Here is a 113,064-nt window from a genome sequence, read left to right as displayed (position 1 = left end):
CTGGCAGCAGAAGTCCCACGACGCCAGCAGGTACCAGTACCGGCCGTGCTGGAAGATCTGCGGGTTCTCGATCGGGTCGGGCGGGTTCTGCGGGTGCCGGGCCACGTCCAGCACCGGCCCGTACGGCGTGGTCATGTCCTTGAGCCGTTGCATCTTGATGCCGTCCCAGAACGAGCCGAACGTGATCCACCACTGCCGGCCGTCGTTGAAGACCATCGGGTCGATCGCGTTGTAGTTCTTGCTCCCGTCGCTCGTCAGGATCGGGCCGAGGTCGTGCCAGGAGCTCAAGATGCCCGGGGTACGGGTCCGGGCCGCGCCGATGGCCGAGGTGTTCGTGCCGAAGGACGACGCGGCGTAGTAGAGGTAGAACCAGCTGCCGCGCTGGACCACATGCGGGGCCCAGAGATGGCTCACGCCGTACGCACGGGTCCACCCGGGCAGCGCGATCGCGCCGAGCGACTCCCAGGGGCCGGCCAGCTTGCCGCGGGAGCGGCGGGCGAAGATGCCGCCCGGGTCGGCCGGGTTGAGCACGCCGGTGGAGAAGACGTAGTAGGTGCCGCGGTCGGCGAAGACGGTCGGGTCGTGCACCGGGTCGTCGATCACGCCGGGCACGAAGTCGCCGATGGCGCCGGTCATCGGCAGCTTGCCACGTTCCTGACCGCTTCCCGGGCCGCCGACCGGTGTTCCGAGCATGGTGAGACTCAGCAGGGCCGCGGCGACCGCCTTCAACGCGAACATCAATCCAGGGTGGACCTCCGTCCCGAGGTAGGGCTAGCCCTACCTGAGCTCGATATTCAGCCCCAGTGCGTCGAAGCCCGCCGATTTCTACCGTCTCAGTCATGCCATTCTTCGCACTCCTGCTGACCCTCGTGTCGCTGGTGGCCCCGCCTGCATCGTCGTCGTCGCTCTCCTGGGGCGCGTGCGGCGACGACCAGCTCGGTAAGGCCTTGACCGAGGCCGGCGCCACCTGCGCCACGCTGACCGTGCCGGTCGACTACCAGCGGCCCTCGGCCGGCTCGGTCAAGGTGGCCATCACCAAGATCAAAGCGACCGATCCGGCCCACCGGCGCGGCGCGCTGCTGGTCAACCCGGGTGGTCCCGGGGCCAGCGGGCTGGAGCTGGCCGCGTTCGCCCCGCAACTCTTCCCCGAACTGCTGGCCCAGTACGACGTGATCGGGATGGACCCGCGGTTCACCGGTCGCAGCGAGGCCATCGAGTGCGACTGGAAGACCGACACCTTCGTGCGGTCGGCCGGACCGGACCGGCGCTCGTACGACCGGAGCGTGGCCCTGATGCGGACGCTCGCCGCCGGCTGCGCGGGGGGCACCGGCCGGCTGCCGCACGCCACCACCCGCAACACCGCCCGCGACATCGACCGTCTCCGGTTCGCCCTGGGCGAACCGAAGATCAACTACCTGGGCTTCTCGTACGGGACCTATCTCGGCGCCGTCTACCTGCAGATGTTCGGGGCGCACGCCGGCCGGTTCGTGCTCGACAGCGCGGTCGACCCGGCCGTCTACGGTCCGTCGCTGTTCTCGCGCAACGCCCCCGCCATGCGGGACGCGCTGGTCCGGTGGGCCGCCTCCGCCGCCACCCGGGACGACACCTACCACCTGGGCGCCACCGTCCCGGCGGTGCTGGCCACGGTCGACCGGCTGCACCAGGTGCGGCAGGTCGGCTCCTACCGGGTGGACGAGTCGCTGCTCCCGGCGTACTTCTTCAGCCGGCTGGCCCAGCCCGATTACGAGACGATCTCCACCGAGCTGACGTTCTTCGGGAAGACCGGCGCCCTGCCGGAGTCGCTCGAGGCGTTCCTGCGCGGCTTCTACACCGGCGTGGGCAACCCCTCCGACCGGTACGGGACGCCGATCCTGTGCGCCGACCGGCCGGCGTCCCGCGACACCGACAGCTACTACCGGGACATCGCCGCCCACCGCCGGGCCGAACCGTTCTTCGGGCCGCTCACCCGCAACATCTCGCCGTGCGCGTTCTGGCCGGTGCGCGGGACCGAGCCGCCGACCGACCTGCGCAACGACCGGCCGGTGCTGGTGGTCGGGGCCGACCACGACCCGATCACGCCGTACCCCGGGCAGCTCGCCATGCGCCAGCGGCTCACCGGCTCGTCGTCGGTCACCGTCCAGGGCGTCTACCGGCACACGGTCTACAAGGTGGCCGGCAGCGCCTGCCTCGACCATCTCGTCACGTCCTATCTGCTCGGGTCGTCCGTGCCCCGATCGTCGATCTGCCCGCCTCCCACCTGACGCCTACTTGAGTAACGGCTCCGCCTGCCGATAGGGAGAGGGTGAAGCGCCTGCCCACCGTCGCGGTGCCCGCGATCGCCGTGATCGCGGGCCTGCCGACGTTCCTGGGCTGGTCCTTCGCCGGCACGGCCTACACCGTCGGGTTCGCCCTGTTCGTGGTGCTGGCGTGGCTCGGCGTGCGCCGGCAGACCGGGCGCGCCCGCCTCCCGTACGCGCTGATCGCCTCCGCCCTGACCGCCTGGCTGGCCGGCGACCTGCTGGACGCGTTCCTGAGCTGGCGATTCGACCAGGCGTTCGAAGCCTCGCCGGCCGACGCCCTCTGGATCGCCGGATATCCGCTGCTCACCGCCGGCCTGATTCAGCTCGTCCGGCTGCGGGCGCCCGGGCGCCTCCGCGAGGCCGTGCTGGACGGGCTGGCCATGACCGTCGTGGTGTCCACGCTGTTCTGGCGGTTCCTGATCAGCCCCGCCATCGTGGCGGACGACTTCGGGCCGGCCCAGATCCTCGGCATCCTCTACCCCTTCGGCGACGTGCTGTTCTTCGTCGCCGGCGCCCTCCTCGTGCTCGCCCCCGGCGGCCGCAGCGGCCCCACCCGGTACCTGGTCGCCGCGCTGACCATCACGTTCTTCGGTGACGTCACGATCTCGCTCACCCCGTACTGGTTCCCCGGCTTCGACGACTCCCGCCTCGACGGCCTGCTCCTGCTGGCCAACAGCCTGCTCGCCGCCGCCCTGCGCCACCCGTCGGCGGCCCGCCTGGCCGAGCCCGCCACCCTCGACGCCGACGAACGCCTCCACCCCGGCCGCGTCGTCTTCCTCGGCGTCTCCCTGCTGGCCCTGCCGTCCCTGACCGACCTGCAGATCAGCGACACCGTCCTCGGCCGGGCCGAGATCATGACCGCGATGGTGCTGCTGACCGCGATCGTGCTGACCCGCTTCATGCTCGTCGTCCGGGCCCAGGAACGCGGCCGGTCGGCCCTGTCCCACCGCGCCACCCACGACCAGCTGACCGGGCTGATCAACCGCCAGGAGCTGCACCACCGGCTGACCACGGCGTTAGGTCGCGCCTCAGGCGGCGGTCCCGTGGTGCACTTCCTCGACCTCAACGGCTTCAAGCCCATCAACGACCGGTACGGGCACGCCGCCGGCGACCGGGTCCTGGTGGAGGTGGCGCGCCGGCTGCAGGCGACGGTCCGGGCGACCGAGACGGTGGCCCGCCTGGGCGGCGACGAATTCGTCGTGGTCTCCCCCACGGCGGCCGGGGCGGCCGGCCTCACGAAGCGCCTGCGCCAGGCGATCGAAGAGCCCATCGTCTTGTCCACAGCACCCACCTTCTGTGGACAGCCACAAGCCGAGCCTCCCCTTCCGAGCTACATTCTCGCCCACCCAGTGAACGGGGTGGGGGTGGCGGCGGGGCCCGCGCCCGCGAAGTCGATCTTGAAAACCTCGCCCCACGACCCATCCTGGCCGGGCGACCCGACCCTGCCCCCGCGCGACCTCATCGAGGCGGCCGCGCCACGACTCGTCGCCGCAACACCCGACGCCATCGCGTTCCCACTCGCCGCCACCGCGTCGCCCCACGCTGCCGCATCGCCGCACACCACCGCATCGCCCCACGCTGCCGCATCGCCGCACACCACCGCACCGCCCCACGCTGCCGCGCCGGCCAGCGTCGCCACGCTCCCGCCCGCCGCCACGCTGCCGCCCGCCGCCACGCCCGGTAAGCCGGTCTCGGTCACCGTCCAGGTGAGCATCGGGGTTGCCGTCGCGGGCGCCCTCACCAACCCGACATCCGACTCGCTCCTGGCCGCCGCCGACGCCGCGATGTACAGCGAAAAGGCCCTGACCTCATAATATTGACAGGCTTGACTTTTACAACGTTGAACGCGGATGCTCGTGGAAACGCTCTCTCGGATCCCCCATGCCACCGTGGAGTGCAAAATGAGGCTTCCCCGCGTACCCATCGTCATCGCTCTTCTCGCCGTCGCGGCGCTCGCCGCCGTGCGAACCGCACCATCCGCCGAGGCCGCGCAGGTGATGCGCGCGGCCGATCCCAGCGTGCTCCGGGTGGGCAGCACCTACCACTCGGTGCAGTCGACCGGCGGGGGCATCAGCGTCCGCTCGGCCTCCTCCCCCGACGGCCTGGCCGGTGCCACCGCCCGGCAGGTCTGGTCGGACACCCGCAACCTGGGCGAGATCTGGGCGCCGGAGTTCTCCATGGAGGGCGGCCGGTTCTACATCCACTTCTCGGGGGGCCGCAGCGCCGCCCATCGGATGTACGTGATCAGCTCGACCAGCGCGGCCGCCGGCTACGGCGCCGAGACGAAGGTGGCGCTGCCGGACGACCGGTGGGCCATCGACGGCAGCATGTTCACGTTCAACGGGCAGCGCTGGTTCGTCTGGTCCGGCTGGGCCGGCGACACCAACGTCGAGCAGAACCTGTACATCGCCCGGATGAGCAGCCCGAGCGCCTCGACCGGGGCGCGCTACGTGATCAGCCAGCCCCGGGAGTCGTGGGAACGCGTCGTCGGCAACCCGTTCATCAACGAGGGGCCCGAGCCGATCCGGGACCCCAACGGGCAGTTGCACATCACGTACTCGGCGAACGGCTCGTGGAGCGACCAGTACTGCATCGCCGACCTGCGGCTGCGGGCCGGCGGCGACCCGACGTACGTGTGGGACTGGTACAAGTCGAACGGCTGCCTGTTCGGCTCGAACCGCAACACGATGATGGCCGGCTGGGACCCGACGGTGAACGTGAACGGGCCCGGGCACCACACGTTCGTGCTGCTCAACGGCGACATCGCGACCAGCCCGCCGGCCGGGCCGCGGTTCCCGCTGATGTTCCACGCGGTCCCCAAGGGCACGCCGTACTCGTGGGCCAACCGCTACTGGTACACGGGCACGTTCTGCTGGTGGGGCAACGTCACCTACAGCCGGGCGAACGTGCCGGGCCCGAACACCGACACCGGGTTCGGTCTCAAGTTCTTCGAGTGACCGGCCGCCCGCCCTCGAGGGCACGGGCCAAATCGAGGTCGCCCGTTCGCGGACGGCCTCCCTCACCCCTCCGCCGTCAGGTCGCGTAGGGATCGCGGATCTCCCGCGGCTGAAGCGCCGGCGCGGCCAGTTCCCGCAACGCCGGCGAAGCGACGTAGAACCGGCCGCGAGTCTGACCACGCTGTTCCAGCATCCCGGCGCCGACGAGCGCGCGTAGGTCGCGTGTCGCCTGATCGTCGGTCAGATCTTCGTCGTGTTGGTAAACCGTCCGACGCACGCGTCCGCCGGTCGCCGCGAGCTGCAACGCGCTGACGACGCGCTCATCCATTCCTTTGCGGGCGGCCCACGTCTCGAGCAGGTCCCAGAGCCTCCCGGCCTGATCGATCCGCTGCCGGACCAGCTGGGCCTGCTGGTGATGCGAACTCAGGCAGAACCTGATCCACGCGCCGGTCTCGCCTTCCGGTTCCCACACCGGCCCGCCGACCGTGCCGAGCGCGTCGTAGTAGGCGTACGTGTTGCGGCCGGTTCCGAGCCACTCCTCGATCGACGAGAACTCCGGCGCGAGGACGCCGTTCCGCGCCAGCACCAGGGTATGCAGGCAGCGGGACATCCGGCCGTTGCCGTCCCGCCAGGGATGGATCTTCACCAGGTTGAGGTGGGCCATCGAGGCCTGCACGACGACCGGCAGGCCGGCCGCCTCGGTCGAGAGCCACTCCACCAACTCGCCGACCAGGCGCGGCACATCGTCGGCCTCCGGTCCGGTGTAGACCCGGCGGCCCGTCCGCGCCTCGTCCACGAAGATGTCACCCGGTCGGAAACGACCTGGCCAGCGGCTCAGATCCTGCTTCATCATCATGAAGTGCAGCGCGTTCAGCAGCATGTGGTGCCAGACGAACTCCCGCGAGCGCGCCAATTGCTGCACATAGGTCAGCGCGTCCCGGTAACCGATGATCACGTCCCAAGTGTCCGGATTGGTGTCCATCGGTTCTTCGCCAGCGACAGCTGCGACCGCGTCGTCGAGCCCGGTCTGATATCCCTCGATCGAATTCGATCCTTGGATCGCGTGCGCGATCAGGTTGCGGCGCAGTTGCCCGGTCCAGCGCCGCGGTTCGGCCACCTGATAGCGAAGCGCGTCCCACAGCTCGTCGATCTCGGCGAGCACGCGGCGGTCCTCACTTCGCAGTAAGGCGATCTCGTAAAGCATTCGGCAATCATATAATGATCACCGCATGATGCGGAAATTATTATGGCATCTACGGGCGGGTGGCGATGGCCTTGCGAAGGGCGGCCAGCATGCTGTCCCGGAAGGTGATCATGGAGGGGGCGCGGTCGGCCAGGAAGTTGTCGGCTCCGTGGTACATGCCGGGGACCACGACCAGGTCGGTGGGGACGCCGGAGAGGGAGAGGCGGCCGGCGTACTCGACGTTCTCGGCGTGGAACAGGTCGAGGTCGCCGACGCCGATCCAGGCGGGGGCCAGGCCCTTCAGGTTCTCGCGGCGCGCCGGGACCGCGTACGGCCGGGGCTCCTCGGCGCCGGGGCGGTGGCCCAGGTAAGCGGTCCAGCCGAAGCGGTTCGAGGCGGGAGTCCAGACCAGCTCGCCGGTGCCGATGTGGTCCTGGCGCAGCACCGTGCGGTCGTCGAGCATCGGGTAGATCAGGGCCTGGAAGGCCAGCGGCACGTCGCGGTCGCAGGCCATCTGGGCGACCGCCGCGGCCAGGCCGCCGCCCGCGCTGTCGCCGGCCACGGCGATGCGTGACGGGTCGACGCCGAGCGCCTCGGCCTGGGCGTGGATCCGGGTCAGGGCGTCGAAGCAGTCGTTCAGGCCGGCCGGGAACGGGTGACCGACGGCCTTGCGGTAGTTGACGCTGACCACCAGGACGCCCAGGTCGGCGGCGATCCGGCTGCAGATCGGGTGGTAGGTCGACGGGTGGCCGATGACGAAGCCGCCGCCGTGGATGTAGAGCACCGCGCCGGACGGCAGGGCCCGGGCCGAGGGCTGATAGACGAAGACCTCGGGCGGGCCGGGGCGCCGGTCGACGGTGACGCCGGCCTCGACCGGGCCGGCGGGGAGCGGGATGCGCGCCATCGCCCGCACCATCGTCCGGGACGTGATCTGGAACGGGGCGTAGAGGACCGGGTGGCGCAGGTCGGCCGGGACGGGGCCGATGGCCCGGCGTTTCGCGAGCACGGTCCGCACGCCGGCGGCCACGAGCGCCGCACCCGCCACCAGCGCAACGCCGCGCAGAAGCCGCTTCACGAGAACGAACCCTAGCGCCATCCGTGGTCCCCGGTGGGAGGAGCGGAGAGCAATGCTGACTCGTTGTCCGTTATGGCGGGTAGAGTCCCGTCGGTTGTTTTGCCCGGTAAATGCGAAAGGCACTACTTATGACGAGCGCGCCACGCCTCCTGGTGATCGTCGCCAACGGCATCACGGGTGACTCCCGGGTGCAGCGGACGGCGATCGCCGCGGCCCGGGCCGGGTGGGACGTGACGCTGCTCGGGGCGGGTGGGCGCGGGCGGCGCGTCGAGTCGATGATGGGCGCCGTACGGATGATCCGGCTGCCGATGACCACGACGTACGCGGCGCACTCCCGCGGGCCCCGGGTGCTCCCACTGCTGCTCCAGTCGCATCGGCACACCCGGGAGAGCGTGCGTGCCGCGCATCAGGCCTGGTTGCGGCAGGCCACCGCGCGGATCGGCACGCTGCGTACAGGTGGCCGCGGCCCGTCGGTGGCGGTGCGGCTGCCGCTCAGCAAGGCGCTCGGCGCCGTCGTCCGGAGCCGCCGGGTGATGCATCGGATGCGGATGAAGGCGTTCCGCTGGCAGGAGCGGCAGGCGGGCAAGCCGACCGGTGACTGGCGGCGGGACTGCCCGTCGCTGGTCGACCTGGACCTGGTCTTCGGCCCGGTGATCGAGGAGCTCAAGCCGGACCTGATCCACGCCAACGACATCACGATGATCCACACCGCGGCGCTGAGCGCGGCCCGGATGCGCGGCCGCGGTGAGAAGGTGGCCTGGCTGTACGACGCCCACGAGTACGTGCCGGGCGTCGAGTCGTGGCAGCCGGCGGCGCGGCGGGCGTATCGGGAGATCGAGCGGCGCTTCATCCGGCACGCCGACGCCGTGGTCGCGGTGTCACCGGAGATCGCCGGCCTGCTCAGCCGCGACTACCACCTGCGCGAGACGCCGCTGGTGGTCCGGGACGCGCCGATCCGGGACACGATCGGCGCCGCCGACCCGAGCCCGTCGGTCCGCGCGACGTGTGACCTGCCCGACGACGTGCCCCTGCTGGTCTGCGCCCACGGTCACGACCTCGGTGTCGCCGTGGCCGCGCTGACCGAGTTGACCGGCGTCCACCTGGCCGTCATCGCCGGCGACGGGACCGCCGTGCTGGCCCAGGCCGGCCAGCTCGAGGTGGCCGACCGCGTGCACGTCATCCCGTACGCGCCGCAGCAGGCCGTGCCCGACTATCTCTCCACCGCCGACCTGGGCCTGATCTGCTCCCGCCGCAGCGAGGCCGAGCTGGCCGACTACCTGCACGCCCGCCTCCCGGTGGTGGTCGGCGACGTGCCCACGCCGGCCGAGTTCGTCCGTACGCACGACGTGGGCGAGGTGTCCGCCGCGAACGACCCGGCCGCCTTCGCCGCGGCGGTCCGGTCCGCGCTGGCCCGGCGCGCCGAGCTGGCCGCCCACATCACCGAGCCGCTGCTGGCCGAGATGTCGTGGGAGCACCAGGCGGCCGGCCTGACCGAGCTGTACCGCCGGATCGCCCCGCGCGCCCCGGAGGCCCCGCGACCGGATCTGCCGTGGACGGCCGGCGAGGACACCCGCCGGGCCGGCGCCGCCCAGGTGGCCAAGCTGCCGCGCCGGTGGCGCCCGCTCGACGCGGCGTCCCGGGTCCGGCTGGGCCTGGGCGTGGCCAACTACGCCGGCCAGCTCGCCGCGTTCGCCCAGGCGATCTGCCGCGACCACGCCGACGTCACCGCCGAGGTGTCGATGCGGCAGCACAGCGGCTCGTTCACCTTCCCGGCCGACGTCTACCTGGACGTCGACCAGCAGGGCGAGCTCACCACCCAGGTGGCGCAGATGCAGCGGATCCTCGGCCGCTACACGCACCTGATCGCGGACGCCTTCCTGCCGGTCTTCGGCCTGCTCAACGGCAACACGATCGAGGGTGACCTGCCGGCCCTGCGGCGCGCCGGGATCCGGGTGGCGCTGCTGGCGCACGGCAGCGAGCTGCGGCACCCGGCCCGGCACCTGCGCATCCACAAGTTCTCGCTGTTCCACGACGTGCCGGAGGGGCGGATGCGGCAGTTCACCGCGAACGCCGACCGGAACAAGCGGATCGCCGAGTCGAGCGGGCTGCCGCTGTTCGTCACCACCCCCGACCTGCTCGACGACCTGCCCACCGCCACCTGGGCGCCGCTGGTGGTCGACGTGGACGCCTGGGCCAGCGACGTGCCGGTGATGGAACGGCCGCGCCCCAAGGTGTTGCACGGGCCGTCGCAGCGCTGGACCAAGGGCACCGACCGGATCCTGCCGACCCTGAACCGCCTGCACGACAAGGGCGCCATCGAGCTGGTGCTGGCCGAACGGGTCAGCTGGGACGAGATCCGCGAGATGGTCAAGTCCTGCGACATCGTGGTCGACCAGTTCGCGGTCGGGTCGTACGGCACGCTCGCGGTCGAGGCGATGGCCGCCGGTCGCCCGGTGGTCGGCTACCTCGACGAGCGCGTGCACGCGGCCGCGGGCGTGCAGCCGCCGATCGTCAACGCCACGCCGGACACCCTGGGCGCGGCGCTGGAGTCGCTGCTGGACGATCCGTCCCGTACGGCTAAGATCGGTTTCGAATCGGCCGCGTACGCCCGCGACACCCACGACGGGCGCCGCACCGCCCAGGCGTTCGCCGGCTTCCTGGAGTCGTAGGCCGCCGCGGCTAGCTCGCGGTGCCGGCCATCAGATAGGCGCGGACCTCGACGCGGGCCTGGTGGATGCGCGAGCGCACGGTGCCCTCGGCGATGTCGAGGTGCCCGGCGATCTCGCGGTAGTCGAGCTGGCAGACGTCACGCAGCACCAGGGGCGCCACGAGCAGCGGGCGGCGCTCCTCCAGCCGGTCGAGCGCGTCCAGCAGGTCGAGCCGGGACCCGGCGATCACGCTGGTCGTCCGCGGGTCGGACGGCTCCACCGGCAACACGTCGTGCGCCTGCTCGCGGGCCCGGCGCTGCAACGATCGGTACGTCTGCCGCGCGCTGTTCGCCACCACCACGTGCAGCCAGGTGGAGAACCGCGACCGGCCCTGGAAGCCGGGGATCGAGCGGGCCACCTGCCACAGCACGTCCTGGCAGGCCTCCTCGGCGTCCTGGAAACAGGGCAGGAACCGGGCACACCGGCGCAGCACCTGCGGGCGGATCGCGGCGAGCAGCGCGTCCAACGCCGCGGCGTCGCCGGAAGCCGCCCGTTGGGCGAGTATTTCCTGGTCAACCATTGATTGCCCCCGTGGCAAGCTCGGCCAAAATCGCCATTGTGCCCACCGGACACAATGTGCCCGTGTCGATTCCTGCCCGGATCGGGCGATACCGCGTCGAGCGCCGGCTCGGCTCGGGCGCGTTCGCCACGGTCTGGCTGGCCACCGACGACGCGCTCGAGTCGCAGGTGGCGATCAAGGTGCTGGCCGACAACTGGTCGCACCACCCCGATGTCCGCGCGCGCTTCGAGCAGGAGGCGCAGATCCTCCGGCGGGCCGACTCGGAGCGGCTGGTGCGGATCCACGACTACGGCGAGCTGCCCGACGGGCGGCCGTACCAGGTGATGACGTACGTCTCCGGCGGCACCCTGGCCGACCGGCTGGCCGCCGGGCCGATGGGCGTACGCGAAGCCCTGCGAACCGCCGCGGCGATCGCCCGCGCCACCACCGACCTGCACGACGCCGGCGTGCTGCACCGCGACCTGAAACCGTCCAATGTGCTCCTCGACCCGGTCCGCGGCCGCGTGCTGGTCGCCGATCTGGGTCTGGCCAAGACCATCGCGTTCGCGTCCGGCTTCACCGTGGCCGCGGGCACGCCCGGCTACATGGCGCCCGAACAGGCGCGCCCGGGCGGCGGTCTGGACGTGCGGGCCGACGTCCACGCGATCGGCGCGATGGCGTACCAGATGATCACCTCGACGGCCCCCGACGGCGCCGGACCCACCGCACCCTCCCGGCTCCGCGCGGGCGTGCCGCGCCGGGTCGACCGCGTCGTGCTGCGCGCGCTGGCCACCCAGCGTGACCGTCGCTGGCCGACCGCGGCCGCGCTGGCCGACGCCCTCGACGCGGCCGCCGGTCACACCCCTCGCCGCTTCTCCCGGCTGCCCGGCGTGCTGGCCGGCGCCGCCTGCCTGAGCCTGCTCACCGGAGCTACGGCCGACCCCTCATGGGTACGGGTGACCGACACCACCGGCAACGTGTCGATCGCCGTGCCGCCCGAGTGGGCCGGCCAGGCCCAGACCGAGGGCTGGAACCCGGACGACGTGGGCCTGCGCGCCGGCCGCCACCCCGGCCTGGCCGTGGCCGCCGACCTGACCACCTGGCGCACCGAGTACGGCGGCGGCCCCGGCGTCTTCGCCGGGACCGCCGACACCCTGACCGGCGCCCGGCTGCCGCAACACCCCCGTTGCGCCCGGCAGCCGGACCGCCCGATCACCACCGCGTCCGCCACGGGCACCGTGACCCGCTGGACCGGCTGCGCCGGAACGTCCATCTCGTACAGCGAGGTGCGCCTGGGCCGCGCCTACATCCAGATCAAGCAGACCGGCCCCGACGACCACACCGACGAACTGATCCGCGGCCTCTACTCCGATGCCGCCGGCCCGGCCCTGGTTCGCCCTCATCGATAACGAACCGATAACACGGCCAGGACCCGCCACCGTCGCGAGCAGTGGCAGGCCAAGACGGCATCGCCCGCCTGGACGTCGTCAGGATCCGGCGGGCGTGAGGAATCGGGTCAGGGCCGCGGTCAGGGCGTCGGGGTTCTCCTCGGCCACGTGGTGGCCCGAGTCGATCGGCTCGCCGCGCAGGTCGTCGACCCAGGGGCGCCAGACCGCGACCGGGTCGCCGTACAGCCGCTCCATGTCGTCGCGGGCCGACCACAGGTACAGCGTGGGGCACCGCACGGTGCGGCCGGCCCGGCGGTCGGCCTCCTCGTGCTCACGGTCGACGCCCAGGCCGGCGCGGTAGTCCTCGAGCATGGCCCGCACGGTGTTCTCGTCGTGGATGGCCGCGTGCGTCTCGCGGTAGTTCTCGGCGCCCATGCGGTCGGGGCGCACGTTGGCGTACCAGGCGTCGGGGTCGGCGTTGATGACCCGTTCCGGCGTGGACGGCTGGGCGAAGAAGAACCAGTGGTACCACTCCCGGGCGAAGGTCGCGTCACAGCGGGCCAGGGCTTCACTGATGGGTACGCCGTCCATCACCACGAGGCGGTCGACCGTGCCCGGGTGGTCGAGCGCCAGCCGCAGCGCCACGTAGCAGCCCCGATCGTGGCCGACCAGCGAGAACGTCGGGTGGCCGAGGGCCGACATCAGCCGCACCAGGTCGCCGGCCACGGCACGCTTGGACTGCTGCGAGTGGTCGGCGCGGATCGGCGCCTTGCCCGACTGCCCGTACCCCCGCATGTCGGGGCAGACGACCGTGAACCCCCGTTCCACCAGCCGCGGGGCAACCCGATGCCAGGTCGATCCGGTACGCGGATGCCCGTGCACCAGCAGCACCGGCGGCCCCTGCCCGGCGTACCGGACCCGAAGTTCCACCTCGCCGACGTCGACCCGCTCGTCGGTAAAACCCTCGAACATCAGCTGACCTCCAGACGCGCGATCTCTCCCGTCTCCAGTCCTACCCAGATCGCGCCGTCCGGACGACCGGTAGATTTCCGGTGTGGAGGCACGGACGGTCACCGGCCGCTACCGGTTGCTGCGGCGACTGGGCAGTGGCGGGATGGGCACGGTCTGGCTGGCGCATGACGAGTTGCTCGACCGGGACGTCGCGGTCAAGGAGATCCGGCTCCCGTTCGCCGGCGAGGACGACCCGGCGGTCAAGCGGGCGCTGCGCGAGGCGCAGGCGGCGGCCCGGCTCAACCACCCGGGCATCATCACCGTGCACGACGTGGTGGTCGACGATCACCGGCCGTGGATCGTGATGGAGCTGGTCGAGGGCGGTTCGCTGGCCGGCGCCATCCGGGACCACGGCCTGCTCACCGAGCAGCGCACCGCCGAGATCGGGATGGCCGTGCTCGATGCCCTGCACGCCGCGCATCGTGGCGGCATCACGCACCGCGACGTGAAGCCGGCGAACATCCTGCTCGACTCCTCATCGGACCGCGTCGTGCTGACCGACTTCGGCATCGCCGCGATCGACGACGCCACCGCGCTCACCCGCACCGGGCAGATGGTGGGGTCGCCGGCGTACATCGCGCCGGAGCGCCTCAACGGCCGGCCCGCCACGGCCGCCTCCGACCTGTGGGCGCTGGGCGTGACGCTGTACGCGGCGGTGACCGGGGAGTCGCCGTTCCACCGCGACTACGCGCCCGCCACCCTGGCCGCGATCCTGACCAGCAAGCCCGCCCCGCCCGCGCACGCCGGGCGGCTGTGGCCGGTGATCAAGGGGCTGCTGCACAAGGATCCGGCCAAGCGGCTGACCGCCGAACAGGCGCGGCCGTTGCTCGCCGCGGTCGCATCGCCCGGTCCGGCGCGGCCGGGACCGCCCCGGCCACGGCGGTCCCGGTTCGACGACATCACCCGGACCGCCCTGGACGCCCCGGCGGCACCGCGGCGGCGGTGGCCGGCCGCCGTCGCCGCGCTGGTGGTCCTGGCCGCCGTGGCGATCGTCGTGGTCGTGCGCTCGGGCGCGTCCGACCGGTCCGGCGCGCCGGACGAAGGCCGGACAACGCCGACGACCTCGTCCACGACCTCGTCCACCCCGCCGGCGGTCTTTCACGGCGCGCTGTCCGGCCACTCCGACACCGTTCTGGCCCTGGCCTTCAGCCCCGACGGGCGAACGCTGGCCACCGGCGGCAGCGACCGGACGGTCCGCATCTGGGACACCGCCACCGGCCGTCCCGTCGAGGTCCGCACCCAGCACCGCGACGTGGTGCTCGACCTCGCGTTCAGCCCCGACGGCACGATGCTCGCCTCGGCCGGGCACACCGACGACCCGACGATCCGGTTGTGGGCGACGGACGGCTGGAAGCCGCTGGGCACCCTCAACGTGGGCGTCGCGTCGGTGCAGGCGCTGGCGTTCAGCCCGGACGGCCGGACCCTCGCGGCCGGCGGCCTGTCCGGAAAGATCGTCCTGTTCGACACCCGGACGCTGGCCGAGCGGAAGCGCCTCGCCGGGCACACCGGCGGCACCTACGACCTCGCGTTCAACCCCGGCGGCACGCTGCTGGCCAGCGGCGGCTCGGACCAGCGGGCGCGGGTCTGGGACGCCGCCACCGGGCGCCCGGTGGCCGAGCTGCCCGGCCCGCCGTCGATGCTCGCGGTGGCGTTCGGCCACGGCGGCACGCTGCTGGCCGCCGGCGGTTCGGACGGCCAGGCGCGGCTCTGGGACACGGCCACCTGGCGCCCGGGTCAGCGCCTGACCACCTCCGACGCGCAGATCGAGACGCTCGACTTCAGCCCGGACGACGGCTGGCTGATCGCGGGCACGGAGTCCGACCTCGGCGTACCCGTCTGGCGGGTCCAGACCGGTCGCCTCACCCGCGAGGTGAACCTCAACGACGAGTGGCCGATGATCGCCCGCTTCAGCCCGGACGGCCGGACGATCGCCACCGGCGGCGCCGACCAGCTGGTGAGGCTGGCCGGCGCCAGAGACTTCATCGGTCCCTAGACGGCGAGTCGGTCCTCAGACGGCAGCGGTGGCGGCCGGGAACCGCTCCCAGACGCGGTGGGCGGCGAGCAGCCGCGTCACCGCCGCGAACGCCTCCTCGCCGGACTTCGCGGTGACCACACCCGGGCCGGTCGCGCCGACCTCCTGGAGCACCGTCGCGCCGGCGCCCCACGCGCCGATCGCCTTGGCGTGCCGCCAGCACTCCTCGACCAGCAGCGCGACCCGCGGGTCGACCGAGGACCGGCCGTCGGCGCCGGCCTTGGCGTCGAGCCCGGGCAGCGCGTCCGGCGCCGGTACGGGCGCGCCGGCCAGCAGCAGCACGTCGAACTCGATCGACCGCGCGGTGGCGAAGGTCCGCTGCACCGGCAGGTCGCCGATCAGGCCACCGTGCGGGGCGATCAGCAGCGGCACCAGGCCGGCGGCGAAGGCGGCCTGGCGGACGTCGTCGATTCCGGCGTCGAGGTTGGCCGGGTCCACGACGATGCCGACGATCCGGCCGTCCGGCGGCCACTCGGCGCCGAGCTGCGACAGCGCCGGGCTGGGCGTCACCTCGGGCAGGGTGATCGAGGGCGCCGGCGCGGGCAGCCCGAGCCCGGTCGCGACCCGCTCGCACAGCACCGGGTCGATGTTGGCCAGGGACAGCAGCTGACGTTCCTTGATCGTCTGCTCGTAGCACTTGGCCAGCTCGAACGTGTACGCCTGCACGATGTGGTCCTGCTCGACCGGCGTCATGCTGGCCCAGAACAGCCGTACCTGGCTGTAGTGATCGTCGAAGGTCACCGGGTTGGCCCGGATCTTCGGCGCCTCGGCCACGGTCACCGGGCTGTCCTCGAACGACCTCTCGGTGGTCGGGAACGGGTTGCCGGCGTCGAGCGAGTTCGGATGGTACGGCGCGACCCCGCCGTGCACCGCCTGCTGGTGGAAGCCGTCCCGGAGCATGTCGTTGACCGGCGCGTGCGGGCGGTTGATCGGGATCTGCTGGAAGTTCGGGCCGGCCAGCCGGGTGATCTGGGTGTCCACGTACGAGAACAACCGTCCCTGGAGCAGCGGGTCGTTCGTCACGTCGATGCCGGGCGGGAGGTTGCCGAGGTGGAAGGCGACCTGCTCGGTCTCGGCGAAGAAGTTGGTCGGCGTACGGTTCAGCACCAGCTTGCCCACCCGCTGCACCGGCGCCAGCTCCTCCGGCACGATCTTGGTCGGGTCGAGCAGGTCGATGCCGGCGAACGTCTCCTCGGGCGTGTCCGGGAACACCTGGATGCCCAGCTCCCACTCCGGGAACGCGCCGGCCTCGATGGCGTCGTACAGGTCGCGCCGGTGGAAGTCCGGGTCGACGCCGCTGGCCAGCTGCGCCTCCTCCCAGGTCAGCGAGTGCACGCCGAGCTTGGGCTTCCAGTGGAACTTGGCCAGGGCGGTCTCGCCGGCCTCGTTGACCAGCCGGAAGGTGTGCACCCCGAAACCTTCCATCGTCCGGTACGAGCGGGGGATGCCCCGGTCGGACATGTTCCAGATGGTGTGGTGCTGCGCCTCGGTGTGCAGCGAGACGAAGTCCCAGAACGTGTCGTGCGCGCTCTGGGCCTGCGGGATCTCCCGGTCCGGGTGCGGCTTGCCGGCGTGGATGATGTCCGGGAACTTGATCGCGTCCTGGATGAAGAACACCGGGATGTTGTTGCCGACCAGGTCGAACGTGCCCTCGTCGGTGTAGAACTTGGTGGCGAAACCGCGGGTGTCACGGACGGTGTCGGCCGATCCGCGCGAGCCGAGCACGGTCGAGAAGCGTACGAAGACGTCGGTCTCCTTGCCCTTGGCCAGGAACCCGGCGCGCGTGACGCCCTCCGCGTTGCCGTAGCCGGTGAAGACGCCGTGCGCTCCGGCGCCGCGGGCGTGCACCACCCGCTCCGGGATCCGCTCGTGGTCGAAGTGGGTGATCTTCTCGCGGAAGTGGTGGTCCTGGAGCAGGACCGGGCCGCGCGGGCCGGCCTTGAGCGAGTGGTCGGTGTCGCGCAACCGGGTGCCGCCGGCGGTGGTCAGGTAGGACCCCTGCTGCGAGTGCGACGGGGCCGGGACGCCGGTTTCCGCGCCGGTGGGCGTACGCGTCTCCGGGGTTCCCTGCTCGCTCTTGGGCGGCAGCGGCTCGTGCGGCGTGGTCGGCTCCTCGAGCGGCGGCGTCGCGCTGCCCGGCGACCCCGGGATGCGGTCGCTCGCCGCGCGGGCGACGTCGGTCACCTTCTCCGCCGCCGCCTCGACCACTTCCTGGATCTTCCGCGCCGGGTTGGGGCTGTTCATCGGACCTCCTGGAGAGTCTTCGGCTGACTGCCGCCGACTACCCCGGAACCAATCCAGAAAACGCCTTTCGCGCGTTTGATCCGATTACCCGCCGGAATCGGTCTCCCGCCGGCCGCCGCGGGTTTCGTCCTCCGGGCGTTCGCGGGTGCGCTCGCGCGTCGTCCCGTACCAGGCCGTTCCGGACTGCATGTCACCGTGTGACGGTTGACGGCCTCGGCGGGTCTGCTCGTCGGCTGGTGCTGCGCTGGGCATCGTGGTGCCTCCCTGCAAAATTGCCTACCAGCAAGGATCTTCCCTCGGACGGCCCGGCCAAACCGGACGAGAGGTGCGATGCTCCGAGGCGCGAGATGATCGCTACTGTCGGATCCATGAGCCAGAACAACCCGTTCGCGCGCCTCCCCGAGGTGCCCAGCTTCACGGTGACCAGCACGACGGTCGAGGACGGCGGGCCCTTCCCGGCGGCGCAGATGTCCGGCGCGTTCGGCGTGCCCGGCGGCCAGGACGCCTCGCCCCAGCTCTCCTGGAGCGGTGCGCCCGAGGGCACCAAGAGCTACGCCGTCACCGTCTACGACCCCGACGCGCCGACCCAGTCCGGCTTCTGGCACTGGTCGGTCGCCAACATCCCCGCCGACGTCACCTCGCTGCCCGAGGGCGCCGGCGACGAACCCGGTTCCGGCCTGCCCGCCGGCGCCTACCAGCTGGCCAACGACGCCGGCGCCGCCCGCTTCATCGGGGCCGCCCCGCCGGCCGGGCACGGCCAGCACCGCTACTTCATCGCCGTGCACGCCCTCGACACCGAGGACATCGGCGTGCCGGCCGAGGGGACGCCCGCGTTCCTCGGCTTCACGATCAGCAGCCACATCCTCGCCCGCGCCGTCCTGGTGGCGACCGCGGAGATCCCCGCCGACAGCTGATCACCATGGATATCGGGCGCGCCGGCCCGCCGGCGCGCCCCCTCCAAGGTGGGTGACACTCGATAGGCGTCACGGCGGGACGATCTGTATAGGGTGAGCCTGTGGCGGACGTCGAGGTGAGGGCGGCCGATGAGCGGTTGCGGCGCTTGGAGGCGGTGACCGACGCTGCGCTGAGCCATCTGGACGCCGGCGACCTGCTCGACGAGCTGCTCGACCGGGTCCGTGACCTGCTCGAGGTCGACACCGTCGCGGTGCTCCTGCTCGATCCGCACGCCCAACAACTGGTGGCGACCGCGGCCAAGGGCCTCGAGGACGAGGTGCGGCGCGGGTTCCGGCTGGCCGTCGGCCGCGGCTTCGCCGGGCGGGTCGCCGCCAGCCGGCAGCCGATCGCGCTGGCCGAGGTGGGTGCGACCGACGTGGTCAGCCCGATGCTGATCGAGATCGGGGTGCGGTCGCTGCTGGGTGTCCCGATGCTGGCCGGCGGCGAGCTGGTCGGGGTGCTTCACGTCGGCAGCTGCACGCCCCGGGTGTTCACCGACGACGACGTACGCCTGTTGCAGCTGGTGGCCGACCGGGCCGCCGCCGCCGGCGAGATCCGCGCCCACCGGGTCGAGCAGACCGCGGCCCTGGCCCTGCAACGCAGCCTGTTGCCGGCCAGCCTGCCACGTCCGCCCGGCCTCGATCTGGCGGCGCGGTTCGTGCCGGGTCACGAGTTCGGCGTCGGCGGCGACTGGTACGACGTGTTCACGCTGCCGTCGGGCTGGGTCGGTGTGGTCGTCGGCGACGTGTCCGGACACGGCTTGCAGGCCGCCGTCGTGATGGGCCGGATCAGGAGCGCGCTGCGGGCGTACGCGCTGGTCAGCGACGATCCCGCCGCCGCGCTCACGCTCCTGGACCGCAAGGTCCGGCATTTCGAGACGGCCAGCCTGGCGACCGTCCTCTACGCGATGATCGCGCCCGACCGCGACCGCGTGGTGATCTCGCTGGCCGGGCACCTCCCGCCGGTGCTGGCCCGGCTCGACGGCTCGTCCGCCCTGGCCGACGTCGCGGTCGACCCGCCGGCCGGGGTGGTCCGCCACCGGCCGCGCCGCAACACGACCCTGCCGCTGCCACCCGGGGCGGTGCTGGCCGGATACACCGACGGCCTGGTCGAACGCCGCGACCGGGTCATCGACGAGGGCCTTGACGAGCTGGTCGCCGCGGTGCGGGCCGGCCCGAGCGCCGAGCAGGTGTGTGCCGGCGTGATGACGGCCATCGACACCGAGGCGCCGACGGACGACATCGCGCTGCTGGTCATCCGTCGGTGCCGGTCAGGGTCGTGACCAGGGGCCTCGGTCAGGCCCGGTCGCCGTCGGCCTCGATGTCGATGCTGTCGACCCGGTTGGGATAGAACGCGATGTGCCCCTTGATGGCGGCGACCGCGTCGCGGGGGTTCTGGTATTCCCAGACCGCGTCGACCGCCTTCTCACCGCCGTCCGGGATGGAGTAGTAGCTGGCGTCGCCCTTGTACGGGCAGTACGACTCGGTCGAGGTGCGCTCGAGCGAGGCCTCGTCGACGTCGGTCAGCGGCAGGTACTGCACCGGCGGGTAGTCCGCCTCCTGCAGCGTCAGCGCGTTGCGCGTGTCGGCGATCACCTTGCCGGCGACCATCACCACGACCCGGTTGTGGTTCGGCGTGATCGTGATCGGGTGGTCCGGTCCTGGTTCGAGTACGGGCTTGTCGGCCATGCGATCCACTCTACGACGCACTTCTGACCGGCTCTTCCGTACCGCGAGCCCGGTGGTGGTGTTATGTCCACCCGTGGCCGGGGCTCAGCACTCCTGATCCGTACGGGGCGATTGCGCAGGCTTGTCCCTGACGACAGCGCCCACGGTCAGGGAGGCCATCATGCGGAGGCGAACCATTCTCACCGGCACGGCACTCGGGGTCGCCGGGGCCGCGCTGGGTTTGGCCCGGCCGGCCGGCGCCCGGGCCGGGTCGGCCGGCGGTGAGGTCCTGGCGATCCGCGGGGTGACCGTGATCGACGCGTCCGGTGGCGCCCGGCGCGGTCAGACCGTGCTCATCCGGGGCGGGCGCATCCTCGACGCCGGGCCGGCGCAACGGGTGCCGGTGCCGCACGGCGCGCGGATCGTCGACGGCGCCGGGAAACATCTCATCCCCGGCCTCGCCGACATGCACACCCACGCCGTCGGCATCGACGACACCGACCCCGAGCTGTACGTGCTCAACGGCGTCACGACCACGCGGCAGATGTCCGGCGGCGCCCTGGCCCGGCAGTGGCGGCAGCAGGTGGCCGACGGCGCCCGGCTCGGCCCGCGGTGGTCGATCGGCAGCCGGATCGTCGACGGGTCGCCCTCGCTGTGGGACGACCTCGACGGCGACGGCTCGGTGCACCTGGCCGTCGAGAACCCGGCGCAGGCCCGCGAGGCGGTCCGGCAGGAGCACGCCGCCGGCGCCGAGTTCATCAAGACGTACACCCGCCTGACCCGGGCTTCCTTCCTCGCCGTGGCCGACGAGTCGAACCGGCTCGGCCTGCCGTTCCTCGGCCATGTCCCGGACTTCGTCCAGCTCACCGAGGCGAGCGACCGTGGGATGCGGACCGTCGAGCACCTCTTCGAGATCTGGTACGACACGTCGGCCGACGAGGACCGGCTGCGCGCCGCCGTGGCCGCCGTGCCGATCGGCCGGGGCGAGTACAACGGCTGGTTCAACCGGATGCACCCGATCGAGTACGCCGCGGCCCGCAGCCATGACCGGCGCAAGGCCGAGAAGGTGTTCGGTCGCCTCGCCCGCAACGGGACGTTCTGCACGCCGACGCTGGCGCTGCACGAGACCAACGACAAGCCGGAACAGATCGACCGCCACGACCCGCGTTACCGGTACTTCAGTGCCGACGTGATCGGCTACTGGGACTGGGCCTTGGAGAATCAATACCTTCCCGGCCGTACGCCGAACCAGATCTCCCGCTCGAAGGAGCTGTTCCGGCGTCGTCTCGCGCTCACCGCCGACCTGGCCGCGGCCGGGGTCCCGCTGATGACCGGCACCGACCTCGGCACCACCTACCTGATGCCCGGCTTCAGCCTGCACGACGAGCTCGCCCTGCTCGTGCGGGCGGGCCTGGAACCGATCCAGGCCCTCGCCGCCGCCACCGTGAACCCGGCCCGCTACCTGGGCCGGCGTGACTCCGGCGTGGTCGCCCGGGGCGCGGTCGCCGACCTGGTCCTGCTCGACGCCGACCCGCTGCACGACATCCGCAACACGACCCGCGTCAACAGCGTCGTCGTCCAGGGCCGGCTCATCGGCCCGGCCGAGCGCGCCCGGCTGCTCGCCGACATCGAGGCCCTGGCCGGGCGACCCAAGCCGGCCGCCGCGGCCCCGGTCGCCACGGCCCCGGTCGCCTCTCGTGGTTGCCCCTGCTGACCAAGTAGCCTTGCCCGCCATGCAGCCCGCCTCGAAGCGCTCCACGCAGCCCGCCTCGAAGCCCTCCACCCAGCCCGCCTCGAAGCTGGAACGTCGCGTGGTGACCGCCGCCGAGCAGGCGCTGGCCCGCCAGCGTCACGTCAGCCCGCTCGACGTGCTGACCGGGCTGGGCTGGGTGCCGGCCGGCCTGGTGACCGACTGGCGGCAGGGCCGGGCGCCTCATCTGGAGGCGGTCGCGGCGGTGTCGTCCGACCGGCTGGCCGACGCGCTGGAGATCTTCCATCGCTGGGTGCGGAGCGGCGGCCTGCGCCCCAGCGAGGTCGAGTACGTGGCGGCGACCCGCGACCGGCGGCCGCTGCGTTTCACCGCCGCCGGCGACGACGCGCTGGAGCAGGCGTACCGGGTGCACTGGACGCCGGCCGAGCTGACCGACCAGCAGCGGGAGCGGCTGACCACCAGACAGAGCAAACCGCCGGACCTGGTCGTGGTGCTGCCGGCGCGGGCGTTCACGTGCGCCGGCTGCGGGCAGACGGCCGACGACATGCTGATGATGGAGGACGGCGGACCGATCTGCTTGACCTGCGCCGACCTCGACCACCTGGTGTTCCTGCCGGCCGGCGACGCGGCGCTGACCCGCCGCGCCAAACAGGCCAGCCGGCTCTCGGCGGTGGTGGTGCGGTTCAACAAGTCCCGGAGACGCAACGAGCGGCAGGGCCTGCTGGTGGAACAGGCCGCGGTCGAACAGGCCGAGCAGCAGTGCCTGTCCGACGAGGACGCGCGCGCCCGCCGCCGCGAGCGGGACCGGGAACGGCGCGAGGTCGCCGACGAGTCGTTCCAGCACGACCTGGCCGAACACATCGGCCGGCTGTTCCCCGGCTGCCCGCCGCCCCGCGCGCTCGCGATCAGCCGGCACACCGGCACCCGCGGCAGTGGCCGGGTGGGCCGCAGCGCCGCGGGGCGGGCGCTCGACCCGGACGCCGTGACGCGTGCGGTGGTCGCCTCGGTGCGGCATGAGGACACCGCGTACGACGAGATGTTGATGGCCGGCGTGCCGCGCGACGAGGCCCGGGAGCGGATCCGATCCGACATCGACCGGGTCCTCGAAGCGTGGCGACAGAAGTGATCTAGGCGATCTTCTCCGGCGGTGGGTCCACTGTGGGCACCGCCGGGGTGGCCTGGCCGTTGCTGCGCCCAAGGCGGGTCAGCAGGCCGGACAGGTCGACGCCGGTGAGGTCGGTGCCGAGTTGCAGACCCTGGGCGACGTTGCTGGCCACCGAGCGGGTCAGGGACGACGCGCCGTCGGTGGAGATGACCGTCAGTTTGTCGATCGCCCCGATCGGCCGGCTCGCCGCCTCCACCACCTGGGGCAGGACCTGGGCGAGCAGGTCGAGGATGGCCGCCTCGCCGTACCGGGCGAACGCGTCGGCCTTCAGCCGCATCGCCTCGGCGTCACCCTGGCCACGCGCCAGGGTGGCCGCGCCTTCCGCGGCGCCTTCCCGTTCGGCCGCCTCGGCCAGGGCGGACCGGCGGGCCCGCTCGCCCTCACCGTTCAGCCGGGCCTGCTCGGCGTCGGCCTGGGCCCGGGCGATGGTCGCCTGCCGGCGGGCGTCCGCGGCGAACACCTCGGCGTTGCGCGCCGCCTCGGCGCCCTGCTCGACCCGGTAGCGGTCGGCGTCGGCCGGCCGGCGTACCTCGATGTCGAGCTCTCGCTGTTTGAGTTCGGCCCGGCGTTCGGCGACCTTCTGCTGCTCGCTGAGGATCCCCTGCTCCTGCTCGGCCTTGGCCAGCGGGCCGGCCGCCGCCGAGCGCGCCTGCGCCGCCTCGACCTCGGCGCGGATCTGGGCCTTCTTGAGCTCGAGGTTGCGCTGCGCGGTGGCGATCGCCTCGTCGGCCAGCAGCCTGGCTTCCTGGGAGGCCTGCGTCGCCTTGGCCTCGGCGATCGCCGCGTCCTTGAGGATCCGGGCCGCCTCGGGCCGGCCCAGGTCCTGCAGGTAGCTGCCCTCGGTGAGGATGTCCTGCACCTGGAAGGTGTCCAGGACCAGGCCCTGGTTGGTCATCGAGTGCTCGGCCTCCTCGGCGACCGCGCTGGCGAACCGCACCCGGTCACCGATGATCTCCTCGATGGTCAGCCGTCCGACGATCGCCCGGAGCGAGCCGGCCAGCACCTCCCGGGTGAACTGGTCGATCTCCTTCTGCTGGTGCAGGAAGCGCTGGGCGGCCGCGCGGACCGCGTCCTCGGTGCCGCCGACCTTGACGATCGCCACCCCGTGCAGGTTGGCGCGGATGCCCTGCTTGCTGACCGCGCCCTGGATGTCGACCGAGATCCGCCGGCTGGACAGATCGAGCGACTGCTTGCGCTGGACGACCGGGAGCACGAAGACCGACGCGCCCATCACGACCTTCTGGCCGGAATTGTCGGTGGAGCGGGAACCCTGCGAGTCGGTCACCGATCGACCCCGGCGGCCGGTGATGATGAAGGCCTCGTTCGGGCCGGCGACCTTGATCCGGGACAGGACGAACATCACGAGCAGAAAGACGACGAGTACGCCGCCGGCGGTGGCGATCAACAGGGACATTCCGCGCTCCTTGGTCGATGCGGTGGTCAGCGCACGGGTGGGAGTGGTTCGACGACGACGCTGGCGTGGCTGGTCGCCTCGACCACGAAGACGTCGGCGCCGAGGGGCAGCGGCGATGAGGCACGGGCGGTCAGCTTCACCGGGTAGCCGGCGACGCGTACCCGTACCTCGCCGTACCCCTGCTCGGAAATCGGAGTGACCACCACCCCGATGGCGCCGACCAGATCAGCGCGACCGGGTGTGGCATCGGTCGGGATGTCGCGGGCCCACCGGGACAGACGGACCGCGAGGTAGGCGACAGGCACCGCGGCCGACAGGCCGATCGCGCCCGCGGCGGCCACACCACCAGGGGTATCAGCCCCGAGCAACTCGCTGGCGACGGCCGCGGCGAACCCGAACGCCCCGATGAAGGCGGCGATGGTCTGCGCCGAGGCGCCGCCGACCCCGCCGAACCCGATCAGGCCGAGCAGACCCGAGCCGATCAGGCCGAGCAGAAGGATCACGGCGCCCACCGCGCCGATCAACATGAAGACCAGCGTCACGCCGTCCACACTGGTCAAGACTACCGGTCACACCAAACCTGGACCTCGTAGTCGTTGAGCAGCCGGATCAGGGCGACGTTGATCGCGATGCCCCAGATCGACTGGAGGACCGCCCCGGTGAACAGCGAGACCAGGGCGCCGAGGATGTTGAGCGAGCACAGCGCGATCGCCAGGACCCGGGCCCAGTTGCGGCCCTGCCACACGAACACACCGCTCACGGCCTGCGCCGCGGACAGCGCGACCTGGAGGAAGACCAGGACGTAGAGGTAGGCCGGGACCGACTGGCCGTGGCTGGCCGAGTCGTTGACGATCGACATCAGCACGGCGGCGAACAGGATGCCCAGCCCGCCGAACACGATGAGCAGAATCGACAGCGTTTTCGCTTTGCGCGGCCGGGTGGGCTGGGGCGGGGTGGGTTCCGGACTGCTCTGAACGCCGGCTTCGTACAACGGAAACGCCTCCTTAGTGGACCCTCACGATGAGTGTGATTCGCCTTTCCGGGCCGGTCCATGCCGCACAGGTGCGGCATGGACCGGGGTCCGGTCGCGTGTCAAACTGCGGGCGTGTCCCTACCGCAGGCGGTCGACCTGCATCAACGGATCCGGTCGATCACCACCGGCGTGATCCTGCTGTCCCGGTTCGGCACCCTGGGCATGGTCGGGCTGAGCATCGTCGCGATCGCCCGGGCCGACGGCTACCTCAACCCGCCGGTGGCCGCGATCCTCTACCTCGCGGTCGCGGTGTGGAGCGTGGTGTACCTGCCGGTCGTCGCCCGGCACGACCCGATCCCGCGGCCGGTGCTGACCATCGACGTCGCGGTGACCTCGGTGGCCGTGGCGATCCTGCCGTGGACCCTGAGCGAAGAGGCGTTCGCGACGGTGGCGGTGCCCGACTTCGAGCCGGTCGCCGTCTCGACCGCGGTCGCCGTGGCCCTGGCCACCGCGTCCTGGCGGGCCACCATCGCCGGATGCCTGGCCCTGGCCGCGGCGTTCACCGTGGCCCAGTTCGCGTCACCCGACTACGCCGAGCTGGCGTCCACGGCCAACATCATCGGCTGGCAGGTGGTCACCGCCGCCTGCTGCTGCCTGTTCATCCGCCGCCTGCGGGCGGTCGCGGACGCGGTCGGCGTCGCCACCGACCAGGTGATCGCCGCCCGGGAACGCGTCGCCGCCCGACGCAGCCAGATCCAGCACTTCCACGAGCAGTTGCGCCGCCACCGGGCCCTGCACGACGGCCCGCTGCGCCTGCTCACCGCGATCGCCGGCCAGGGCCCTGCCGCCCACCCCGACGCGCGGGTGCGGCGCCAGGCCGCGATCAGCGCCAACGTGCTGCGCGGCGCGACCCCCGACGACCCCGACGGCACGCTCACCGAGCTTTCCCTGGCCCTGATCGAGGCCGGTAACGAGAGCGCCACGCAGGGCCTGCGGGTCGAGTACCACTTCGCCAACCTCCCCGAGACGCTCCCGCCCGAGGTGTTGCACGCGTTCCGGCACGCGACCGGCGAGGCCCTCGAGAACGTCGCCCGGCACGCCGGGATCAGCCGCGTACGTCTGACCGCCCTGACCGACCGCCGGTCCACACCCACGGTCACGGTGGCCGTCGTCGACCAGGGTCAAGGCTTCGAGCCCGACAAAACCACGCTGGGGTACGGAATGCAGCACTCGATCATCGCCCGCATGCACGAGGTCGGTGGCCTCGCCACCATCGACAGCCACCCCGGTCAGGGCACCCGGGTCGACCTGCGGTGGCCGGCGTGATCCGGGTCGCGATCATCCTGCGGTCGCCGGCATGATCCGGGTCGCGATCATCGACAACGACAAGCTGGTGCCGGCCGGCCTGCGCGCCCTGCTCGCCGGAACCGGCGACATCCAGGTCGTCCACGCCGCCACCACGGTCGGCGAACACCTGGTCGCCGCGCCCGACGCCGATGTGGTCCTGCTCGACCTGCGCCTCGAGGACGGCACCGAGGCCGCCGCCAACGTGGCCGAACTGCGCGGCCACGGCGCCCGGGTCCTGGTCTTCTCGGTCCACGGCGACCGCCGCCACGTACGCGCCACGGTCCGCGCCGGCGCCAGCGGCTACCTGGTCAAGGACGACGACGCCGCCAAACTGGCCGACGCCATCCGCAGCGTCCACAGCGGACAGCCGGCCCTCACCGCCGAGCTGATGAGCATCATCAACGACGACCCGCCCGAGCTCTCCCCCCAGGAGGCCAGGGCCCTCTACCTGTACGGAACCGGCAGCACCCTGGCCGCAACCGCACGCCGCATGGGCGTCACCATCCCCAGCGTCCGCTCCTACCTGACCCGCATCCGAGCCAAGTGGGCCGCCATCGACGAACCGGTCGACGACGTCCGCACCCTGGTAACCGAATACCAGCCCCGCCCGTCTCCCCGTGACATCTAGGATCGGCGCATGGCGCTGCGCCCCGTCCAGCTGAACATCAAGGCCGTCAACCAGTCGGTGGTCGCCCGCTTCTGGGCCGCAGCGCTCGGTTGGAGCATCCTGCACGAGGGCGTGACCACGTACGTAGGTCCCCCCGGCGATTTCATCTGGCCCGACCCGCGAACCGTCGGCATCGACGTCGTCCCCGTCCCGTCGGCCAAGACGCCGGCCAAGAACCGCGTACACCTGGACCTGGCCACCACCTCGGCAACCCACCAGAAAGAGCTGATCGCCCGCCTACAGTCCCTGGGCGCCGTCCCGGTCGACGTAGGCCAGAAGAACGTGCCATGGACGGTCCTGGCCGACCCCGAGGGCAACGAGTTCTGCGTCCTGGAGCCCCGCGACACCTACCAGAACACCGGCCCGATCGCCGCAGTGGTGATCGACTGCACCGACCCGCAGTCCATGGCCCACTTCTGGGGCGAGGCAATCGACTGGCCTGTGCATGAGACAACCGCCAACACCGCTACGCTCCGCGCTCCCCAGGGCACCGGCCCGTATCTCGAGTTCCTCCGCGTCCCCACCCCGAAGACCGCCGCCGACCGCATCCACCTCGACCTGATGCCATACCCCACGGACGACAAGGCGACCGAGGTGTCCCGCCTGCATTCCCTGGGCGCCACCGACCTCGACCTCGGCCAGGGCAACGTCCCCTGGACCTGCCTGACCGATCCCGACGGCCACGAGTTCTGCGTCCTGGCCTCGCCCTGACGTTTCACGGGAAGCCGCGAAAGACTCCATCAGTTCCCGCGTTCTCGGCGAAGTCGAAGAAGTCCATGTTGGCAATCGAGAGGTTAGCCTCGATGGCCGCGATCTCCCGAGGAATCGCCCGGCTCTCGTCACCACCGGCAAGGATCTCAAATCAGACAAGACCTGGCGCTTCGGTCGGTAGGCCCGCAGCCTCCGCGACCTCCAACATGCGCCTGTCGTAGGTGAGCAAGGTGTCGAGGGAATCGCCGAGAATCTGGGCGCTGGCCACGTGGACGGCGTCGAGCGTTCGAAGGCCGCCCGACAGATGGGCCGCTGCGTCGCGAACCTCTTCGGTGAGCAAAATTTCGGTGAACCCGGCGACGAGGTCGCGCATGAGGCCGGGGTAGTCACCGATCCGATCCATCGTACGAACCGTCTCGACGAACCCAAGGCTGCTTGTCGCCATCGGCATAGCCGGCCGACCAGCCAGGAACTCACGCAGTTCTTTCTCGTAAGTTCGCCTCGAGAGCAGCGTGACGAGGGCAGACGAGTCGAGGTAGATCACCGATCGTCCTCGGCTCTCGCGGCGAGCAACAGGTCAAGCGGCGACACGCCGGCCGGAATCTCGTACGTCGGTAGCCGGTCGAGATCGGCGGTTGTGGTTGCCTTGAGCCGGACCAGGCCCTTGGCCACCAAGGGTGAGTAACGGCCCAAACCACTGGTTCCTGGTAGCAGCACGGCGATGACCTTGCCGTGGCGGGTGACCTCGATAGCCTCGCCGTGCTCGACGCGAGCGAACATGGCGCTCGGGTTGTAAGAGAACTCTCGGACTGAAACCGAACTCATCGGGCAACTCCTCTCCGGAAGTCCCTACTTGCGAGGAGTGTACCTACAAAATCGAACCCTTCCCACGAGAACTCGTGTCGCGATGAGCGTCCTGGACCACCTCGCGGCCGACGACCCAGCCGAGCCATCAGAGGCTTACAGCGTGGCCGGCCGCTGCGCACGCGTTGTCCTCGGAGCCGAGCCCGCGCGGAGCGGTGGCTCCGGCGCAGGCTTACCGAGCGCCTGTCTCGGCCTCGTAATCGGCCTCAGGGCCACCGCAGCAGTCGATGTGAGCGACCCAGGCGTAGATCGCCGGCTCTTGCTCCTGGTACGCGGCGTTGTAGCGGCGCATATCTTCGAGTAGGTGATAGAGGCCCAGGTAACGCGGGTCGTCGGCATCATCGGAACGAGGCCCGCTCGGGCGTGTGGACGAGAACGACGGCCGGAAGCCGCACGCCTCGGCGTATCGCGCCCCGGATCTGCTTGATCTTGGCGATGCCCTCGAAGGCGTCGGGATCATCCTGGAGCTGCCACCTCTGAATCGCCCGGCAGTTCCGCACCGCCCTTCGCGTGGCGCTGCGCCGCCACGACAAGCCCAAGTCCCGCGACATGGCCCTGCAACGCTACGGCCTCGGCCGCACCCGTCGCCCAGTTCCGGCCGCGAACATCGCCCGCGCCGCCGGTGTAACCGCCGCCACCGTCACCCGCTGGATCAGAGACGCTGTAGGCACCGTGAGTGCCAGCGCCCGATGCCAAGCCATCCCCGCATGACCGCCGGCGACCGCGCCTGCGACACGGACCTGCGCTCGGTGTTCCCAGGTACAGCGGCGACAACTGCGGACCGGACGCGTAACCGCCGTTGTGGTCACCGCCGCGACCCCGTTCGAAGCAGTCCGCAGGCGGTCAGCCGGCGGAGTGCCGCTCTAACGGAAATTCCCATTCAGTGGCAAGGGAGCCATCATCGTCAAGGCCAAACTGTCGCAACTGCAGGGCGCGAGCTGAGTCTCCAGCTAATTCCCACAAATCGGCAAGGCGGTGAAGCGCGCCAGGATCGCTGCGGTCGGCTGCCTTTCGCGTCAGAGCTTCTGCAGCGATCGGATCACCGTTCTGCTCCCTCAGCCCAGCTAGCCGGGACAACGCAAGGCGATCGCCCAATTCGGCAGCCCGGAGCGCAAAGGCCTCCGCGCCGGGTTGAACGTCTTCACGCTCCCGCAGCTCAGCAAGCCGGAACATCGCATCGGGATCGTCGAGTTCGGCTGCCTGGCGATAGAGGGTCTCAGCGCTGCTGGCGTCGCCTGCGTTGTCCCGTAACTCAGCCAAGCCGCACAAGACTCTAGGAACACCGCGAACAGCCGCTTCCAGGGCCAAGGTTTGACCGCTGGCCGAGTCAGCGGCCTGCTCATACTGCTTCACCAGCCACAACATGGCATCGGGATCGCCTTCATCGGCGGCCTCCCGGTAAAGGGCCTCGGCACCGGATTCGTCGCCAATCTGCTCCCGCAACTCCGCCAACCAGCACAACGCCCGGATGTTACCGTTTTGGACGGACCGTCGGTACAAGACCTCAGCGCCGACGAAGTTACCCGCCCGTTTGCGCCTTTCGGCCAACCGGCCGAAGGCAAGGCCATTTCCGCAGGCGACAGCCCTGAGAACGAGAGCTTCCGCCCCGGCCGAATCGCCTGCGTCATCGTGTATCTCGGCCAGCCTTGTCAGGGCGAACGGGTCACCGCGGTCAGCGGCAAGTCGGTAGAGGGCCTCGGCGCCCGAATGATCACCGAGTTCCTCTCGGACCTCGGCCCGCCACATTAACGCGATGGGATCACCACGATCGGCGGCTTGCTGCGCTAGTTCCTCTGCACCGGCAAGGTCACCGAGCCTCTCACACAGTTCGGCCAGCCGGAGCGGCGCGGCTGGATCGCCGTAGTCGGCAGCTCTCCAATATATCGTGGCCGCACGGTGGTACCGACCTGCGTTCTCCGCCTCCTCACCGAGGTCTTGCAGCACCGCAGTGTCGGTAATGACGCTTGCGACCGCTTGCCAAAACGACGAAGGGGGGTAGATATCCGCACGCTCAATGCCGCCAAGTTGCTCCAGATAATCAGCAAGGCGGTAGCAGGGCGGCTTGACGCCTGCGGTATCGTCGCCGGGGCGCGGCCGGAAATGCGTGAGCGGGCCGGATATTCCATAGCATTCTGCCGACGTATAGGCCAGAGCTTGCTTCAGCCAGTCCTCACCGGTTTGGTTCCATTCGTGATCGGTAAGGTAGTCGGGTGCGGCTTGTTCGAGTAGGGCATGCGGAATGTGTGTGAGTTGCGAAAGACGACAGGCATCGATCGCAACATGGACGATAGCGCGAGCGGCCGGTGGGGCGTTGCGGTACTGGCGCACCAGCCGAACAGCACCCGCCAGGTACTGGGTTATCCGGCCAGCTTCGGCCGCGTCAAGAGCTTCGGCCAAGCGCGGATCGCTGTCGGCCGCAGCATGCAACGCTTCGAGATCAGCGCCGGCGAAGGCGTCGGCAACCGAGATGTCCGTGCCAGACAGCAGGGTCCGGGACTGCGGCCGGAAATCCCATTGCCCGGTTGGTGGCTGGATAGCCAAGTCCGCCCAATATTGTGGCCAAACGGTGGCCAGGACCAACACAGGCCCACGTTGTGGTGTGCGCAGCAGTTCGCGCAATCCGGCCGCGATCCGCTCACTCAGCGAAATATCAGCGGTGAGGAGGTAGCGCTGGGCTTCGTTGAGCCAGACCACAGTGTATGGGCCAATCGAGTCCATGCCGTTGATGAGAGCTTCTGCCGGATTGGGGCTGATGGGATGCCACAGCCGCCATCGCGTCGGTAGTCGCTGCACGGCCTCCCAGCATGCCCGGGTCTTTCCTGTTGATGACCCTCCGACCAGCGTGACCATTTTGCTATGGCCACGCATAGCTGCGTCGACCTCGCGCGCTAGTAGGTCGTCATGAGCACGTGACACATATGACGGTAGAGCGGGTAAACGCGCAACGCATTCGGCCACCTCAATCGACCGATGCACCTCCAGCGCAAATGCCGTGAATTCGCTTACGGGGCTACCCAACCGCGGTGACGGAGAGCTGGTCCCGGCGCGCACCCACATCGAGCGAATCTGCCTTACAACGGCGGCTACCTCTCGACCTGCGACGCTTGCCAGCGCCGCAGCGAGAGTGTCTACGTCGTGCTGGTTGGGTGGAACCTCTTCGTCGCCGATGATCCGGCCTATCGTGTCCCGCTTGGGCACCCCCGCCAGATCCAACTCCTGGGCCAACCGCGCCACTTCGGAGGCCATCTCGTCCAAGGTGGGCTTCCCAGCCACCGCATATAGCTGTCGACTGCTTGTCCACCAGTAACCCGACATCACCGCTCACGGAGTGAGAGAAGAGCGACTCCTAGCGGCATGAACTCTTGATCAATAACCGATATGACCATTTTGCCGTCAGCGCCACCTCGGAGCAGCGTGGGCAAATGATCCGATCCTGACTTAGGGTAGCTTGATATTTACCCTAAGCAATGTCTGCTGGTTGGAGATCGGCGATGACGGGCAGCAACCACAGGGCCAACTGCGCAAATGCCAAGAATCCGGGGTGTGTATGCTCCGGCTGCGGCGGCGCCCTGCATGGCTGGCACGGTTGGACCGAGCTTGCGGCTGACACCGATCAGGCCCGCCTCAACCGCCGCGTCGAGATCGAGGCCAAGGTCGAACGAGACCGACACACTGGCCTTCTGGGTTTCAATACGCGGAACCGGCAAGCCTTCATCGACCTTGCCCGTTTGGACCTCGCGGATTACCTGTCGAGATCCAGTCCGCCGACGCCCCCTGCCGGCCCAGTCCTTCCACAGGTCGATCTTTCCAACCCTACAACGTTCTCATCTGACTTCGGAAAACTGAATACCCTCGCCGGAACGGTGATGGCCGAAGCTTGGGGCGAGATCGAGCCCAAAATCGAGGCTCAAGTAGGAGATAAGCGCACTGCGAACGAGGTGAAAAAGCAACTGGCTAACCACACCTGGTGCACTCTGCTGGTCACCTTGATTCGCTGGCTTGAGCAGGTCAAAGACACACTGCAGGTAGTAGCCGACGCAGGAAAAAGGCTCTTGGAACGAGCGCTGACCAAAAGCTTGACAGGATTGTCCAAAGCATTGGCTAGCATAGTAGTGGGGATAGTCATCGACAAGGTCTGGTCAATCCTGGCCAGACTCCTGGAGGCACACTTCCCGTTGCTTGGTGAGGATTCTTTGCGGGTGCTGCGCATTCTGGCCGTTTTCACCTGTCCATCCATTGAGCATCATCCGGCGGTATACAAGTACACGGTCAGGCCGTTGACGGGGGACGCACTTAACTTGATCTCCCAGGATGTCAAGGACCAGGTCGCCACGCTTTTCAATGCGTGGTGGCATCGACGCTGCCCTGAAGCCATCGCTTAGATGACCACATTCGCTTCTCAAGAGCACTTACGTGGCTGCTCGACCGGGGCCCGCGTCGATGACGTAAAGACTGCTGGATGAGGCGATCAGTGGGACGCATCCAGGTAATGGGTCCGGAAGTCCAGAAAGGCAGCCGCCGAGCGAAGCGAGGCGCACCTAAGGCATCGGGCCGCCACCTGTCCAACAGGCGCGACCACCGCACCGTGGGGTCCGGGGGTCGCCCCCGGAGCTGGCATGAGTGGGCCGGACGTTGCGCCATACGAACCGCTTAACCGTCGTCTCCGGTGCCGCGCTACCAATCCGCACGACCAGACGAAGGCATGCGCGGTAGGCGGCATGAGACCGTCAACTGGCGAAGACGACGCCGGGCGGGAACTCGCCTTCCTTCTGCCACGCCCCTTTGATCTTCGCTGCCACCGCGCTGGCCGCAGAGTCGAAACGGCCGTCCTCGGCCGCGACCTGCCAGGTGCGCTTGTCGATTCTCAGCGTCCGGTCGAACTGGCGATCCAGCCCGAATTCGTACCGGACCTCGTCCGCGGTCTCGGCGACCTTGCGCCCAACGACCATCATGCCCATGGTCACCTCCAGGGTTTCGAGTAGTCCTCGTAGGTCGGGGCAGGGATTCGATTCTGCCAGCTGGAAACCTCGTTGGCTGCGGCGTGCGCCTGTTCGTATGTGGCGCCCGGATGGGCGTCGTAGTAGCGAGCCTCCGCGGACTCGTGTTCCAGCAAGGCGACGTCGTCGGGTATGGCGCTTCCGGAACGTAGCCGCAGCCACGCCTCGGCCATGTCGGGGCTGGCGTCGTAACGCCGATGTACGACTCCGCCGTCGTAGTCGGTGAGCGGGTGTTCCTCGAAGAAGATGTGGTCCCGGATCCGGTCGATCTCCTCGGGTGAGAACCCTGTTGAGCCGTCGAGCCGCATGACATCCTGCAGATGGCTCGCGATGACGTCAGCGTCAGCATTCTCCCGGATGTGGTCGTAGGCGTCGTTAGCCCATTGATCCTGACGCTCGTAGTCGGCTGCGTTTCGCGGCCGGCTGGAATGACCGCCGTGAAGGGCGTCACCGGCATAGCCTCCCGACGTGGCGGCCATACCACTGCCTGCACGCCCTGCTCGGATGACCGCCGCGACCGTCTCCTCGGCCTCTGCGATGCTGGCCGCGGCGCGTGGCCGCATCGCAGGTCCTCGATCACGGCCGCGCCGACTTGACGGTGTCACATCGTCGCCTGCTCCACCGTGCGTTCTCGCTCGGCCGGTCACGGCCCTCGAAATTAGCAGGACCGTCCAAGGCTGGAACCGGAGTTCCCAGCCTCGCATCCGCCATGACGCGGCCCGAGGCAAGAGGAACAGCGACGCACCACCGGGGGCGGGTCGCCATCAACGGTTCGCGCAAGTCGCATTCGCCGACGCAAAGAAGCACGTCAGCCTCATGGTGGGCCGGACGTTGCACCATGCAAACCACCCCATCGTCGTCAGCGGCAACCCGCTGCCGCCCGAGCTCGCTCGAAGCAAGAGGGGGCTTGCCGACTGAAGGAGATCCGCTCCGCGTCCGCCGTGGTCCGCTGCGAACGAACGCTCGCAAAACATTGACTGACCTAAATGTATTCGATTAGGTACGCTGTGTGATCAGTCAAGCCAAGTCACAAAAGTCGCATTCGTCCACTCTTGCCCTGATCGCTGGAATCGGCGGGACCGCCTTGTGCTTGTCGATCTTGGTGTGGGCGCTTCGTGCCCGGGGCTTGGAGACAGCGGCGAATCTGGCACAGCTGGTCTCGATCCCGCTCACACTGGCGCCTCTGGTCATTCCGCTGCTGCGTTGGTGGCGTCACGCCCGTCGACCGACGCGGGCCACCGCATCCGACATCGCCCAGCTGCGTGAGGATCTGGCTCCGCTTGTCTACGACCGATGGCGTACCGAATCTCGGATCAGGGCGTTGGATGACCCTGATCCGATTCCGGTGCAATGGCGCAGGACGGACGATCAACGGGTAATCGACGCTCCCGGCAACCTGACGAGCGATGTGCTCACTGTCGCATCCAGCGCCGACGTTGCCGCACTGATAGCGGACTTCCGTCAACTGCGGCGTAGCCGTCTCGTGATTCTGGGAGGAGCCGGGGCCGGCAAGACAACGCTGGCTGTGCAGATTCTTCTGGAGCTGCTCCGGGATCGTGTGGACGATCGCACCACGCCAGTGCCGGTGCTGCTGTCCGGGGCCAGCTGGGACCCGGAGCGATACCGCACGTTGTGGGATTGGGTTGCTTACGCGATCAAACAGGACCATCCCGAGCTGCTCGCGGCGGGGCACCAACCTCAGGCGATTCATGATCTTGCCGTGCAGGGGCACGTACTGCCGGTGATTGACGGGTTCGACGAAGCCACCCCCGATATTCGGCCGAGGCTGTTGGAGGCCGTGCACAACGCCATGGATGGCAGGACGCAGCTGATCGTGACGAGCCGAGCCGATGAGTACCTCGCCGCGATCGAGGGGTACGGTCGCGTCTTGCCGTCCGCGGTCGTGATCGAGCCACAGCCGCTATCGGTGGACGCAGCAGCCGACTACATCGAGCGTTGCCTACCCGCCGACCCTGGCTCAAGTTGGCGGATCCTGCTCACCAGGCTGCGTACGGCAGACGACCTCGACAAGCCGGCTAGCGCCATCGCGGAAATTGCATCCACCCCGCTTGGCCTCTGGCTCTTGCGTGTCGCCTACCTCACGCCGCGGACCGACCCGGCGGCACTGCTCGATGACGAACGGTTCATCGAGGCCGACGCGCTGCGAGCACACCTGCTTGACCAGCTCATTGCGGCGACCGTCATGACTCGGCCACCAAGTGACAACCCCGCCGACCTTTTCCGACCCCGCAGCCAATACGACCCCATCGACGTCGAACGGTGGCTGCGTTTCCTTGCTGGGAATTTGGACCGATGGGGCACCAAGGACTTCGACTGGGCACGCGATGTACCTGCGCTTACAACACCAGCTCATTCGGAGCGAATTGCGGATCGGCTGACACTGATCATCACGACCGTCCGAGCCTACGTCAACCTCGTTCTTGTCCAGCGACCTCGCCTCGGTATTCCGCTGGCCCTGTTTCCGCTGGTGGTCGCCGGTTTTGCGTGCTTCATTGTCGGGAGATTGACCGCAGCGGCCTTCGGCCTGTTCTTAGGCAAGGGGGCCAGTAACCTGCTAGGCGCCGTCGTTGGGATCGGCGCTGCGGTCGGCTTGATTGTCGTAGCGACGCGCCTTCTCGCGATGGCGATGGACTATCGCCAAAACGCGGAGATGGACTGGACAGAGTCTTTTCTCATCGATTGGGCGAATCTTCGAGAATTCCTCATACGCGTTCTGCCGGCGCTCACTTTTGCGCTTGTTTATGCGTTACTGATCGGAATCGACGTCAGCATCGCGATAAGCGCAGTTGCTCCTGATGCGAGTATTGGGTGGGTGGTCGTCGGTGCTGCGGCCATGGTCGGATTACTGGCGATGTCGGGCTACCAAATCGATCCGGATATGCCTCCCGGCCCCGGGACTACAGCCCCCTGGTATGGGATTTCTCCAGCGTCCGGACTGCGCGGCAGCCTTCTCGGCGGGCTACTGCTCGGCTTGCTCGCCGGCGTATTTATCGTCACCGCCGGGGGGCAGCAAAGCGCCTTCCTTGCGATAACCGTGCTCGCCACCGCCATCGCCTACGGTTTCCTGATCCCGCTATTCGTCATCGCGATCCCAGTACTCTGGGGACTCACCAGCCTGGGCGTGGCAACAGTACGTCGTCTGCGATACGCCACCATTCTTGACGGCGCGCCCGGACTGTGGCACGCCACCGCGGTCGGCCACAAGCTGCGCCTCTTACGGACCGTCCTGCTCGCGACACTACTGAGTACCACAGCGGCGATCGGATGGCGCCTGTTGCAGGCAAACCCCATAGGCGCTGAACTGTTAAGGCAAGGACCCACCGACTGGCTTGGCTCCCACCTGCATGACTTCCGGATGGTCTGGGCTGGCCAACTGCGATACGTCGCAGCCGTGCTGATGGCCTGGGCACTCACCACTCCGGGCCTCGGCCGCAGAACCTGGAAACGATGGCTCGTTTGGCTGGCCATCGCTGGCACGGCCGTCATCATCTGGGCACGTCACGGCCCGTTCGACCCTTTCAGGCTCGTACTCACCGGCGAATTCAACGGCTTGGACGGCAGCTTCACCCTGCAATTCACCGGCCGGATCGATGCCTATGTCGGCACCCACACAGTTCGCAGCTCTCTAAATTTCGCTGACCTGCTCACTCAATGCGACCTACGTATAGCAATAGGGATTTGGCTCACTCTCCTACCGCTATCTTTGGTCGTCACATTGTTTAGCAAGATCGATATGGGTCAGCCTCGCACCTGGTGGACAAATGGGACGGTCAGCCTGCCGCATGTGTTGGCCGGTCGGCTCCCTAGGCAGCTACCTGCCTTCCTGGACGACGCACATAGGCTTGGACTACTACGCACGGTCGGCACCACCGTCTACCAATTCAGGCACGCCGAATTACAGGATCACCTCGCCGATACATCCAATGAAGGCGATGCCGAAGTTGATCTGACCGAGAAGGATCCACTTTAGCGGCCTATTGGCTGCGGTCGCGCGGCAACTCCGGCAGCTAAATTTGTCGTTTGGACTCGAGAATGCGTACGGAAAGCAAGCTTCTTGTCCGCTGGTTCTCCCAACCGGCTTCGCACACAGGTTGGGGCACCGGGAGACAAGGACGTCGTACTCCAAAAGCGCCACCCCACGGACGGCCCGTCACCGGACCACCCAGCGCGCCCACCCGTAACGTGGGGTCTGGGGTCGCTCCCAGGAAGAAACAGTGGGCCGGACGTTGCACCATGCGAACCACGTGTTCACCGTCCCCGGCATACCGCTGCCAGGATGTTTAACCAGCTCACGAGCATTTCCGCGATGAGACCGGGCATGGAACGCGGCAGAACTCTGACGTTGTCATGTCGCTGACCAAGCAACAAAGCCCTTGGATGAGGCCTGGCTGACCTCGATCCGTCAGAGGGTTTGGCCATGGCAAGCTCTGCTCATCCGGTAAGTGCGCGAGGTATTTGCTTGCAGTAAGCTTGCGGTTCGCAATATGCATCGTTACGATCCTCGTCATGGCCCAAGACGTCATCTATGCCCGCGTGCCTCCAGACCTCAAGGAGGCAACAGACGCGTACGCCACCCGCCAAGGCGTCACCCTCACAGCGGCAGTGACGGATCTCCTCGAGCGCGGACTCGCAGCCGCTTCGGACAGCCGGTCCGTCGACCAGTTGGACGCGAGACTACGTACGGCGGAGGCTCAGCTGGCGACGCTGACGGCCTTCGCTGAGCGCGCGGATCACCGAATCGGCGACTGTCCGAAGTGTGGCAAAGAGATCACCGGGCGAGACCTGCTGGCAGTCGGAAGCTGCCCGCACTGCGGCAAAGCGTTGTCTGAGCTCATCGTGCCGGCCAATCCCAAGAACACGCTCGACCAACGCGAGGCGCTCATGCTCGTCGGCGCACTCGGCGCGGTTCTGGCAGTCGCATACCTCACATCCAAGAAGTGATGCGATCCCCATTCAAGGAGAAGAAAGGAGGAGTGATGGAAGAGATTTCGAAGTTCATCGTGTTGGCGACGGTCGCGGGAGCCGACATCGCGGCAGCAAAGAAAGCCGGCAGGCAGCTTGGCATCCCCGCCGCGGCGGTGCCGGTCATCGCTGGCGCGCTCTACCTCGCCGCGCGCCGGCAGCGGTAGAAGGTAGGACAGAAGCGGGCCCCGCCATGGACCGAGATGCTTGCGACACCTCGGTCCATGCGGGGCCTTTACGCAACGATAGCTGCCTGAGCGTCGACAACTCACACGTCGGCAGCTCAACATTGCGAACGAAGCTGCCCAACCGTCGCTACCGGCAACCCACTGCCGGGTCGTTTACGAGTTTCACGACGCAGTCACGGTACGGAGGCAGAACGCTGGAGCCAATCATCCAACCTCCGCACAGCCGCGCATCTGGAACAGTGCCGGCCTGTCTCAGGCGATCTGCCGAAGGTCATTGCCGTAGTCGAAGATGATCCGCATCCGAGCGCCCAGCGCCCGCGCGTATCGACTCAACGTCGCCACCTCGTTGACATCAAGATCGCCGTTCTCGATCTGGCTCACCCGCCCGGGCGAGACACCCATGAGTTCAGCCACCTGCCGTTGAGTCAACCCCAGCCGTTTGCGTTCCTCGGCCAGGTGAAAGGCGCTGACCCAGGCCTCGGTCCGAGCACGCTCAGCGGCAAGAGCCTCGTCGTCCCCGTCGTGCAGCTCTGCACGGAGGTCATCCCAGTCATGGAACTCGCTCATGAGTTCTCCCTCCGTTTTCTCTCCTCGGCAAGCCAGCCGTCGTACGTAGCTTCAGCCAGTGGAATCGCTGTCCTGTACCACCGGGTCCAGTCGCCGGCCTTATTCCCGGCCACCAGCATGACCGCCTGCGACCAAGGGTCGAACACGAACAAGACCCGGATCGCGACGTCGCGGCCCGATCGAGGCCGCAACTCCTTGAGGTTCGCGATACTCGATCCCTGCAACGTGTCGACCAGCGGACGCCCCAGGCCCGGCCCTACCTCAGCAAGCATGTCGATGGCGACGTTCACCGACCGATAGACGTCCGGGTCCGACTGGCGCAGCGCTCGCAGCCACTCCCGTACGTCACCCGTGGTCTTGATCGACCAGCGACGCGGCGAACTCTCAGGCATAGCCCGACTATAGCCCGAGCTAAACAACGAGTGGTAGTTCGCGCAACGCCTCATCGCTTCGCATGAACACCCAGGTCAGATGATGGGTGGGGCGGACGGGACTCGAACCCGTGACCGATCGATTATGAGTCGACTGCTCTAACCTGCTGAGCTACCGCCCCGTACGTGGCGATACGTGAACGCCGCGTACCGGCGGCGATCCTATCCTCCGGTGGCCAGGGGCAGCCACTGAACTACGCGGGCACGGCGGCCGCGCCCAGGGCGGTCAGGACTGCTCCGGCTGTGCGCCAGCCGCCGGCCAAGGCGCCCTGGATGGATGGGGTGTCTCGGTGGTCGCCGGCCACGAAGAGGCCGTCGCCGATGGACACCGGCTTGCGCAGGTTGCCCTGGGGGGCGGGGGCGGCGGGCAGGGCGTGCGGCAAGGTGACGACCTTCAGCAGGGTCCAGTCGTCGGTCGGCACGCCGTACATGCGGGACAGCTCGACCCTGATCACCTGCTCGGACGCGCCGGAGGGGGCCGACACGCCGACGACCGAGGCGGCGATCAGGCTTTTGCCCAGGGGGGCGTACGAAGGGGCGGCGTTGCTCAGCACGACCGTGTTGGCGATGATCTCGCGGCGGTCGCCGTCGAGGAGCAGGGTGGGCTCGTCGATGGGTGCGTGGTCGGCGCCGAAGTAGAACGTGGTCAGGCCGTTCATCGCGGGCATCGGCAGGCGCGGCAGCAGGGTCGCGGCGGTCGCGGGGTCGGTGGCCATGATGACGGCGCGGCACGCGATCTCGCCGGCTTCGGTGATCACCTGGCCTCGGCCCACGCCGATGGTGCGGGCGTTGACAAGCAGTTGGGGGTACGGGAGGGGGCCCGCGATGGCGGCCGGCAGGGCGGCCATGCCCGCCGCGGGGACGCCGATGCGGCCGCGGGCGAACGAGCGCAGCACCATTGCCAGCACGTGGCTGGACGTGTCGAGCGACCGGTCGCCGAAGACACCGGAGAGGAACGGCCGCAGCACCTCTTCGATGAGGCGGTGGGACAGGCCCGCCCGCCGCAGCGCCTCTTGTGTCGTGCACTCGGGCTGGGCCAGCAACCGGGCCACCGGAGTCGTCGCGTACTTGGCGGCCAGCGCGCCGAAGCGGAGCCGGTCGGACAGCGTCCCCACCGACGAGGTGAGCGTCTGAGGCGACGTGAACGGCTCGCGCAGCGGGTTCTCGAGGCGGTGCAGTTCACCGCCGCGGCGCACGAGGACGCCGGAGGTGAAATAGCAGAGGTCGAGCGTGTCCAGGTCGACCAGGGCGGGCAGGCGGGGGTACGCCGTGTTGAGCACCTGGAAGCCCCGGTCGAGGCGCCAGCCGTCTTCGAGGTCGGTGGCCACCCGGCCGCCGAGGCGGTCGCCGGCCTCGACCAGGAGCCAGTCGACGCCGGCGCGGTCGAGGCGGCGGGCAGCCGCCAGCCCGGCGAGACCGCCGCCGACGATGACGACGTCCACGTTCACGGGCTGCGACACAAGCACCTCACCCTGCATCATGCGACGCGGCCCAGCCTAAACCGGAAAAGGATCCGCCGCGGCGGATCCCATTGTCTAGCGGCTCCCCGAATAGGACTCGAACCTATAACCTGCCGGTTAACAGCCGGCTGCTCTGCCAATTGAGCTATCGGGGAAGGCCGTCGCCTCGAGGAGAGCTCCCCTGGCGACCGGGACAACAGTACATGACCCCCTGGCCCCCTTGTCCACGGGGTTACCCCGCGGCGCGGGGTAACCCGGTGAAATCCGGCACGAGGCATGAGCCCGGGGCACGATGGGTATGCAGGGGGCGTAGACGTAGTCACGAGCGGAGGGAGCCGCCATGCGCGGGAAGCTCATGTTCATCGGTGGTCTGGCGGCAGGCTTCGTCCTGGGCAGCCGGGCCGGCCGGGAGAAGTACGAGGAGATCCGGGCCAACGCCAAGAAGGTATGGGAGCACCCGACGGTGCAGGAAGCCGCCGGTGTCGCCCAGGCGCAGGCCACGAAGCTGTACAGCGAAGGCAAGGACAAGCTGGACCAGTCGAAGCTGGGCCAGAAGCTGCACAACGCCGACGCCGGCGAGCTGAACAGCACGAGCACCACGAGCACCACGACGTACTGATCAACGCTTATCCGGCCCGTCCTCGGTGCGAGGGCGGGCCGGAAGCATGTCGGATCAGGATTTCGAGGAGAACGCGGCGTCGAAGGCGGCGGTCGGCGCGTCGAAGGCCAGGCGCCGGACGAACTGGAGCGCCTCGGGCGCCCCGACCAGCCGGTCCATCCCGGCGTCCTCCCACTCGATCGAGAGCGGCCCGTCGTACCCGATGGCGTTGAGGGCCCGGAAGCAGTCCTCCCACGGGACGTCGCCGTGGCCGGTGGACACGAAGTCCCAGCCCCGCCGCAGGTCGGCCCAGGGCAGGTGGGAGCTCATCCGCCCGCGCCGCCCGTCGCCGGTGCGGACCTTCGCGTCCTTGCAGTCGACGTGGTAGATCAGGTCCTTGAACTCGAGGATGAAGTTGACCGGGTCGAGGTCCTGCCACACGAAGTGCGACGGGTCCCAGTTCAGGCCGAAGGCGGGGCGGTTGCCGATGGCCTCCAGCGTGCGGCGGGTGGTCCAGTAGTCGTACGCGATCTCGCTGGGGTGGACCTCGTGCGCGAAGCGCACCCCGACCTCGTCGAACACGTCGAGGATGGGGTTCCACCGGTCGGCGAAGTCCTGGTAGCCGGCCTCGATCATCGACTCGGGCACCGGCGGGAACATCGCGATCGTGTGCCAGATCGACGAGCCGGTGAAGCCGACGACGGTCTTCACGCCGAGCTTGGCGGCGGCCCGCGCGGTGTCCTTCATGCGCTCGGCGGCGCGCTGGCGTACACCCTCGGCGTCGCCGTCGCCCCAGATCGCGGGCCCGACGATGTCCTGGTGCCGCTGGTCGATCGGGTGGTCGCAGACGGCCTGGCCGACCAGGTGGTTGCTGATCGCGTACACGGACAGGCCGTGCTTGGCCAGCTGTTCTTTCTTGCGGTCGATGTAGTCGTCCTCGGCCAGCGCCTTGTCCACCTCGAAGTGGTCGCCCCAGCAGGCGATCTCGAGGCCGTCGTAGCCCCACTCGGAGGCCAGCCGGCAGACCTCGTCGAACGGCAGGTCGGCCCACTGGCCGGTGAAAAGCGTGATGGGTCGCGCCATCTTGTCGTCTCCCTTGTCGCACCTGTGGTCTACGGCGAGGGCAGCCGGACGGAAGGCGGAAGGCGGCGAGACGTCGCGACCGGCCCGGGATTGCGCCTCCCGGAGACGGTCCGTCACGCGGCCGTGCCTGAGAAAGACTCTAATAGCAGAAGGTCAGGCTGCGCGAGCCTGCGCGGGCGGCGTCAGGCCGAGATTTCCCAACTCATGACTGGCGTACGCCAGCTCGGAACCGACCGAGTCGGCCGGTGCGGGGGCCCCGGCGGGCCGTTCGGGTGGCGTCCCGTCGCGCGGGGCGGCATGCACGTCCAGGTATTCCGTGCCCGGCTGGGCCCCGCCCATCAGGTGGCGCAGCGCCGCGCGCCACACCTCGGTGGTGGCGGCGAGCGGCGCCGGCGGCGTCTCGGCCAGCGGCACGTGCCGGCGTACCCGCCACGGCCCGGGCGGGAACTCGTCGGCCGAGGCCGGCACCGACTCGAGGAAGGCGCCCTCCGCGTTGGTGACCGGGCAGCGCTCGCCGGCCGGGAGGTAGCCGCGCAGCGCCTCGACGCCGGCCCACGGGTCGCGCAGTTCGACGGCGGCGGCGATCCGCACCTGGATCACCGACAGCCCGGCCTCGGCCAGCCGGTCCAGGGCGTCCGCCGGATCTTCCCAGGTGCAGGCCAGGTTGGCCAGGTCGAGGCAGATGCCGATGCGGTCGCGGCCGACCCCGGCGAGCGCCGCGATGGTCTGGTCGGTGGCGTCGAGCACGTTGCCGGGCTCGGGCTGGAGGCCGACGCGGACCGCGCGCCCGGTGTGCCAGGCGACCTCGGCCAGCCCGCCGGAGAGCCGGCCCAGGATACGGCCGCAGGCCTTCTCCTTGGCGTCGTCCCAGCCGGCCCGGCGGCCCAGCCCGATCGTGGTGACCGCGCCCCGGACGGCGTCGTCGGGCAGCAGGTCGGTCAGGACGCGGGCGAGGTCGAGGGTGTACTCCAGGCGGGCCGGGTCGCTCCAGTCCGGCTCGTCGGTAGGATTCTCGCCGCCGCCCCCGGCGTAGGGCATTCCGCTCAGCGTGACGACCTCGAGCCCGCGGGCGTCGAGTTCGGCACGCAGCCGGGTGCGGAGGCGCCCGTCGACGGCGAGGGCGGCGGCGAGGGTGGGGGGCAGCCACAGGCTCACGGTGAGGGCGTCGGCGTCGATCCGGGCCCGAACCTCGGTTGCGTACGCGTCGATCCGTTCGACCACGGCGGCGAAGTCGCGCGTCCCGTGGACGTCGATGCCGGAGCTGAGGTGGACGAGGCGGCCGGAACGGTGACGCAGACGCATCAGAACCCTCCTCCCACAGCTGCATGAGTGCATGTGCACGTGCATTCGCTCGTGCGCACGGCTCCAGTATGGACCAGGGTCCGGATCGGCCATGATCGACGTTCCGTCGTCCGCCGGGCTGTCATCCCGCCTCCATCCGTGGGGGTTCTCCAGCCCCGGATACGAGCCTCGGCTTACCCACGGATCAGCGGCGCACGAGCCGTGCGACCTTCTGACCGGCGAGAACATGATCCACGGGGCGCCGGGGCATCGGTTTGCGCCGATGCTCGCGTACGGTCTGAGCTGCTGGATGTCTTCACCTGAATGTCAACTGAGCGTGACGTGAGAGCGGTTTCTGTGTTCAGCAAATGCACAAACGGGCGTGCACGAAACGATCTCACGTGCCGACACTCCCCGTGCATATGCAAACACGATGGTGTCTGGACAGCACGAACCCCGGTGTGCCCGGCCCGACCCGGGCACACCGGGGACTGCACCCGCCGCGAGCTCGCCGGCGCGGGGCGCAACCGCGCCGTCCCTCGCTCGCTCGCGACAGGAAGACTGTGGAACTAGGAACTCAAGCCATCGCCACGGTCGACGGCTCCACCTCGATCCAGCTCGATGACTCGGCCGACCGCTCCACCGCGTCCAGGACGAGCTGGACGCCGAGCGCGTCGGTGAAGGACGGCGTCGGGTTCTGCTCGGTGGCGATCGCCTCGATCAGATCCCGCATCTCGTGGGTGAACGAGTGCTCGTAGCCGATGCCGTGGCCGGGCGGCCACCACGCCGACATGTAAGGGTGCTCCGGCTCGGTCACCTGGATGACGCTGAAGCCCTGCTCGGCGCTGGGCAGCTTGGCGTCGTAGAACTCCAGCTCGTTCATCCGCTCGAAGTCGAACGCCACCGAGCCGAGCGAACCGTTGATCTCCACGCGCAGCCCGTTCTTGCGGCCGGTGGCGAAGCGGGTGGCCTCGTAGGTGGCCACCGCTCCCCCGTCCAGCCGGGCGAGGAACAGCGCGGCGTCGTCCACGGTCACCCGACCGGTGCCCGAGCCGTTGGACGCCGCGGCCAGCCCGGACGACTCCACCGGCAGCGGGCGCTCCTTGACGAACGTCTCCGTGAGAGCGCTCACCGAGGAGATCCGCTGGCCGGTGACGAACTGGGTGAGGTCGACGATGTGCGCGCCGATGTCGCCCAGCGCGCCCGAGCCGGCCTTGTCCTTCTGGAGCCGCCAGACCAGCGGGAACTGCGGGTCGACGATCCAGTCCTGCAGGTACACGGCCCGGACGTGGCGGATGGTGCCGATCCGGCCGTCGGCGATCAGCTTCCGCATCAGGGCCACGGCGGGCACCCGGCGGTAGTTGAAGCCGCACATCGCGCGTACCCCATTGATCTTGGCCTGCTCGGCCGCCGCGGCCATCTCTCGTGCCTCGGCGACCGAGTTGGCCAGGGGTTTCTCGCACAGCACGTGCTTGCCCGCGGCGAGCGCGGCCAGCGCGATCTCCGCGTGTGTGTCGCCTGGCGTGCAGATGTCGATCAGGTCGATGTCGTCCCGATCGATCAGCGAACGCCAATCGGTGGTGTGCGCGGCCCACCCGAGCTTGGCGGCCGCCTCGGCGACGCCCGCCTCACTCCGGCCGGACACCACCGACAGCTGCGCCGACAACGGCAGGTCGAAGGCGTGGTTGACGGTACGCCACGCCTGAGAGTGCGCGGCGCCCATGAACGCGTAGCCGACCATGCCGACCCGCAGCTGCCCCATCTCTGAACTCCCTTGGTAGCCGTGTTATCAGAACCCGAGCTTGGCGTACTTGCTCGCGTTCTCCTTGGTGATCGTCTCCGAGGCGAGGGTGATCTGCTTGGGAACCTGGAGCTCGACCAGGTCCGACATGCCCTTGCCCTGGCCGATCAGGCGGGCCAGCGAGATCGCCGAGGAGGCCATCGACGGGCTGTAGGTGACCGTCGCCTTCAGCACGCTGTCGTCCTTGGTGATCTGGTCGATCGCGGCCTTCGAGCCCGCGCCGCCGACCATGATGAACTCGCTGCGGTTGGTCTGCTTGATCGCGGCCAGCACGCCGATGCCCTGGTCGTCGTCGTGGTTCCAGAGGGCGTCCAGCTTCGGCAGCGCCTGGAGCAGGCCGGCCGCCTCGCGCTGGCCGCTGTCCGCGGTGAACTCGGCCGCGCGCCGGTTGGCCACCTTGAAGCCAGCGGCGGCCAGGGCGTCCTTGAAGCCCTTGGACCGGTCCTGGGTCAGCGGCAGCGCGTCGATGCCGGCGATCTCGCCGATGATCGGGTTGCTGACGCCCTTGGACTTCATCTGCTCGGCGATGTAGTTGCCGGCGGCCACGCCCATGCCGTAGTTGTCGCCCTTGATCAGCAGGCGGTAGGCCAGGGCGTCGGGGAACTCGCGGTCCAGGTTGATGACCGGGATACCGGCCTTGGTCGCCTCCAGGGCGGAGGAGTTCAGCTCCTTGCCGTCGTGCGGCAGGATCACGATGACCGTCGGCTTCTGCGAGATCAGCGTGGCCAGCGACGCCCGCTGGGCCGCCGCGTCGGCGCCCGCCTCGACCGCCTTCAGCTCCACGTCCTGGTACGCGCCGGCCTGGGCCTTGGCGTTGTTCGTGATGGCGGCGATCCAGCCGTGGTCGGCGGCCGGCGCCGAGAAGCCGATGACCACCTTGGTGCCGGGAGCCGAGTTGGGGTTCGCCTCCTCGTTGCTGGTGTTGATCTGGCTGTTGTTCTCCGGCTCGTTGCTGGTGCAGGCGGTGAGGAGGGCGCCCGCGCCGACCGCGGCGCCGCCGAAGAGGATGCGGCGACGAGAGAAGTTCGACATGTTTACTCCAGGGGTGACCTGGCGGCCGTACACCGGTCGCCGGATTTTTGGGGTTTGAGGGTGCGAGATTTCAGCTCTTGGTGCGTCCCAGGAGGTGGGTGAGCGATTTGTAGCGGAACTGCTGGACCAGCACGGCCGCGACGATGATGCCGCCCTTGACCATGTTCTGGACCTCGGTGGGAAGGTTGTTGATCGCGAACAGGTTCGTGATCGTGCTGAACACCAGCACGCCGAAGAGCGCGCCGACGATGGTGCCGCGGCCGCCGCTGAGCAGCGTGCCGCCGATGATCGCCGCGGCGATCGCGTCCAGTTCGTACAGGTTCGCCATGGCGGCCTGAGCGCTCGTCGCCTGGGACGTCAGCATGATCGCGCCGATCCCGCAGCAGAGGCCGGAGAGCGCGTACAGCAGCAGGGTGTGGAATTTGACGTTGATGCCGGCCAGCCGGGCCGCCTCGGGGTTGCCGCCGATCGCGACCGTGCGCCGGCCGAACGTGGTGCGGTTGAGCAGCACCCAGCCGGCCGCCACGACCAGCGCCAGGATGATCACGAGCATCGGGATGCCGAGGATCTTGGTGGACGCGATGCTGTTGATCGTGTCGTTCGAGGACACCTGGGTCTGCTTGCCGGAGATCTGCGCGGCGAGACCACGGGCGGCCACCATCATCGCCAGGGTCGCGATGAAGGGCACGAGTCTTCCGTACGAGATGAGCACGCCGTTGATCAGCCCGACCACGACGCCGACCACGATGGCCGTGAAGATCATGCCGACCGCGCCGTAGCTCTGCGTCGCCAGCGTGGTCGACCAGACGCCCGCGATGGCGACGATCGCGCCCACCGACAGGTCGATGCCGCCGCCGATGATCACGAAGGTCATGCCGACCGTGACCACGCCGATGGCCGACGCCTGCTGGAGGATCGTGAAGACGTTGTTGCTGACCCAGGTGGCATCGCCGTAGAGGTCGGGCCGGGTGATGACGCCGATGACGGCCAGGATGATCAGGACGCCGACCAGGCCGAGGTTGCGCTTCAGCGGCTCGGCGGCGTCACCTTTGAAAATGCTGTTCCGGGATTTCTTCGGGGCGTCCGGCGCGGGCGCCGGCTTCGCCACCTGCGTGTCGGTCATGCGGGCTCCCCCTCGAGCAGAGACCCCGCCATCACGAGGTCGAGAACCGTGGCTTCGTCGAGGTCGCCGGCCGGCGCCTCATGGATCAGGTGGCCCTCGCGCATCACGAGGACCCGGTCGGACAGGCCCAGCACCTCGGGCACCTCGCTGGACACCAGCAGCACGCCGACACCGTTCGCGGCCAGGTCGTGGATGACCTGGTAGAGCTCCGCGCGGGCGCCGACATCCACCCCTCGGGTGGGTTCGTCGAGCAGCAACAGCTTGGTCTGGCCGATCAGCCAGCGGCCGACCACGACCTTCTGCTGGTTGCCGCCGGACAGCGTGCGCACGGCGCGGCCGGTGTCCCGGGGCCGCAGCTCGAGCGAGTCGGCGACCTTGTCGGCGGCCTTCCGCTCGTCGCCGGCGTCGGTGAACCCGGCCGTGGCGAACGTCGTGAACGACGACAGCGTCATGTTCTTGTAGATCGGCTGGTCCAGCAGCAGCGCCTGGCTCTTGCGCTCCTCGGGGGCCATGCCGATGCCGGCCCGGACCGCGCCGCCGACCGAGGTGACCCGCTTGCCGGCCATCACCACGGTGCCGCTGTCGGCCGGGCGGGCGCCGAAGATCGTCTCCAGCAGCTCGGAACGCCCGGACCCGACCAGCCCGGCGATGCCCACGATCTCGCCCTTGCGGACGGTCAGCGAGGCGTCGGCGAACTCGCCCGCGCGGGTGAGCCCCTGCACCTCGAGCAGGACCTCGGGGTCGTCCGGCGCCACCCGCGGCGGGAACACGTACTCGATGCTCCGCCCGGTCATCCGGTTGACCAGCTCGCGGGTCGGGGTGTCACGCGCCGGCAGGTTCGCCGCGGTGGTCCGGCCGTCCTTGAGCACGGTCACCCGGTCGCCGATCTCGCGGATCTCCTCGAGCCGGTGCGAGATGTAGATGACCGCGATGCCCTGGGCGGTCAGTTCCCGGATGATCCGGAACAGGTTGCCCACCTCGTCATGAGCGAGCACGGCGCTGGGCTCGTCCATGACGATCAGCTTGGCGTCGTGCGAGAGCGCGCGGGCCATGCTGGCGATCTGCTTCCCGGCCGCGGGCAGGCTGCGGACCAGCCGGCGGGCCGGGATCTGCGGGTGGCCGAGCCGGCCCAGGATCTCCCGGGTACGCCGCGCCATCGAACCGCGCCGCACGAAGCCGAGCCGCCGCTCCTCGTGACCGAGGAAGGTGTTCTCGGCGACGGACAGGTCGTCGACCAGGTCGAGCTCCTGGTAGATGGTGGCGATGCCGGCCTTCATGGCGGCCTGCGGGTTGGCCGGGGCGAACGGCTCGCCCTGCCACAGGATGCTGCCCTCGTCGGCGCGGTGCACGCCGGCCAGGACCTTGATCAGCGTCGACTTCCCGGCGCCGTTCTGCCCGAGCAGGCAGTGCACCTCACCGGCGCGCACCTCGAGTTGGACGCCGTCCAGCGCGCGTACCCCGGGGAAAGTCTTGACGACATCGGTCAGTTCCAAGACCACCGGCGCTTCGGTTGCCACCTGGTCCTCCACCTCACCATCACGCGGCTCGGGAATGGTCGTCATGATGCCTGCTCGAAGCAGGTGTCACTGGCGAGCACGGCGGCGCCGGTGACGCCGGCTCGACTGCCCAGTTCGCTTAAAACGACGGGCAGGTTGCCGGTGGCCAGCGGCAGCGAGCGCCGGTAGACCACGCTGCGGATCTCGGCCAGCAGAATGTGCCCGAGCAGCGCCAACCCGCCCCCGATGACGATCATCGACGGATTGGCGAAGCTCACCAGCGTGGCCAGCACCGAGCCGACCCGGCGACCGCCGTCGCGGATCAGCCGGATGCACGTCACGTCGCCCTCGGCCGCGCCCTCGGCGACGTCCCGGGCGCCCAGCTCACCGTTGGCCGCGAGCCGCTCGGCCAGCGCCGGCGACTCGCCGCTGCGGGCGGCGGCCTGCGCGTCGCGGGACAGCGCGGCCCCGCTGAACAGCGCCTCCAGGCAGCCGGTGTTGCCGCACGAGCACACCGGCCCGTGCGAGTCGACCTGGATGTGCCCGATGTCGCCGGCGCATCCGTCGACCCCGCGGTACACGTCACCGGCCAGGTGTATTCCGCAGCCGATGCCGGTGCCGATCTTGACGAAGAGGAAGTCGTCGACGGAGTGCGCGACCCCGCCGTGCCGCTCCCCGATCGCCATGATGTTCACGTCGTTGTCGACCACCGCCGGGCAGCCGTGCTCACGGGCGAGGATCTCGCGCACCGGGTAGCGGTCCCAGCCCGGCATGATCGGCGGCGACACCGGCACGCCGTCACGGAAACTGACCGGACCGGGGACGCCGATGCCGACCGCGTCGAGCTTCTCGAAGGCGCCGTCCGTGCGTGCCTTGGCGAGCAGCTCACTGACCCGTTGCAGTATCGCTTTCGGTCCCGACCTGATGTCGGCGGTCTCGCGGTAGGCCGCGACCGTCTCCAGCCGTCCGTTGGTGACCTCGATGTCGATCGAGCTGGCGCCCAGGTCGACCGCGGCGAAGCGCAGGCGGGGGTGCAGCTCGACCAGGGTGGAACGACGGCCGCCGCGCGAGGCGGCCATGCCGGCCTCGGCGATGAGGCCCGCCGCCACGAGTCGCTCCACCTCGGCGAGCAGACGGGGGCGGGTCAGCTCGAGCCGGTCACCCAGCTCGGCGCGAGACACCGGGCCCTCGTCGCGCAACAGGCGAAGCACCCGATGGTGGGGGGCGTCGGCAACGTGCACGGGTACCTCCGGCAGGGGTTCACAGCCCTGAAACGATGCTGTGTCGTGCCGGTCACACTAGGCCCCTTCCGGCGCTCCAGTCCATACCTTCCAGAAGATCTATACCAACTTTTGCTCTCCCCAACAAAAGTCCGCGGACCCTCCCCCGTTTGTCGCGGTAAGCAGGCTGAACAGGGAAAACGGCCCCCCGACAGGGCTGTCAGCACGGGTCCGTCACCACGCAAAGAAAGTGGTCTTGGAACTCAGCGTGCACGACGAGGGCGGCCACCCCCGCCGGGGACGGCCGCCCTTTTGTCATCGGTGTCAGCTGGAAGCGAGGCCCTTTTCGCTACCCTTCTTCAGCTTCCGGTCGTCGCGCAGCTCCAGGAACGGCTCCTCGTCGGCCGGGTGCCCGGCCGCGATGGCCCGGCCCCGCTCGAGTTCGGCGTCCAGTTCGGCGCCCAGCAGGATGGCCTGGTTCGAGATCCACAGCCACACCAGGAAGGCGATCGCGCCGCCCAGCGTGCCGTACGTCTTGTTGTAGTCGGCGAAGTTGGCCAGGTAGAGGGCGAACGCCGCGGAGGCCGCCACCCACAGCAGGACGGCGAAGATGCCGCCCGGGCTGACCCAGCGGAAACCGCCGGTCTTCGCGTTCGGCGACGCCCAGTACAGGATCGAGAACATCAGGCTGACCAGGATCACCAGGACCGGCCACTTGACGATGCTCCAGACCAGCACGGCCTGGTCGCCGAGGCCGATCCGGTCGCCGATCGCCGAGGCCAGGTCGCCGGTGAAGATCACGATGACGGCCGAGGCGACCAGCATGATGCCGACGATGGCGGTGACGCCCAGCCGGATCGGCAGCGTCTTCCAGATCGGCCGGCCCTCCGGCACGTCGTAGACGGCGTTGGAGGCGCGCATGAACGCGGCCACGTAACCGGAGGCCGACCAGAAGGCCAGCGCGATACCCAGGATGGCCGCGAGGCCGGCGGTGTTCGGGTTGCTCACCTGCCCGAGCACGGTGTCGACCAGTTTCTGGATGTCGCCGTTCGGCACGACCTCCTTGACCGCGCCGGTCACCGTCGCCTTGCCGTCCCCGCCGACCAGCCCGAAGATCGAGATCAGCGCGATCACGGCCGGGAAGATCGACAGGATGCCGTAGTAGGTCAGCGCGGCGGCCCAGTCCGACACGTTGTCCTGGGAGAACTGCTTGAAGGTCCGCTTGACCGCCGCGAACACACCCTTGCCGTGCAGCTCGGCGGGCTTGTCGGGACCGTCGTTCGGGCCGGGCGGAGGCGGATCGTGCGGGTCGAGTTTGTCGTCGCCGGTGCGGGTCGTGGTGACGTCTCGTTCGCCGGCCTCTCGTGCCTCGGCCTCACGGCGCTCGTCCACGGCTGGCTCCTCCCGGTGGCGGCGCAGCAGCTTCATCGGGGTTCCTCCGCCCAGCAATCCTCGGTGACCTTCTCGGGGTTGGATGCCCCCGCGCCCCATGTCTAACCCATCGACTGCGGACGTTCCCCCAGGTCACTGATCACTTGAGCAACAGCAGCCCCATCCGCCGCCCGGCCACGGCGACCCCGGCGGCGAACAGCACCAGCAGATAGATCACGTCCAGGAGCTGGACCCAGCTCCACATCTCGAGGCTGATCCCGCGGATCAGGTGGACCGAGCGATAGAGCGGGGTCGCCTCGACCACCCAGCGCAACGCGGCCGGGTAGGACTCGGCCGGGACGAACGTGCCGGAGAACAGGAACAGCGCGAACTGCGCCGAGATCATCAGGTCGAAGTCCTGCCAGCTGCGCATGAACGTGGACAGCGCCAGGCCGGCCGCGCCGAACGCGAACCCGACCAGGATCGCCGCCGGCAGGGCGATCAGGGCCGAGCCCACCGTGGTCAGGCCCATCCCCACCATGATCGCCAAGAACGCGGCGGAGTAGACGCTCCCGCGGATCATCGCCCAGGTCAGCTCGCCGAACGCGATCTCCACCGGCCGCACCGGGGTCGCGACGATCCCGTCGTACAGCCGCATGAACTTCATCTTCCCGTAGAAGTTGAAGGTGGTCTCGGCGAGCGCCCCGGTCATGGCCGACGCCGCCAGCATGGCCGGCGCCACGAACGACGGGTAACCCACCGAGCGCCCGTCGGGCAACGCGATGTCGCCGACCAGCGCGCCGACGCCGATGCCGATCGACAGGAGATAGAGCACCGGTTCGAGCAGGCCGGTCGCGAAGACGATCCAATAGGCGCCGCGGAGCGTGGCGACGTTGCGTTCCATCATGGACACCGAGCGGCGCCCGGCGCCCGGTGTCAGCAGACGCGGCAGGGCCAGCGTGAGCATCAGGGGTCCTCTCAGACGACGAGCCGGCGACGGAACCGGTGCAGGGCCAGCGACCAGCCCACCGCGATCCAGGCGAACAGCACCAGCAGATGGGCGGCCGCCGGCCACGCGGTCGTGCTGCCCAGCGTGGCCGACCGGGCCAGCTCGACGCCGTGCCACAACGGCAGCACCCAGGCCAGCCAGACCAGCGGGTCGGGCATCTGGTCGATCGGGAAGAACACCCCGGAGAACAGCGACATCGGGATCATCCCGGCCCGCATCAGGATCGACAGGTAGCTCTCGGTCTGGACGGTGGCCGAATAGGCGAAGGTCGGCGTGGCCACGGCCAGCCCGACCAGCGCCCCGATCACCGGCACGGCCAGCGCCCACCACGAACGCAGCGTGCCGAACAGGGCCGCCACCAGCAGGAACGCCGCGCAGGTGGTGACCACCCGGAAGACCACGAAGGCGAGATGGCCGCCGACGATGTCGGCGACCCGCAACGGCGCCGCGGCGTGACCGAAGTAGGTGCGGCGCCACTCGAACCCGCCCAGCACCGGCCAGGTCGCCTCGCCGATGCCGACCTGCATGGCGGTCGACGCGATCAGGCCCGGCACCAGCCAGTCGAGATAGGGCACGCCGTCGACACCCGCGACATAGGCGCCCACCCCGACCCCGAAGCCGAGCACGGTGAGCAGCGGCAGCAGGAACGACGACAGCGCGCTGCCCCGCCAGGTGCGTTTGTAGCTGACCAGGTGGTATTCGAGAACATAGGCGGCGGCGACCATCAGTCGACCAGCGTCCGGCCGGTGAGGTGGAGGAAGACGTCTTCCAGGCTGCTGCGGCGGACCAGCACGCTGGCCGGGCTCAGCGAACGGGCCTGCACCTCGGCCACCGCGGCGTCGCCGTCGGGCACGTAGAGCAGGATGCGGTCGGGCAGCACCTCGACGCGCTCGCCCAGACCGGCCAGCTTCTCCGCGTACGCCTCCTGCGACTCGGTCGCGAACCGCAGCTCGACCACCTCGCGGGTCGAATAGCGCTCGATCAGCGCCCGCGGCGACCCCTCGGCGACGATCTGCCCGCCGTCCATCACCACCAGCCGGTCGCACAACTGCTCGGCCTCGTCCATGTAATGCGTGGTCAGGACCAGCGTCACGCCCTGTTTCTTGAGCCGGAACAGCCGTTCCCACACCAGGTGGCGCGCCTGCGGGTCGAGGCCCGTGGTCGGCTCGTCGAGCAGCACGATCTCGGGCTCGTTGACCAGCGCCCGGGCGATCGTCAGCCGCCGTTTCATGCCACCCGACAGCGGCTCGACCTTGCTGTCGGCCCGCTCGGTGAGCTGCACAAAATCGAGCAGCTCGTCGGCCCGTCGGCGAGCCACCCGGCGCGGGATGCCGAAGAACCGCGCATAGGTCGTCAGGTTCTCGCGCACCGACAACTCGGTGTCGAGGTTGTCGAGCTGGGGGCACACGCCCAGCCGCGCACGGATCGCCGGGCCGTCGGTGCGGGGGTCACGCCCGAGGATGCGTAACTCACCCTCGGTCGGCGGGGACACACAACCCACCATCCGCATCGTCGAACTCTTGCCGGCGCCGTTCGGCCCCAGGAAGCCGAACGCCTCACCCCGGCGCACGTCGACGTCGATGCCGGCCACCGCGGTGAAGTCGCCGAAGCGTTTGACCAGCCCCCGGGCGTGGATCAGCGATTCATCGGTCACGTCGCCAAACCCTAGACACCGGGTACGACAAACCGCGACCGACTTACAGCGGCGGCGCGCTCGCGTTCTGGGCCGCGAGCACCAGCTCCTCGGTGAGGCTGATCACCGGCTCGGCGTCCACCGGCGTGCCCGAGTCGTACCGGACCGCCCAGCTCAGGCCGTCGACCCCGCTCACCCGCCGGCCGACCACCCGCACCCCGCCCTGCGGCATCGGATGATGCGACGTGTACGCCACCGACCGGGTCACCCGGGTGCGGACCTGATCGGGCAGCTCCCCCGGCTCGAGCAGCAGGAACAGCACCGGCGGCTCGTCCACCAGCACCGCGTAGTGTTCGCGCACCTCGGCCACCTCGGCCGGGATCACCCGCAGCTCACGGCCCGACCACGCGACCTTGTGGATCTCGTGCCAGCCCAGCCGGCCGCGCTCGGGCACCCACAGGCCCCGGTTGGTCGCGACCAGCGCCGCCTCGGCGTCCCCGGTTCCCACCGCCGCCCAGGCCAGCACCCGCTCGTCCCGGTCCAGCTCGGGGCGCAGCCCGGCCGGCAACTTCGGGCGTCGTCCGAAAAGCTTCACAATCCCCCCGCCGCCTGCTCCCGCAACGCCCGCGCGTGCTGTTCCAGGGAGAACAGCTCACCGGCCATCGCCAGGTACTCATCCTTGTGTGCCACCGGGTTGATCCGCTGCACCTTCGACTTCAGGTCACGGATCCGGGTGGCCACCGCACCGACCTGCAGCGTGGCCAGCACGGTCGAGACGTAGCGCGGGTCGACCTCGCCGTCCACCCGCGGCGGATCGACCGACAGCTGGCCGATCAGCGCCTTGCCGCTCAGGTCGGCGCACAGGTCACGCACCGACTCGATCCAGCCCGCTCCGCCGGCCGCGGTGGTCGTGCCACCCGCCTCGGCGATCGCCTGCCGGATCCCCTGCAGGACCGGATCGGCGTACGACTCGGTGCCCAGCGCGTCGAACATCGGGCCGGCCAGCACCGGGTATTGCAGGGCCAGCTTCAGCGCCTCACGCTCGACCAGCCGCTGCGGGCTGTCCGGCGCCTGACGCTGGGCCGGCGCCGACTGTTCCGGCGTGTACGCGTTGTTCACCGCCCGCAGCACCGGGTCGAGGTCCATGCCGAGGTCGCCGGCCAGCTTCCGGGCGTACTCAGGACGCTTCTCGCGGTCTTTGATCTTGGCCACCAGCGGCGCCGCCCGACGCATCGCCTCGACCCGCCCCTCGACCGTGTCCAGGTCGAAGCGGGACAGCGTCTGCCGCAACGCGAAGTCGACCAGCGGCTCCCGGCGCGCGACCAGGTCACGCACGGCCAGATCACCCTTGGCCAGGCGCAGGTCGCAGGGGTCCATGTTGTCCGGGGAGACCGCGATGAAGGTACGCCCGACAAAACGCTGATCTTCCTCGAACGCCCGCAGCGCCGCCTTCTGCCCCGCCGCGTCCCCGTCGAAGGTGTAGATGATCTCGCCGGAGACGCTGTCCGAGTCCATCAGCAGCCGGCGCAGCACCCCGATGTGATCGGTGCCGAACGCCGTGCCGCAGGTGGCCACCGCGGTGTGCACGCCGGCCTCATGACAGGCCATCACGTCGGTGTAGCCCTCGACGATCACCGCCTGGCTCTGCTTGGCGATCTCCCGCTTGGCGAAGTCGATGCCGTAGAGCACGTGCGACTTCTTGTAGAGCGGCGACTCCGGCGTGTTCAGATATTTCGGGCCGTCGTCATCGTCGAACAGCCGCCGCGCGCCGAAGCCGATCACGTCACCGGTCAGGTCGCGGATCGGCCAGATCAGCCGGCGCCGGAACCGGTCGATCAACGAGCCCGACTTGGCCGGTTTCGACAGCCCGCCCGCGGTCAGCTCGGCATCGGTGAAGCCCTTCAGGCGCAGATGCTTGGTGAGCAGGTCCCAGCCGTCCGGGGCGAAGCCGCAGCCGTAACGCTCGGCCGCCTCGCGCCCGAAGCCGCGCTGGGCCAGGAACTCCCGCGCGATCCGCGCGCCCGGCGTGGTCAGCTGCTCGCGGTAGAACTGGGTGGCCGCGTGGTGGGCGGCGATCAGGCGTTGCCGCTGCCCCGGCTGCGGCCGCGGCGCCCCGTTCCGGTCCCCCGGCGACTCGTCGTACCGCAGCTGGAGGCCGGCCCGGGAGGCCAGCCGCTCGACCGACTCGATGAACGACAGATGCTCCGCGTCCATCAGAAACTTGATGGCGTCCCCGCCCATCCCACAGCCGTGGCAGTTGCCGGTGAGGATGTTGTCCTCGAGGACGAAGGCGTGAGTGCCGTCCACGATCGCGCAGAAGACCTCTTCGACCTCGCCGTGGTCCTCGATCGCCTCGACGACCCAGCCGCGCCGCTCCACGCGCTGCCGGCTGCTCACGAACCGGTCGCGGTGGGAGTCGATGAGAAAGAACTCCTCGGCGAGGTCGTCCCCCATGAGGGACAAGCGGTAGCCCAAGCCGTCACCCGTGGCCGACGCCCGCTCTTCGATGCCGTAGGTGCCCACTCCGATGCGGGTGCAGAGGTCGCGGACGTATTCCAGGTGTTCACGGTTCGCCGAGTTGAGCGAGATACACCCGTCCGCGGCAACATCGCCATCCGCCGCGAAGTAGCCGGCCAGCCACCCATACAGGTAGGCGAGCGACTCGGTGAGTGGCGGCAGCTCGGTCTTGAAGTACGCCGGCATGCCGGTGACGGTCAGCCGCCCGGAGGACTCGTACGTGTCGCTGAGGGGGAACCACTTCAGCAACTCACGGTCCTTGCCGCCGTAAAGAAAGGCGACGCTGCCCTTGTCGAGCACCGTTCCATCACCGAAGACGATGCCGCGGGCGACGCCGAACGGCGAGAGCGCGAGCCGAGGGCCGCCATCACGGGTGACGAGCGCCCGCGGGAACACATGCGAGAGCCGGTCACCCACCCGGAGCTCGGAGGTGACCCGCTCGACCCGCTTCTCGCCCTTGTCGGTGCGGACCCGGATGAACCAGCGATGTTCCGCCGTCGCGCGAATCGTCTTCTTCTGCCCGTTCCGGGACAGCCGGAGGTGGAGGAGAGGCTGCTCGCCGAACGATTGGAACGGCGCCTCCACGAACCGGCCGTGCGTGGTGATCACGCGGTGCCGCCCGCCGGCCAGGTCGCGGATCTCCCGGATGCCCTGGTCGGTGATCACCCGCGTCTCACCCGCCAGGCAGAAGTACACGTTCCGGGCCGGGCTGACGGTGAACGACGGGGTCTTCTCGTCGTGGAAGGGACACAGGCCCTTCAGGTTGCCGCCGCCCGCGGACTTGAGCGTCACCGTCTCGTTGATGATGTCGGCGATGGACGTGCGGTCGCGGACCAGCGCGATGTCTTCGTCCTTGACCCTGGCCACCGGTACATCCTGCCTCGCGCTAGTCGGCGTCCGCCACGAGGGTCCGGTGCCAGGCCACGGCCGCGTGGTCGGTGAGCGACGCCACCTGGTCGACGACCACGCGCAGGCGGGCCGGATCGTCGGCGGCCTGCTTCCAGAGCGGGGCGAAGACCGGGTCGAGGCCGTCGGGCGCCCGCTCGCACAACGCGGCCACGAGATCCTTGAGGATGGTGCGCTGGCGCTCGTACCAGTCTTCGGCGGCGCGCGGGCGCATCACATAGCGCAACGCCATGCCCTTGAGCAGCGCGCAGTGATTACGCACCGTACGCGGAACGACCAGGTCGGCCTCGTACCGCCGCACCCGTTCCGAACCGTGCCGGCTGATCGTGGCGCCGACCGCCGAGGAGACGAACCGGCCGGTCAGCACGCTGGTCATCCGCTTGAGGGCGATCTGGCTGGCGAACGTGCCGTCGTGGTCGGCGGCGGCCGCCACCACCTCGTCGGCGAGCAGGCCGTCGAGCGAGGCGGCCAGCTCGTCGGGTGGTGACGAGGAGTAGACCGCGGCGACGTCGGCGACCAGGGCGGCCCGCTCGTCGGCGTCGTCGAGCAGGTGGCGGAGCGTGATGTAGCCGCCGTGCACACCGTCTTCGACGTCGTGCACGGAGTAGGCGACGTCGTCGGCCCAGTCCATCACCTGGGCCTCGAGGCAGCGGCGCTCGCCGCCCGGCCCGCCGGCCCGGATCCACTCGAAGACCGGCACGTCGTCGGCGTACACCCCGAACTTGCGGTTTCCGGGTTGGCGCAGCCAGGGGTATTTGCTGGTGGCGTCGAGGGAGGCCCGGGTCAGGTTGAGGCCGGCGCCGGGGACCTTGGCCTCGAGCCGGGTCAGCACCCGAAGCGTCTGAGCGTTGCCCTCGAAACCGCCGCAGGGCTGCGCCACCTCGTCGAGCGCGCCCTCGCCGTTGTGGCCGAAGGGCGGGTGGCCCAGGTCGTGGGCGAGGCCCGCGGTGTCCACCACGTCGGGGTCGCAGCCCAGCCGGGCGCCCATCTCGCGGGAGATCTGGGCGACCTCGAGGGAATGGGTCAGGCGGGTACGCAGGAAGTCGTCCGACCCGGCCGTGTGCACCTGGGTCTTGGTGGCGAGCCGGCGGAACCCGGCGGAATGAAGCACGCGGGCGCGGTCACGCTCGAACTGGGTGCGCCCATAACCGCTGTCCTTGACCGGTTCGGGCGCCCAGCGCTCGGCATCCATGTGATCAGCCTAAGTGTTGGGCGTGACAGGCCGACCAGGTAGTTGTGGGAGTCAAGTTGACCATCGTCGCGCGTCTGCTGCTCATGACGATCGCCGGGGTGGCCGCCTCGTTCCTGGTGGCCGGCGCGGCCACCTGGGGGTCGACCGGGCAGGCCGACGTCGCCCGGGAGATCACCCGGGTGAGCGACGGCATGAGCCGGCAGTGGAACGCCGACATGATGCACGACGGCCTGCGGGCCGACGTGATGTCGGCGATGTACGCGACCACGCCGGCGGATCGGGAGCGGTTCGCCGTCGACGAGGTGGACGAGCACGCCACCACCATGCTGACCAACTTCGACGCGGCCGCGACGATGGCGCCGGCCTCGCTGACCGCGGAGTACGCACGGGTCCGTCCGGCGGTGGTCACGTACGGCGACACCGCGCGGGCGATCGTGGCCGGCGAGAAGGGCCGGCTGCCCGACTTCCTCGACCAGTTCGCGGCGCTGGAGAACGACCTGGGCGCCATCGACGACGCGATGCTGGCCGCGGTCGGCGAGGCCGGCGTGGACGGGCAGCGGTCGGCGTCCCGGGCGTCCAGGATCGTGGTCCTGGGCACGGCGGTGGGCCTGCTGCTGACCGCGCTGGCGGCGCTGATGACCATCCGGGCGATCCGCCGGCCGATGCGCCGGATGCTGGCGGCGTTACGCGCGATGGCTCAGCGTGACCTCACGGTCCGGGCCGAGGTGACGCAACGTGACGAGTTCGGGGAGATGGCCGACGCCTTGAACGAGGCGGTGACGGCCGTGCGTACGACGATCGCGGCCACCGCGACCAGCGTGGCCGAGCTGACCACGGCGAGCGGCGACCTGCGCGGGCTGGCCGGGAACCTGGACGGCTCGGCCGAGCAGACATCGGCCCAGGCGCGCAACGCGGACGCGGCGGCCCGGCAGGTGTCGGCCTCGGTGACCGACATGACCACCGCCACCGGTGAGCTGGCCGGGTCGATCCGGGAGATCGCCCGGCAGACCTCGGACGCGGCGTTGACCACGTCCCGGGCCACGCAGAGCGCGACCGAGACGGCGGCCGCGGTATCGGCGCTGAGCGCGGCCAGCGGCGAGGTGGGCGACATCGTCAAGCTGATCACCCAGATCGCCGAACAGACCAACCTGCTGGCGCTGAACGCGACGATCGAGGCGGCGCGGGCCGGCGCGGCGGGCAAGGGTTTCGCCGTGGTCGCGACCGAGGTGAAGGAGCTGGCCCAGGAGACGGCCCACGCGACCAGCGACATCACCGCCAAGATCGGCGCGATTCAGGAGATGACGACGCGTACGGCCACCGCGATCGCCACCATCACCGAGGTGATCGGGCAGATCGACGACGGGCAGCGGACCATCGCGGCCGCGGTCGAGGAGCAGTCGGCGACCACCGAGCTGATGGCCGGCAACGTGGGTCACGTGTCGGCCGCGGCCGGCGAGATCAGCGGCACGGTCGCGCACATCACCCGCTCGTCGGAGTCGACCGCGGAGGACGCGAACACCACCCGCCGGTCGGCCGAGCGGGTCAGCTCGGCGGCCGGTGAGCTGGAGGGCCTGATCGGCCAGTTCCGCTACTGATCCTTCGTCCGGCTGGACAGCACGCAGAACTCGTTGCCCTCGGGGTCGGCCAGCACCACCCAGCCGGCGTCGTTCTGGCCGATGTCGACCGGCCGGGCGCCCATGTCGACCAGCCGCTCGACCTCGGACTCCTGATCTTCCGGGCGCAGGTCGATGTGCAGCCGGTTCTTCACCGTCTTGGCATCCGGCACCGGGGTGAACAGCAGGCCGGGCATCTCCTCGGGGCTACGCCGGATCTCCACCTCCTCCGGCGCCTCGTGCACGATCCGGTAGCCCAGGGCCTCGGCCCACCATCGGGCCAGCCGAGCCGGATCCTCCGAGTCGACCACGATCTGCTCCCAGCGCACGCCCATCGATCCCCCTGCAACGCCCCATCGAAAGTGGCGATCATGTTACGCGCCACCGCCGGGAGGGTTACCGGCGGAACAACGCACCGGCGGTGCGGCGACGGGGCTCGATGGCCGCACACCATGCGATCACCCGATGCCCACTCATCCGAGGAGTCGACGTGGATCCCGTCTCGTTGCGGCGCGTCCTTCGCCAGCTCGCCGAGGCCGGCCGGACCGGCGCCCTGCAGGTCGGCGGCTCGCCCGGCGGGGTGCTCTATCTGGTGGCCGGACATATCGCCCACGCCGAGTCACCCGCCTGCCCGGGGTTCGGCGAGCGGCTGGTGTCGTCCGGGCGGCTGAGCGCCGCGGCCTGGTCGGCCGCGTACGCCGAGGGCCACCCGCGGTGCCGGGTCGGCCGGGCGCTGGTGCGCGGCGGCCATCTGGGCCAGAACGAGCTGGCCCGCCGGGCGTCGTCGGCCGCCCGCGAGGCGACCCGGATGGTGCTGCAGAGCGAGCGGGCGACGGTCCGGTTCATCGCCGGGGAGCGCCACTGGCTGGGCGATCACGTTGTCCCGCAACGGATCCGCGGCGGCGCCGAGCTGGCTTCGTGAAACCGGCCGAAGAGGACGCACATGGGGTGCGACTTCTCGGCTCACCGTGCCCGCAGGATGGCCCACGGTGACGACGAAGCAAGGTCGCAGCGACGTCGCCGGCGGGACGGACACAACGCTGAGGAGAGACGTGCCCGGCGTGGAGCACTGCCTGCAGGAGGCCATGACGATCCCGGGCGCGGTCGGGGCCGGGATCGTCGACTACACCACCGGGTTCCCGGTCGCCACGACCGGGGCCGCGCCGAACTCCGATCATGAGGCCGCGGCGGCCGGAACCGCCGACGTGGTCCAGGCCGCGACGAGCCGTTCGCTGTTCGTCTCGGCGATACCGCACGACCTGCTGGAAGACCTGATCATCACCACCGCGGGCGGCTACCACCTGCTGCGGCTGGTGCGGACCGACTTCGACAGCCGGCTGGTGCTCTGGGTGTGGCTGGACCGGGTGCACGGCAACCTCGCGGTGGCCCGGCGGCGCATGCAGACGCTGGCGGCGGAGCTCGTCGCCACCTAGGACCTGTCCGACGTAGAGCCACCCGTACCTCTCGGCCGGAAGGATGGACGTGAGCCCCACCAGGACCGCGGCTCCCGGGCGCCTGCTGACACAGGTGGCGGGTGAGCGGCAGACCGGAGCGCTGGTGGTGGGTGGCCACCCCGGCGGCCCTCCGGGGGGTGCCGTCTACCTGCAGGACGGCGCGGTGATCTACGCGGAGTCGCCGGGCGCGCCCGGGGTCGGCGAGCTGCTGACCGCGTCCGGGCGGCTGGCCGGGCGGACCTGGCAGGCGGCGCTGGACGCGGGCGCGACGAGCGCCAAGGTCGGCCGGCTGCTGCTCGACCAGGGCCACCTGACCCAGGGCGAGCTGGAGCTGTGCGTGCTCGGCGCGATCTACGACGCGGCCTACTTCGCGCTGTCCCCGGCCAGCGCGCCGGTCGACTTCCGGGCCGGCGCCGGGCACTGGCTGGGCGCGGTGGTGCGGGTCGACGCGGCGGCGGTGAACCGGGAGTCGCGGCGGCGGGCCCGGCTGCTCGACGAGATCTTCCCGCACGCGCAGGTCGACTCGGCGCCGGTCAGCCCGGTTCCACGGGCGCCGCTGGAACGCGTCACGCTGACCGCGCTGCAGTGGGAGTTGCTGGTGCACGCGGACGGCCAGCGCACGCCCGCGGATCTGGCGCAGCTGCTCGGCCGGGCCGGCTTCGCCACGATCCAGGAACTGCGGAGGCTGGCGGCGCTCGGCCTGATCGAGCGGCCCACGGAACGTCGGGGTCAGGGCGACGACCCCGATCTGGTACGCCTTCCGCGCGCACGTGGCACCGCCCCCGCGGCGTCGGCCACCCGTCCGACGGTGACGCTGGACGAGGGCCCGCTGGTGCCGGTGACCCACCACCGCACGGCCACGGTGACCGAGGAACCCCCGCACACCGGCGAACCGGTGACCAACGGCACGATCTACCGCCCGCCGCGGCTGGCCCGCCGCAAACCCGGCGCGAAGCTCCCCAAGGACCTGGCCGGCGAACCACCGCCGGAGCCCCCCGGGGCCGACGAGGTCCTGCTGAAACGCATCCGCACCGCATTGCGAGCCCTGCGGTGACGCGCGCACCCCCGAGAGAGAAGGAGGCCGAGCATGGTTGATCCGGCGGTGCTCGAGGAACTCGGCAACCTCCGGAACAGGTTGCCGGAACTGTCCGGGAGCGTGCTCTCGACCACGGACGGAATGGTGGTCGCGCACGATGCGCACGGCATCGAACCGGACAGCCTCGCGGCGCTGGCGGCGGCGCATCTCGCGCTGGCCCGCCGGTTCGCGCACGCCGTCGACCACGGCGAGCTGCGGGAATCGGTGGTGCAGTGCGACGGCGGTTACATCTCGTCGTACGCCGCCGGGCCGGACGCCCTGCTCACCGTCGTGACCACCGGCAACGCGAACCTGGCGATGGTGCACCTCGAGGCCCGGCGCAGCGTCCGGCGCCTGGTCGCGCTGCTCACCCTCGACTTCGTCACCCCGGCCCGGCCGGACATCCCTCATCAGCCCGGGCCATCGGCGCCGCTCGCGCGGCGTTCCCCGATGGCCACCCTGCCCACCGACATCCGGCACCGGCAAGCCGCCGGCTGACCGCCCCTTATCCCACACCGACGGAGGAAAGGCCCCATGCCCGACATGGACACCGCACTCAAAGAGATCATGGACATCGACGGCGCGATCGGCGTCGCTCTCGTGGACCACACCAGCGGAATGGCGCTGGGCACCGCGGGCGGCGGCAAGGAGCTCGACCTGACGGTCGCCGCGGCCGGCAACACCGACGTGGTCCGGGCCAAGCTCCGCGCCATGGAGATGCTCAACCTGACCGAGAAGATCGAGGACATCCTGATCACCCTCGACACCCAGTACCACCTGATCCGGCCGCTGACCAGCCGCTCCGGCAAGGGCCTGTTCCTCTACGTGGCCCTGCGGCGGGACCGGTCGAACCTGGCCATGGCCCGGCATCAGCTCAAGCGGATCGAAGCGGACCTCGACGTCTGAGACGGACAATGATCCGCACCTAGGCGGGGAGGGCTCCTTTCCCTCCCCGCCTTTCTCGGTGGGCCCGCACGCTGATCATGATCTCGGCCGGCGTCCAGTTCGGCTGGCATGTCAGCTACGGCGACGTCTTCGCCGACCCGGCCGTCGACCAGCGGGTGCTCCCCTGGTTCGCCGTCCTCTCCGGCGCCCTCGTGCTGATCGCGATCGCCCAGCTGGTGCTGATGTGGGCCCGCGTCCGCCCGGCCCCGGCCCCGGCCGCCGTCGCGGCCCAGACCGGGACCTAGGCTTGGTGGATGACGTCGGTGCGGGAGACGGTCGCGGCCGTGCTCGGCGGGGCCATCGGCTGGGAGGACGGGCTCGACGCGCTCACCGTCGCGTCGGCCGGTGAGGTCGACGCCGTCGTCTGGGCGTCGGTGCGGGAAGCGGTCGGCCGGCTCACCGACCGCGGGTGGCAGCCGGTCGAACTGCACCGGGTGGTGGCCCGGCAGGGCGACCCCGGCCAGGCCCGGCTGGTCGTCGACGCGATCGCGGCCCGGCTGCGCGACGAGCGGGTGGTCGATCCGCGCTGGCTCGACCAGGCCGGCGAGCTCGGCGCCGAGGTGTGGTGGTCCGGCGAGGACGATCACCTGCGGGCCGCGGCCACGCGCTGGCGGGTCGACCGGGTCGCGCTGATCGACGCGGCGCTGGCCCTTCTGCGTACGCTGCGCGGGCTCCCGGCGATCGAGGTGCTGATCCCGCCGCCCGGCACGGTCGCGACGACGCCCGCCGCCGGCTCCGACCCGAGGCTGCTCCACCGGGTCCGGTCCCTGCTCGCCAAGGCGGAGGCGACGGCGTTCCCGGCCGAGGCCGAGACCTACACGGCCAAGGCCCAGGAGCTGATCGCCCGGTACAGCCTCGACGTGGCGCTCGATCCGGCCGTCGAGGTCGTGCCGTTCGCCCGCCGGATCGGCGTCGACCACCCGTACGAGAGCGAGAAGGCCTCGCTGCTCGACGCCGTGGCCCGAGCCAACCGGTGCCACACGGTGTGGTCGCCCGAGCTGGGGTTCAGCACGGTGTTCGGGTTCGAGGCCGACCTCACCGCGACCGAGCTGGTCTACACGTCGCTGCTGGTGCAGAGCCACCGCGCGATGAACACGGCCGAGCCACGCGCCGGCAAGGCCCGGGTCAAGGCGTTCCGGCGGTCGTTCCTGATCGCGTACGCCGTCCGCATCGGTGAACGCCTGGAAACGGTCACCGCGAGCGCCGCGGCCGAGGCCGGCGGCAACGTGCTGCCGGTGCTGGCGTCCCGGGACGTCCAGGTGCGCGAGACGATGGAGCGGGCGTTCCCGCGGACGGTCCGTTCCCGCGGTTTCCGCGTGAACAGCGGCGAGGGCTGGGAGTCGGGACGCGAGGCGGCCGACCGGGCGAGCCTGGGCTGACCCCGCCCTCCCCCGACGAGGACCCGGCGGTGCTGGCCGAGGCGGTCGCCTATCGGGCCGAGCTGGCCCAGAACCTGAAGGAGACTAGCCGCCGCTGTTCTCCATCTCGGCGCCCTCGGGCACCGTGTCGTCGTCGCGGCTGTCCAGCCAGCCGTACGGCAGCGACACCTTGCCCGGGGCGTTGATCCGGCCACGGGGCTGGCCCAGCGACTCGCGCGGGAACGGCTCGGCCGGGTCGAGCTGGCCGAGCAGGTCGTCGAGCTCGGCCAGCGACGAGATCATGGCCAGGGCGCGGCGGAGGTCACCGCCGACCGGGAAGCCCTTGAGGTACCAGGCGACATGCTTGCGGAAGTCGGCGCAGCCGTGCTTCTCGTCCTCCAGCGCCTCGACCAGCAGGGCGGCGTGCCGCGCCATGATCGACGCGACCTCGCCCAGCGTGGGCAGCTTCTGGGTCGGCTGGCCGGTGAACGCCGCCTCGAGGTCGGCGAAGAGCCAGGGGCGGCCCAGGCAGCCGCGGCCGACGACCACGCCGTCACAGCCGGTGTGCTCGACCATCCGCAGGGCGTCGCTCGCCTCCCAGATGTCGCCGTTGCCCAGCACGGGCACGTCCAGCGCCTGCTTGAGGGTGGCGATGGCCTCCCAGTCGGCCTGCCCCGAGTAACGCTGCTCGGCGGTGCGGGCATGCAGGGCGACCGCGGCCACCCCCGCGTCCTGGGCGGTCAGGCCGGCTTCCACGTACGTCAGATGGTTGTCGTCGATGCCCTTGCGCATCTTGATCGTGAGCGGGATGCCGGCCGGGGCCGCCGCCTTCACCGCCTGCTCGACGATGCGGCCGAACAGCTTGCGCCGCCACGGGAGGGCCGAGCCGCCGCCCCGCCGGGTCACCTTGGGCACCGGGCACCCGAAGTTCAGGTCGATGTGGTCGGCCAGTCCCTCGTCGGCGATCATCCGCACGGCGGCCGCGGTCACCTCGGGGTCGACGCCGTAGAGCTGGAGGCTGCGGAAACCCTCGTCCTCGGCGAACGCGATCATCTTCAGCGTCTTGGGGATCCGCTCGACCAGCGCGCGCGTGGTGATCATCTCGCACACGTACACCCCGCCGCCCTGCTCGCGGCAGAGCCGGCGGAAGGCGACGTTGGTGATGCCGGCCATCGGCGCCAGCACGACCGGCGGCGTCACCGCGTGGGTCCCCAACTTCAATGTCACCGCTCAAGGTTGCCACGCGGGTGCGGCGGTCCCGCCTGTGGGAGGGTGTCAGCGTGGTCCCACGCAAACTGGTAGCCGTCTTCCACACCCCCACGTCCGAGTTCATCCTGCGCCTGGCCGTCGAGCTGGGCTTCCACTCGGTGCTGGTCGAGCCCGACCCGAGCCAGGTCCCGCCGGTGGCCCGCCCGCACGGCGACCAGCTGGTCGCCGACCTGGCCGCGGCCGGCCTCGACGAACACACCGACGTGATCCTCACCGACCACCACCGCCCCGAGATCGGCGACCTGCTCAAGCAGGCGCTGGCCGCGAAGACCCGCTGGATCGGCATCCTCGGCAACCCCCACCACGAGGGCCCCCACGTGGCCATGCTGCGCGAACTCGGCGTGCCCGACGAGGAGATCGCCCGGGTCCACCGCCCGGTCGGCCTCAACATCGGCAGCAAAACCCCACCCGAGATCGCCGTGGCGACGCTGGCCGGCCTGATCGCCGACCGCAACAACCGCCCCGGCGGTTTCGAGTTCTGACCCATCACGACCGGAGAGGCGCCAGCGCCTTACTCCAGGCCACCACGTCGTCCAGGACCCTGGTGAGGGCGTCGCGGTGGCGGTCGGCCGGGTTGAGCGAGCCGGCGTCGAAGTCGGTGAAGATGTTGAACGCCACGTGCGGGCCGACGTCGGCCACGCGGAGGGCGCCCAGGACCAGGCGCAGCTGTTCGGCCGCGCGGATGCCGCCCTCCACGCCGTACGAGATCAGGCCGGCCGCCTTGGTGTTCCACTCGGCGTACACCCGGTCGAGGGCGTTCTTCAGCGACCCGGGCATCGCGTGGTTGTACTCGGGCGTGACGAAGACGTAGCCGTCGAACCGCGCCACCGTCGAGGCCCAGGCCCGGGTGTGGTCGAGCGTGTAGCGGCCGAGGGCGGGCGGGAACGGCTCGTCGATCGCCGGCAGGTGGTGGTCGGCCAGGTCGACCAGTTCGAGCGTGGCGTCGTCGCGCTGGCCGGCCTCGTCGAGCACCCAGCGGGCCACCGCCTCGCCCTTCCGGCCGGGCCGGGTGCTGGCGAGAATCACCCCGATCGTGGTCACGCGCCCTCCCCCGTTCCAGCCATCCGCGTCGCGGTCCCGGCGTCACCCGTCGCGGTCCCGGCGGCGCCCATCGCGGTGCCGTCTGCGCCCGAAGCGGCGGCGGGGTCGGGGCCTGAGGCGTCGGGGACGTCCGGGCCGTTTGCGAAGAACGCGGCGAGGGCGTGCGGCGCCGACGGGCCGAGGACGGCCTCCAGCCCCTGCGCGGCTTCGCGCGCCGCCTGCTCACTGCGCGGGAACAGCTCCTGCTCGTACGCCGCCAGCGCCGCCTCGACGTCACCCGGGTGCGCGACGATCGCCTCGCCCAGGCGTGCGCCGTCCAGCAGGGCGAGGTTGGCGCCCTCCCCGGCGAACGGCGACATCAGATGCGCCGCGTCACCGAGCAGCGTGACCCCCGGTATGCGCGCCCAGCGGTGCCCGGCCGGCAGCGCGTGGATCGTGCGCGGGATCAGCTCGCCGTCGCCCTCGGTGATCAGCGCGAGGAGTTCCGGCGCCCACCCGGCGAACTCGTCGACCAGCAGCTTCTTCGCACCGTCCGGGTCGGTGAGGTCGAGGCCGTCGATCCAGTCCGCGGGCTTGCTCAGCGCGGCGTAGATGTGCAGGCTGCCGTCCGGCTCGCGGTGCCCGAGGAAGCCCTGCCCGGGTTCGACGGCGAAGAGCATGCCGTCACCCACGACGCGGGCCGGGCCGGGATGGCGGGTGTCGGCTTCGCGGTGGTCGATCTCCACGAACGAGATGCCCGCGTACGCCGGGAGCACGCCGGACACCAGCGGCCGCACCCGCGACCAGGCCCCGTCCCCACCGACCAGCAGTTCGGTCGTGGTCGTCGTACCGTGCGCGAACGTGACCTCGTGCCGCCCACCACCGAGCGCACGCACCCCCGCGACCTTCATGCCCCACCGGATCACGCCCTCGGGCAGCGACTCGATCAGGATCCGCCGCAGCGCACCCCGGTCGACCTCGGGCCGCCCGCCGGTCTCGTCGTCGCCCTCGGCGAAGAGCAGAGTGTTGTGCTTGTCGAGCACCCGAACGGCCTGGCCGCCCCGGTGAATAATCGCCTCGAACTCATCCATCAGCCCGGCCGCACGCAGCCCGACCTGCCCATTCTCGGCGTGGATATCAAGCATCCCACCCTGGGTCCGAGCCATCGCCGAGCCGTCTGCCTCAAAGATCTCCGCAGCGATGCCATGCCGATGCAGCACCCGAGCCAGCACGAGGCCGCTGAGCCCCGCCCCGACAATCGTGACCTTCTCCATCTCCGACTCCTTTCGTTGACGAACTCGTTCGTAACGAACGCGTTCGCTTGAGACAAACTTCCGGAACCCACTCACGCTGAACGCGTTCGCTTTGAACGCGTTCGGTAAGAACGCGCGTCGACGAACTTGTTCGTAACGAACATGTTCGCCATGGACAAAACAACTCCCGCAGCACCAACCCCAGGCGCAGGCTGCCGCCGAGGGTGCCCGGATACCGCCCAGATCCTCCTGGCTTGCCATAACTCCTTCGCCGCGCCGAACTTGCTCGCCGCGCCGCAAACCCTTCACCGCGCCCAAGTCCCTGGCCGCGCCCAACTACCCGGCCGCGCCCAACTACCCGGCCGCGCCCAACCCCTGGCCGCCCAAGTTTTTCGGGCGCCTAACTCCCTCGCGCGCCCAAATCCCTCGCCGCGGCCGGCGTCATCCGAGGCCGGAGATGCCTCGCAGCAATACCTCGAAGGACCACCGCATCCGGTCCTCGCCGGTCCCGGAGAACAGCTCGTCCCGCACCCGCACGAGGTTCGGGTATTGCTCCGGCGACGCCTCGCCGGCGACCGAGGCGAGCGTGTCGAACTCGTCCTGCCCCGTGGCCGACTCCTGCCGGGTGCCCTGCTCGGCGGCCATCGTGGCCGCATGCTGGACCAGCAGGTCGACGCCCCACGCGGCCTGCCGCGCCGGCACGCCGCCGATGTGGAGGAGCCACAGCACGCAGTCGATGAGGCGCAGGTAACGCGGCCCATAGGGCAGCAGGGTCAGCATCGACCGGGCCAGGCTCGGATAGCGGAACAGCAGCTCGGTGTACCGGCACAGCAGGTCGACCAGCCGCTCCTGCCAGCCGACCGGGCTGTCGATCTCGGGCAGGACCAGCTCGGCCAGCAACTCGTCCAGCAGAGCCCCATGCAGCTCGGCGGTGTTGCGGATATAGACGTAGAGCGACGACGGCCCGGTGTTGAGCTCGGTTGCGAGCCGCCGCATGGTGACGCGCTCGAGCCCCTCCTCCCGCATGATGCTGAACGCCAGGGTGATCAGGCCGTCGCGGCTGAGTGGCGGCTTGGCCGGGCGGTCACGCCGGCTCACCGGCACTCGTCTAGGGCTCACGAACACGATCGTAACGAACGTGTTCGTCAGTGCGCAAGGAGATCCCCGCCACTCCGGCAAGAGTGACGGGGACCGGGGTGAAGCGTCAGCAGCCGGGCAGGCGCTTGATCAAGTAGTCCTCGATCGCGTCCAGGGAGATCCGCTCCTGCTTCATGGTGTCGCGGTCGCGGACGGTCACGGCGTTGTCCTGGAGGGTGTCGAAGTCGACGGTCACGCAGAACGGGGTGCCGATCTCGTCCTGGCGGCGGTAGCGGCGGCCGATGGCCTGCGAGTCGTCGAACTCGACGACCCACCGCTTGCGCAGCATCGACGACAGCTCGCGCGCCTTCGGCGACAGGTCGGGATTACGCGAGAGCGGCAGCACCGCCACCTTGACCGGGGCCAGCCGCGGGTCGAAGCGCATCACCGTGCGTTTGTCCACGCCGCCCTTGGTGTTCGGCGCCTCGTCCTCGTCGTACGCCTCGAGCAGGAAGGCCAGCACCGCGCGGGTCAGGCCGGCCGCCGGCTCGATCACGTACGGCACCCAGCGTTCCTGCTTCTCCTGGTCGAAGTAGGAGAGGTCGACGCCGGAGTGCTTGCTGTGCGTGCTCAGGTCGAAGTCGGTGCGGTTGGCGATGCCCTCGAGCTCGGCGAACTCGGTGCCGCCGAACTGGAAGCGGTACTCGATGTCGACGGTGCGCTTCGAGTAGTGCGAGAGCTTCTCGGCCGGGTGCTCGAAGTAGCGGAGGTTCGACTCGGACAGGCCGAGGCCGAGGTACCAGTTCCAGCGCTGCTCGAGCCAGTACTCGTGCCACTTCTCGTCGGTGCCCGGCTCGACGAAGAACTCCATCTCCATCTGCTCGAACTCACGCGTACGGAAGATGAAGTTGCCCGGCGTGATCTCGTTGCGGAAGCTCTTGCCGGTCTGCGCGATGCCGAACGGCGGCTTCTTGCGCGCCGCGGTGGCCACGTTGTTGTAGTTCACGAAGATGCCCTGGGCGGTCTCCGGGCGCAGGTAGTGAAGTCCTTCGGCGCTCTCGGTGGGGCCGAGGTAGGTCTTCATCAGGCCGTTGAACATCTTCGGCTCGGTGAAGGTGCCCTTGTTGCCGCAGTTCGGGCAGTTCAGCTCCTGCAGCGACGAGGGCGGGCTGCCGTGCTTGGCCTCGTACGCCTCTTCCAGGTGGTCGGCCCGGAAGCGCTTGTGGCAGGACTGGCACTCGGTCAGCGGGTCGACGAAGGCGTCGAGGTGACCCGAGGCGGCCCACACGTCGCGGGCGAGGATGACGGCGGAGTCGAGGCCGACGATGTCGTCGCGTTCCTGGACCATCGCCTTCCACCACTGCCGGCGGACGTTCTCCTTGAGCTCGACGCCGAGCGGACCGTAGTCCCAGGCCGAACGGGTGCCTCCGTAGATCTCGCTGGAGGGGAAGACGAAGCCCCGGCGCTTGGCCAGGCTGACGACGGCGTCGATGCGATCGGCGGGCATGTTCCTCCTACGCCGGCTGGTTTGTCGGCGGGGACGGTAGGTGGGAAACGGACAGCTCCGGAGATTACTCCTCGACCGAACAGACCTGGAACTGGCCCGTCTGCTGGTCTTGCCCGAGGCGGGCCTCGAGCTCGCCGGTGCTGCCGTCGGAGTACTTGACGTCGACCGGGACGGCCAGGTCGACGCTGGCCAGGTCGAGGTCGCCGATGCTCCAGGATTCGAGGGGTGTGCCGGTCTGTGCGTCGGTGGTGAACTCCGACTTGGTGACGGTGGCACGGGTGCGGGCGCAGAGGGAGTCGTACGCCTCGCCGAAGCGCCCGGCCTTGACGTCGGTCAGGTAGTCGCCGATGACGACCTGGGCCTGCTCGTTGAGCGCGTTGGTCATGACCACGCCCAGCCCGGCGACGGCGGCCACCCCGCCGCCGCAGGCGAGCACGAGCACACCGGCACCGATGCCCAGACCCAGCCCGACGCGCCGGCGGCGGCCCTCGGTCGGCGGCGCCGGGAACGGCGGGACGACACCGGGCCCTCGCGGCGGCGCCGGAGCGACCGACCCACCAGCGGGCGGAGCGGAGGCCGGAAAAACAGGGGCCGGCGGAGCGCTGCCGGGGTAGGCGCCCGGAACAGCCGGCGGGACCTGGGTCATGAATCCAGCGTAGTAGTCATCGCCACGGTTCGGCGGCCCGGTCGCTGGCCACCACGGCGACCTCGGCGCCGGGCGCGGCGCTGGCCAGTGTCTCGAAGGCGGACGGCTCGTCGCGCGACTGGGACAGGAACGGGGTGGCGTGGACCTTGACGTCGAAGCGGCCCAGCGACCGCCGGTAGGCTCCCACGGACTCCCACTCGGTGACGAGAGCCCAGTGCGCGGGATCGTCCAGCGCACGGGTCAGGCGCCCGGAGAGATATCCGGGGCTGGCGGCGAGCGCGGCGAGGGCGGCGTGCCCCCGTTCGGCGAAGCCGTCCTCGGCGCCGTCAGGGACCACGAAGCGGTTGAGCACGAGCATGTGATTCAGCGTACGCACGTCAGATCAGGAGCCTTCGGTGACATCGTCCGACAACCTCCTTCGCCGGCTCGCCCGGGTCAGCCCGACGGCGGCCTTCGTGGGAGCGCTGGCGTTGCTGCTGGCCGGCCTCTTCCTGCCCGGGATCATCGGCGCGGCCGTGCTGTTCGTGCTGGGCGTCGGCCTGGCCGTGCTGACCTTCACCACCTGGCCGGTGCAGAAGCCGGCCACCCGCGTCGTCCGCGTGGTTCTCCTCGTTCTCCTGTTCGCCACGGTGATCGCCAAGAGCATGTGACGGTGATCGCCAAGAGCATGTGAACGCATGCGTTTTTGACAATCATTGTCATTGTCGGCGACAGTTGCCGGTATGAGAACGCGCCTCGCGATCGCCGCCCTGTCCGTGCTGCTCGTCGCGACCGGGTGCGGCTCGGGCGCCAGCGGCAGCAGCGACGACCGCCCCCAGGTGGTGACCGCGTTCTATCCGCTGCAGTTCCTGACCCAGCGCATTGGCGGTGACCAGGTCGCGATCACCGACCTCACGAAGCCGGGCGCCGAGCCGCACGACGTCGAGCTGAACCCTCGCCAGGTGGGCACGATCAGCGACGCCGACCTGGTGGTCTACCTGAAGGGGTTCCAGCCCGCGGTCGACCAGGCGGTCGGTCAGGAGGCCGGCGACAAGGGGTTCGACGTGGGCAGCACCGTCGAGCTGCTGGCGGCCGCGGAGAGTCACGAGCACGGCGGCGAAGAAGAAGGGGAGCACGCGGAAGGCGGCAAGGACCCGCACGTGTGGCTCGACCCGGTCCGCTTCGCCACGATCACCGACCAGCTGGGCGACCGCCTCGCGCAGGCCGACCCGGCGCACGCCACCGACCACCGCGCCCGGGCCGCGGCCCTGCACGCCGAGCTGGACAAGCTCAACGAGGAGTACGCCGCGCGGCTGAAGACCTGCGAGCGCCGCGAGATCGTCACCAGCCACACCGCCTTCGCCTACCTGGCCGCCCGCTACGACCTGCACGAGGTCGGCATCACCGGGATCTCGCCCGAGGCCGAGGCCTCGCCGCAGCGGCTGGCCGACGTGGCCAAGGAGGCGAAGGAGACCGGCGCCACCACGATCTTCTTCGAGACCCTGGTCAGCCCCAAGGTCGCCGAGACCATCGCCAAGGAGGTCGGCGCGAGGACCGCGGTGCTCGACCCGATCGAGGGCAAGACCGATCCGAACGCCGACTACTTCACGATGATGCGGGCGAATCTCACGGCGCTGACCGAAGCTTTAGGGTGCACGTCATGACCGACTGCACCGAGCGGCAGGTGATGACGCCGGAGAACGGCGCCGCAACGCGAGGGCCACGAGGGCATGACAAAGAAGGCTCAGCATGACTGATGCGGTCCGGGTGACCAACGCGGCCGTCGGGTACGGCGCCCGTGAGGTGCTGCACGACGTGACCCTGGGCGTCGAGGCCGGAACCGTGGTGGCCATCCTGGGCGCCAACGGCTCCGGCAAGTCGACGCTGGTGCGGTCCGTGCTCGGCCTGGTGCCGCTGTCCCGGGGCGAGATCGAGCTGTTCGGCACGCCGCGCCGCCGGTTCCGGGAGTGGGCGCGGGTCGGCTACGTCCCGCAGCGGGTCGGCGCCGGCAGCAGCGTCCCGGCCACGGTCGGCGAGGTGGTCGCGGCCGGTCGCCTGGCCCGCCGGGGCGTGCTGCGTTTCTCCCGCTCGGCCGATCGGGCCGCGGTCAAGGCCGCGCTGGCCGACGTCGGGCTGACCGACCGCGCCGGCGACCCGGTGTCCACCCTGTCCGGCGGCCAGCAGCAGCGCACGCTGATCGCCCGGGCCCTGGCCGGCGAGCCCGACCTGCTGATCATGGACGAGCCCACGGCGGGGGTGGACGCGGCCAGCCAGGAGGCGTTCGCGGCCACGCTGGGCCGGTTCCGGGAGCGCGGCGGGACGGTGCTGCTGGTGGCCCACGAACTGGGCCCGCTGCGGCCGCTGATCACCCGGGCCGTGGTGGTCCACGAGGGCCGGATCGCCCACGACGGCCCGGTGCCCGACCCGGCCGGCCACCACGCCGACCCGGAGCACGACCATGTCCACCCGCACGCCGAGGCGGAGCGGCCCGGCATCTGTGTCGCGCCGACGGATCGGGTACGCAACTGATGGATCTGCTGAACTACGACTTCATGCTCCGGGCCCTGGCCGGCGCGCTGATCATCGGGGTCACCGCGCCGTCCCTGGGCATCTACCTGGTCCAGCGCCGGCTGTCGCTGATCGGTGACGGGATCGGCCACGTGGCCCTGACCGGCGTCGGTGTCGGCCTGCTGTTCAACCAGTCCCCCGTACTCACCGCGGTGATCGTCTCGGCCGTCGGCGCGGTCGGCGTGGAGCTGGTCCGGGAACGCGGCCGCACCTCCGGCGACCTGGCCCTGGCGCTGCTGTTCTACGGCGGCATCGCGGGTGGCGTGGTGCTGGTCGGGCTCTCCGACGACAGCGGCAACGCCAACCTGGTGCAATACCTGTTCGGTTCGCTGACCACCACGTCCGGCGGCGACCTGGTGGTGATCGCGGTGCTCGGCGTCGCCGTGCTCGCGGCCATGTTGCTGCTGCGGCCGGTGCTGTTCGCGGTCTGCGACGACGAGGAGTACGCGCGGGTTTCCGGCCTTCCCGTCCGTACCCTTAATCTTCTGCTCGCGGTGACCACCGCGGTGACCGTCACGATCGCCATGCGCACCGTCGGCCTGCTCTTGATCTCGGCCCTGATGGTGGTCCCGGTGGCCGCGGCGCAACAGGTCACGCGGGGCTTCCGGACGACGATGGCGGTGGCGATGGCGGCCGGCGTGGTGGCCGCGGCGGCCGGCGTGGCGCTGTCGGCCGAGGTCAACACCGCGCCCGGCGCGACCATCGTGATCGTGGCGCTGGTGCTGTTCCTGACCCTGACCGTGGCCGGGGCATTGCGAAACCGGGCGCGGAACCACACCAAGCTGGAGGAACGGGAACCCCCGGACGTGGTGTTGCATGGCTGAGGCGACGACCGGGTACGAGGCGTACGAGGGCGCGGGGGAACTCCTCCGGGCCCTCTCCGCGCCGATCCGGGTGGCGATTGTGGCAGAGTTGGGCGTCGGCGAGCGTTGCGTGCACGAGCTGGTGGAGAAGCTCGGCGCACCACAGCCGCTGGTGTCTCAACACCTGCGGGTGCTGCGGGGCGCCGGGGTGGTGCGAGGCGCGCGGCGGGGGCGTGAGATCGCATACTCGCTGGTGGACGAGCACATCGCCCACATCGTCGCCGACGCCGTCAGCCATGCCAGGGAGGCCCGCTCGTGAACGAGGTGGTACGCAACACCCGCCAGCGCAGTGCGGTGAGTTCCGTCCTCGCCGAGGTCGAGGGCTTCCACAGTGCCCAGGACCTGCACGCGATGTTGCGCGACCGGGGTGAGCGGGTCGGCCTGACCACGGTCTACCGCACCCTGCAGGGGCTGGCCGACGCCGGCGAGATCGACGTGATGCGCCCGCCCGGCGGCGAACACCTCTACCGCCGCTGCAGCCAGGGTCACCACCACCATCTGGTCTGCCGGTCCTGCGGCCGTACCGTCGAGGTCGAGGGCCCGGCGGTGGAGTCCTGGGCCGACAAGGTGGCTGCTCAACATGGCTTCCAGGACGTGTCGCACACGTTGGAGATCTTCGGGACCTGCACCGAGTGCGCGGGCAATAAGTGAAGCTCTACGCCGACCGGCTACCCCACGCCATCCGTCAACTCCTCACCGATCTCGCGGTGGTGATCTGGGTGTACGCCTGGATCCGCGCCGGCCTCTGGGTCCACGACCTGGTGCTCAAGCTGGGCGTACCCGGTCAGAAGCTGGAGGGCGCCGGCACCGGCCTGGCCGACAACCTGGCCGACGCGGGCGGCAAGGTCGGCCGGGTGCCCCTGGTCGGCGACCAGCTGACCGCGCCGTTCACCAAGGCGGCCGAGGCGGCCCGCTCGCTGGCCGACGCGGGGCGGGAGCAGCAGGAGATCGTCCAGAACCTGGCCGTCGTGCTGGCTCTGCTGCTGGTGGCCGTACCCCTGGCCCTGGTTCTGTTCCTCTGGTTGCCGCTGCGGGTGCGGTGGATGCGGCGGGCCGGGGTGGCGGCCAAGGTGCGCGACCAACCGGCCGGCAAGGACCTGCTCGCCCTGCGCGCGCTGTCGTCGCAGCCGCTCAACAAGCTCACCCGGCTCGGCCCGGACATCGCCCAGTCCTGGCGCAACGGTGACGCCGACGCGGTGAACTCGCTGGCCGCGCTGGAACTCAATCGCCTTGGCCTGACTCCCTCGGGGCGTCGTCGATGAAGCCGTCGTTGTCCTCGTCCTCGCCCCAGTTGCGGCGCACCACCGGCAGCAGCCACCAGAAGACCAGGAACCAGACCGCGGTGGCGCCGGTGATGATCAGCGCCGGCAGGAGGGTCAGCAGGTAGTCGGTGATCAGCAGCACGCTGCTCACCATCGAGATCAGCATGAACGCCAGCCCGCCGGTGGCCATCCGGTGCGCGAACCGGACCAGCTCGGGCTTGCGGCCCTGGCGGAACAGCGCGCGGTGGAAGGCGACCGGCGAGATGATCATCGCGGTGGCGAAGGCGGCGGTGACCAGCGCGACCACGTACGTGTCCTTCTGGAACGCCGTCGTCTTCGGGAAGCCGCTGCTGAACGGCAGGGTGAGCAGGAACGCGAAGAGGATCTGCACGCCGGTCTGAGCGACACGGAGCTCCTGCAGCAGGTCGGCGAAGTTGCGGTCCCAGCGCTTCTTCTCCGGCTCGTCGGGCATGCTCTTCTTCTCCGGCGGCATGGCCGGGAGTTTTCCCCGCTCAGGGCGCCATCAAACGCCGCCGATGCGGGCCAGCGCGGCGTCGGCCAGCGCGTCCGGCGCCTCCTCGGGCACCCAGTGGCTGATCCCCTTCAGCGCGACCAGTTGATAGTCGGCGTCCACCCAGTCGGCGGTACGCAGCGCGGCGGTCAGGCCGACCACCGGGTCCTTGTCGCTCCATACGTACGTGGTGGGCACCTGGGTCGTGCCCACCCCGGTCAGCCCCTCGCGGTCGAGCGCCCGGTACCAGTTCAGCCCGCCGGTCAGCCGGCCCGGTTCGCGCATCGCGTCGGCGTACAGCGTGGCCCGGCTTCCGATCTGTTTCATCATCTGCCGCAGCACCAGGCCGTCGCGGGCGAGCAGCAGCCGCTCGGCGACCGGCGACCGGAACACGCCCATGTACGCGAACCGCGCGCGCTGCGACGCCCGGACCCGGAGGGCCAGCCCGAGCGCCCGCGGATGAGGCACGGACACCGCGGTCAGCGTGTGCACCCGATCCGCATGACCGTCGGCGAGCAGCCAGCCGACCTGGGCGCCCCAGTCGTGGCCGATCACGTGCGCCCGCTCGATGTTCAGGGCGTCCAGGATCGCCACCGCGTCGGCCACCGGCTCGTTCAGCCGGTACGCCGACACCTCGGCCGGGCGTGCTCCGGGAGCGTATCCGCGCTGGTCATAGCGGTACGTCCGGAGGCCGGCGGCGTGCAGCCGCGGCAGCATCGGCTCGAATTCCCGGTGGTCCTGGGGGAAGCCGTGCAGGAGCAGCACGGCCGGGCCGTCGGAAGGGCCCTCCACGACCACGTCGAACTTGAATCCACGTGCCTCGACCTGCATGTGACGGGGCTCCTTCCTGGTACGGCCGTACGGTGTTAGCTTCATCCCAACATAGTTCCGACAGGGGAGCGCACAAGCGCTGAGAGTGCGGGCAACCGCAGACCCTCGAACCTGATCCGGGTAATGCCGGCGCAGGGAGTTGGAGGAATCCAATGGCACGTGACAATCGTTGGCGGACCATCGACATCGTCATCGCGGCGGTCATCGCCGTCGCGTTCGGCGTGATCTTCTGGGCGTGGAACATCCTCTGGGGCGCCACCGGCGGCGCCTTCGCGTTCTTCCCGCCCGCGCAGACGCTGCTCTACGGCGTCTGGCTCATCCCGGCCGTGCTCGGCGGCCTGATCATCCGCAAACCCGGCGCGGCCCTGTTCACCGAGGCCGTGGCGGCGACCATCTCGGCCCTGCTCGGCGCGCAATGGGGCGCGCTGGTCATCCCCCAGGGCCTGGTGCAGGGGCTGGGCGCCGAGCTGGCCTTCGCGATCCTGCTCTACCGCTCCTGGCGGCTGCCCGCCGCGCTGCTGGCCGGCCTGCTCACCGGCGTCAGCGCGGCGCTGTTCGACTTCTTCGCCTGGAACGCGGCGTACGACCTGTGGGACTACCGCGTCCCGTACGCGCTGCTCACCATGGTCAGCAGCACCGTGGTCGCGGGCGCCGGCAGCTGGGCGCTGGTCAAGGCGCTCGCCCCGACCGGCGTGCTCGACCGCTTCGGCGCCGGGCGAGAACGCGCGCTTGTCTGAGGTCGTCCTCCGCGGGTTCGGCTGGCGACACGCCGGTCGGCGCGCCTGGGCGGTTCGCGAGGTCGATCTGCGGATCGCCCACGGCGAGCGGGTGCTGCTGCTCGGCCCGTCCGGAGCGGGCAAGAGCACGCTGCTGTCCGCGCTGGCCGGGCTGCTGCCGGACGACTCGGGTGAGGCGGCCGGCAGCGTCGAGATCGACGGGCTCGAACCACGCAAGGCCCGCGAGCGGGTCGGGCTGCTGTTCCAGGACCCGCAGACCCAGCTGGTGATGGCGCGCAGCGGCGACGACGTGGCGTTCGGGCTGGAGAACCGCGGGGTGCCCGGCAAGGACATCTGGGCCCGGGTCAGTGACGCGCTCGATCGCGTCGGGTTCCCGTACCCCCTGAACCGGCCCACCGCCGCGCTCTCCGGCGGCGAAGCGCAACGGCTCGCCCTGGCCGGGGTCATCGCGCTGCGGCCCGGGCTGCTGCTGCTGGACGAGCCCACCGCCAACCTCGACCCGGACGGCGCGGCGCTGATCCGCGCGGCGCTGACCCGGGCGGTCGGCCGCGACACCACGATGATCCTGGTCGAACACCGGGTCGCCGAGGCGTTGCCGCTGGTCGACCGGGTGATCGTGCTGTCGCCGGGCGGCGGGGTGCGGGCCGACGGGCCGCCGGCCGCGGTCTTCGACGCGCACGGCGACCAACTCGCGGCGGACGGGGTCTGGGTGCCAGGCCGGCCGCTGCCCCGGTTCCCGGCCGTTCTTCCGCCCGGTTCCCCTTTGGTACGCGCGGAGCACGCCTCTTTCGACGAACGCGTTCGTCAGGTCACGCTGTCCGCCGACGAGGCGTCGATCCTCGCGGTGACCGGACCGAACGGCGCGGGCAAGTCGACGCTGGCGCTGCTCCTGGGCGGACTGCTCCGGCCCACCTCGGGTCGTGTGTGGGCCGCGCCGGGCGGCTCGCCCTGGCAGTGGCGGGCGCGCGACCTGGCCGGGCGCATCGGGTCGGTGTTCCAGAACCCGGAGCACCAGTTCGTCACGTCCCGGGTCCGCGACGAACTCTCCCTTTCCGGCGTCTCCCCCACCGTCGCCTCGCGGGTCGACGATCTGCTGTCGCGTCTGCGGCTCTCGCATCTGGCCGACGCCAACCCGCACACGCTCTCCGGCGGCGAGGCGCGGCGGCTCAGCGTGGCGACCGCCCTGGCCCGCGCGCCGCGGCTGCTGGTCCTGGACGAGCCCACCTTCGGCCAGGACCGCCGCACCTGGATCGAGCTGGCCACGCTGTTCGCGTCGCTGCGGGACGACGGGCACGGCATCGTGGCGGTCACCCACGACGCCGACTTCGTCTCGTCACTGTCCGACCGGACGCACGTTCTCTCCCGGGACGACACATGACCGCTCCGGCGACAACCTCGGCCACCGCACCCCTGGCGCGCCGCAACCCGGTCGCCAAGCTGGCCGCCGCCCTGATCTTCGCGCTGCCCCTGGTGTCCACACTGGACCCGCTCACCCCCGCGCTCGGGCTGGCGATCGAGCTGGCCGTCCTGCCGCTGTTCGGCGTCTCGGCGCGTGAGCTGGCCCGGCGCGTGTGGCCGCTGCTGCTCGCGGCCGGCGGGATCCTGGTCACGATGGTGCTGTTCGCCGCCGACCGCAGTGGCGCTCTGCTGTTCGCGGTCGGGCCGGTCGACGTCACCACCGGGGTGCTGCTCGGGGCGCTCGGGCTGGTGCTGCGGGTGTTCGCGGTGGCGCTGCCCGGTGTCGTCGTGTTCCTCACCACCGACCCCACCGACCTGGCCGACGCGCTGGTGCAGAATGCCAAGGCGCCGGCCCGGTTCGCGATCGGGGCGCTCGCCGCGTTCCGGCTGCTGCCGCTGCTCGGGCAGGAGTGGCAGGCGCTCACCCTGGCCCGGCGGGCCCGCGGACTGGACGCCGGGCGCAACCCGGTCGCCCGGCTGCGGCTCTTCGCCTCGACGGCGTTCGCGCTGCTGGTCGGGGCGTTGCGGCGGGGCGGGCGGCTGGCCACCGCGATGGACGCGCGCGGGTTCGATTCGGGCACCCCCCGGACGTACGCCCGCAGGCAGATCTTCGGCCCGGCCGACGGAACGCTGATCGTCGCGGCGGCCCTGCTCTCGGCCGCCGCGGTCGCCGCGAGTGTCGTGACCGGACTGTTCCGGCCGATCATCGGCTGAGGCCTGCCTTGCTTGTTCGCCCGCAGGTCAGACGCACGACATGTGGCGTTGGGATGCTGCCGGGACGCTCGTGCAGTCAACCCTCTTGATCATTTGGGAGCTCAACCCATGGGTCACGGCCACCACCACCATCACGACCACGTCGGCGGCACTTCGGACGTACCCCCGGCTCTGGATCTGACCATCCCCGACGCGGAGCTGTCACCCGCGGACGTCTCCCGGCGTGGTTTCCTGCGTGGCGCCGGTCTTCTCGGCGCCGGCGCGGCCGCGTCCGTGCTCGCCTCGCCCTCGTCCCCCGCCGTCGCCGCCTCGTCGTCGCCGGACAAGCCCTCCACCGGCGGTCTCACCTGGCTCGCCGGTGACCACCACATTCACACCCAGTACAGCTCGGACGCACAGTACCGGGTCATCGACCAGGCCAAACACGGTCATGCGTACGGGCTGGACTGGCTGGTCATCACCGACCACGGCAGCAACGCGCACGCCAAGATCGGTGTGGAGAAGGTCAACCCGGACATCCTGAACACCCGGTCCGCGCTGCCGGAGCTCCTCACCTTCCAGGGTCTGGAGTGGAACATCCCCGGCGCCGAGCATGCGACCGTCTTCGTGCACCCCGGCCGCAACGAGGTCGACGTGCTCAAACGATTCGAGCAGGCGTACGACGGATCGCAGCTGCCCGCCACCAACACCAACGAGCAGAACGAGGCCGCCGCCATCGCCGGCATCCAGTTCCTCGGCGAGCAGGTCCGGGCCCGCAAGGTCGAGGGCGCGCTGTTCCTGGCCAACCACCCGGCCCGCCGCGGCATCGACTCGCCGCACGAGATCCGCAACTGGCGCGACGCCGACCCCACGGTCGCGATCGGCATGGAGGGCGCACCCGGCCACCAGGCCGCCGGCATCCCCGCCCCGAACGGTCGCGGCGGCGCCCGCGGCTACTACGACAACAACCCGTCGGCCGCGTCGTTCCCCGGCTACCCGCCGGAGAGCTACCGCACGTGGGGCGGCTTCGACTGGATGACCGCCACGGTCGGCGGCCTGTGGGACAGCCTGCTCGCCGAGGGCCGGGCCTGGTGGGTGACGGTCAACTCGGACAGCCACGTCAACTACCTGGACCAGTCCGACCGCGGCCCCGGCGGCGACTTCGAGGCCAACGGCCGGCACAACGACCCGGTCTACACCGGTGTCGTCAACACGTCGGCCGGCGACTTCTGGCCCGGCTTCTACGGCCGCACCAACGTGGGCGCCCGCAACCGCAGCTACCGCGCGGTCATGGACGGGCTCCGCGACGGCCGCGTCTGGGTCGACCACGGTCGCCTGATCAAGAACCTGGACGCGCGGGTCCGGATCGCCGGTTCGTCCGGCGCGGGCACCCCGCTCGGCGGCGTCCTCCGCGTCAAGAAGGGCGTGGCCACCGAGCTGGCCCTCGACATCGACCTGCAGGACATCCCGAACTGGCGCCAGTTCGTTCCGGTCCTCGAGCGCGTCGACGTCATCGTCGGCACGGTCACCGGTCCCGCCGCCGGCAAGGACCAGTTCACCGCGCCCGACACCAAGGTCGTCAAGTCCTTCGACGTCTCGGCCCGCACCGGCAGACTGACGGTCCGCTACCAGCTCGGCCGCCTCGACAAGCCCTTCTACCTCCGGGTACGCGGAACCGACGGCAACCGCACCCAGCCCGGCCTGATGGGCGCCGCCACCGACCCGTTCGGGCCCGCCCTCGACGCCATCGGCAACGCCGACCCGTGGGGCGACCTCTGGTTCTACTCCAACCCGATCTGGGTCCTGCCCAAGTGACGTCATCCCCCGCTTCCCCGCCCTCCTTGCCTCCCGCGCCACCCCCGCCTTCCACGCCGGCGGCCTCTTCCCACGCGCCGGCGTCCTCACCTTCCACGCCGGCGGCCTCTTCCCACGCGCCGGCGTCCTCACCTTCCACGCCGGCGGCCTCCTCTCACGCGCCGGCGTCCTCACCTACCGCGCCGGCGTCCTTCGCTGACGTGGCCGCCGCCGAGCATTGGATCGCGACCAGCGACCCGGTGCCGGCGACGGCGTGCACGCTGCTGGTCTACCTCCCGCAGCCGCACGTGGAGGTCGTGACGGTTCCCCGCGAGGGGGCGAGGGCGGTGCGCTACCCCGGCGTCGACGAGCTGACCGGCTCGATGCCGCTCGCCCAGGTGGTGGCCACGTCAGCGATCGACCACGTCGAGATCCTGGGCAGCGGCCCCGCCGACCCGTCCCTGATCCTCGACACCTGCGACTTCGTCCGCCCCATCTGGCGGAACGGCGAGCTGGTGCTGACGGTGATGCCGGCGGCCGACGGTCACGTGGTCCCGTTCGAGACCCGCAACCCCACTCCCTGCTGCGCCGTCCACTGAGTTTGGCGGGGTCGCCCCAAAGCGACCCCGCCACTTCTTCTGTCGTCCCGGCAGTCGGTCAGCCACTTCTTCTGCCATCCCGCGGGCTGACCGCTACTTCTACTTTCGTCCTCGGGCGGCCCCTACTCCTTCTGCCATCCCTCAGGCGGCTCCGCCTTCTTCTTTCGGGCCGCGCGTGGCCCGCTTCCGAAGCGTCGTGCGGATGTCATTCCTGCGATTCGAGGGAATCATCGACGCGCAGCTGCCGCGCAGCGCCTTTCGCTATCAAGCCTGGTGGAGCAACGAGATCGGCGGCAACCACGTGCAGGCGCATGCGTGGATGAACGCCGGCTGGAGAGTCGACGGCGTCGACCTGGCCCGTCAGGAAGTCACCTTCATCCACACCGGGTGACCACCTCCGGCGACGCTCAGTTCAGGGTGCGCATGCCGGGGACTTCGTCGAAGACGCCGAACGGCCGGAGATGCAGAGGTTGATCCCGGAGCGGCACGTACGCGGCGTCCCCGTAGAAGTCGTCCGGAAGGTCCAGAACCCAATGGGTCGGTTCGTCGTTGTTGTTGTCGGGCAGGTCTAGCACCCAGTGGTCCGGTTCGTTGTTGTCGTCGGGCAGAGATGCGTATGGATCGGACACATCCGGCACGTTATCGCGAACGCGAAGGTTTGTATGTCACTCGTGGGATTGACCGAGTGGCTACATCGGCCTGACCGCGACGAATCGGCGCACGGAGTCCGCGTTTTTGATGGCCGTCACATCCAAGAGTGACCCGCCGCGGGGACCCGACCGCCGACCACGAGCAACCCGCCGCCAGGACCCGACCGCCGACCACGAGCAACCCGCCGCGAGGACCCGATCGGCCCAACGACGCCTATCCGCCGCTCAAACGCGCTCTTGACAGCGCCGCAAACCCGCGGAGGACGCGCCGCAAGACCTGGCCGGGCCAACGACGCTCAACCACGTCTTGGCGGCACAACCACGAGCGACGCGTCGACTGGCGGCTGCGTGGCGGAGGTCAGGAGTCGGGGCCGAAGGTCAGGCGGTTCTCGGGGCCACGGCCGGTGGCCAGGCGGAGCAGGGCGATCTTTGGTGCGGTGTCCGGGAAGAGCAACCGCAGCAGGTGGTCGGTGGCGGCGGCGGTGATCCATGGTGGACGGGCGGCGGCGTCGGCGATGTCGAGGCCGTGCAGGCCCAGTTCGACGACGCGGGTAGACAGGAACTCACTGAGCAGCATCGCGTCGCCGTGGCGGGTCTGCACGACGCGGGCCGGCGGCTGGTTGGCGCCGAGCGAGATCGACTCATGGCAGGCCATGGACAACGCCTCGACGAGGGTCGCGGGGTCGGCCGAGGCGGCACGGCGGCGGGCGGACTCGATGCGGTCGGCGTCGGTGTCGCCGGCGAAGCGGCTGCCGGCGCGGTAGTAGTCCGCCGCGGTCACTGAGGCCACCGTGGGCGCCGGGCCGGCGATCATGCCGGGCAACCGGGACATCGTCGTGACCAGGTGGCCTACGACGTCCTTGACCAGCCACGGCGCGCAGCGGGTGGGCCGCTCCCACGCCGCCGCCGGCAGGTCGCCGAGCGCGTGGATGAGCGCGTCCACCTCGCCCCGCAGCACATCGAGAACAGTGAGCATCTCGTCATGATCCCATCACGGGCGGTCAGGAGCTCATGAGTCGGAATCCGAATATTGGGTAACAAGCCCGGGGTGTTCCGGCGGACGGCGTGGATTGCCGCGGGCGTGACGGCCACGGCCAGTGCTACCGCCTGGCCACCCTCGATCGCCGCCCTGCTTCTGGTCGCCTACCTGGTGGCCGCCGGCTTCGCCACGAACTGGATCGTCACGAACGCGTTCGTCTACTACGTGGGACTGTTGACCCTCATGACGGTCGCCCTCGTCACGGATCCGTGGGTGGTCTTCGGGATCTGGATCGTCTTCCTGCACGCCTTCGCGCTGTTCTCCAGCCGCTGGGCGTTCGCCTGGTCGGCGATCGGGGCGGTCGTGCTCACCCTGGCCCAGACCGGGCTCACCGCCGAGGTCGCGCCGATCCTGATCAGCCTGATGCCGCCGCTGGTGGTGGCCGGTTTCTATCTGGTCCGGGAGAGCACCGCCCTGCAGAACGCGCTGGCCGCCAACCGGGCGTTGCAGCGACGGCTGGTCGAGCAGACGCGTGACGCCGAACGGCAACGCGTCGCCCAGGATCTGCACGACACCCTGGCCCAGGACCTGAGCGCCGCGGTCGCGTTGCTGGAAGCCGAAGGCGATCGTGACGAACGCGTTCGTCGCGCGCGTGAACTCGTTCGTAGCGGCCTGGCCGAGGCGCGGCGGTCGGTGCAGGCGCTCACCCCGGCGCCACTGGACGGTGTGCCCCTGGCCGACGCGCTCGACGGCCTGGTCAAACAGTGGGCGGCCGACACCGGGATCGACGCGACCTTCGCCGGTGACGTGACACCGCCGATGCGCCGGCCGGTGGCCGCGGCCGTCTACCGGATCGGGCAGTCGGCCCTGGCCAACGTGGCCGAGCACGCCCAGGCCACCCGGGTCCGGCTGACACTGTCCTGTCTGGACGATCGCGTCGTGCTCGACGTACGCGATGATGGTGTCGGGTTTGACCCGAATGAGACGCCAGGTCGGGGTCGCGGGTTCGGCCTGCCCGGCATGCGCGAGCGGGCGGGCGCGCTGGGTGGCACGGTCGAGGTCGAAACCGAGAGGGGTGCGGGAACAGCGGTGCGAGCCGCAATCCCGGTGAGCGCATGACCGACAAGCCGCACACACGTCCCGCAACGAACCCGACCGGCCGGCCGCAGGCACCTCGCACGGAAGGCGCGGCCGGCGGGAGGGGTCCAGATCCGCGAAGGCCAAGCGCACCTCTCGCGGGCCGCGCGATCGGCGAGCCACACGCGCCCCTCACGGAAGGCGCGGTCGCCGGGCGCGGCGCGGACTCGGAAGGGCCACGCACGGGAGGCGCGACCGGCGGGCGAGGCGCCGACCCGGAAGGGTCACGGGCGGCCGGCGCAAGAGGCGCGGCTCCGGAGGGGCGGGAGCCGCGGGTGCTGATCGTGGATGACCATCCGGTGTATCGGGACGGGTTGCGGCAGTTGCTCACCAGCGCGGGCCTGACGGTGGTCGCCGAGGCGGGGGACGGGGCTGAGGCGGTCGCGTACGCGGAGGGGAACGATGTTGATGTTGTTCTGATGGATCTGCACATGCCGCGGCTGGATGGGATCGCGGCGATTCGGCGGCTTCGGGAGGTAGCGCCGGCGGTGCGGGTGATGGTGTTGAGCACCTATGCGTCCTCCGCCGACGTGGTGCCGGCGGTGGAGGCGGGCGCGGCCGGGTATCTGCTCAAGGACTCCTCCCGGAGCGAGATCGTGGATGGGGTACGGGCGGCGGCCCGCGGGGAGCATGTGCTGGCGGCCGAGGTGGCCGGGCGGCTGATGGACCGCGTACGCGAACCGGCGGAGCCGTTGCTCAAACCGCGCGAGGTCGAGCTGCTCCGGCTGGTCGCGGGCGGCGCCACCAACCGGGCGGCGGCCGCCGAGCTGTTCGTCAGCGAGGCCACCGTGAAGGCGTACCTGCAGCAGATCTACGACCGGCTGGGCGCACGCGATCGAGCGTCGGCGGTCGCGTTGGCCTACCAGCGCGGTCTGCTCACGTAGCGTCGGGGCATGCTCTGGTCAGTGGCCGGCTCCAGTTGCTCCGGCAAGACGACCGCGGCGCGCGCCTGCGGCACGATCCCCGGCGTCGTGGTGCACGACTTCGACGAGCTCGGCGTGCCCGACGGCGCGGACCTGAAGTGGCGGCAACGTGGCCTGGAGACGTGGCTGCGGCGGGTGCTGGCCTACCAGGCGGGGGACATCGACGTCGTCCTGCTGGGGCAGTCGCCGCTGGGCGAGGTGCTGGCCGCGCCGTCCGCGCCGCTCCTGGACGGCCTGGCCACCTGCGTGCTCGACGTCGCCGATGACGAACGTGTTCGTCGGCTCGAGCGCCGCGATCCCGGCAAGTGGTCGCCGGCCCAGCACGAGGCGTTCGTCAAGTGGGGTCAATGGCACCGCGGCCACGCGGCCGACCCGGGCCATCACCCCGAGATTCTGACCGTCGGCGGGTGGGCGGAGATGGCCTGGGATCGCTGGCCGTCGCATGCCGCGGAGTGGCCGGTCCCGGTGTTCGACACCACCGGTCGCACGGTCGACGAGACCTCGGCCGCGATACGGGACTGGGTGACCGGCCGTGACCGACCCTGACACCCGAGCCTCATGCCGGCCGGGTCGAGCGGGGGCAGACGCGAAGCGCGGGTGAGCCAGATACGTGGCCCACCCGCGCCCTACTCGCTTACCGACATTCGGTGCCCGGATCAGTCTCCCGATCCGCCCCCGTCACCGCCGGAGCTACCGCCGTCACCGCCGGAGCTACCGCCGTCACCGCCGGAGCTACCACCGTCACCGGCAGAACTACCGCCGTCAGAGCCACCGTCGCCGGCAGACGACCCGCTGTTGCCGGGGGTGTGGCTGCTCGAGCCAGTGCTGCCACCCCCCGAGCTGTCGCCACCGCTGGAGCTGTCCCCACCGCTGGAGCTGTCCCCACCAGCGGAGCTCTCCCCACCAGCGGAACTCTCCCCACCAGTGGCGGAACCGTCCCCGCCGTCGGCGCCCTCGCCGCTCGAGGCGGAATTGTCGCCCGCAGCCGAAGTGTCTCCAGCGTCGGACCCGTCACCATCGGCAGAAGTGTCTCCGGCATCGGACACATCACCGTCGGCAGAGCCCTCCGCAGCGTCGGAGCCGTCAGCATCCGACGAGTCAGAGCTTTCGCTCTGGCTGTCGTCGGAGTCCTCGGCGGCGGTGTCCGCGGCGACGTCTTCGCTGTCGACGTCGTCCGCTTGGGCCGAGGTGTAGTCCGAGGTGTACTGGTCGACCATGTCGTTCTCTGCCACCGGGGCGTTCAAGTCCTGCGGTGGCAGGGTGTCTTTCGGCATGCCCGGAACATCCGGCTGATGCAGGGTCGGGCCTATGTCACGTCCAGCCGCCGCAGCAGCTCCCGTCGCAGGCGACACCTCGCCCTGCGGTGCTTGCCCGGCTGGGGCTTCGTTGCTCTGCCCACTGTTGCTGGGAGTCCCGCTCTGACCGGTAGCACCACCAGTGCCATCACTCTGGCCGGTGCCACCACCGCCGACGCCAGAACCGGAACCGGACCCAGAGCCGGAGCTAGAGCCGGAACCCGAACCAGAGCCGGAACCGGAACCCGAACTAGAGCCGGAGCCCGAACCGGACGCAGAACCGGAGCCGCCACTCGCGCCGCCCTGACCAGAACCGCCACCGCCCCCTTGGTTGCCAGCGTCCGGAATGGACGTACTCCCGGAACCAGGGTCTGGCTGATTGCCAGGCGACGCTTGCGGCGGACTCGCCGCGGGCGCCGGCGGCGGATTCTGCCCAGATTGCTGCGGCTGAGCCGGCGTCTTCTCAGGGGTGTAGGTAACTCCCGCACCCGCGAAGAAGCCTGGCACGAGCGACTGCACCCACTCCAGCGCGCTTCCCTTGGCCGGCTTCTCGGTCTTCGTCGTGGCGCTGCCCGCACCGGCCACCCCGGTGACGTGCACCCCCTTGCTGTCGATCGAGAAGTTCGCGCCACCGCCGACCTTCGTCTTGCCGCCGGCCGCGTTGATGCCGATCGGGCGGGTGCCCTGGACCCGCCCGCTGACCTTGCCGTCCAGACCCACCCGGAGGGAGAACTGGAACGTGAAGCCCAGCCAGTCCATCTCCGCCTGCACCACGAAGCCCACACCGGTCGCGGTGGACGGCGGCATCTCGTTGGTGGAGATCCCGACCTTGTTGCCCCAGACGCCCAGCACCGTGTGTGAGCCGGTGTTCGGGTCATAGCTGTACGAAGCGCCGACGCCCCTCGCGACCGTGACCGTGACGGTAGGCAGCGGCGGCGTCGGCGCGGTGCCGTTGGGCCGGCCGGCCGGGTTGGTGCCGGGGGCTGGAGCACGCCCACCCGGCGCAGCCCCCATGGCCGGCGTCGCCTGTGTCGCATTGAGGCTGATGCTGGGCGCCTCGGACATGGCCAGCTCGGACATCGCCAGGTCGGTGGCGGTGGCCGACGTCTCTGTGGTGGTGGACAGGTCCGTGGTGGAGGCCTTGGCCGTGTCCACTGCGGACACCGCCAGAACGACCTGCTGTGATTTGTCGGCGGCCGGCCGGACCTCGGCGATCGCCAGCGACAGCTGCACGGTCTTGCCGTCCGGCCGGGTCATGACGAGGTTGCAACCGCTGCCGGCGTCGAGCTGAAGGCAGTCGCTCGCGGCCGGCGCCTTTTGCGGAGCGGCCAGAGTACGCGCGTGAGCCGCCGTGCCACCGCCCGCGATGAACGCGAACGCCACCGGCAGACCGACGAGGGCCGCGGCCAGCCGTGGCGGCCGCCCCCTACTTCGGATTGATCTGGTCAATGTTCCTCCCTGACTATTGATCGCTCGCATCGACGAGTGTGAGTCGGGGGGAAGGTCCGGTCCATGCCGCACATGTGCGGCATGGACCGATATTTATATGCGTGCAATCCTGCTGGTCCGGCCCGCGAACGACCTACGGTGGAGGCATGTTGGTTGCGTTTTCTGTGACGCCGCTCGGCGTGGGGGAATCGGTCGGGGACGCGGTGGCCGAGGCGGTGCGGGTGGTCCGGGAGTCGGGGCTGCCCAACCGTACGGATGCCATGTTCACCACCATCGAGGGTGAATGGGACGAGGTGATGGCCGTGGTCAAGCGGGCCGTGGATGTGGTGGCCGAGGCGGCGCCCCGGGTCAGCGTCGTGCTCAAGGCGGACATCCGGCCGGGCGTGACCGGCGCCCTGGACGCCAAGGTCGCCCACATCGAGCGCCGGCTGGCCGAGTGAGCGAAAGCGAGCCGGGCCGGGCCGAAAAGGCGAGCCGGAGCGAAAAGGCGAGACGCACGCTGGTCATGTGGGACATCGACCGGACGCTGCTGCACGGCGGCGGCGTCACGGCCCGGGCCTGGAAGGCGGCCTTCGCCGAGCTCACCGGCCTGGAGTGGCGCGAGACGCCGCAGTTCGGCGGCCGCACCGACCTGGACATCTGCGCCGAGGTCTTCCGGGTGCACGGCGTGACCGACCACACCGCGGAGTCCTTCTTCGACCTCTACCTCCGCCGGATCGAACACGACCGGCACCTGTTCGCCGAGCAGGGCGCGCTCATGCCGGGCGTCCGCGAGGTGCTGAGCCGGCTGGCCGCCGATCCGCGGATCGTGCAGACCCTGGTCACCGGCAATCTGGCGCCGGTGGCCCGGGCCAAGGTGGAGGCATTCGGGTTGCATGACGTCTTCGACGAGGAGATCGGCGGGTACGGCGGGGATCACGCCGTCCGCGCCACCCTGGTGCGGCGCAGCCTGGAACGGGCGCATGACAAGTACGCTGAACCGTTCCGGGCCGTGGTCGTGGGCGACACCGTCAACGACGTCGCCGCCGCGCTGGCCAACGACGTGGCCGTGGTCGGCGTGGCCACCGGCAGCACCACGGCGGCCGAACTCCACCACGCGGGCGCCCAAGCCGTTTTGCCCGATTTATCCGATGTGGACCACGCAGTGCGCACGATAGTGGGTTGAGCCGACATAATCCGACCCATGCCGATTGCCGCACCCTCCACCGATGATCTGGCGGAGATCGCCGAACTCGTTGTCACCTGGTCGGGGGTGGTCCTGGGCGGCTTCGCGCTGCTGATGGCGATCTTGACCGTGCTGTTCGTGGGCGCCGGCTTCTTCGGCGTCCGGGAGCTGCGATCGATCCGGCGAACCGGCGCCGACGCCCGGCGCGAGCTCGACCAGCAGAAGGCGATCGCCCAGGACGTGACGTCCAACACGAACCGGGCCATCAAGGCGGCCGAGGACCTCTCCGAGGAGGCGAACTCGCTGCTGGGACGGGCCCGGACCGCGGTCGACATGACCGAGGTGCAGACCGAGCAGGTACGCCAGCTCAGCGCCCGCCTCCAGGCCCAGATCCAGGAGCTCGACCAGCGGATGAACACCATGGTCGAGATGTCGTACCTGTTCAACCAGGGCGAGGAGGCCTACCACGAGGGCCAGTACGACAAGGCCGTCGAGTTCCTCCGCCGGGCGTTGCAGATCCAGCCGAAGAACGCCCGGGTCCGCTACCGCCTGGGCCGCGCGCTGACCAACCTGGGCCGGGACGACGAGGCCCTGACCGAGCTGACCACCGCCATGGCCGACGGGCACGACCCGGAGCACAGCGAGCGCGGGCTGGCCTGGCTGTTCCGGCACACCGACCCGGCGCGGGCCGACGAGCACGCCGAGCGGGCCCTTTCAGCGGCGCCGCGCAACGCCGCGAACTGGAACTGTGTCGGCCTGCTGCGCCGCGACCAGGAAGACTTCGACGGCGCGCGGAAGGCCCACCAGAAGGCGCACGACCTGGAGCCGAACACCATCACCACGCCGTTCTACCTGGCCCTGCTGGCCGCCCACGCGGGCCAGCCGGCCCGGGCCCAGCAGTGGTCGGAAGAGGCGGTGAACCTGCTCGACGTCGAGCGCCGGGCCCGGATCTTCAACATCTGGTCGGCGGTGATCCGGTGGAGCGACCTGGTTCTGCGGGACGAGCTGACCGAGGCCGACCGCTACGCCACCGAGCTGGTCGAGACCTGCCCGTCGCGGCGGCGGGCCCTGGAGATCAGCGGGCACATGCGGTTCCTGCTGCGGGCCCTCGACCACACCGACCTCGAGAACCGCTACCTGCACGGCCTCGAAACCAAATGGCGAACCCGCCGCAAGAATTAACCGGGCGCCACCGGGTTGGGCAGGGCCCCACCGAAGCGTCGGTCGCGGCTGGCGAAGATCTCGCACGCATACCAGAGGTGGCGGCGGTCGAAGTCGGGCCAGAGGGTGTCGAGGAAGACCATCTCGGCGTACGCGGACTGCCAGAGCAGGAAGTTCGACGTGCGTTGCTCGCCCGACGGACGCAGGAAGAGGTCAACGTCGGGCACCTCGGGGTGGTAGAGGTACTTGGCGATCGTCTTCTCGGTGATCTTGTCGGCCTTGAGCTTGCCGGCCGCCACGTCGCGGGCGATCGCGGCGGTCGCGTCGGCGATCTCGGCCTGCCCGCCGTAGTTGACGCAGAACTGCAGGGTCAGCGTGGAGTTGCCGCGCGACATCTCCTCGGCCGTCTCGAGCTCGCTGATCACGCTCTTCCACAACCGGCCGCGCCGGCCCGACCAGACCACCCGCACGCCCAGGTCGACGAGCTGGTCGCGGCGGCGCCGGATGACGTCACGGTTGAAGCCCATCAGGAACCGGACCTCGTCGGGCGACCGCTTCCAGTTCTCGGTCGAGAACGCGTACGCCGAAAGATAGGGAATGCCCAGCTCGACGGCGCCCTCGATGGCGTCGAACAGCGAGTGTTCGCCCTGCTCATGCCCCTTGGTGCGGGACAGCCCACGCTCCTTGGCCCAGCGACCGTTGCCGTCCATCACGACGGCGACGTGCTTGGGCAGCGCCTCGCGCGGGATCGCCGGGGGTGTGACCCCGGAGATGTGCGGGGTGGGCGGACGTGGGCTCACGGACTCTCCCGTCGATCGACCAGCGGCAACGAGCGCATCGCGCGCTCCATGTGCCATTGCAGATGTGCCGCCACCAGCCCGCTGCACTCGCGGCGGACCGGCGGCTCGGTGGCGTCGGCGACCGGCCAGTCGCCGGCGGTCAGGGCGGCCATCAGGCCGATGGTGGCGGGCGCCGGATGGGCGGCGCCGGGCGGGCGGCAGTCGGGGCAGACCGAGCCGCCGGCCGGGACGGAGAACGCGCCGTGCGGCCCGGGCTGGCCGCACACCGCGCACCCGATCAGCGCGGGCGCCCAGCCGGCCGTGGCCATCGCCCGCAGGAGGTAGGCGTCGAGCACCAGGGGACCGGCGTGTTCGCGGGCGGCCAGGGCCTTGAGCGCCCCCAGGGTCAGCTGGAACAGGCGCAGCGACGGCTCGCGCTCGATCGGGGTGAGCCGCTCGGCCGTCTCGGCGATGGCACTGGCCGCGGTGTAGCGCGGGTAGTCGACCAGGAACTCCTTGCCGTACAGCGCGACCGCCTCGACCTGGCTCACCGATTGGAGCGTGCTGGTGCCGACGCCCTCGGGCGACCCGGCCAGTTGCAGGTCGACGTGGCCGAACGGCTCGAGCCGGGCCCCGAAGCGCGACATCGTGCGGCGTACTCCTCGGGCCACCGCCCGCAACCGGCCGTGACGGCGGGTCAGCAGCGTGATGATCCGGTCGCTCTCGCCGAGTTTCTGCACACGCAGGACCACCGCGTCGTCGCGGTAGAGATGGCGTCGATATCCGGCGGGCACGGTGAACATTGTGCCCGCCCGGTACGACAACCCTGACGCCGTATCAGGGTCAGGTGGGTGATGAAACTGATGGCGTCCCCGATCCGGCCCGTCATAGCGTCTGTGACATGACGTCGACTCTGTCCCGCCACCCCGGATTTCGCCGCGCCGGGGCCGCCACTCTGATCGCGGCGGTGGCCGCCACCGCCCTCACCGGTTGCGGCGGGGTCGGCGCCCAGCTGACCTTCAACGACGTCGAGAAGGCCAAGGTCACCGACATCGTGGTCACCGGCGACAGCGGCGACGTGCTGATCCGCACCAAGCCGTCGGTCACCGAGACCCAGATCAACCGCATCGTGCACCGCAACTCCGACCCGGGCGCGTCGTACCACCTGGAGGGTTCGACCCTGACCATCGACACCAAGTGCGGGGTCAACTGCCGGGTGTCGTACGACATCACCGCGCCCGTGGGCGTCAAGGTGCGCGGCTCGCTGGGCTCGGGCGACGTCGGCCTGACCGGGGTGGCCGCGGTCGACCTGACCCTCGACTCGGGCAACCTCATGGTCAGCGAGGTCAAGGGCGACGTGGCGGTCAAGGCCGACTCGGGCGACGTCGCCATCAGCGACGTCACCGGCAAGGTCACGGCCTCGGTCGACTCCGGCAACGTACGCGCCATCAAGATCGCCGGCGGGCCGGTCAACCTGCGGGCCGACTCCGGCGACGTGGACGTCGAGGCCGTCCAGGCGATGTCGGTGACCGCCACGGCCGACAGCGGCAACGTGATGGCCCGGGTGCCGGCCGGCACCTACTCGATCGTCACCCGCGCCTCGTCCGGTGAGGAGCAGATCGAGGGCCCCGGCCTGGTCAACGACCAGAACGCCAAGTTCAAGCTGGTGATGTCGGCCGACAGCGGCGACGTGACGCTCACCTCCCTGCCCTCGGACGACGGCAGCACGCACGTGATTCCGCTGGTTCCCGACGCCCCGGAGGCGCCCACACCCGGTCGGACGTCATGATCTGTGCATGACCGCGTTCTATCTCCCGCTGGGTGACGACCGCTACGAGCCGACCGACTTCACCGAGAGCCCCTGGGACCCGCGCATGCAGCACGGCGGCCCACCGGCGGCCCTGCTCGCGCACGCCATGGCGCCCGGTGACGGACAACGGCTGACCCGGCTCTCCGTCGACTTCCTCGGCCCGATCCCCCGCCGACCGCTCGCGGTCGAGGTGACGCCGATCAAGCCGGGCCGGCTGACCTCGCTGGTCGAGGCCCGGATGGTGATCGACGACAAGGTCGCGGTGGTGGCCCGGGGCTGGCACATCGCGACCGGCCCGAAGCCGTCCGTGGTCACACCCGGTGAGGCACAACCGGCGATCCCGGCGACCACCGACGACAGCATGGACTTCTTCGGGTACGGCCGGGCGACCGACTGGCGCGGCCTGGGCGGGCGGGTCCTCTCGGCCGAGGGCCGCGGCGACGTGTGGACCCGGGTCAACCACCCGCTGATCGCCGGCGTGGACCTGACCGGCGTGGCCCGCACGCTGATCGTGGCCGACGCCGCAAACGGCCTCTCGACCAACTTCGACCTGCACGAGTGGCTGAGCATCCCGCCCGGCATGGCGACCACGTTCCTGCGCCCGCCGGCCGGCGAGTGGGTGCGGCTGGCCGCGCGGTCGGACGTCACCGAGGACGGCATCGGCCTGTGCACCGGCGACCTGTTCGACCAGAACGGACGGATCGCGCAGGTCACCCAACCGCTGCTGGTTCGGAAGCGGTGAAGTCGGCCCGGTCGCGTGAGCGCCGGGACAGCCAGATGAACGGCAGCGCGAGCGCCGAGATCACGGCGGAGATGCCGAACGAGGCCGGGTAGCCCCACACGTCGGCCGAGCGGCCCAGGCCGGGCTGCGCGATCGCCCCGCCGGTCGAGGACATCAGCGAGTCGAAGGAGAGCAGGGTGGCCCGCTGCCGGGAGGGGATCATCCCGTTCAGGTACGCCTGACGCACCGGCATCAGGGCCGCGCTGGACAGCGCCCAGACCACGATCAGCAGCAGCGCGACCCAGAACACCTGGATCACCGCGAACAGCGCCACCACGATCACGCCGACCACCGACATGGCCAGGATCATCCCGGTGCGGCGGTGGAACAGCGGGCGCAGCCGCGGGCCGAGCAGGCCACCGCCGATCTGGGCGGCGGCCATCACCGCGGCGCCGAGACCGGCGACGCCGTACGCGGTGTCGTCGCCCCACAGGTTGAGCAGGTGGGGCTGGAGCGCGTACCCGACGTAGATGCCGATGCCCCCGGTGCAGACCGAGGCGATCATCAGCCACCGGACCGGACGCGCCCGCAGGCCGTACCGGGCCGAGTCGCCGGCGATGCGGCGTACCTCGGTGGCGAAGCCCTGACTCCGATCGGGCGTGAACCCCAGGTCGCGCATCAGCACCGCCGCCACCACGAACACCACCACGAGCACCGCGGCCCGCGCGACGTACGGCGCACCCAGCCCCAGCCACTGCGCGAGGTAACCGCCGCCGCCCGCGCCGAGCAGCATTCCCCCGCCCATGAACACCTGGGCCCGGGCGAACACCGAGTCGAGTTCGCCCTGATAGCCGGTGGCCCGCAACGCGTCGACCAGCCAGGCTTCGGTCGCGCCGGAGAAGAAGGTGAAGCCCAGCCCGAGCAGCACCGACGAGACCGCCCAGGCCCAGAACGGTCCCTCGATCACCCACAACCACAGGTAGAGCCCGGTCGTGACGGCCAGCGTGATCGTGCCGAGCAGATAGGACGCCCGGCGCCCCCACGAGTCGGCGACGATGCCGGTCGGCACCTCGAACAGCACCATCCCGGCGGTGAAGAACGCGTTAGCGGCGAACGCCTCGAAGTTGTTCAACCCGGCGTCGAGCAGGAAGATCGTATTGACGCCCCAGATGAGCGACGCGGCGAGAGTGTTGCCGAACCCGAGCACGTAGTACGTGCGACGGACCTGGGCGGCCGTGGACGTCATGCCGTTCATCCTGACCCTTGAGTACGACATCCGCGGGCACCAGCGTCACGCGCCGCCCGGCGGCCAGATCTTCCACCCAGCCGAAGGCCAGCGTGGCCAGACCCAGCAGCGACAGCACCACGGCCATCCGCCAGGCGTCGCCGGTCCAGCCGCGCACCGGCCAGCCCGCCGCCTCACCGGCGTGGGTCATCGCCACGATGATCGGCACGTGCCACAGGTAGATCGTCAGCGCCCGCGCGTTCAGCACGGTCACCGGGCGCCACGCCGGGATCGACGGCGAGAAGCGCAGCAGGACCAGGATCAGCGCCAGCGACCACAGCCCGTTGCCCAGCGGGATGTCGTTCAGGTCGTACCCCCGCGGCCCTGGATGGGTGACCACCCACACCGCCGCGGCCGCCGCAGCCGCCGCGGCCACCCACAGCAGCCGGCGGTCCCGCAGCTTGCCGTCGTGGTGGGCGAAGCCGATCAGCCACGCGCCGCCGTAGAGAGCCAGGTCGCGCAGGAGCGGCGGATGCACGGTCAGCCCGAGCAGCTGGGTGACGATCAGCGCGGCGTACGGCGTCGCGATCGTGACCAGCGGGAACTTCCGGTACAGCGGCAGCAGGATGGGCGAGAGCAGCACGAACCACAGGAAGTCACGCAGGTACCACATGGCGCTCAGGGCCTCGAGCCACGTGCCACCGGCCGGCGGGTCCTCCAGCGGGAAGAACCACATCAGCAGCTTCCAGTCCCAGGCCAGCCCGTCGATCATCATGGCCGGGACGGCGATCGCGGACAGCACCCAGACCGAGGGCAACAGCCGGCGCAGCCGCTTCTCGACGGCGAACGGACCCATCCGGTCGAGCGAGGCGGCCATCATCGAGCCGCCGAGCGCGAACATGATCGGCATCGCCGGGAACAGAACGGTCAACGCCGGCAATCCGGTGACGTGGTAGACGACCACCCGGACGACAGCCGCGGCACGGAGCAGATCCAGGTAGCGGTTGCGCACGGAACTAAGCCCTACCCAAACTTCGCGGCGGCTACAAACGGGCGTGAGAAGACCCACAATCCCGACATACAGCTGGGTTAATCAGAAACCGAGCTTACGCAGCTGCTTCGGGTCACGTTGCCACTCCTTGGCCACCCGCACGTGCAGATCGAGATACACCCGGCGGCCGAGCAGCGTCTCGATCTCGAGCCGGGCCCGGGTGCCCACGTCCTTCAGCCGCGCCCCGCGCGTGCCGATCACGATCGACTTCTGGCTGTCCCGCTCGACATAGAGGTCGGCGAAGATCCGGACCAGGTTGCCCTCCTCCTGCATCTCCTCGACCAGAACCGCGATCGAGTGCGGCAGCTCGTCGCGCACACCCTCCAACGCCGCCTCGCGGATCAGCTCGGCGATCAGCACCTGCTCGGGCTCGTCGGTCAGCATGTCGTCCGGGTACAGCTGCGGCGATTCGGGCAGATGCCCCACGATCACGTCGACCAGCGTCTCGACCTGGTGCCCGGACACCGCGCTCACCGGCACGATCTGCGCGAAGTCGTACAACTCGCTCACCGCTAGCAGATGTTGGGCCAGGGTCTGCTGATCGACCAGGTCGACCTTGGTCACCACGGCGATCACCACGGCCTTGAGCTCGGCGATCTCGGCCGAGATGAACCGGTCGCCACGCCCGATCGGCTCGTCCGCCGGCAGGCAGACGCCGATCACGTCGACCTCGCTCCACGTCTCTTTGACCAGGTCGTTCAGCCGCTCGCCGAGCAGCGTGCGCGGCCGGTGCAGGCCGGGCGTGTCGACCAGCACGAGCTGTGAGTCGGGCCGATGCAGGATGCCCCGGATCACATGCCGGGTGGTCTGCGGCTTGCTCGACGTGATCGCGATCTTCTGCCCGATGATCGCGTTGGTCAGCGTCGACTTGCCGGCGTTCGGCCGCCCGACAAAACACGCGAAACCCGCGCGATAGACGTCGGCCACGGCTTCCTGCCGCGCCACCGCCTTGTGCTGGTGCTGCTTACCCCGATGGGTACGCCCGGCGGCCGAGCCGCTTGCCTCGGTGCTGCCCGCCTTGCGGTGCCGGGGCTTGCGCACGCTGCCCTTCTTGGCCCCGCTGGAGCCCGTGGTGCCACGCTCGTCGGTCACGTGGTGACCGTTCCCAGCAAGGACCCGCCCGGACCGGCCACGTGGATCGGCGCGTCGGCCGACAGGTCACGCACCGCGGCCCGGCCCAGCTCGTCCAGCGTCGCCGCCTCGGTCACCACCGCCGCCGCCTCCAGCTTCGTCGCGCCCGCGGCGGCCGCCGAGGCCACCGCCAGCTGCAACGCGGTCACCGCGAGGCTCGGCAGGGCCACGCTCGCCGCCGCATACGTGCGGCCGTCCTGGTCGCGTACCGCCGCACCCTCTTCAGCGCCCACCCGCGCGCGTGAGCCGCGCGCCAGGGTGACCAGCTTCTGGTCCTCCGCGGTCAGGTCCGCGGTCGCGGGCGGGATGACTGCCTCAGGCATCAGCGTGTTGCCTCTCCTCGGTCTCTTCGTCGGCCGCGCCTTCCGGCACAGCCCGGTTGACCAGCACCGAGTCGATCCGGTTACGACGCCCGGTGGTGCCCTCGGCGGTCAGGTGCAGGCCGTTCACGTTCACCTCGGCGCCCGGTATCGGCACCCGGCCCAGCGCCTGCGCGAGCAGGCCACCGACCGTCTCGACGTCGTCGGCGGGCAGTTCCACCCCGAAGATCTCACCGAGGTCTTCGATCGGCAGCCGCGCGGTCACCCGCACCGCGCCGTCGTCCAGCGTCTCCACCGGCGGGCGCTCGACATCGTACTCATCGGTGATCTCGCCGACGATCTCCTCGAGGATGTCCTCGATCGTCACCAGGCCGGCCGTCCCACCGTACTCGTCCACGACGATCACCAGGTGGTTGCGGGCCGCCTGCATCTCGGAGAGCAGATCGTCGACCGGCTTGGACTCGGGCACGAACGTCGCCGCCCGCATCAGCTCGGCCACCGCCGCCTCGGACGCCGCCGGGTCGCCGTTCTGCGTACGCCGCACCACGTCCTTGAGATAAAGCACGCCGAGCACGTCGTCGACGCTCTCGCCGATCACCGGGATCCGCGAGAAACCCGACCGCAGGAACAGGTAGAGCGCCTGTTGCAAGGTCTTGCCACTCTCGATCCACACCATCTCGGTGCGGGGCACCATCACCTCGCGGACGATCGTGTCACCCAGCGCGAACACCGAGTGGATCATCTCGCGCTCGCCGTGCTCGACCACACCGCGCTGCTCGGCCAGGTCGACCAGCTCCCGCAGCTCGACCTGACTGCCGAACGGCCCCTCCGGGAAGCCCTTGCCCGGCGTCACCGCGTTACCGATCAGGATCAGCAGCGAGGCCAGCGGGTTGAACACCCGGCCGATCCAGCGCACCAGCGGCGCCGCGGCCCTGCCCACCGCGTACGCGTGCTGCCGCCCCAGCGTCCGCGGCGCCACGCCGACCACAACGAACGACACCACCGTCATCGCGCCCGCGGTCACCAGCGCGGCCCGCCAGCCGGCGCCGTACGTGTCCACACAGACCAGCGCCACCAGCGTGGTCGCGGTCAGCTCGCACAGCAGCCGCAGCAGGAGCAGCAGATTGAGGTGGCGCACCACGTCACCGGCCACCGCGGCCAGCGCCGCCGCGCCACGCTGCCCCTCCCGGGCCATCTCGGCCGCGCGGGCCGGCGACACGGTGGCCAGCGCCGCATCGGTCATCGAGGCCAGCCCGGCCAGGAAGACCAGCACCACCGCGTAGATCAGCAGTTGCAGGTCGGGTAGTCCGCCGTCCATCGGAATCAGCCGGCCTGGCGAGCGGACCGCCAGCTTTGGAGCAGCCTGGCCTGCAACGCGAACATCTCGCGTTCCTCCTCGGGCTCGGCGTGGTCGTAGCCGAGCAGATGAAGCACCCCGTGCACGGTGAGCAGATGGAGCTCGTCGGCCGGCGTGTGCTCAGCGGCGACCGCCTGCTTGGCCGCCACCTCGGGGGCCAGCACGATGTCGCCGAGCAGCGCCGGCTCACCGGCGCCGGCCTCACCCGGCCCGTGGTCGACGCTGCCCTCGTCCATCGGGAAGGCGAGCACATCGGTCGGACCGTCGCTACCCATCCAGCGATGGTTGAGCTCGGTCATGTAGTCGATGTCGACAAGCAGGATGGACAGCTCGGCGAGCGGGTTCACACCCATCTCGTCCAGGGCGTGGCGGGCCACCGCCAGGATCGCGTCGGTGTCGACCTCGACTCCCGACTCGTTGGCGATCTCGATGGACATAGTGGTGCTTCTCATCCCCTGAACTAGCGTCGCCGCCCGGCGCGGCCGCCCCCGGCGGCCCGGCCCGGAACGGCCCGGACTTGCTGTGCGCTCTCTTGCTCCTGCGCCTCGTCGAAGCGCTGGTAGGCGTCGACGATCTCGGCCACCAGCCGGTGTCGCACCACATCGGAGCTGGACAACTCGGCGAAGTGCACATCGTCGACGTTGCGCAGGATCTCTCGCACCACCCGCAGCCCACTGGACGTGCCGCCCGGCAGGTCGACCTGCGTGACGTCACCGGTGACCACGATCTTCGCCCCGAACCCGAGCCGGGTCAGAAACATCTTCATCTGCTCGGGCGTCGTGTTCTGAGCCTCATCCAGAATGATGAACGCGTCGTTGAGAGTGTTGTGGGTGACGATCAGATCGTCGGTGACGTACAGCGAGTCTGGCGCCGCCACCTGGATGCAGACCGTCTCCTCCTCGCCCAGCGGCTCGATCTCGTGAATGAACCGCATCGGACGACCGCCGCCGGTGGCGTTGTAGTGCGCCTGCTTGCGCTCCAGCCGGAACGGCTCGAGGCCGGCCGGCAGCCGGATGTCCATCACGAACGCGTCGTGCCGGTGGTGCACGTCACGGCCACGGGCGAGACCGGGCCGGCGCCCCAGCGCGGCACGCCGCCGGACGTAGGCGACACCACCGAGCGACCGCACCAGGAAGAGCACGTCGTCGCGAAGCTGCTCGGAGGACGTGGAGTACTGCACCCGGCAGGCGCGACCGCGCTGGGTCACCGGACCGCCGTCACTGTCGAACAGTCCTTGGAGCAACGCGAGTCGTACCGCGGCGCGGTTGAACTTGTAGACCTCGGGGACGAACTTCGTGTTCGACCTGGTGCCGGCGAGGTCGAGCTGACGCAGGATCGCGGTGACCGGATTCGCCGTGATCACACCGCCCCGGCCCCCACCGCCCGCTCGGCGAAGGATGTAGTCGACCTCGTTCTTGCGGGTCAGCTCGACGCCCGGCAGCGCGGCGTCCAGCGCCCCGGCCAGCTCGGGGTCGGCGGTGGTGAACGACGGCGTGGTGGCGGTGGTCAGGCAGCCGTCGCCGAGCAGGAGCCCGAGCGCGTACGGGTCCATCGGCACGTCCTGCCCGACGAACTCAACCGGCTCGACCAATGGCAACTCGTACCGGTGGACGTGTCCGCGGCGCAGGTTGCCGATCATCTCCTGGGTCTCGAGCGTGCGGGACGGACGGCCGTGGCTCCGGTCGTCCGGCGTACGCACCGTCCAGAGGTGTTCGCCACAGGCGATCGTCGAGGCACCGTCCTGCGTGGTGACCCGGTAGACCTGCTTGCGCCCCTGCGGGTAGACACCGAGCACCGGTGTGGGCAGGCCGTCGGAGCCGGTGACCAGGTCACCGGCCGCCAGATCGCCGATCGCGCGCCAGCCGTCCGGGGTCAGCACCTTCGCCGCGAGCGGCTGCGCCCGGCCACGCATGTAGGCCAAGGGGGCGACCTCGATCGTGCCGTTCTGCATCAGGCGCGGGATCGACTCGGGGTCGAGCATGTCGTGCAGCGCGTCGTACAGCGGCCGCAGGTAAGGGTCGATCTTCTCGTTCAGCGTGCCGGGCAGGAAGCCCAGCCGCTCGCCCGCCTCGACCGCCGGCCGGGTCAGGATGATGCGGTTGACCGCCTTGGCCTGGAGCGCCTGCACGGCCTTGGCCATGGCGAGGTAGGTCTTGCCGGTGCCGGCGGGGCCGATGCCGAAGACGATGGTGTTCTCGTCGATGGCGTCGACGTAGCGCTTCTGGCCCAGCGTCTTGGGGCGGATGGTGCGCCCGCGCCGGGAGAGGATGTTGAGCGTCAGCACCTCGGCCGGGCGCTCGGACGTGTTCTGCTCGAGCATCGTGGCGGTCCGCCGGACCGCGTCGACGGTCAGCGTCTCACCCTTCTCGATCAGCTCGATGAGCTCCGAGAAAAGACGCTCCGCGGTCGCGTTGTCGGCCGGCGAGCCGGTCACCGTGATCTCGTTGCCGCGGACGTGGACATCGCTGGCGAGGGTGCGCTCGATCAGGCGCAGGATCTCGTCCTTGGCGCCGAGCAGGTTCACCATGATCTTCGGGTCGGCGACCGAGATCTTGGTCTGCACCCGCGCCGCGCCGGACGCGCTCGACGTGTGGTCGGTGCTGGTCATAGGGGCGGCCCCGAGGACCTACGCCACCTGCTTCCTGTCTTGCGCCGTAAGGACCGCCCCATCGTATCCGTTCCGCGCCCGTGCCGCCGACACCATTACGGGTGCTCGCCGTGGCTGACCGGGAGCCCGTCGAAGGCTTCCTGGACGCGGGTGAAGCGATAGGTCGCCCAGTGCATCCGGACGATCACACCGTGTTCGTCCCGGGTGATCCGGAGCAGTTCGCCGGCCTCCCGTCCGGACACCGTCCGCAGCACGTCGGGGTCGTCGGGCGACGGCTCGAACACGGCCGGCGGGCGGTCGGCCGGCGCGTCACCGGCGCGCGCCTGCAGGGTGCCGTCGTGCCAGGAGAACTCGTACGGGAAGCCCTCGCCCCACCACCGGCCGAGCACCGGCTGGTAGCGCTCCGGGGCGGGCTCGCCGATCCGCCACGGCTTGATCTCGGCCGGGTCGAGCTCGGTGGCCAGGCGCAGCAGGTCGTGCGGCAGCTCGGCGATCTCCATGGCGGTGCCGGACGACGCGAGCACGGCACAGCCGAGCGCCCCCGGGTTGCCGTCGCCACCCCGCCGGCCGTAGACGGCGGAGAGGAACCCGGGCATGGCGCCGTCGTGGCCGACGTGCAGGATCCGCTTGCCGGCCGGCTGGAGGATCAGCCCCAGCCCGAAGCCGTAGACCCAGAGCTGCTCGTCGGTGGTGGTCAGCGGCCAGCGCATCTCGTCGACCGTGGCCGCCGCGAGCACCTTGCCGTCCGGGTCGACGATCTGCGGGTCGGCCAGGAACGCGGCCCACGTCGCCATGTCGGCGGCGGTGCTCCAGAGCTGGGCCGCGGGCGCCGCGCCGGCCATGTCGGTGACCGGTTCCGGGCGGGCGGCGTCCGAGTAGGCGTCGACCAGCCAGCCGACCACGGCGTCCTCGGTCGGGTGGTAGCTGGTCGAGGCCAGCCCGAGCGGCGTCAGCACCCGGTCGCTGAGCACCTCGAACCAGCTGCCGCCGCGCAGCCGGGCGACCATCTGCCCGAGCACGCCCAGCGCGAGGTTGGAGTAGTGGTAGCGGCGCGCGTTGGGCAGCACCCGCTCGGCCCGCTCGATCTCGGCGATCATCCGGTCGGCGGACGGCATCTCGAGCATGTCCCACACGTCGCCGTGCGGCTCACGCTGGAAGCCGGCGGTGTGCGAGAGCAGCCGGCGGATCGTGGCGTCGCCGTGCGCGGGCAGGTCGAGGTGCTTGCCGACCGGGTCGTCCAGGTCGAGCAGCCCGTCGTCGCGGGCCTGCATGATCAGCACCGCGGTGAAGGTCTTGGTCACCGAGCCGATCCGGAACCGGGAGCCGGCGTCCAGCGGCCGGGCCGGGTCGCCGGACTCGCCGACGGTGCAGGTCCAGAGGCCGCGGTCGGCCCGGTGCACGGCGACCGACAGGGCGGGCACGCGCGCCGCGGCCTGGACCTTGCGGGCCTCCCGCTCGTAGCGGTTCTCGGCCGCGGTCACGCGATGCTCAGCATGGGCCCGAGCGGCGTACCGCCGAGAACGTGACCGTGCGCGTGGAACACTTCCTGCCCCGCGTACCCCCCGGAATTGAAGATCAACCGGAACCCGTCGCCGCGCACTCCCTCGGCGTCGGCCACCGCCCCCGCCGCGGCCAGCACGTCGGCGGCGAGCGCGGGGTCGGCGGCGGCGAGCGCGGCCACGTCGGCGTGGTGAGCCTTGGGGATCACCAGCACGTGCACGGGCGCCTTGGGGTCGATGTCCCGGAAAGCGAGCGTCGTCCCGGTCTCGTGCACGACCGTGGCCGGGATCTCCCCCGCGACAATCCGGCAGAACAGGCAGTTGTCCACCGGGAGATCGTAATCGGGATCGGTTGGCCGACCCCGCCCAAAATCAAGATCAAGAACTTCATGTCGTAGCCGGGTGGGTGGTTCAGACCGTCGCTCCCGCCGAGGCCGGGCGCGCGGCTCCAAGGCCGTGACCGGCCAGAACAGAGCCGCCCACCCTTCATTCTGCGTGCGTGGTCACTCTCGCTTTGGTCGCCGCGCCTGTGGACAACGCCGAAAATCGTCCCACGCGTCGGCTACATTCCTGCCCACCCACAAGGGCGGGGGCGGCGGCGGTGCGGCGGTGGCAATCTCAAGATCAACGGCGTCGCTCAGGCCCTAAGCTCCCGGAATGACATCACGAGCGGTCCTGGTGACCGGGTCTTCGCGGGGTTTGGGGCGGGCGATCGCTCAGCGGTTCGCGGCGGGCGGCGATCGGGTGGCGGTGCATCACCGGGCCACCCGCGCCCAGGCCGAGCAGCTGGTTTCGGAACTGCCGGGCGACGGGCACGTGATCGTGCAGGCCGACATGGCCGAGCCGGAGGCCGTGCGGGCGATGGTGGACGCCGCCGCGGACGGCCTGGGTGGGCTGGACGTGCTGGTCAACAATGCTGGAATCTTCGGGTCGCCGCCGGCCGTGCCGGTTCTCGAGGCCGGCTACGACGAGTGGCGGGAGATGTGGCGGCGCACCTTCGACGTGAACCTGTTCGGGGCGGCCAACGCCTGCTGGGCGGCCGTGCAGCACATGCGGGCCGGGGGCGGCCGGATCATCAACGTGTCGTCGCGCGGGGCGTTCCGGGGTGAGCCGGAGCAGCCGGCCTACGGCGCGTCGAAGGCGGCCATGAACTCGATGGGCCAGTCCCTGGCCGTGGCCCTGGCCCACCTCGGCATCGCGGTGGGCACGGTGGCGCCCGGCTTCATCGAGACCGACATGACCAACGAGCACCTCAAGGCCGAGCGGGGCGCCGCGATCCGGTCGCAGAGCCCGTTCGGCCGGGTCGCCCAGCCCGACGAGGTGGCCGCCGCCGTGCACTGGCTCGCCTCGCCGGAGGCCGTGTGGGCCTCCGGCGCGATCATCGACATGAACGGCGCGTCCTACCTGCGCACCTGAGGCCGGCTGCTCCCCTGCCGGAGGCCGGCGGCTTGTTCAGCCCGAGGACGGCTGCTTGTTTCGCCTGCGCCGGCTCACGCCCCGACGGTGAGGGAGACGACCAGGCGCGGGTCGTCGAGGGCATGCGCGGCGACGATCTCGTAGTCGCCCGCGACCGTGTGCCAGCCGCCGTCCGCCCAGGTCTGGAACGTGCGCTCGGGCAGGTCGACGCGGGCGGTCACGCTCTCGTCCGGGTGGGCGGTCACCGTCGCGAAGCCGGCCAGCCATTCCGCCGGGCGTTCGTCGTCCGGTGCGGCCGGGCGCACGTACACCTGGATGACCTCGCGCCCCTCCCGCGCGCCGGTGTTGGTCACGGTGATCTCCGCCGTGCCGTCGACGACGCGCAGCGCCTCGTAACTCCACGTGGTGTAGCCGAGCCCGTGCCCGAACGCGTAGTGCGGCTCCCGCGAGGCCCGTTGCCACGCTCGGTAACCGACGAAGACGCCTTCGTCATAGGACACGACCCCGCCCTGCGGGGTGACGTCGAGGACCGGGCAGTCCTCGGCGCGGCGCGGCCAGGTCGTCGGCAGGCGGCCGCCCGGCTCGAGCACGCCGAGCAGCACGTCGGCCAGCGCCGCGCCCGCCTCCTGCCCCGGGAACCAGGTCAGCACGACCGCGGCCACGTCATCGGCCCACGGCAGCAGCACCGGCGCGCCCGCGTTGACCACCACGACCGTGCGCGGATTGGCCGCCGCCACCCGCCGGACCAGCTCGTCCTGGGTGCCGGGCAGGGCCAGCGAGGTGCGGTCGAAGCCCTCCGACTCGACCTGCTCGGTGGTGCCCACCACGACGATCGCGACGTCCGAGCCGGCCGCCAGCGCCGCCGCCTCGGTGATCATCTCGGCCGCGTCCGGGCCGGGCGGCCGGTGCCCGAGCGTGGTCGAGACGGTGTGCGCCATCCCGGCCGGAATGATCTGGGTCAAGATCACTTCGACGGGTACGCCGGCCGCCAGCGTCACGGCGGCCCGATGTTCCCGCGGTGACAGCAGCAGCTCGCCACGCTCCGTACCCTCGGCATGAAGCGCGCCCCGATAAACCTCGCGCTCACCCACCGTGAGAACAAAGGTGCCGAAGCCCGATACCGCGAACACGTGCTCGCCGTCCACGGCCGGGGTGAACGTGCCGGCGATGGTGAGCCCGTCGACGTCCGCCGGGTCGAGCCGCCCCGGCAGGTCCCCGATCCAGCGCAGCGCCGCCTCACCCACCGCGAAGTCGTACTTCCCGGCCAGGTCGACCCGCAGCCCCGTCCATTCCGGACCACGTGCCGGCGGCAGGAAGGGCCGCGGGTCGGCGCCGGTGGCGTACGCCACGTCCACACCCGACAGCGACCGCCCGATGCCTTCCAGCGGCGAGATCACATGCGGCGGGGTCACCGTGGCGCTGCCGCCACCGAGCACCCGGGCGTCCAGGGCCAGCGCCCCGATCACCGCGACCCGGGTCAGCGCGGCCGGCTCCAGCGGCAACGTGAAGTCCTCGTTCCGCACCAGCACGAACGACCGGGCCGCCACCTCGTGCGCGACCGCCGACCCGTCGAGCTCCGGCCATTCACCCGAGGGCGGCGGGCCCAGCGCACCGACGCGGGCGGCGAGACGAAGCACCCGGCGTACCTTGGCATCGATCTCTTCCTCGGGAACCAGCCCGGCGCGCACCGCCTCGACCAACGCCTCGCCCCACGGGTTCTGCATGGCCGGCATGGCGATGTCGAGCCCGCCCAGCGCCGCACCCACCGTGTCCCGGGCCGCCCGCCAGTCCGACACGACGATCCCGTCAAAACCCCATTCGTCCTTGAGTACGCGCTGCTGAAGCTCCGCGTGCGACGACATCGGCGACCCGTTGACGCCGTTGTAGGCCGACATCACACCCCAGCCACCCGCGCGCACCACCCGCTCGAACGGCGGCAGATAGACCTCACGCAGCGCCCGCTCGGAGATCCGCACGTCCACGGTCATCCGCTCGGTCTCGAAGTCGTTGCCGACCAGATGCTTGACCGTCGTGCCCACCCCGAGCGACTGCACGCCCGTCACGAAGGCCGCGGCGATCTCGCCCGTGAGCAGCGGATCTTCCGAGAAACACTCGAAGTGCCGGCCGTTGAGCGGCGTCCGGTGCAGGTTCACGGTCGGCGCGAGCAGCAGATGCACCCCCTTGCGCCGGGACTCCTGCCCGAGCAGGCGCCCGGCCCGCTCGACCAGCTCCGGGTCCCAGGTGGCGGCCAGCGCGGTCGGGCTGGGCAGCGCCACCGACGGATCCTCGGGCGCCCACCCCGTGCCCCGGACCCCCACCGGCCCGTCCGACATCACCAGCGACCGCAACCCGATCCGCGCTATCTCCGGCAGCGACCAGAAGTCCTGCCCTCCGAGCAACGACACTTTTTCCTCGAGGGACAGCTCACTGATCAATTCATCCACGCCTCGATCATTTCATCTTGATCGCCGGGGCGGCGGGTTGCAGGCTGGGACAATGCTGTTTCGGCAGGACGCGCTGGACCGGATCCGCGACGGACGGGTGTCGGTGGTCTTCCGGCGCTGGGAGCGCGCCCGGGTCCGCGCCGGCAGCCGGCTGCGCACCATGATCGGCGTCGTCGAGGTGCGCGCCGTCTCGGTGATCAAGCGGATCTCCGCCGCCGACGCCCGGGCGGCCGGCTACCCGAACGCCCGGTCAGCCCTGGCCGACCTGCCCCAGAAGGCGGGCGACGTCTACCGGATCGAGGTGGCGTACGCCGGCGACGACCCCCGCGTGGCCCTGCGGGAGACGGCGGACCTCCCCGACGACGAGTGGGCGACCCTGATCACGCGGCTCGACCGGATGGACACCACCGGCGCGCGCGGCCCATGGACGAGGCGGGTGCTGGCCGTGATAGCCACCCATCCCGGGACACGGGCCGGTGACCTGTGGTCCGACCTCGGCTATCCGGACATGCTGACCTTCAAGCGCGACGTACGCCGCCTGAAAGAACTAGGCCTGACCGAGAGCCTCCCCGTCGGCTACCGGCTCTCCCCCCGCGGCGCCGCGGCCTGGGCCCGGATGCCCGAAAGCCGAAGCCCCAACCCGTAGTCGATCCCGCTCGCCTACCAGCGCCCCATCCGCGCCGACAGCACCGAGATCGCCGCGACCCCGGCCGTGCTGGTCCGCAGCACCGCCTCGCCCAACCGCACCGGCACCGCCCCCGCGGCCACGAACGCGTCGATCTCAGCGTCGGTGATGCCGCCCTCCGGCCCCACCACCAGCGCGATCTCCCCCTCAGACGGCAGCTCAGCCGCGGTGAGCGGCGACGTCGCGTCCTCATGCAGCACAAACGCCGCCGCCGCGGCCGACAAGCGGGCGGCGACCTGCGACGTTCCCAGATCTGGCGCCCCGGAGACGACCGGCAGCCACGGCCGGCGGGACTGCTTGGCCGCCTCGCGCGCCGTCGCCGCCCACTTGGCCTGGGCCTTCGCGCCTCGGTCGCCGCGCCACTGGGTGACGCAGCGGGAGGCGGACCAGGGGATGATCTCGTCGACGCCGACCTCGGTCATCGCCTGGACGGCCAGTTCGCCGCGGTCGCCCTTGGGGATGCCCTGGATGACGGTGAGCGACGGGGTGGGGGCGGGGACGAAGGTCGGCGGGGACAGGTGGAGGACGACGCTGCCCTTGGCCACGGAGGTGACCGTGGCGGCGATGGAACCGCCGCGGCCGTCGGACAGGGTGACGGGCGCGCCGGGGCGGACGCGCTGGACGTCCGCCGCGTGGTGGCCTTCAGGGCCGTCGAGCGTGAAGGAAGGACCCGTCGGCAGCTCGGCGACGAGGAACAGGGACGCCGACATCAGTGGCCGTTGAAGGCGTCCCGCATCCGGGAGAAGAAGCCGCCCTGTTTGCTGAGCTCGGCCACGTCTTCGCCGCGGGTCTTGGCGAAGTCGCGCAGCATCCGCTCCTGGTCGGAGGTCAGCTTGGTCGGCGTCTTCACGTCGAGGTGCACGAACAGGTCGCCGCGGCCCTGGCCGCGCAGGTGGGGGACGCCCTTGCCGCGGATGCGGAGCGTGCTGGCGGGCTGGGTGCCCTGCTTGACCTCGATGGACTCTTCGCTGTCGAGCGTCTTGATGGTCAGGCGGGTGCCGAGCGCGGCCGCGGTCATCGGGAGGGTGACCCGGCAGTGCAGGTCGTCGCCCTTGCGGCTGTAGACGTCGTGCGGCCGCTCGTGGATCTCCACGTACAGGTCGCCGGCCGTGCCGCCGCCGGGACCGACCTCGCCCTGCTGGGCCAGGCGGATCCGCATGCCGTCCTCGACCCCGGCGGGGATCTTGACCGTCAGGCTGCGGCGGGTACGGATACGCCCGTCGCCCGCGCACGTCGGGCACGGCGACGGGATGACCGTGCCGTGACCCTGGCAGACCTGGCAGGGGCGGGACGACACGACCTGCCCGAGGAAGGTGCGCTGAACGCTCTGCACCTCGCCCCGGCCGGCGCACGTCTCGCAGGTGGCCAGGTGGGTGCCGGGCGCGGTGCCGGCGCCGGAGCACTGGGTGCACAGCACGGCGGTGTCGACCGTGATCGGCGCCTCGACCCCGAACGCGGTCTCCTGCAGTTCCAGCTCGAGGCGGAGGATCGCGTCGGCCCCGGGACGGGTACGCGGCCGCGGGCCCCGCGACGCGCCACCGGCGGCGGTGCCGAAGAAGGCATCCATGATGTCCTGGAAACCGACGAACGGTCCGGCCCCGGGCCCACCCGGGCCGGCGCCACCGCCCCCGGGCGCCAAGGGGTCACCGCCGAGGTCGACGATCTGCCGCTTCTGGTCGTCGGAGAGGACCTCGTAGGCGGCGTTGATGTCCTTGAACTTCTCGTGCGCCTCCGGGTCCGGGTTCACATCCGGGTGGTACTGGCGAGCCAGCTTGCGGTAGGCGCGCTTGATCTCGTCATCGGTGGCATCCCGGCCGATGCCGAGAATTCCGTAGTAGTCCTTCGCCACGGGCTTTGGAGTCCTCAATGTTCGCGCAGATCCATCAATTCTGGGCCAGCAAGTCGCCAAGGTACCTTGCCACTGCACGCACGGTGGCGATGTTGCCGGGGTAGTCCATGCGGGTCGGCCCGAGCACACCGAGCCCACCGATGATGGTGCCGCCCGGGCCGTACCCGGTGCTCACCACCGAGGCCGACCGCAGGTTGTCGATCTCGTTCTCGTCGCCGATCCGGACCCGGGTGGTGCTGGGCTCGACCTCGCCGATCAGCTTGAGCAGGATGACCTCCTCCTCGAGCGCCTCCAGCACGGGCCGGAGCGAACCCTGGAAGTCAAGCATGCCGCCGCGCGTCAGGTTGGCCGTACCGGCCAGCATCAGACGTTCCTCGGAGCGCTCGACCAGTGTCTCGAGCAGCACGGTGGCCAGGCAGGCCATCGTGCTACGGCGTTCCGGCGCACAGTCGTCGACCAGCGCCTGCACGAGCGGCGGCGTGTCGGCGAGCCGCTGCCCGGCGAGTTTCTCGTTGACCTTGCGCCGCAGCTCGGTGACGTCGTCGGCGGCGATCGGGCCGGGCATCTCGACCAGGCGCTGCTCGACGCGGCCGGTGTCGGCGATCATCACCAGCATGACGCGGGTGGTGGAGATCGGGACAAGCTCGAGATGGCGTACGGAGGAGCGCGCCAGGCTCGGGTACTGCACCACGGCCACCTGGCGGGTGAGCTGGGCCAGCAGCCGCACCGTGCGGTGCACGACGTCGTCGAGGTCGACCGGGTTGGCCAGGAAACGCTCGATGGCCCGCCGCTCGGCCGGGCTGAGCGCCTTGATCCGGGACAGCCGGTCGACGAAGAGGCGGTAGCCGGCGTCGGTCGGCACCCGGCCGGCGCTGGTGTGCGGCTGCCGGATGTAGCCCTCTTCCTCGAGCACCGCCATGTCGTTTCGCACGGTGGCCGGGGAGACGCCGAGCTGGTGACGCTCGACCAGGGCCTTGCTGCCGACCGGTTCCTGGGTGGCGACATAGTCTTCGACGATGGCGCGGAGGACGTCGAGTTTGCGGTCATCGAGACTCATCTGACCCCTCCCCCGCTCGTTGGCACTCCTGATCGGCGAGTGCCAGTCTACGTCGCCACTCGCCGCCGCGCGATGATCGCACC

110 protein-coding genes, 2 tRNA genes, 3 pseudogenes and 1 riboswitch (1 of these 116 cut by a window edge) are annotated in these 113,064 nt (G+C 70.4%); of the genes and pseudogenes, 50 read left to right on the top strand and 65 right to left on the bottom strand.

The features are described from left to right. Positions 1 to 738: the 5' portion of an arabinan endo-1,5-alpha-L-arabinosidase gene (locus AB0O15_RS21165; protein ID WP_364320863.1), read on the bottom strand. Its footprint begins 282 nt before the window's first position; the window shows 738 of its 1,020 coding nt (coding positions 1–738); it begins with the start codon at positions 736 to 738; its stop codon lies beyond the left edge, outside the window. Positions 739 to 839: 101 nt separating this feature from the next. On the opposite strand from AB0O15_RS21165, the gene AB0O15_RS21160 reads away from it, so the two are divergent. From AB0O15_RS21160 to AB0O15_RS21150, 3 genes are all read left to right on the top strand, one after another. Next, entirely contained in the window at positions 840 to 2,261 is a 1,422-nt protein-coding gene (locus AB0O15_RS21160; protein WP_364320860.1) for an alpha/beta hydrolase, read from the top strand. 41 nt (positions 2,262 to 2,302) lie between these two features. Beyond that, the gene (locus tag AB0O15_RS21155; protein WP_364320856.1) at positions 2,303 to 4,114 is read left to right on the top strand and encodes a GGDEF domain-containing protein; all 1,812 of its coding nucleotides are present in this window, start codon (positions 2,303 to 2,305) and stop codon (positions 4,112 to 4,114) included. Positions 4,115 to 4,201: 87 nt separating this feature from the next. Beyond that, complete coding sequence (locus tag AB0O15_RS21150; protein ID WP_364320853.1) at positions 4,202 to 5,257, top strand: glycoside hydrolase family 43 protein; 1,056 nt, start codon at positions 4,202 to 4,204, stop codon at positions 5,255 to 5,257. A gap of 76 nt (positions 5,258 to 5,333) precedes the next feature. On the opposite strand, the gene AB0O15_RS21145 is transcribed toward AB0O15_RS21150, so the two are convergent. Both AB0O15_RS21145 and AB0O15_RS21140 read right to left on the bottom strand, forming a co-directional pair. Continuing rightward, entirely contained in the window at positions 5,334 to 6,461 is a 1,128-nt protein-coding gene (locus AB0O15_RS21145) for a Fic family protein (RefSeq protein WP_364320850.1), read from the bottom strand. Between the two features lie 49 nt (positions 6,462 to 6,510). Continuing rightward, positions 6,511 to 7,515 carry an alpha/beta hydrolase gene (locus AB0O15_RS21140; RefSeq protein ID WP_364320847.1) on the bottom strand — a complete coding sequence of 335 codons (1,005 nt, stop codon included), beginning with the start codon at positions 7,513 to 7,515 and terminating at the stop codon, positions 6,511 to 6,513. A gap of 128 nt (positions 7,516 to 7,643) precedes the next feature. On the opposite strand from AB0O15_RS21140, the gene AB0O15_RS21135 reads away from it, so the two are divergent. After that, on the top strand, positions 7,644 to 10,184 hold the full coding sequence (locus AB0O15_RS21135) for a glycosyltransferase (protein WP_364320844.1): 2,541 nt from the start codon (positions 7,644 to 7,646) through the stop codon (positions 10,182 to 10,184). Between the two features lie 10 nt (positions 10,185 to 10,194). Here the strand turns inward: AB0O15_RS21135 and AB0O15_RS21130 are convergent, their stop codons facing one another. Beyond that, positions 10,195 to 10,743, bottom strand: a complete 549-nt coding sequence (locus AB0O15_RS21130; protein WP_364320841.1) for an RNA polymerase sigma factor — start codon at positions 10,741 to 10,743, stop codon at positions 10,195 to 10,197. A gap of 62 nt (positions 10,744 to 10,805) precedes the next feature. Between AB0O15_RS21130 and AB0O15_RS21125 the strand changes: the two genes are divergently transcribed. Continuing rightward, entirely contained in the window at positions 10,806 to 12,131 is a 1,326-nt protein-coding gene (locus AB0O15_RS21125) for a serine/threonine-protein kinase (protein WP_364320839.1), read from the top strand. Positions 12,132 to 12,209: 78 nt separating this feature from the next. Here the strand turns inward: AB0O15_RS21125 and AB0O15_RS21120 are convergent, their stop codons facing one another. Beyond that, positions 12,210 to 13,082 carry an alpha/beta hydrolase gene (locus tag AB0O15_RS21120; RefSeq protein WP_364320836.1) on the bottom strand — a complete coding sequence of 291 codons (873 nt, stop codon included), beginning with the start codon at positions 13,080 to 13,082 and terminating at the stop codon, positions 12,210 to 12,212. Positions 13,083 to 13,164: 82 nt separating this feature from the next. Here AB0O15_RS21120 and AB0O15_RS21115 point away from each other — a divergent pair, with 82 nt between their 5' ends. Next, entirely contained in the window at positions 13,165 to 15,114 is a 1,950-nt protein-coding gene (locus tag AB0O15_RS21115; protein ID WP_364320833.1) for a serine/threonine-protein kinase, read from the top strand. Positions 15,115 to 15,129: 15 nt separating this feature from the next. On the opposite strand, the gene AB0O15_RS21110 is transcribed toward AB0O15_RS21115, so the two are convergent. Then, positions 15,130 to 17,397, bottom strand: a complete 2,268-nt coding sequence (locus AB0O15_RS21110; protein WP_364320830.1) for a catalase — start codon at positions 17,395 to 17,397, stop codon at positions 15,130 to 15,132. Positions 17,398 to 17,765: 368 nt separating this feature from the next. On the opposite strand from AB0O15_RS21110, the gene AB0O15_RS21105 reads away from it, so the two are divergent. Beyond that, on the top strand, positions 17,766 to 18,311 hold the full coding sequence (locus AB0O15_RS21105; RefSeq protein ID WP_364320827.1) for a YbhB/YbcL family Raf kinase inhibitor-like protein: 546 nt from the start codon (positions 17,766 to 17,768) through the stop codon (positions 18,309 to 18,311). A gap of 101 nt (positions 18,312 to 18,412) precedes the next feature. Next, positions 18,413 to 19,633 carry a GAF domain-containing SpoIIE family protein phosphatase gene (locus AB0O15_RS21100; RefSeq protein WP_364320824.1) on the top strand — a complete coding sequence of 407 codons (1,221 nt, stop codon included), beginning with the start codon at positions 18,413 to 18,415 and terminating at the stop codon, positions 19,631 to 19,633. Positions 19,634 to 19,646: 13 nt separating this feature from the next. On the opposite strand, the gene AB0O15_RS21095 is transcribed toward AB0O15_RS21100, so the two are convergent. Further along, a complete protein-coding gene (locus AB0O15_RS21095; protein WP_364320821.1) occupies positions 19,647 to 20,039 on the bottom strand; it encodes a DUF427 domain-containing protein in 393 nt (130 codons plus the stop codon). 160 nt (positions 20,040 to 20,199) lie between these two features. Between AB0O15_RS21095 and AB0O15_RS21090 the strand changes: the two genes are divergently transcribed. Both AB0O15_RS21090 and AB0O15_RS21085 read left to right on the top strand, forming a co-directional pair. Then, entirely contained in the window at positions 20,200 to 21,732 is a 1,533-nt protein-coding gene (locus tag AB0O15_RS21090) for an amidohydrolase family protein (RefSeq protein WP_364320818.1), read from the top strand. A gap of 19 nt (positions 21,733 to 21,751) precedes the next feature. Further along, positions 21,752 to 22,855: a DUF2293 domain-containing protein gene (locus tag AB0O15_RS21085; RefSeq protein WP_364320815.1), complete on the top strand. Its 1,104-nt coding sequence runs from the start codon at positions 21,752 to 21,754 to the stop codon at positions 22,853 to 22,855. A 1-nt stretch (position 22,856) separates the two neighbouring features. On the opposite strand, the gene AB0O15_RS21080 is transcribed toward AB0O15_RS21085, so the two are convergent. The 3 genes from AB0O15_RS21080 to AB0O15_RS21070 are packed head-to-tail and all read right to left on the bottom strand — an operon-like array spanning position 22,857 to position 25,299. Then, the gene (locus tag AB0O15_RS21080; protein WP_364320812.1) at positions 22,857 to 24,308 is read right to left on the bottom strand and encodes an SPFH domain-containing protein; all 1,452 of its coding nucleotides are present in this window, start codon (positions 24,306 to 24,308) and stop codon (positions 22,857 to 22,859) included. A gap of 26 nt (positions 24,309 to 24,334) precedes the next feature. After that, complete coding sequence (locus AB0O15_RS21075; protein WP_364321291.1) at positions 24,335 to 24,835, bottom strand: hypothetical protein; 501 nt, start codon at positions 24,833 to 24,835, stop codon at positions 24,335 to 24,337. 35 nt (positions 24,836 to 24,870) lie between these two features. Continuing rightward, entirely contained in the window at positions 24,871 to 25,299 is a 429-nt protein-coding gene (locus tag AB0O15_RS21070) for a hypothetical protein (protein WP_364320809.1), read from the bottom strand. A 114-nt stretch (positions 25,300 to 25,413) separates the two neighbouring features. Here AB0O15_RS21070 and AB0O15_RS21065 point away from each other — a divergent pair, with 114 nt between their 5' ends. The 3 genes from AB0O15_RS21065 to AB0O15_RS21055 are packed head-to-tail and all read left to right on the top strand — an operon-like array spanning position 25,414 to position 28,006. Further along, positions 25,414 to 26,607 carry an ATP-binding protein gene (locus tag AB0O15_RS21065; protein WP_364320806.1) on the top strand — a complete coding sequence of 398 codons (1,194 nt, stop codon included), beginning with the start codon at positions 25,414 to 25,416 and terminating at the stop codon, positions 26,605 to 26,607. 31 nt (positions 26,608 to 26,638) lie between these two features. Then, entirely contained in the window at positions 26,639 to 27,256 is a 618-nt protein-coding gene (locus AB0O15_RS21060) for a response regulator transcription factor (protein WP_364320803.1), read from the top strand. 9 nt (positions 27,257 to 27,265) lie between these two features. Further along, positions 27,266 to 28,006: a VOC family protein gene (locus tag AB0O15_RS21055; protein ID WP_364320800.1), complete on the top strand. Its 741-nt coding sequence runs from the start codon at positions 27,266 to 27,268 to the stop codon at positions 28,004 to 28,006. 151 nt (positions 28,007 to 28,157) lie between these two features. Here the strand turns inward: AB0O15_RS21055 and AB0O15_RS21050 are convergent, their stop codons facing one another. The 4 genes from AB0O15_RS21050 to AB0O15_RS21035 all read right to left on the bottom strand — a co-directional run bounded on the left by AB0O15_RS21050 (position 28,158) and on the right by AB0O15_RS21035 (position 32,116). Continuing rightward, positions 28,158 to 28,550 carry a type II toxin-antitoxin system VapC family toxin gene (locus AB0O15_RS21050; RefSeq protein ID WP_364320797.1) on the bottom strand — a complete coding sequence of 131 codons (393 nt, stop codon included), beginning with the start codon at positions 28,548 to 28,550 and terminating at the stop codon, positions 28,158 to 28,160. Next, the gene (locus tag AB0O15_RS21045) at positions 28,547 to 28,831 is read right to left on the bottom strand and encodes a type II toxin-antitoxin system Phd/YefM family antitoxin (RefSeq protein WP_364320795.1); all 285 of its coding nucleotides are present in this window, start codon (positions 28,829 to 28,831) and stop codon (positions 28,547 to 28,549) included. Before AB0O15_RS21045 ends, AB0O15_RS21050 begins: the two co-directional genes overlap by 4 nt. Before the next feature lie 377 nt (positions 28,832 to 29,208). Beyond that, a complete protein-coding gene (locus AB0O15_RS21040) occupies positions 29,209 to 29,421 on the bottom strand; it encodes a hypothetical protein (protein ID WP_364320792.1) in 213 nt (70 codons plus the stop codon). A gap of 292 nt (positions 29,422 to 29,713) precedes the next feature. Then, a complete protein-coding gene (locus AB0O15_RS21035; protein WP_364320789.1) occupies positions 29,714 to 32,116 on the bottom strand; it encodes a hypothetical protein in 2,403 nt (800 codons plus the stop codon). Positions 32,117 to 32,361: 245 nt separating this feature from the next. On the opposite strand from AB0O15_RS21035, the gene AB0O15_RS21030 reads away from it, so the two are divergent. Next, positions 32,362 to 33,252 (top strand): hypothetical protein, encoded by an 891-nt coding sequence (locus AB0O15_RS21030; RefSeq protein WP_364320786.1) that lies wholly within the window; start codon positions 32,362 to 32,364, stop codon positions 33,250 to 33,252. Positions 33,253 to 33,597: 345 nt separating this feature from the next. Here the strand turns inward: AB0O15_RS21030 and AB0O15_RS21025 are convergent, their stop codons facing one another. Then, the gene (locus tag AB0O15_RS21025; RefSeq protein ID WP_364320783.1) at positions 33,598 to 33,828 is read right to left on the bottom strand and encodes a hypothetical protein; all 231 of its coding nucleotides are present in this window, start codon (positions 33,826 to 33,828) and stop codon (positions 33,598 to 33,600) included. A 2-nt stretch (positions 33,829 to 33,830) separates the two neighbouring features. Beyond that, a complete protein-coding gene (locus AB0O15_RS21020; protein ID WP_364320780.1) occupies positions 33,831 to 34,430 on the bottom strand; it encodes a hypothetical protein in 600 nt (199 codons plus the stop codon). A gap of 446 nt (positions 34,431 to 34,876) precedes the next feature. Here AB0O15_RS21020 and AB0O15_RS21015 point away from each other — a divergent pair, with 446 nt between their 5' ends. The 3 genes from AB0O15_RS21015 (at position 34,877) to AB0O15_RS21005 (ending at position 39,017) form a co-directional block, all read left to right on the top strand. Further along, the gene (locus AB0O15_RS21015) at positions 34,877 to 37,858 is read left to right on the top strand and encodes an NACHT domain-containing protein (RefSeq protein ID WP_364320777.1); all 2,982 of its coding nucleotides are present in this window, start codon (positions 34,877 to 34,879) and stop codon (positions 37,856 to 37,858) included. 536 nt (positions 37,859 to 38,394) lie between these two features. Beyond that, positions 38,395 to 38,829, top strand: coding sequence for a hypothetical protein (locus AB0O15_RS21010; RefSeq protein ID WP_364320774.1), 435 nt, complete (start codon positions 38,395 to 38,397; stop codon positions 38,827 to 38,829). 35 nt (positions 38,830 to 38,864) lie between these two features. Continuing rightward, complete coding sequence (locus AB0O15_RS21005) at positions 38,865 to 39,017, top strand: hypothetical protein (RefSeq protein WP_364320771.1); 153 nt, start codon at positions 38,865 to 38,867, stop codon at positions 39,015 to 39,017. Between the two features lie 273 nt (positions 39,018 to 39,290). Here the strand turns inward: AB0O15_RS21005 and AB0O15_RS21000 are convergent, their stop codons facing one another. The 5 genes from AB0O15_RS21000 to AB0O15_RS20980 all read right to left on the bottom strand — a co-directional run bounded on the left by AB0O15_RS21000 (position 39,291) and on the right by AB0O15_RS20980 (position 41,651). After that, the gene (locus AB0O15_RS21000) at positions 39,291 to 39,605 is read right to left on the bottom strand and encodes a helix-turn-helix transcriptional regulator (protein ID WP_364320768.1); all 315 of its coding nucleotides are present in this window, start codon (positions 39,603 to 39,605) and stop codon (positions 39,291 to 39,293) included. After that, positions 39,602 to 39,997 carry a type II toxin-antitoxin system RelE/ParE family toxin gene (locus AB0O15_RS20995; RefSeq protein ID WP_364320765.1) on the bottom strand — a complete coding sequence of 132 codons (396 nt, stop codon included), beginning with the start codon at positions 39,995 to 39,997 and terminating at the stop codon, positions 39,602 to 39,604. Before AB0O15_RS20995 ends, AB0O15_RS21000 begins: the two co-directional genes overlap by 4 nt. 87 nt (positions 39,998 to 40,084) lie before the next feature. Continuing rightward, positions 40,085 to 40,158: transfer RNA gene (locus AB0O15_RS20990), tRNA-Ile, on the bottom strand. 72 nt (positions 40,159 to 40,230) lie between these two features. Beyond that, positions 40,231 to 41,496, bottom strand: coding sequence for an FAD-dependent oxidoreductase (locus AB0O15_RS20985; RefSeq protein WP_364320763.1), 1,266 nt, complete (start codon positions 41,494 to 41,496; stop codon positions 40,231 to 40,233). A gap of 82 nt (positions 41,497 to 41,578) precedes the next feature. After that, a tRNA-Asn gene (locus AB0O15_RS20980) sits at positions 41,579 to 41,651 on the bottom strand. Between the two features lie 185 nt (positions 41,652 to 41,836). On the opposite strand from AB0O15_RS20980, the gene AB0O15_RS20975 reads away from it, so the two are divergent. Then, the gene (locus tag AB0O15_RS20975) at positions 41,837 to 42,115 is read left to right on the top strand and encodes a hypothetical protein (protein ID WP_364320760.1); all 279 of its coding nucleotides are present in this window, start codon (positions 41,837 to 41,839) and stop codon (positions 42,113 to 42,115) included. A 54-nt stretch (positions 42,116 to 42,169) separates the two neighbouring features. Here AB0O15_RS20975 and AB0O15_RS20970 read toward each other — a convergent pair whose 3' ends face one another. The 14 genes from AB0O15_RS20970 to AB0O15_RS20905 all read right to left on the bottom strand — a co-directional run bounded on the left by AB0O15_RS20970 (position 42,170) and on the right by AB0O15_RS20905 (position 59,758). After that, the gene (locus tag AB0O15_RS20970; RefSeq protein ID WP_364320757.1) at positions 42,170 to 43,177 is read right to left on the bottom strand and encodes a sugar phosphate isomerase/epimerase family protein; all 1,008 of its coding nucleotides are present in this window, start codon (positions 43,175 to 43,177) and stop codon (positions 42,170 to 42,172) included. A gap of 153 nt (positions 43,178 to 43,330) precedes the next feature. Beyond that, positions 43,331 to 44,479 carry a TIM barrel protein gene (locus AB0O15_RS20965; RefSeq protein WP_364320754.1) on the bottom strand — a complete coding sequence of 383 codons (1,149 nt, stop codon included), beginning with the start codon at positions 44,477 to 44,479 and terminating at the stop codon, positions 43,331 to 43,333. 556 nt (positions 44,480 to 45,035) lie between these two features. Next, a complete protein-coding gene (locus AB0O15_RS20960) occupies positions 45,036 to 46,220 on the bottom strand; it encodes a Gfo/Idh/MocA family oxidoreductase (protein WP_364320751.1) in 1,185 nt (394 codons plus the stop codon). 27 nt (positions 46,221 to 46,247) lie between these two features. Beyond that, positions 46,248 to 47,291: a substrate-binding domain-containing protein gene (locus tag AB0O15_RS20955; protein WP_364320749.1), complete on the bottom strand. Its 1,044-nt coding sequence runs from the start codon at positions 47,289 to 47,291 to the stop codon at positions 46,248 to 46,250. A gap of 70 nt (positions 47,292 to 47,361) precedes the next feature. Continuing rightward, positions 47,362 to 48,414: an ABC transporter permease gene (locus tag AB0O15_RS20950; protein ID WP_364320746.1), complete on the bottom strand. Its 1,053-nt coding sequence runs from the start codon at positions 48,412 to 48,414 to the stop codon at positions 47,362 to 47,364. Continuing rightward, positions 48,411 to 49,976 carry a sugar ABC transporter ATP-binding protein gene (locus tag AB0O15_RS20945; RefSeq protein ID WP_364320743.1) on the bottom strand — a complete coding sequence of 522 codons (1,566 nt, stop codon included), beginning with the start codon at positions 49,974 to 49,976 and terminating at the stop codon, positions 48,411 to 48,413. Before AB0O15_RS20945 ends, AB0O15_RS20950 begins: the two co-directional genes overlap by 4 nt. Next, positions 49,973 to 51,151 (bottom strand): ROK family transcriptional regulator, encoded by a 1,179-nt coding sequence (locus tag AB0O15_RS20940; RefSeq protein WP_364320740.1) that lies wholly within the window; start codon positions 51,149 to 51,151, stop codon positions 49,973 to 49,975. The genes AB0O15_RS20945 and AB0O15_RS20940 overlap by 4 nt, the downstream gene beginning before the upstream one ends. Before the next feature lie 303 nt (positions 51,152 to 51,454). Next, positions 51,455 to 52,522, bottom strand: a complete 1,068-nt coding sequence (locus tag AB0O15_RS20935; RefSeq protein WP_364320737.1) for a YihY/virulence factor BrkB family protein — start codon at positions 52,520 to 52,522, stop codon at positions 51,455 to 51,457. A gap of 139 nt (positions 52,523 to 52,661) precedes the next feature. Beyond that, on the bottom strand, positions 52,662 to 53,468 hold the full coding sequence (locus AB0O15_RS20930) for an ABC transporter permease (protein ID WP_364320734.1): 807 nt from the start codon (positions 53,466 to 53,468) through the stop codon (positions 52,662 to 52,664). 11 nt (positions 53,469 to 53,479) lie between these two features. After that, complete coding sequence (locus AB0O15_RS20925) at positions 53,480 to 54,235, bottom strand: ABC transporter permease (RefSeq protein WP_364320731.1); 756 nt, start codon at positions 54,233 to 54,235, stop codon at positions 53,480 to 53,482. Then, complete coding sequence (locus AB0O15_RS20920; RefSeq protein ID WP_364320728.1) at positions 54,235 to 55,164, bottom strand: ABC transporter ATP-binding protein; 930 nt, start codon at positions 55,162 to 55,164, stop codon at positions 54,235 to 54,237. Before AB0O15_RS20920 ends, AB0O15_RS20925 begins: the two co-directional genes overlap by 1 nt. A gap of 43 nt (positions 55,165 to 55,207) precedes the next feature. After that, a complete protein-coding gene (locus AB0O15_RS20915; protein WP_364320725.1) occupies positions 55,208 to 55,738 on the bottom strand; it encodes a hypothetical protein in 531 nt (176 codons plus the stop codon). Then, complete coding sequence (dnaG, locus tag AB0O15_RS20910) at positions 55,735 to 58,527, bottom strand: DNA primase (RefSeq protein WP_364320722.1); 2,793 nt, start codon at positions 58,525 to 58,527, stop codon at positions 55,735 to 55,737. Before dnaG ends, AB0O15_RS20915 begins: the two co-directional genes overlap by 4 nt. Positions 58,528 to 58,546: 19 nt before the next feature. Beyond that, on the bottom strand, positions 58,547 to 59,758 hold the full coding sequence (locus AB0O15_RS20905) for a deoxyguanosinetriphosphate triphosphohydrolase (protein ID WP_364320719.1): 1,212 nt from the start codon (positions 59,756 to 59,758) through the stop codon (positions 58,547 to 58,549). Between the two features lie 56 nt (positions 59,759 to 59,814). Here AB0O15_RS20905 and AB0O15_RS20900 point away from each other — a divergent pair, with 56 nt between their 5' ends. Beyond that, entirely contained in the window at positions 59,815 to 61,353 is a 1,539-nt protein-coding gene (locus AB0O15_RS20900; RefSeq protein WP_364320716.1) for a methyl-accepting chemotaxis protein, read from the top strand. On the opposite strand, the gene AB0O15_RS20895 is transcribed toward AB0O15_RS20900, so the two are convergent. Beyond that, positions 61,347 to 61,706, bottom strand: coding sequence for a VOC family protein (locus AB0O15_RS20895; RefSeq protein WP_364320713.1), 360 nt, complete (start codon positions 61,704 to 61,706; stop codon positions 61,347 to 61,349). The two genes, AB0O15_RS20900 and AB0O15_RS20895, sit on opposite strands and share 7 nt — an antisense overlap. Positions 61,707 to 61,861: 155 nt before the next feature. Between AB0O15_RS20895 and AB0O15_RS20890 the strand changes: the two genes are divergently transcribed. From AB0O15_RS20890 to AB0O15_RS20860, 7 genes are all read left to right on the top strand, one after another. Next, complete coding sequence (locus AB0O15_RS20890) at positions 61,862 to 62,293, top strand: DUF4388 domain-containing protein (RefSeq protein ID WP_364320710.1); 432 nt, start codon at positions 61,862 to 61,864, stop codon at positions 62,291 to 62,293. 67 nt (positions 62,294 to 62,360) lie between these two features. Next, complete coding sequence (locus tag AB0O15_RS20885; RefSeq protein ID WP_364320707.1) at positions 62,361 to 62,804, top strand: hypothetical protein; 444 nt, start codon at positions 62,361 to 62,363, stop codon at positions 62,802 to 62,804. A 49-nt stretch (positions 62,805 to 62,853) separates the two neighbouring features. Then, positions 62,854 to 63,879, top strand: coding sequence for a DUF4388 domain-containing protein (locus tag AB0O15_RS20880; RefSeq protein ID WP_364320704.1), 1,026 nt, complete (start codon positions 62,854 to 62,856; stop codon positions 63,877 to 63,879). Positions 63,880 to 63,912: 33 nt separating this feature from the next. Next, positions 63,913 to 64,398 (top strand): roadblock/LC7 domain-containing protein, encoded by a 486-nt coding sequence (locus AB0O15_RS20875; RefSeq protein ID WP_364320702.1) that lies wholly within the window; start codon positions 63,913 to 63,915, stop codon positions 64,396 to 64,398. A 36-nt stretch (positions 64,399 to 64,434) separates the two neighbouring features. After that, positions 64,435 to 64,806 (top strand): hypothetical protein, encoded by a 372-nt coding sequence (locus tag AB0O15_RS20870; RefSeq protein WP_364320699.1) that lies wholly within the window; start codon positions 64,435 to 64,437, stop codon positions 64,804 to 64,806. A gap of 77 nt (positions 64,807 to 64,883) precedes the next feature. Further along, positions 64,884 to 65,090, top strand: a complete 207-nt coding sequence (locus tag AB0O15_RS20865) for a hypothetical protein (protein WP_364320696.1) — start codon at positions 64,884 to 64,886, stop codon at positions 65,088 to 65,090. A gap of 9 nt (positions 65,091 to 65,099) precedes the next feature. Continuing rightward, a complete protein-coding gene (locus AB0O15_RS20860; RefSeq protein WP_364320693.1) occupies positions 65,100 to 66,224 on the top strand; it encodes a DUF2786 domain-containing protein in 1,125 nt (374 codons plus the stop codon). A gap of 84 nt (positions 66,225 to 66,308) precedes the next feature. Here the strand turns inward: AB0O15_RS20860 and dusB are convergent, their stop codons facing one another. Then, positions 66,309 to 67,430, bottom strand: coding sequence for a tRNA dihydrouridine synthase DusB (gene dusB, locus AB0O15_RS20855; protein ID WP_364320690.1), 1,122 nt, complete (start codon positions 67,428 to 67,430; stop codon positions 66,309 to 66,311). 53 nt (positions 67,431 to 67,483) lie between these two features. On the opposite strand from dusB, the gene AB0O15_RS20850 reads away from it, so the two are divergent. After that, positions 67,484 to 67,954: an XdhC family protein gene (locus AB0O15_RS20850; protein WP_364320687.1), complete on the top strand. Its 471-nt coding sequence runs from the start codon at positions 67,484 to 67,486 to the stop codon at positions 67,952 to 67,954. 4 nt (positions 67,955 to 67,958) lie between these two features. Here the strand turns inward: AB0O15_RS20850 and AB0O15_RS20845 are convergent, their stop codons facing one another. From AB0O15_RS20845 to AB0O15_RS20820, 6 genes are all read right to left on the bottom strand, one after another. After that, positions 67,959 to 68,513, bottom strand: a complete 555-nt coding sequence (locus tag AB0O15_RS20845; protein ID WP_364320684.1) for an NAD(P)H-dependent oxidoreductase — start codon at positions 68,511 to 68,513, stop codon at positions 67,959 to 67,961. After that, entirely contained in the window at positions 68,510 to 69,766 is a 1,257-nt protein-coding gene (locus tag AB0O15_RS20840; protein WP_364320681.1) for an NAD(P)/FAD-dependent oxidoreductase, read from the bottom strand. Before AB0O15_RS20840 ends, AB0O15_RS20845 begins: the two co-directional genes overlap by 4 nt. A 420-nt stretch (positions 69,767 to 70,186) precedes the next feature. Further along, a complete protein-coding gene (locus AB0O15_RS20835) occupies positions 70,187 to 70,864 on the bottom strand; it encodes a TetR/AcrR family transcriptional regulator (protein WP_364320678.1) in 678 nt (225 codons plus the stop codon). An 85-nt stretch (positions 70,865 to 70,949) separates the two neighbouring features. Next, entirely contained in the window at positions 70,950 to 72,329 is a 1,380-nt protein-coding gene (locus tag AB0O15_RS20830; protein WP_364320675.1) for a glycine--tRNA ligase, read from the bottom strand. A gap of 64 nt (positions 72,330 to 72,393) precedes the next feature. Further along, positions 72,394 to 72,975 (bottom strand): hypothetical protein, encoded by a 582-nt coding sequence (locus tag AB0O15_RS20825; protein ID WP_364320672.1) that lies wholly within the window; start codon positions 72,973 to 72,975, stop codon positions 72,394 to 72,396. 16 nt (positions 72,976 to 72,991) lie between these two features. After that, a complete protein-coding gene (locus AB0O15_RS20820) occupies positions 72,992 to 73,333 on the bottom strand; it encodes an antibiotic biosynthesis monooxygenase (protein WP_364320669.1) in 342 nt (113 codons plus the stop codon). A 37-nt stretch (positions 73,334 to 73,370) separates the two neighbouring features. Between AB0O15_RS20820 and AB0O15_RS20815 the strand changes: the two genes are divergently transcribed. The 7 genes from AB0O15_RS20815 (at position 73,371) to AB0O15_RS20785 (ending at position 77,647) form a co-directional block, all read left to right on the top strand. Next, entirely contained in the window at positions 73,371 to 73,625 is a 255-nt protein-coding gene (locus AB0O15_RS20815) for a DUF6703 family protein (RefSeq protein WP_364320667.1), read from the top strand. A gap of 72 nt (positions 73,626 to 73,697) precedes the next feature. After that, positions 73,698 to 74,618: a metal ABC transporter substrate-binding protein gene (locus AB0O15_RS20810; RefSeq protein WP_364320665.1), complete on the top strand. Its 921-nt coding sequence runs from the start codon at positions 73,698 to 73,700 to the stop codon at positions 74,616 to 74,618. A gap of 85 nt (positions 74,619 to 74,703) precedes the next feature. Next, a complete protein-coding gene (locus tag AB0O15_RS20805) occupies positions 74,704 to 75,483 on the top strand; it encodes a metal ABC transporter ATP-binding protein (protein ID WP_364320663.1) in 780 nt (259 codons plus the stop codon). Further along, positions 75,483 to 76,346 carry a metal ABC transporter permease gene (locus tag AB0O15_RS20800; protein WP_364320661.1) on the top strand — a complete coding sequence of 288 codons (864 nt, stop codon included), beginning with the start codon at positions 75,483 to 75,485 and terminating at the stop codon, positions 76,344 to 76,346. Before AB0O15_RS20805 ends, AB0O15_RS20800 begins: the two co-directional genes overlap by 1 nt. Further along, positions 76,339 to 76,644 carry a metalloregulator ArsR/SmtB family transcription factor gene (locus AB0O15_RS20795; protein ID WP_364320659.1) on the top strand — a complete coding sequence of 102 codons (306 nt, stop codon included), beginning with the start codon at positions 76,339 to 76,341 and terminating at the stop codon, positions 76,642 to 76,644. The genes AB0O15_RS20800 and AB0O15_RS20795 overlap by 8 nt, the downstream gene beginning before the upstream one ends. Further along, the gene (locus AB0O15_RS20790; protein WP_364320657.1) at positions 76,641 to 77,036 is read left to right on the top strand and encodes a transcriptional repressor; all 396 of its coding nucleotides are present in this window, start codon (positions 76,641 to 76,643) and stop codon (positions 77,034 to 77,036) included. Before AB0O15_RS20795 ends, AB0O15_RS20790 begins: the two co-directional genes overlap by 4 nt. Then, positions 77,033 to 77,647: a hypothetical protein gene (locus AB0O15_RS20785; protein WP_364320655.1), complete on the top strand. Its 615-nt coding sequence runs from the start codon at positions 77,033 to 77,035 to the stop codon at positions 77,645 to 77,647. The genes AB0O15_RS20790 and AB0O15_RS20785 overlap by 4 nt, the downstream gene beginning before the upstream one ends. On the opposite strand, the gene AB0O15_RS20780 is transcribed toward AB0O15_RS20785, so the two are convergent. Beyond that, positions 77,607 to 78,119, bottom strand: coding sequence for a DUF6328 family protein (locus AB0O15_RS20780; protein ID WP_364321289.1), 513 nt, complete (start codon positions 78,117 to 78,119; stop codon positions 77,607 to 77,609). The two genes, AB0O15_RS20785 and AB0O15_RS20780, sit on opposite strands and share 41 nt — an antisense overlap. 51 nt (positions 78,120 to 78,170) lie before the next feature. After that, the gene (locus tag AB0O15_RS20775) at positions 78,171 to 78,989 is read right to left on the bottom strand and encodes an alpha/beta fold hydrolase (protein WP_364320653.1); all 819 of its coding nucleotides are present in this window, start codon (positions 78,987 to 78,989) and stop codon (positions 78,171 to 78,173) included. A 52-nt stretch (positions 78,990 to 79,041) separates the two neighbouring features. Beyond that, positions 79,042 to 79,144: riboswitch (TPP riboswitch) on the top strand. Between AB0O15_RS20775 and AB0O15_RS20770 the strand changes: the two genes are divergently transcribed. The 6 genes from AB0O15_RS20770 (at position 79,142) to AB0O15_RS20745 (ending at position 84,661) form a co-directional block, all read left to right on the top strand. After that, on the top strand, positions 79,142 to 79,726 hold the full coding sequence (locus tag AB0O15_RS20770) for an ECF transporter S component (protein WP_364320651.1): 585 nt from the start codon (positions 79,142 to 79,144) through the stop codon (positions 79,724 to 79,726). It overlaps the preceding riboswitch by 3 nt. Further along, positions 79,719 to 81,104, top strand: coding sequence for an ATP-binding cassette domain-containing protein (locus AB0O15_RS20765; protein WP_364320649.1), 1,386 nt, complete (start codon positions 79,719 to 79,721; stop codon positions 81,102 to 81,104). Before AB0O15_RS20770 ends, AB0O15_RS20765 begins: the two co-directional genes overlap by 8 nt. Further along, positions 81,101 to 81,898 (top strand): energy-coupling factor transporter transmembrane component T, encoded by a 798-nt coding sequence (locus AB0O15_RS20760; protein ID WP_364320647.1) that lies wholly within the window; start codon positions 81,101 to 81,103, stop codon positions 81,896 to 81,898. Before AB0O15_RS20765 ends, AB0O15_RS20760 begins: the two co-directional genes overlap by 4 nt. A 108-nt stretch (positions 81,899 to 82,006) precedes the next feature. Next, entirely contained in the window at positions 82,007 to 83,692 is a 1,686-nt protein-coding gene (locus tag AB0O15_RS20755; protein ID WP_364320645.1) for a histidinol-phosphatase, read from the top strand. A gap of 200 nt (positions 83,693 to 83,892) precedes the next feature. Then, positions 83,893 to 84,270: a hypothetical protein gene (locus AB0O15_RS20750; RefSeq protein ID WP_364320643.1), complete on the top strand. Its 378-nt coding sequence runs from the start codon at positions 83,893 to 83,895 to the stop codon at positions 84,268 to 84,270. A 175-nt stretch (positions 84,271 to 84,445) separates the two neighbouring features. Beyond that, positions 84,446 to 84,661, top strand: coding sequence for a hypothetical protein (locus tag AB0O15_RS20745; protein WP_364320641.1), 216 nt, complete (start codon positions 84,446 to 84,448; stop codon positions 84,659 to 84,661). A gap of 16 nt (positions 84,662 to 84,677) precedes the next feature. On the opposite strand, the gene AB0O15_RS20740 is transcribed toward AB0O15_RS20745, so the two are convergent. Both AB0O15_RS20740 and AB0O15_RS20735 read right to left on the bottom strand, forming a co-directional pair. Beyond that, entirely contained in the window at positions 84,678 to 84,899 is a 222-nt protein-coding gene (locus tag AB0O15_RS20740) for a hypothetical protein (protein ID WP_364320639.1), read from the bottom strand. 379 nt (positions 84,900 to 85,278) lie between these two features. Next, positions 85,279 to 85,896: a maleylpyruvate isomerase N-terminal domain-containing protein gene (locus tag AB0O15_RS20735; protein WP_364320637.1), complete on the bottom strand. Its 618-nt coding sequence runs from the start codon at positions 85,894 to 85,896 to the stop codon at positions 85,279 to 85,281. Between the two features lie 72 nt (positions 85,897 to 85,968). On the opposite strand from AB0O15_RS20735, the gene AB0O15_RS20730 reads away from it, so the two are divergent. The 3 genes from AB0O15_RS20730 (at position 85,969) to AB0O15_RS20720 (ending at position 88,505) form a co-directional block, all read left to right on the top strand. Continuing rightward, positions 85,969 to 87,018 carry a sensor histidine kinase gene (locus AB0O15_RS20730; protein ID WP_364320635.1) on the top strand — a complete coding sequence of 350 codons (1,050 nt, stop codon included), beginning with the start codon at positions 85,969 to 85,971 and terminating at the stop codon, positions 87,016 to 87,018. A gap of 293 nt (positions 87,019 to 87,311) precedes the next feature. Continuing rightward, entirely contained in the window at positions 87,312 to 87,920 is a 609-nt protein-coding gene (locus AB0O15_RS20725) for a response regulator transcription factor (protein ID WP_364320633.1), read from the top strand. A gap of 9 nt (positions 87,921 to 87,929) precedes the next feature. Beyond that, the gene (locus AB0O15_RS20720; protein WP_364320631.1) at positions 87,930 to 88,505 is read left to right on the top strand and encodes a hypothetical protein; all 576 of its coding nucleotides are present in this window, start codon (positions 87,930 to 87,932) and stop codon (positions 88,503 to 88,505) included. A gap of 110 nt (positions 88,506 to 88,615) precedes the next feature. On the opposite strand, the gene AB0O15_RS20715 is transcribed toward AB0O15_RS20720, so the two are convergent. Further along, entirely contained in the window at positions 88,616 to 90,637 is a 2,022-nt protein-coding gene (locus tag AB0O15_RS20715) for a hypothetical protein (protein ID WP_364320629.1), read from the bottom strand. 212 nt (positions 90,638 to 90,849) lie between these two features. Between AB0O15_RS20715 and AB0O15_RS20710 the strand changes: the two genes are divergently transcribed. From AB0O15_RS20710 to AB0O15_RS20700, 3 genes are read left to right on the top strand one after another with little or no spacing between them, the layout of a single operon-like run. Beyond that, positions 90,850 to 91,143 (top strand): MTH1187 family thiamine-binding protein, encoded by a 294-nt coding sequence (locus tag AB0O15_RS20710; protein ID WP_364320627.1) that lies wholly within the window; start codon positions 90,850 to 90,852, stop codon positions 91,141 to 91,143. Continuing rightward, complete coding sequence (locus tag AB0O15_RS20705; RefSeq protein ID WP_364320625.1) at positions 91,140 to 91,868, top strand: HAD family hydrolase; 729 nt, start codon at positions 91,140 to 91,142, stop codon at positions 91,866 to 91,868. The genes AB0O15_RS20710 and AB0O15_RS20705 overlap by 4 nt, the downstream gene beginning before the upstream one ends. Before the next feature lie 18 nt (positions 91,869 to 91,886). Then, a complete protein-coding gene (locus tag AB0O15_RS20700; protein ID WP_364320623.1) occupies positions 91,887 to 93,050 on the top strand; it encodes a tetratricopeptide repeat protein in 1,164 nt (387 codons plus the stop codon). Here the strand turns inward: AB0O15_RS20700 and AB0O15_RS20695 are convergent. Together AB0O15_RS20695 and recO are read right to left on the bottom strand one after the other, a co-directional pair. Next, positions 93,047 to 93,886: an isoprenyl transferase gene (locus tag AB0O15_RS20695; protein ID WP_364320621.1), complete on the bottom strand. Its 840-nt coding sequence runs from the start codon at positions 93,884 to 93,886 to the stop codon at positions 93,047 to 93,049. The genes AB0O15_RS20700 and AB0O15_RS20695 overlap by 4 nt on opposite strands. Further along, positions 93,826 to 94,611: a DNA repair protein RecO gene (recO, locus tag AB0O15_RS20690; protein WP_364320619.1), complete on the bottom strand. Its 786-nt coding sequence runs from the start codon at positions 94,609 to 94,611 to the stop codon at positions 93,826 to 93,828. Before recO ends, AB0O15_RS20695 begins: the two co-directional genes overlap by 61 nt. Positions 94,612 to 94,709: 98 nt before the next feature. On the opposite strand from recO, the gene AB0O15_RS20685 reads away from it, so the two are divergent. Next, on the top strand, positions 94,710 to 95,597 hold the full coding sequence (locus tag AB0O15_RS20685) for a DUF4097 family beta strand repeat-containing protein (RefSeq protein WP_364320617.1): 888 nt from the start codon (positions 94,710 to 94,712) through the stop codon (positions 95,595 to 95,597). A 7-nt stretch (positions 95,598 to 95,604) separates the two neighbouring features. Next, positions 95,605 to 96,360 (top strand): thioesterase family protein, encoded by a 756-nt coding sequence (locus tag AB0O15_RS20680; protein WP_364320615.1) that lies wholly within the window; start codon positions 95,605 to 95,607, stop codon positions 96,358 to 96,360. Here AB0O15_RS20680 and AB0O15_RS20675 read toward each other — a convergent pair. The 11 genes and pseudogenes from AB0O15_RS20675 to AB0O15_RS20625 all read right to left on the bottom strand — a co-directional run bounded on the left by AB0O15_RS20675 (position 96,329) and on the right by AB0O15_RS20625 (position 105,859). Continuing rightward, the gene (locus AB0O15_RS20675) at positions 96,329 to 97,546 is read right to left on the bottom strand and encodes an MFS transporter (RefSeq protein WP_364321287.1); all 1,218 of its coding nucleotides are present in this window, start codon (positions 97,544 to 97,546) and stop codon (positions 96,329 to 96,331) included. The genes AB0O15_RS20680 and AB0O15_RS20675 overlap by 32 nt on opposite strands. Then, on the bottom strand, positions 97,443 to 98,576 hold the full coding sequence (locus AB0O15_RS20670) for an acyltransferase (RefSeq protein ID WP_364320613.1): 1,134 nt from the start codon (positions 98,574 to 98,576) through the stop codon (positions 97,443 to 97,445). Before AB0O15_RS20670 ends, AB0O15_RS20675 begins: the two co-directional genes overlap by 104 nt. Before the next feature lie 81 nt (positions 98,577 to 98,657). Beyond that, positions 98,658 to 99,542, bottom strand: a complete 885-nt coding sequence (era, locus tag AB0O15_RS20665; RefSeq protein ID WP_364321284.1) for a GTPase Era — start codon at positions 99,540 to 99,542, stop codon at positions 98,658 to 98,660. Positions 99,543 to 99,703: 161 nt separating this feature from the next. Continuing rightward, on the bottom strand, positions 99,704 to 100,069 hold the full coding sequence (locus AB0O15_RS20660) for a cytidine deaminase (protein WP_364320611.1): 366 nt from the start codon (positions 100,067 to 100,069) through the stop codon (positions 99,704 to 99,706). Then, entirely contained in the window at positions 100,062 to 101,384 is a 1,323-nt protein-coding gene (locus AB0O15_RS20655; protein ID WP_364320609.1) for a hemolysin family protein, read from the bottom strand. The genes AB0O15_RS20660 and AB0O15_RS20655 overlap by 8 nt, the downstream gene beginning before the upstream one ends. A gap of 5 nt (positions 101,385 to 101,389) precedes the next feature. Continuing rightward, a complete protein-coding gene (gene ybeY, locus AB0O15_RS20650; RefSeq protein WP_364320607.1) occupies positions 101,390 to 101,860 on the bottom strand; it encodes an rRNA maturation RNase YbeY in 471 nt (156 codons plus the stop codon). 23 nt (positions 101,861 to 101,883) lie between these two features. Beyond that, positions 101,884 to 102,246: pseudogene (locus AB0O15_RS20645) on the bottom strand (PhoH family protein); the annotation flags it as partial. Between the two features lie 279 nt (positions 102,247 to 102,525). Further along, a pseudogene (locus tag AB0O15_RS20640) lies at positions 102,526 to 102,975 on the bottom strand (LAGLIDADG family homing endonuclease); the annotation flags it as partial. Between the two features lie 348 nt (positions 102,976 to 103,323). Next, positions 103,324 to 104,031 (bottom strand): annotated as a pseudogene (locus tag AB0O15_RS20635) (PhoH family protein); the annotation flags it as partial. Positions 104,032 to 104,126: 95 nt separating this feature from the next. Beyond that, the gene (locus AB0O15_RS20630; protein WP_364320605.1) at positions 104,127 to 105,512 is read right to left on the bottom strand and encodes a serine hydrolase domain-containing protein; all 1,386 of its coding nucleotides are present in this window, start codon (positions 105,510 to 105,512) and stop codon (positions 104,127 to 104,129) included. Further along, positions 105,509 to 105,859: an HIT domain-containing protein gene (locus AB0O15_RS20625; protein WP_364320603.1), complete on the bottom strand. Its 351-nt coding sequence runs from the start codon at positions 105,857 to 105,859 to the stop codon at positions 105,509 to 105,511. Before AB0O15_RS20625 ends, AB0O15_RS20630 begins: the two co-directional genes overlap by 4 nt. A 328-nt stretch (positions 105,860 to 106,187) precedes the next feature. On the opposite strand from AB0O15_RS20625, the gene AB0O15_RS20620 reads away from it, so the two are divergent. Further along, entirely contained in the window at positions 106,188 to 106,946 is a 759-nt protein-coding gene (locus tag AB0O15_RS20620) for an SDR family oxidoreductase (protein ID WP_364320601.1), read from the top strand. A gap of 74 nt (positions 106,947 to 107,020) precedes the next feature. On the opposite strand, the gene AB0O15_RS20615 is transcribed toward AB0O15_RS20620, so the two are convergent. Beyond that, a complete protein-coding gene (locus AB0O15_RS20615) occupies positions 107,021 to 109,390 on the bottom strand; it encodes a glycoside hydrolase family 3 C-terminal domain-containing protein (protein ID WP_364320599.1) in 2,370 nt (789 codons plus the stop codon). 52 nt (positions 109,391 to 109,442) lie between these two features. Here AB0O15_RS20615 and AB0O15_RS20610 point away from each other — a divergent pair, with 52 nt between their 5' ends. Continuing rightward, entirely contained in the window at positions 109,443 to 110,036 is a 594-nt protein-coding gene (locus AB0O15_RS20610; protein ID WP_364320597.1) for a hypothetical protein, read from the top strand. A gap of 14 nt (positions 110,037 to 110,050) precedes the next feature. Here the strand turns inward: AB0O15_RS20610 and AB0O15_RS20605 are convergent, their stop codons facing one another. The 3 genes from AB0O15_RS20605 to hrcA are packed head-to-tail and all read right to left on the bottom strand — an operon-like array spanning position 110,051 to position 112,981. Continuing rightward, on the bottom strand, positions 110,051 to 110,785 hold the full coding sequence (locus AB0O15_RS20605; RefSeq protein ID WP_364320595.1) for a 16S rRNA (uracil(1498)-N(3))-methyltransferase: 735 nt from the start codon (positions 110,783 to 110,785) through the stop codon (positions 110,051 to 110,053). Beyond that, positions 110,785 to 111,924 (bottom strand): molecular chaperone DnaJ, encoded by a 1,140-nt coding sequence (dnaJ, locus tag AB0O15_RS20600; protein ID WP_364320593.1) that lies wholly within the window; start codon positions 111,922 to 111,924, stop codon positions 110,785 to 110,787. The genes AB0O15_RS20605 and dnaJ overlap by 1 nt, the downstream gene beginning before the upstream one ends. A 34-nt stretch (positions 111,925 to 111,958) precedes the next feature. Beyond that, positions 111,959 to 112,981: a heat-inducible transcriptional repressor HrcA gene (gene hrcA / locus AB0O15_RS20595; protein WP_364320591.1), complete on the bottom strand. Its 1,023-nt coding sequence runs from the start codon at positions 112,979 to 112,981 to the stop codon at positions 111,959 to 111,961. Positions 112,982 to 113,064 lie beyond the last annotated feature (83 nt).

Source organism: Actinoplanes sp. NPDC089786 (genome assembly GCF_040684855.1).
Classification (GTDB): Bacteria; Actinomycetota; Actinomycetes; order Mycobacteriales; family Micromonosporaceae; genus Actinoplanes.
This window is presented reverse-complemented; position numbering and strand designations above follow the sequence as displayed.

Coding starts and splice junctions, on each gene's coding strand:
- recO (WP_364320619.1), bottom strand. CDS start 94,611: ATGTTCACCGTGCCCGCCGGATATCGACGCCATCTCTACCGCGACGAC.
- AB0O15_RS20800 (WP_364320661.1), top strand. CDS start 75,483: ATGGATCTGCTGAACTACGACTTCATGCTCCGGGCCCTGGCCGGCGCG.
- AB0O15_RS20655 (WP_364320609.1), bottom strand. CDS start 101,384: ATGGACGGCGGACTACCCGACCTGCAACTGCTGATCTACGCGGTGGTG.
- AB0O15_RS20700 (WP_364320623.1), top strand. CDS start 91,887: ATGCCGATTGCCGCACCCTCCACCGATGATCTGGCGGAGATCGCCGAA.
- AB0O15_RS20755 (WP_364320645.1), top strand. CDS start 82,007: ATGGGTCACGGCCACCACCACCATCACGACCACGTCGGCGGCACTTCG.
- AB0O15_RS20825 (WP_364320672.1), bottom strand. CDS start 72,975: ATGACCCAGGTCCCGCCGGCTGTTCCGGGCGCCTACCCCGGCAGCGCT.
- AB0O15_RS20905 (WP_364320719.1), bottom strand. CDS start 59,758: ATGGATGCCGAGCGCTGGGCGCCCGAACCGGTCAAGGACAGCGGTTAT.
- AB0O15_RS20720 (WP_364320631.1), top strand. CDS start 87,930: ATGCTCTGGTCAGTGGCCGGCTCCAGTTGCTCCGGCAAGACGACCGCG.
- AB0O15_RS21080 (WP_364320812.1), bottom strand. CDS start 24,308: ATGTCCCTGTTGATCGCCACCGCCGGCGGCGTACTCGTCGTCTTTCTG.
- AB0O15_RS20975 (WP_364320760.1), top strand. CDS start 41,837: ATGCGCGGGAAGCTCATGTTCATCGGTGGTCTGGCGGCAGGCTTCGTC.
- AB0O15_RS21110 (WP_364320830.1), bottom strand. CDS start 17,397: ATGAACAGCCCCAACCCGGCGCGGAAGATCCAGGAAGTGGTCGAGGCG.
- AB0O15_RS20955 (WP_364320749.1), bottom strand. CDS start 47,291: ATGTCGAACTTCTCTCGTCGCCGCATCCTCTTCGGCGGCGCCGCGGTC.
- AB0O15_RS20820 (WP_364320669.1), bottom strand. CDS start 73,333: ATGCTCGTGCTCAACCGCTTCGTGGTCCCTGACGGCGCCGAGGACGGC.
- AB0O15_RS21160 (WP_364320860.1), top strand. CDS start 840: ATGCCATTCTTCGCACTCCTGCTGACCCTCGTGTCGCTGGTGGCCCCG.
- AB0O15_RS20735 (WP_364320637.1), bottom strand. CDS start 85,896: ATGCTCACTGTTCTCGATGTGCTGCGGGGCGAGGTGGACGCGCTCATC.
- AB0O15_RS20770 (WP_364320651.1), top strand. CDS start 79,142: ATGGCACGTGACAATCGTTGGCGGACCATCGACATCGTCATCGCGGCG.
- AB0O15_RS20660 (WP_364320611.1), bottom strand. CDS start 100,069: ATGCCTGAGGCAGTCATCCCGCCCGCGACCGCGGACCTGACCGCGGAG.
- ybeY (WP_364320607.1), bottom strand. CDS start 101,860: ATGTCCATCGAGATCGCCAACGAGTCGGGAGTCGAGGTCGACACCGAC.
- AB0O15_RS21085 (WP_364320815.1), top strand. CDS start 21,752: ATGCAGCCCGCCTCGAAGCGCTCCACGCAGCCCGCCTCGAAGCCCTCC.
- AB0O15_RS20965 (WP_364320754.1), bottom strand. CDS start 44,479: ATGCGTCTGCGTCACCGTTCCGGCCGCCTCGTCCACCTCAGCTCCGGC.
- AB0O15_RS21025 (WP_364320783.1), bottom strand. CDS start 33,828: ATGGGCATGATGGTCGTTGGGCGCAAGGTCGCCGAGACCGCGGACGAG.
- AB0O15_RS20970 (WP_364320757.1), bottom strand. CDS start 43,177: ATGGCGCGACCCATCACGCTTTTCACCGGCCAGTGGGCCGACCTGCCG.
- AB0O15_RS20795 (WP_364320659.1), top strand. CDS start 76,339: ATGGCTGAGGCGACGACCGGGTACGAGGCGTACGAGGGCGCGGGGGAA.
- AB0O15_RS20805 (WP_364320663.1), top strand. CDS start 74,704: ATGACTGATGCGGTCCGGGTGACCAACGCGGCCGTCGGGTACGGCGCC.
- AB0O15_RS21040 (WP_364320792.1), bottom strand. CDS start 29,421: ATGTCGCGGGACTTGGGCTTGTCGTGGCGGCGCAGCGCCACGCGAAGG.
- AB0O15_RS20810 (WP_364320665.1), top strand. CDS start 73,698: ATGAGAACGCGCCTCGCGATCGCCGCCCTGTCCGTGCTGCTCGTCGCG.
- AB0O15_RS21120 (WP_364320836.1), bottom strand. CDS start 13,082: ATGTTCGAGGGTTTTACCGACGAGCGGGTCGACGTCGGCGAGGTGGAA.
- AB0O15_RS21105 (WP_364320827.1), top strand. CDS start 17,766: ATGAGCCAGAACAACCCGTTCGCGCGCCTCCCCGAGGTGCCCAGCTTC.
- AB0O15_RS21090 (WP_364320818.1), top strand. CDS start 20,200: ATGCGGAGGCGAACCATTCTCACCGGCACGGCACTCGGGGTCGCCGGG.
- AB0O15_RS21095 (WP_364320821.1), bottom strand. CDS start 20,039: ATGGCCGACAAGCCCGTACTCGAACCAGGACCGGACCACCCGATCACG.
- AB0O15_RS21030 (WP_364320786.1), top strand. CDS start 32,362: ATGACGGGCAGCAACCACAGGGCCAACTGCGCAAATGCCAAGAATCCG.
- AB0O15_RS20865 (WP_364320696.1), top strand. CDS start 64,884: ATGATCTCGGCCGGCGTCCAGTTCGGCTGGCATGTCAGCTACGGCGAC.
- AB0O15_RS20995 (WP_364320765.1), bottom strand. CDS start 39,997: ATGCCTGAGAGTTCGCCGCGTCGCTGGTCGATCAAGACCACGGGTGAC.
- AB0O15_RS21075 (WP_364321291.1), bottom strand. CDS start 24,835: ATGTTGATCGGCGCGGTGGGCGCCGTGATCCTTCTGCTCGGCCTGATC.
- AB0O15_RS21000 (WP_364320768.1), bottom strand. CDS start 39,605: ATGAGCGAGTTCCATGACTGGGATGACCTCCGTGCAGAGCTGCACGAC.
- AB0O15_RS20620 (WP_364320601.1), top strand. CDS start 106,188: ATGACATCACGAGCGGTCCTGGTGACCGGGTCTTCGCGGGGTTTGGGG.
- AB0O15_RS20945 (WP_364320743.1), bottom strand. CDS start 49,976: ATGACGACCATTCCCGAGCCGCGTGATGGTGAGGTGGAGGACCAGGTG.
- AB0O15_RS20760 (WP_364320647.1), top strand. CDS start 81,101: ATGACCGCTCCGGCGACAACCTCGGCCACCGCACCCCTGGCGCGCCGC.
- hrcA (WP_364320591.1), bottom strand. CDS start 112,981: ATGAGTCTCGATGACCGCAAACTCGACGTCCTCCGCGCCATCGTCGAA.
- AB0O15_RS21145 (WP_364320850.1), bottom strand. CDS start 6,461: ATGCTTTACGAGATCGCCTTACTGCGAAGTGAGGACCGCCGCGTGCTC.
- AB0O15_RS20840 (WP_364320681.1), bottom strand. CDS start 69,766: ATGGAGAAGGTCACGATTGTCGGGGCGGGGCTCAGCGGCCTCGTGCTG.
- AB0O15_RS20775 (WP_364320653.1), bottom strand. CDS start 78,989: ATGCAGGTCGAGGCACGTGGATTCAAGTTCGACGTGGTCGTGGAGGGC.
- AB0O15_RS20695 (WP_364320621.1), bottom strand. CDS start 93,886: ATGGCACATGGAGCGCGCGATGCGCTCGTTGCCGCTGGTCGATCGACG.
- AB0O15_RS21005 (WP_364320771.1), top strand. CDS start 38,865: ATGGAAGAGATTTCGAAGTTCATCGTGTTGGCGACGGTCGCGGGAGCC.
- AB0O15_RS20610 (WP_364320597.1), top strand. CDS start 109,443: ATGCTGTTTCGGCAGGACGCGCTGGACCGGATCCGCGACGGACGGGTG.
- AB0O15_RS20870 (WP_364320699.1), top strand. CDS start 64,435: ATGCCCGACATGGACACCGCACTCAAAGAGATCATGGACATCGACGGC.
- AB0O15_RS20710 (WP_364320627.1), top strand. CDS start 90,850: ATGTTGGTTGCGTTTTCTGTGACGCCGCTCGGCGTGGGGGAATCGGTC.
- AB0O15_RS20960 (WP_364320751.1), bottom strand. CDS start 46,220: ATGGGGCAGCTGCGGGTCGGCATGGTCGGCTACGCGTTCATGGGCGCC.
- AB0O15_RS21060 (WP_364320803.1), top strand. CDS start 26,639: ATGATCCGGGTCGCGATCATCGACAACGACAAGCTGGTGCCGGCCGGC.
- AB0O15_RS21035 (WP_364320789.1), bottom strand. CDS start 32,116: ATGGCCTCCGAAGTGGCGCGGTTGGCCCAGGAGTTGGATCTGGCGGGG.
- AB0O15_RS20925 (WP_364320731.1), bottom strand. CDS start 54,235: ATGGTCGCCGCCGCCTATGTTCTCGAATACCACCTGGTCAGCTACAAA.
- AB0O15_RS20930 (WP_364320734.1), bottom strand. CDS start 53,468: ATGCTCACGCTGGCCCTGCCGCGTCTGCTGACACCGGGCGCCGGGCGC.
- AB0O15_RS21130 (WP_364320841.1), bottom strand. CDS start 10,743: ATGGTTGACCAGGAAATACTCGCCCAACGGGCGGCTTCCGGCGACGCC.
- AB0O15_RS20605 (WP_364320595.1), bottom strand. CDS start 110,785: ATGTCGGCGTCCCTGTTCCTCGTCGCCGAGCTGCCGACGGGTCCTTCC.
- AB0O15_RS20895 (WP_364320713.1), bottom strand. CDS start 61,706: ATGGGCGTGCGCTGGGAGCAGATCGTGGTCGACTCGGAGGATCCGGCT.
- AB0O15_RS21055 (WP_364320800.1), top strand. CDS start 27,266: ATGGCGCTGCGCCCCGTCCAGCTGAACATCAAGGCCGTCAACCAGTCG.
- AB0O15_RS20950 (WP_364320746.1), bottom strand. CDS start 48,414: ATGACCGACACGCAGGTGGCGAAGCCGGCGCCCGCGCCGGACGCCCCG.
- AB0O15_RS21150 (WP_364320853.1), top strand. CDS start 4,202: ATGAGGCTTCCCCGCGTACCCATCGTCATCGCTCTTCTCGCCGTCGCG.
- AB0O15_RS21010 (WP_364320774.1), top strand. CDS start 38,395: ATGGCCCAAGACGTCATCTATGCCCGCGTGCCTCCAGACCTCAAGGAG.
- AB0O15_RS20685 (WP_364320617.1), top strand. CDS start 94,710: ATGACGTCGACTCTGTCCCGCCACCCCGGATTTCGCCGCGCCGGGGCC.
- AB0O15_RS21135 (WP_364320844.1), top strand. CDS start 7,644: ATGACGAGCGCGCCACGCCTCCTGGTGATCGTCGCCAACGGCATCACG.
- AB0O15_RS20875 (WP_364320702.1), top strand. CDS start 63,913: ATGGTTGATCCGGCGGTGCTCGAGGAACTCGGCAACCTCCGGAACAGG.
- AB0O15_RS20830 (WP_364320675.1), bottom strand. CDS start 72,329: ATGCCCGCCGATCGCATCGACGCCGTCGTCAGCCTGGCCAAGCGCCGG.
- AB0O15_RS21020 (WP_364320780.1), bottom strand. CDS start 34,430: ATGCGGCCACGCGCCGCGGCCAGCATCGCAGAGGCCGAGGAGACGGTC.
- AB0O15_RS20680 (WP_364320615.1), top strand. CDS start 95,605: ATGACCGCGTTCTATCTCCCGCTGGGTGACGACCGCTACGAGCCGACC.
- AB0O15_RS21045 (WP_364320795.1), bottom strand. CDS start 28,831: ATGAGTTCGGTTTCAGTCCGAGAGTTCTCTTACAACCCGAGCGCCATG.
- AB0O15_RS20860 (WP_364320693.1), top strand. CDS start 65,100: ATGACGTCGGTGCGGGAGACGGTCGCGGCCGTGCTCGGCGGGGCCATC.
- AB0O15_RS20780 (WP_364321289.1), bottom strand. CDS start 78,119: ATGCCCGACGAGCCGGAGAAGAAGCGCTGGGACCGCAACTTCGCCGAC.